The organism is Shewanella sp. K8 (genome assembly GCF_028823715.1).
Classification (GTDB): Bacteria; Pseudomonadota; Gammaproteobacteria; order Enterobacterales; family Shewanellaceae; genus Shewanella; species Shewanella algae.
Map to the genome: position 1 here is coordinate 1 of NZ_JAPEHY010000009.1, position 115,343 is coordinate 115,343.

The window sequence follows — 115,343 nt, forward strand, 5'->3', positions numbered from 1 at the left end:
CGCCCCCATGTGAGATGGTGCTGTGGAGATATTGAGAATGGCTCGACCCGTTTGTCTGGTCAGATTCATCCAGTCTCTGAAGCACAGAGATTTCACCCGACCAGTATCCTCAATGAAGGTATTCTAGGCTCGGGATACTTGCTCAACAATTTGCTCGTAGCAATCGAATACTCGGTTGGAAAGACAGTGTTGTCTGAGCCATTGCCAAACTTGCTCCATTAGATTCAGCTCTGGAGAATAGGCGGGTAGCTTAATCAAAGTGAGATTTGAGAAAGGTATTGCCGTATCCATAGTATGCCAGCCTGCACCATCAACGATGACCTCTGCAGGGGGGATTTTGGATATCTGAATCTGAAAGATAGGGATAATAAGAAAGCCAGCTTAGGCGGCTGGCTTAGGGGTTAGTTTGAAAACTCTGTAAGGATTTTATCAAGAATCGGTTGGTTGGCATCCGGGAAAGTATATTCCTGGAGTTTATCCAAGTGCACCCATTCGACTTCCTGTCCTTCTACGCCATAGGCATTGCCGCTGAATTCAGTGACCAGGTGAATATCCAGTAACACCTGCTTATCTGGATAGTCATAAGACAACAGCATAAAAGGGGTAGAGGCGGCTATGTTAAGCCCGACTTCTTCCGCCAGTTCTCTGGCTAAAGCTTGGGTGACGGTTTCGCCGGTTTCGACTTTACCTCCTGGAAATTCCCATTTTCCTCCCTGGTGCAGATGCCCATGACGCTTGGCCAATAGGATCTGCTTGCCGGATTTAATGATACCGACCGCTACATGTACTCTTTTTGTCATTACTGATCCTTGAAGAAATTACCTTCATCGTAGCCCAGTTCATCCAGCAGTTGTTCATCAAACTCTGGCTTGACCGGGATGGCATGTTTTTCCGAGGCCCAATCACCGAGATCGATGAGTTTACAGCGCTCGCTACAGAAGGGCTTGAATTTGGATTCGGGGGCCCATTCCACCTCTTTTTGACAGGTGGGGCACTTAACAGTGATAGGCATTTTTGTGTCTCTTGGGCTAACTGATGGCGCCCATGGTAAAGAGTTTAGCCGCAGGTCGCCAGTAGGAATTTGACGGTTTTGTCGGAATGCTTTTGTTGTTCGAACTGCACAAAATGAATGGCAAAGCGGTTTCTGTGACCACTAATGGTGGGGTAGCAGCCTTGTTCTGCATCCAGCTTGACTCTGACCAGCGACAAGCTTTGTTGGCTGTCGCCTTGGTAAAAGCCGGCATGGGCTACAGCATCACGATATTCACAGCTCATACGGGTAAGTTGCAACAGCAGACTGATGGGCTGTAGTAGGCTGCTGAAGTGACTGGTCCATTGGAGGTACTCCTGACAGCGTTCTTCCCAAGGCTTGGCCAGCCAAAAGTGCAGTTGTGGCAGATCGAAGTTACAGCAAGCACCAGGCATGCTGAATCTTTGTCTGAGCGCCGATATGAATCTGTCTTGCTTAAGCTGACTGCCGGGGCGCTGTGGACGTTGCAGTTCTTCTCTGGCATGGGAGAATTGCTCGAGATAGTACTGGAGTTGCTGCTGGTCTACATCGTCCTGCTGTTGCCAGCTTTGCAGTTGGATTAATTGGCGGTCGATATCTTTGATGACTTCGCTGCGGTAATCACAGCGTTCGGTGAGTTCACAGAGGGAGAATAGTGGGTAGAAGCATCTATGTTGATGATCTTGCTGGAGGTTATTGTCCAATTGACGGGCGAGATATTCCAGACGCAAATAGCTGCGGATCTTTTCATTTAACGGCTGTTCGAATATCAGTTCTGTCGTGTTCATGGGTGTATAGGATCTGCCAGCTGTAAGTATTTATTATGCAGCGCCAGTACTTGAGCTTGTAGCGCGGTGATTTCTCCCTGATTGTCAATCACATCATCAGCCTTGTTGAGTCGGCTATTGCGGTCGCTCTGGCTATTGATAATGTTTTGAACCTGTTCCTTAGACACCTTGTCCCGCTCAATAGTTCGCTGTAACTGTAATTTTGGTGAAATATCTACCACCAGAGTGCGATTCACCAGTTTATCCAGGCCATTCTCAAAAAGCAGAGGCACCACCATGATGACATAAGGGGAGTTTGCCGCCTTAACCTGTGCCAACATGCGAGAACGTATCATGGGATGCAACAGGGCATTGAGCCATTCCCTGTCTTCCGGATGATGAAATATCTGCTCCCTCAGCGCCGCTCTATTCAGATTGCCTTCGGGAGTCAGCATCTGAGGGCCAAATTTATCGCCAATTTTCCTGAGGCCATCTGAGTCTTTGGCTACTACCTCTCTGGCAATGATATCGGCATCGACCAGGACGATTCCCTGTTCGGCAAACAGATTGGCGACCGTAGTTTTGCCGCTGCCGATACCGCCGGTGAGCCCTACAATAAATTCGGCCATTTAGAGTGTTCCCAAATACCAGTCGACAATCTGTTGCCCCCACACCAAAGCGACCCAACCTGCGATAGCAATATAAGGGCCAAAGGGGATAGGGTTACCCCGTTTAAGGTTCTTGAACAGAATAAGTAAAACGCCTACTAGGGCACCGACCAGAGAAGAGAGCAGAATAATTAGAGGTAACATCTGCCAGCCAAGCCAGGCGCCAAACAGTGCCATCAGCTTGAAATCGCCATAGCCCATGCCTTCCTTGCCGGTGAGCAGTTTAAATAGCCAGTAGACCGACCAGAGGCTTAAATAGCCGGCAGCGGCCCCTATGGTGGCATCGGTCAAATTAGTAAAGGTGCCCGAGATATTAACCAGTAAACCAAGCCACAGTAGCGGCAGGGTAATCTGATCCGGCAGCAGCATTTCATCCAAATCTATCCCGCTGAGGGCTATCAATCCGAAGGTGAGAATAGTGGCGTAAACAAACTGCAGTGTCGGGCCAAAATACCAACCGAGAGTACTGATAAGCAGGGCGGTCAGCAGCTCAAATATTGGGTATCTTGCTGAAATAGCTGTGTTGCAGGAGGCGCATTTACCGCCAAGCAACAAATAGCCGATTATGGGGAGGTTGTGCCAGGGTTTGATATGGGCGCCACAGTTGGGGCAGGCAGACTTCGGCAGTATCAGATTGTATTTGGCCGGATAGTTATCTATCGGTGCATTAAGCTTGGCTTCACCCAGCTGTTTGGCGAATTCGGGTTGATATTCCTGCAGGTATTGATTGCATTCCTGCTGCCATTCGCGCTTCATCATTACCGGCAGGCGGTGGATCACCACATTGAGAAAGCTGCCTATCACTGAGGCAAACAAAAAACAGAGAATAAGAAAGAGCCACTGGTTGTGGCTCAATACGGAAATAAATTCTGACATGCGATATTAAGCGACCCTAAAAACAGTTAAGTGTTGGTTTTATTATTACACTTCGGCGAATAGCCAGCCTTAACCTACCACTTTACCCAAGTTGAAGATAGGTAGATACATGCCGACGATTAGGCCGCCGACTATGGTGCCGATAACTACCATCATAATGGGTTCTATCAGGCTGGAAAGGCCATCTACGGCATCGTCTACCTGCATCTCGTAAATATTGGCGACTTTGTTGAGCATATTATCCAATGAGCCGGATTCTTCACCTATCATCACCATCTGGATCAACATATCGGGAAACAGCTTGGTAGTGCGCATAGCCACGTTCATCTGCATTCCGGCCATCACTTCGGTACGCACATTCAACAGCGCCTTGCGGTAAACATAATTACCGGAGGCGCCGGCGGCAGACTCCAGTCCATCAATCAGCGGCACCCCGGCGGCAAAGGTGGTGGCCAATGTGCGGGCAAACCGAGCCATGGCGCCTTTATGGAGAATTTCTCCTATTAAAGGGATCTTAAGCATCATTTCATCGATACGATTGCGGAAGTGCTCAGAGTTACGATGAGCACGTATAAACAGCCAGATACCGATAACAATACCGGCTAAAAACAGGTACCAGGTGTTTTGTAGCCAACGACTGATATTGACAATCAATTGGGTAAAGGCAGGAAGTTCAGCACCAAAACCTTTAAAAATATCCTCAAATTGAGGTACTACAACGACTAGCAATAAAGCTGTTACTGCAATGGCGACAATTACTACAGCCGCGGGATAGAACATGGCTTTCTTGATTTTCGACTTAAGGGCCTCTGATTTTTCTTTATAGGTGGCGATACGGTCGAATACGGCATCCAAAGAACCTGAATGCTCACCGGCGGCCACCAAGTCGACATAGAGGTCGTCAAAATAGACTCTGTGTGGGCGGAGGGCATCTGAGAGTGGTATACCGGCCTGGACATCGGCCAGCACAGTGCCTAGAAGGACTCGTATCTTGTTTTTTTCATGGCCGCGAGCTATTAATTCGATGGAAGTAACCAGTGGCACGCCGGCAGCCAGCATAGTGGCTATCTGACGGGTGATCACCGCAATATCCATCGGCTTAATCTTTTTATCGCCAAACATGGACGCTGATTTTTTACGTACCGTTTTGGGATTGATCCCCTGGCTTTTAAGCAGGGTTTTTACTTCGGTGATACTGGTGCCACGCAGTTCGCCGGAGCTGAGTTTGCCGTCGCGATTATGCCCCTTCCAGGTAAAGGTATGGATCTTGGGTTGGGCCTTGGCGCCTTTATTTTTGGCTTTATTGTTTTTAGCTGTCGCCGTTGCAGTTGCCATAATTGTTCCTTGCAATATGCTTATTTGCTAGCTTGCCTTAATTTTAGTCAGAGTCACGGGCGAATGCTTATTCACTGGCTCGCTGGCAGTTATCTATTTGATTAGTCCCAGAGTTGTATCATTTCTCCGAGCCTCCAATAGGCATAATAATAATTCAATCAGTAGCTGGTGACCCGATTTATCTCGGCAATGCTGGTGACGCCTTGAATTACTTTTAAAAGGCCAGAAAGGCGCAGATCGCGCATCCCTTGCTGCTTGGCCGTGGCGGCAATCTGCAGCGAATTACCGCCCTCCATAATGGTTCTGGCTATTTCATCGGACATCTTCATTACCTCATAGATACCGACCCGGCCCTTATAGCCACCGGAGCAGAGCTCGCAGCCACAGGGCTTGTAAGGGGTAAAGCCTGCGTCTATCTGCTGCTGAGTGAAGCCCAGTTGCAGCAGTTCATGCTCAGGGATCTCTTCCGGTTGACGGCATTCGGGGCAGAGGCGGCGGGCCAGGCGCTGGGCAATAATCAGATTGACTGAACTGGCAATGTTATAACCAGGGACACCCATGTTGAGCAGGCGGGTGAGGGTTTCGGCCGATGAGTTGGTATGCAGGGTCGAGAGTACCAAGTGGCCGGTTTGTGCCGCCTTAATGGCTATTTCGGCGGTTTCCAGGTCGCGAATTTCCCCCACCATCACCACATCCGGATCCTGACGTAAAAAGGAGCGCAGCGCCGAGGCGAAGGTTAATCCGGCCTTGGTGTTGATATGTACCTGGTTGACCCCTTCCAGGTTGATCTCCACTGGGTCTTCAGCGGTGCTGATATTGCGCTCTTCGGTATTGAGGATATTGAGGCCAGTATAAAGGGAAACGGTTTTGCCTGAGCCGGTAGGGCCGGTTACCAGAATCATCCCCTGGGGTCTTGCCAGCATCTCCAGGTAGGCTTGTTTTTGGTCTTCCTCATAGCCGAGTTTTTCGATTCCTAATTGCGCGGAAGAGGAGTCGAGGATCCGCATCACTATTTTTTCACCCCAAAGGGTGGGCAGAGTACTGACCCGAAAATCGATACTCTTGTTGCGGGACAGCCTCATCTTGATGCGGCCATCCTGAGGGACCCGGCGTTCGGCGATATCAAGTTTGGACATTACCTTCAAGCGGGCTGAGATACGGCCTGAGAGGGAAATGGGTGGCTCAGATACTTCGTGGAGGATGCCATCGATACGAAAGCGAATGCGGTAGCGTTTTTCGTAAGGCTCGAAATGCAGATCCGATGCCCCCTTACGGATGGCATCGGTCAAAATCTTGTTGATATAGATGACTATGGGGGCGTCATCTTTACTTTCACCCTCTTCCTGTTGACGCTTGTCGGTGTCGGTGACCTCGATACCTGCGAGAGACTCCTCATCGAGACCATCCAGTTCCAGTGAACTCAAGTCTTCTTCGAGCACTTTTTCCAGCGCTTTACTGAGTTTATCTTCCTCCACCAGTATCGCTTCGGCGTGCAGGCCTGCGCTGAACTGAAAGTCCTCCAGGGCGGCGATATTGGTGGGGTCAGAAGTGGCGATATAGAGGCGGTTGCCACGCTTGAATAACGGCAGGCAGCGGTGTTTTTCGATCAGTTTTTTATTGAGAAACTCTTCCGGAATACTGCTTAAATCAAACTCATTGAGATCCAGCAGTGGAGTGCCGTATTCTTCATAGCAGAGTTCGGCAATAGTTCGTGCTGACAAAAGTTGACTGGTCACCAGAGTGGTGACCAGTGAATGTCTGTTTTTCTGGGATTGTTTGACTGTATCAGTTAACTGACTTTCAGTCAGCAAACCTTTGCGGATAAAAAGAGTCGATAATCCCAGATGAAGACCCGATGTAGGCATTAATTTAACCCAGCACCTTCCTCACACTGAGCTTTGGTAGCCTTCGCTGTGTCTTTAGTGTCTGCAGTGTAACCTACACCACCAGTATTACTAATTGCAGCAACAACAGTACAGGTGCCGTCATCATAAGTTAAGTCAAGAGCAGTGGCTTCTGCTGGAGTTGCACTACCAGTCACTTTAGAGTCGGTGGCTGATAATTCAGTGCCCAAGCTAGTGCATCCAACTCCTGTTTGGATACAAGCTTGAGCTTTTTGAACATAAGAGCTAACGCCTTTCATTGCAGCTGCACCATGAGAGGTGGCTACATACTCACGATAAGCTGGCAGTGCGATTGCTGCGAGAATACCGATAATGGCTACTACGATCATCAGTTCGATCAGGGTGAAACCCTGAGCGCGTTTGTTAAGTTTGATACCTTTCATTTGCTTTCTCCATCGTTGCCTTCTTGAGCGAATCGGTAACTTAGTCCCTGTTACTCTTATTCCTTACCAGCCTGAAACCTGTTCAGTTGCGTTGCTGGCGATTCCAGCTCGGGTGGCTTTATGCCCCAGAGCGTGTTGGATCAGACTCAATCAGTTCAGCAAAACCATTTAAGTTTATCGTATGTCGTTCCGGCAAACCGCACCTCAAGGAACTGAGTATTTACTCAAAGCATGTATTTTACAGTTGTAACTGCGTTATGCCATAAACAAATATCAGTTTGGGTGGTTACCTTGTCGGTGAGGTTGGCCAAAAACGGCCATCTCGCCTGCCATAAAAGTTAGTATAAAGTTACTGAAAATGGAATCCACAATCGGTAAAAAGCAGCGTAAATTTCGGAAAAAAATCAAAAATGTTACTGATCACCAAGTTTTACCGGCAACAGTATTTTGACAGTTGCTGAAATAAGTGTCAGGGAAGTGGCGTTGTCAAAAAAATATACAATTTCATCATTTGCTTAAATACAATTGTTGCAGTTTTGTTTCTTGGTGATTGGTTGGGTTGTGAGCAAGCATTTACCTGTTTGCAACCGGTATCAGGACTGGCCAAGCAGCTGATTAAGAGCATCATTGACTGATGCTTACTGACATATTGCTGAATAGCTGTTCTAGCTATTTGAATATGATGGTGTTTTGTCGATTATGAGGGGGCCTGTCTGGCAAAGTTCACCTTGGTACGACTTCTTGGAACTTATCGATTTGCGCCAAGTACTTTACCACGGCTTGCTTCAGCTGTAGGTTTAACCGCTATCCGTTGGGCCCAGACTGGAAAGGCATACCCATAAAAATTCTGGGTATGCCCCAGAGGTTATCAGCCCTTGAGGCGCATGGAGAGATCCATGGCTCGCACATGCTTGGTCAGAGCTCCGACCGAGATATAGTCGACGCCGGTTTGGGCGAAAGCCGCTATGGTTTCCAGCGTGACATCGCCGGAGACTTCGAGTTTGGCGCCAAGCCCTTTGGCCTTGAAACCGTTATTGAGCTCAACTGCCTGCAGCATCATAGTCACATCGAAGTTGTCCAACATGACTATGTCGGCGCCGGCTTCCAGTGCCTGAGCCAGTTCTTCCAGATTCTCTACTTCCACTTCCACAGGTTTTTCGGGGCGTAGCTCACGGGCTGCGGAGATGGCATTGGCGATACTGCCACAGGCCATAATATGATTTTCTTTGATCAGGAAGGCATCGAACAAACCGATACGGTGGTTTTTGCCGCCACCGCAGGTAACGGCATATTTCTGCGCCGTGCGCAGGCCGGGAAGCGTCTTGCGGGTATCGAGCAAGCGGCACTGGGTGCCAACCAGCTTGTCGCAGTAGACTTTGGTCAGGCTGGCCACGCCTGAGAGGGTTTGAATAAAGTTCATCATGGTGCGCTCGCCGGTGAGCAACAGGCGCGCCGGGCCGGAGAGTTCACACAGCAGCTGATTGGGCAGCACAAGGTCGCCATCATCCACATGCCAGTGCAGCGCCACTTCACCTCCGAGCTGATTGAATACCTGCTCGGCCCAGGCCTTACCGCAAAAGACACCTTCTTCGCGGGTAATAAGGGTGGCTTCGGCGTGTTTATCTTCGGGGATCAACAGGGCGGTGATATCGCCCTCGGAGGCCTTCTGGTGGCCAAGGTCTTCGTCCAGTGCGGCTTTGACACTGACCCTGATATCATTTTCGAGCATGATGCGCGTCCTTGATTGACTCGGGATTACTGGGGAAATTTATGCTGCTAGATTAGCATAATAAGGGGCGCTGCTGGTATTGTGTTGGAGGCACAATTGGCTGTGGCTAGGCTCGAAGTTATTTTGAGCCAATGTGACTGCAGCCAAGGTGCTGCTGTATGTATGGTTATCAGAGTCAGGGGAGTGAGCATTTGGCGCAAAAGCTATGGGTTGAAGGCTGGTATAAAGAGGCTGAGCCCAGCCCTTCACCTCACTTTAATCACAGGCCCGATGGCGAGGTGAGCCTTTTGGTGATCCATAATATCAGTCTGCCGGCCGGCCGCTTTGGTTTGCCTTATATAGAGCAGCTATTTTTGGGTACTCTGGACACCGAGGCCGATGCCAGTTTCGCCGGGCTGAAAGGACTGGAAGTTTCGGCACATTTTCTGATTCGCCGTGATGGCGAGTTGCGCCAATTTGTTTCTGTGGATCAGCGCGCCTGGCACGCCGGGGTATCAAACTTTGAAGGTCGCAGCGGCTGCAATGATTTTGCCGTTGGTATAGAGCTGGAGGGCACAGATGATTCCGGCTTTACCGAAGAGCAGTATCATAAACTTATTACCCTGACCCAGAGTTTGCAGCAGGCTTACCCGGATATCACCAAAGAGAGAATAGTGGGTCATAGCGATATCGCGCCGGGGCGCAAGACAGACCCAGGCCCGGGATTTGATTGGCAAAGATATTTACAGGCGTTGTGACTGGTGTAGCTCTGTTATGGCCGCAGGCCTCAAGATAGCAAGGAGAAGAAAAGATGGCACTGTTTTCCCTGTTGGTCGCAATTATTGTTGAACGTTTGAAGCTCTTGCCTGCCCGCTGGCAGTTGGACAGCGGGTTGCGCTGGTATCAAAAGCAGATGTTTACCGACAGCCAGCTAGGTACTGTGGGCGGTATGATACTGGCGCTGCTATTGCCTGCCGTGACAGTGGCAGTGGCACTATGGGTAGTGAATGGATGGTTCTGGGGTTTGCCTTCGCTGCTGTTGTGGGTGGCGCTGGCGGTAGTGTGTTTTTCCCATCAGTATCAAAGACGCCTGTTTAAGCGTTATGTGCAGGCTGCCTGCCGTGGTGATGTGCAGGCCAGTTTTCATTTTGCCGGTGAGCTGGATTGCAGTGAGTGCCTGGATGCGGTCAGCGAGCGTGAACTGGGCAGCCGGGTGGGGCAGAGCGTAGCCTGGCTCAACTATCGTTATTATGGCGCCGTGGCGCTGTTCCTTATCTTGTTTGGCCCTGTAGGCGCCGTGTTTTATTGCAGCGTGCGTTTTTTTGATGAAAGGCGTCAGCGCCTTGGCAAAGAGTGGCCCGTGGTACATACCCTGCTGTATTGGCTCGATTGGTTGCCGGCACGGATAATAGGCTTTGGCTATGTGCTGTGCGGCCATTTCAGTAATGCTTTTCCCCGTTGGTGCCAACTGGCATTGAGTCTGGACTCTAAGCCGAGGGAAATAGTGACAGAAGTGGCCCTGGCCGCCGAAACCCTGCCGGAAGATGAAGATGTGCCGGTTTCAGTACAATCTACCTTGGCACTGCTGGCTCTCAGTAAGCGCAACTCGACCTTGCTGATCACTATTTTGTCGCTGTTGACCATCTTTGGTCTGGTCAGTTAAGCAAGCGCTGAACCGGCTTGGGCGCTTTGACAAGGCAAACATTGTTGATAAAGGCGTGTTTGCCGCAACTTTCCTAGGTTGAGCAGCGGTGAAGGAATAGGCTGGTTGAGGCTTGTTAATTGGTCTGACCCCAGAAGAAAAAATATAGGCTATGCTCACACATCGTGAGTTGACTTGATGCAGATCACTAACTGGACTTTAAAAGTGTGATTTGATAAAGTGCGCTCACTCGTAGAAATTGGTAAGACCAATTTACAATAGGAGCTGAGGGCCAGATGGCTTATAGCAAAATCAGTCAGCCAAAGATTTCTGACGTCATCATGAATCAGTTGGAACAGATGATCCTTGAAGGCAGCCTACAGCCGGGTCAGAAGTTACCTCCTGAGCGCGAGTTGGCGTTGCAATTTGAAGTCTCCCGCCCCTCACTGCGGGAAGCGATTCAAAAGCTGGAAGCCAAAGGATTACTGCTGCGCCGTCAGGGCGGTGGTACCTACGTCAAAGAACAGTTATGGCAGAGTCTTGCCGATCCCATAGTCGAACTTATGCAGGGTGATCCGGAGAGTCAATACGACTTGCTGGAGTTCCGTCATGCCACCGAAGGCATGATGGCCTATTTTGCCGCCCTGCGCGGAACAGACGCCGATATGCAGAATATCAAGCGGATGATCCAGGAAGTGGAAGACGCCGAGGGTATCGAAGCGCAAGCCGCTGCCATTGTGCATTTTTACCGGGCAGTGGCCGAGGCATCACACAATGTTGCCATGCTGCATCTGGTACTGAGTTTAACTCCTGTGCTGCATCAAAATGTGGCGCAAAACCTGGAGCTTCTGAGCCGTCGCGAAGAAGCTTCTTCCATGGCAAATGAACATAGGCGGGCCCTGTTGGCCGCAATTGTTCGCCGCGATCCCGAAGCCGCGCGTGAAGCATCCAATGACCACTTGAGTTATATCGAGGAAGTCATGTTGTCGGTACGGGAAGAAGATAGCCGGTTGCAGCGTAGCCTGCGCCGTTTGAAGAGCGGCGTGTAGCCCAGGGGCGGCCCAGTGCCCACCTTAGGACGTCGTAATCACTATTAATACAATGTATAGAAGGACAGTGTCATGTCTGAAAATATGCTACAAGACTTGGATCCGTTAGAGACACAGGAATGGGTAGAATCCCTGCAGGCCGTATTGGAGCAGGAAGGTCCCGAACGTGCTCATTACCTGTTGGAAAAGCTGATCGAAAAGGCTCGCCGTAACGGTACTCACCTGCCTTACACTGCCACTACTGCTTACCTGAATACCATTCCTGCCGGGCAAGAACCTCATATGCCGGGCAACCAGGAGATGGAACGTCGCATTCGCGCCATTGTGCGTTGGAACGCGTTGGCCATGGTACTGCGTGGTTCCAAGAAAGATCTGGAGCTTGGTGGTCATATTTCCAGTTTCTCATCCAGTGCCACTATCTATGATGTGTGCTTTAACCACTTCTTCCGTGCTCCCAACGAGAAAGATGGCGGCGACCTGGTTTACTTCCAGGGTCACATCGCCCCCGGCATCTATGCCCGCTCTTTCCTCGAAGGTCGTCTGAGCGAAGAACAGCTGGCCAACTTCCGTCAGGAAGTGGATGGCAAAGGCCTGTCCTCCTATCCGCATCCCAAGCTGATGCCTGACTACTGGCAGTTCCCTACGGTTTCCATGGGGCTGGGTCCTATCCAGGCCATCTATCAGGCGCGCTTCCTCAAGTACCTGACTGACCGTGGCATTAAGGATTGCTCCGAGCAAACCGTATATTGCTTCCTGGGCGACGGCGAGTGTGACGAGCCGGAAGCACTGGGTGCCATCGGCCTGGCCGCTCGTGAAGAGCTGGATAACCTGGTGTTTATCGTTAACTGTAACCTGCAGCGTCTCGACGGCCCTGTGCGCGGTAACGGCAAAATCATCCAGGAGCTGGAAGGTGAATTCCGCGGCGCCGGTTGGGAAGTGGTCAAGGTTATCTGGGGTCGTTACTGGGATCCATTGCTGGCCCGTGACACCAGCGGCAAGTTGCTGCAACTGATGAACGAAACTGTTGACGGTGAATACCAGAACTGTAAAGCCAAAGGCGGAGCCTGGACCCGTGAACACTTCTTCGGTAAGTATCCTGAAACTGCCGAGATGGTAGCCAACATGTCAGACGATGACATCTGGCGCCTGAACCGCGGTGGTCACGATCCGGTGAAAATTTACGCCGCGCTCGATAAAGCCAAGAAGACCAAGGGTCGCCCAACCGTGATCCTGGCCAAGACAGTCAAGGGCTATGGTCTGGGTGATGCCGGTGAAGGCAAGAACATTGCCCACAACGTCAAGAAGATGGATATTGAAGCCATTCGTCACTTCCGTGACCGCTTCAACATTCCAATCCCTGACGACAAGCTGGAAGAGATCCCCTTCTACCATCCTGGACCGGATTCCGAGGAGGTCAAATACCTCAAGGAACGCCGTGAGGCCCTGATGGGTTATCTGCCTGCCCGTCGGCAGAAGTTCAGCGAAGAGCTGCAGGTGCCTTCACTGAAGATTTTCGATGCGATTCTCAAAGGCTCCAACGGCCGTGAGATCTCTTCTACCATGGCCTTTGTGCGGGTATTGACCGCCTTGCTGAAAGACAAGGGCATAGGTAAGAAGATAGTACCTATCATCCCGGATGAGGCCCGTACCTTTGGTATGGAAGGTCTGTTCCGTCAAGTGGGTATTTACGCTCACGAAGGCCAGAAATATGTGCCTCAGGATGCGGATCAGGTTGCTTACTATCGTGAGGACAAGTCCGGTCAGGTACTGCAGGAAGGAATTAACGAGCTGGGCGCCATGTCCTCTTGGGTATCGGCTGCGACCAGCTACTCGGTCAATGATACGCCGATGATCCCTTTCTATATCTATTACTCCATGTTCGGTTTCCAGCGGATCGGCGATCTGGCCTGGGCCGCCGGTGACATGCGCGCCCGTGGCTTCCTGGTAGGTGGTACTTCCGGCCGGACTACGCTGAACGGCGAAGGCTTGCAGCACCAGGATGGTCACAGCCACATTCTGGCCAACACCATTCCTAACTGCATCAGCTATGACCCAACCTATGGTTATGAAATTGCCGTTATCGTTCAGGATGGTATTCGCCGCATGTATGGTGAAGATCAGGAAGATATCTTCTACTACCTGACCACAATGAACGAGAACTATGTTCAGCCTGAAATGCCACAAGGCGTGGAAGAGGGCATAGTCAAGGGTATCTACAAGTTGGAAAGCGTTGCCGGTTCCGGCAAAGGCAAAGTCCAGCTGATGGGTTGCGGCACTATCCTCGAGCAAGTGCGCAAGGCGGCACAGGCGCTGGCGAAAGACTTCGGTATCAGCACAGATGTGTTCAGCGTTACCAGCTTCAACGAACTGGCGCGTGATGGCCAGGCAGTTGAGCGCTGGAACATGCTGCACCCAACAGAAACCGCCAAGGTGCCTTATGTGAGCACAGTGCTGGCCAAAGATGCGCCTGCCATTGTGGCGACCGATTACATGAAGATCTACGGCGAGCAACTGCGCGCTTACGTGCCTTGTGACTACAAGGTGCTGGGTACCGACGGTTTCGGCCGCTCTGACAGCCGTGCCAACCTGCGTCACCACTTCGAAGTGGATGCCAAGTTTATCGTGGTTGCTGCGCTCAAGTCGCTGGTGGACCGTAACGAGCTGCCGGTAGATGTTCTGGCCAAGACCATTGCCGAATACGGCATCGACGCCGACAAGATCGACCCACAGCACGCGTAAGAGGGGAAGCAGAATGGCTGATATGAAACAAGTACTGGTTCCCGATATTGGCGGGGACGAGGTACAGGTTATTGAGATCTGTGCCAATGTGGGTGACAGCCTGGCGGCTGAAGACTCCATTATTACCGTTGAAAGCGACAAGGCGACCATGGATATTCCTGCGCCATTCGCCGGTGTGCTCAAAGAGCTGAAAGTGGCCGTTGGCGACAGCGTGTCTGAAGGCACCTTGATAGCCTTGATGGCTGCCGAAGGCGCAGAAGCAGCACCTGTTGCAGAAGCGCCCAAGGCAGAAGCTGCGCCTGCCCCGGCAGCGGCTCCCGCTCCAGCACAGGCGGCGCCGGCCGCACCTGCAGCCGGCGGCAGCCAGGTCATCGAAGTGACAGTGCCGGATATTGGCGATGCCGCAGATGTCGATGTTATTGAGGTGCTGGTGAGCGAAGGTGAGGCTATCGAAGCCGATGCCGGGTTGATCACGCTGGAAACCGATAAGGCGACCATGGATGTACCTTCGCCTCAGGCGGGTACAGTCAAGTCACTGAAAGTGAAGGTTGGCGACAAGGTTTCGCAGGGCTCTTTGGTATTGCTGCTGGAAGTTGGTGCTGCTGCCGAAGCACCACAAGAGCCAGCGGCTCAAGCAGCCGCACAGCCGGCGGCCGCTCAGGCAGCTGCGCCTGCCAAAGTTGAAGTGAAAGAGATTGCCGTTCCCGATATCGGTGATGCTGCCGATGTGGACGTTATCGAAGTGCTGGTGGCGGTAGGTGATGAGATCAGTGCCGATCAGGGGTTGATCACGCTGGAAACCGACAAGGCGACCATGGAAGTACCGGCGCCCTTCGGTGGCAAGCTGGTTTCTCTGACCGTCAAAGTGGGTGACAAGGTGTCTCAGGGCAGCGTGATTGCCACAGTTGAGACCCAAGGCGCCGCAGTGGCTTCTGTTGCTGCACCGGCAGAAGCCCCTGCTCAGGCAGAGGTAGCAGCTCCGGCACCGGCGGCTGCGCCTGCAGCGCAGAGTCGTCCACCTGTGCCGCATCATCCGAGTGCCGGTGCCCAACCTAACACAGGTGCGGTACACGCTTCTCCGGCGGTACGTCGCCTGGCCCGTGAGTTCGGTGTTGACCTGACTCAGGTGAAAGGTACAGGTCGCAAGGGCCGTATCCTCAAAGAGGATGTGCAGGCCTATGTGAAATATGAACTGTCTCGGCCCAAGGCTACGGCGGCGACCTCAGTCGGCGGCGGCAGTGGTCTGCAGGTTATCGATGCACCTAAGGTGGACTTCAGCAAGTTCGGTGAAGTGGAAGAAGTACCACTGACCCGGATCCAGAAGATCTCCGGCCCTAACCTGCACCGCAACTGGGTGACCATTCCCCATGTGACTCAGTTCGATGAGGCTGATATCACAGAGATGGAAGCTTTCCGTAAGCAGCAGAACGAACTGGCTGCCAAGCAGAAGCTGAATGTGAAGATCACTCCGCTGGTGTTCATGATGAAGGCGGTTGCCAAGACGCTGCAGCAGTTCCCGGTATTCAACTCCAGCCTGAGCCCGGACGGTGAATCGCTGATCCGCAAGAAGTACTTCCACATCGGGGTGGCGGTCGATACGCCAAACGGTTTGGTTGTGCCTGTGGTGCGTGATGTGGACAAGAAAGGCATTATTGAGCTCAGCCGCGAGCTGACCGAAATTTCGATCAAGGCCCGCGACGGCAAGCTCAAGGCAGCCGACATGCAAGGCAGCTGCTTCACTATCTCAAGCCTGGGTGGTATCGGCGGTACCGCGTTTACGCCTATCGTCAACTATCCGGATGTGGCGATTCTCGGGGTGTCCAAGTCTGAGATCAAGCCCAAGTGGAACGGCAAAGAGTTTGAGCCAAGGCTGATGTTGCCACTGTCACTGTCTTATGATCACCGGGTGATCGACGGGGCCCTGGCGGCACGCTTCAGCGTCACTCTGTCAGGTATCTTGTCCGATATTCGTACAATGATCCTCTAACACAACAGGCTGCCCCTCGGGGCGGCCTTTTGTTTATTGTGATCAGTGTCAAACACGGGTTAAAATGCGCCCACCTTACGAGACAAGCACTTTCGAGCTGGCGCATCGCAGGTTGGGCTGGCAGTCCCCAACGGAATGAAAGAAATCAGAGGAAAAAATGAGTAACGAAATCAAAACTCAGGTAGTGGTATTAGGTGCTGGCCCTGCTGGCTATTCTGCGGCTTTTCGCGCGGCAGATTTAGGCCTGGAGACAGTGATTGTTGAGCGTTTCAGCACTCTGGGTGGCGTATGCCTGAATGTGGGTTGTATTCCCTCCAAAGCCCTGTTGCATGTAGCCAAAGTGATTGAAGAAGCCAAGGCGGTATCGGATCACGGTGTCGTGTTCGGCGAGCCCAAAATCGATCTCGACAAGCTGCGTGGCTTTAAAGAGAAAGTGATCGGCCAACTGACCAATGGTCTTGGCGGCATGTCCAAGATGCGTAAAGTGAAGGTGGTTAACGGTTTCGGTAAGTTCACTGGCCCGAACAGCCTCGAAGTGAAAGGTGCCGACGGTGAAACCACAGTGGTTAACTTTGACAACGCCATCATAGCTGCCGGCTCTCGTCCAATTCAGCTGCCTTTCATTCCTCATGAAGATCCACGTATCTGGGACTCTACCGATGCACTGGAACTGAAAGAGATCCCAGGCAAGATGCTGGTCATGGGCGGCGGTATCATAGGTCTGGAAATGGGTACTGTGTACTCGTCTCTGGGCAGTGAAATCGACGTGGTTGAAATGTTCGACCAGGTGATCCCAGCGGCCGATAAAGACGTGGTTAAGGTCTTTACCAAGCAGATCAAGAAGAAATTCAACCTGATGCTGGAAACCAAGGTGACAGCTGTTGAAGCCAAAGAAGACGGTATTTATGTGTCTATGGAAGGTAAGGCTGCGCCTGCCGAGCCAGTGCGTTACGACGCAGTGCTGGTGGCCATTGGCCGTACTCCCAATGGCAAGCTGATCGATGCCGACAAGGCTGGGGTCAAGATTGATGAGCGTGGCTTTATCAATGTCGACAAGCAGCTGCGTACCAATGTGGCCAACATCTTCGCCGTGGGCGATATCGTGGGTCAACCAATGCTGGCTCACAAAGGTGTGCATGAAGGCCACGTGGCTGCAGAAGTGATTGCCGGTATGAAGCACTTCTTCGACCCTAAAGTCATTCCATCCATCGCTTACACAGATCCTGAAGTGGCCTGGGTTGGTCTGACCGAGAAAGAAGCCAAAGAGCAGGGCATAGCTTACGAAACCGCGACCTTCCCATGGGCAGCCAGCGGCCGTGCTATCGCTTCCGATGCCAGCGAAGGTATGACCAAGCTGATTTTCGACAAAGAGACTCACAGAGTGATCGGTGGCGCCATTGTGGGTGTCAACGGCGGTGAGTTGCTGGGTGAAATCGGCCTGGCCATCGAAATGGGTTGTGATGCCGAAGATTTGGCGCTGACCATCCACGCTCACCCGACTCTGCACGAGTCTGTAGGGCTGGCAGCCGAGATCTACGAAGGTTCAATCACAGATCTGCCTAACCCAAAGGCAAAAAAGAAAAAGTAATCTGCTGATTGGGCGTTTGTCCCCAGGAAGTATTGAAATCGGGCTCAGTTGACTGGGCCCGATTTTTTTGTGCTTTGGCTCGGGTATGTAAATGAATTGTTGTTTGCAAGATGAAATTCAGCGGCCTAGCTGGTACATTCAAGATTGGTCACCAAGGTTATTCATCAGCCGATGATAAGAAAACTAATAACAGCAGGTCTTGGGTTATTGCTCTGCCTTTGTTTGGGGGCAGCACCGGCATATGCCGATGAGTTGGTTAAAAGAGTGTTCTCCTCCAGAGACGGCTTGATCAATACCAGTATTCTCGACATCAGTATGGATGAGCGGGGATTTATCTGGCTCTCCACCGAGCAGGGGTTGTATCGCCTCAGTAACGCCAATATCCGCCGTTTGGACCGTGACGGCCTGGAGTCGCGGATGGCCGATGAATATCTGCCCCTGGTCAAGTCTCTCGGGCAACAGCAGATGTTGGTGAGCACTCTGTCTCATGCCTACCTCTACCATATAGCCGATAACCGTTTCCGTCAGTTTGGCAGCGATGAGCTGTTCCCTGAGTATCAGGGCGGCGGCCTAATGAAGAGTTTGAAATCGGCAGCCGGTGACTGGTTGTTGTTAACCGAAAAAGGCCAGGTTTGGCGCTTGAGTCAGGACCTACAACAGCTGCAGAAACTGTTTGACCTACCCTACGACAGTGACCTGCTATGGAGTCAAATCCAACAGCTTGAGAACGGCGACTTGCTGCTGGGTAACGCCTATGGTGTGGAGCTGAGATCGCAAAATGGCAGCGTCAAACAACGCTTGTCATGGCAGGGCAGTTATGGCCGCCTCAACGCCCTGTTTCTCGACAGTAACAACCAGATTTGGATGGCGGCCAGTAAAGGCTTCTATCGGGTTAACCTTGAAAGCAACCGCATAGAGGCCGTGGCCGAAATTCCCTTTTTCACCAGTGTGATCACCGAAGATCTCAAGGGCAACCTGTGGATTGCCAGCAAGCAGGGGTTGCTGAAATGGTCTCCGCACACCCGCAAATTAAAACAGTTCAAAGAGCAGTTAAAGCTCAGGGCCGGTATCGAATACATCAACGCCCTGCAGGTGGACAGCAATGGTTTGATCTGGGTCGGTGGTACAGGACACTCGTTGGCCGTGGTGGCCGACTCCCCCGAGTTTTTACTGGATAGTTTCAGCGCCTCTGAACCCTATAAGCTCAGTGATGAAATGGTGTGGACCATATTGGCTGACGACGAGATGTTGTGGCTGGGAACCGACTCGGGCGTGATTGCCGTTAACCGCAAGACTCAACAGACAAAAACGGCGGTTCCCAGAGGGATGGAGGTCAATGACAGCATCTACAAGATAGATAATCTGGATTCAGAACACCTGCTGCTTTCTTCCACCAACGGTTTGTTTGTGATGAATAAGCAGACTCTGGAAGGGCAACCCTTGGGAGAGTGGAGCGGCAGCGGGCAGTCCCTGAGTCATAAGACAGTGCTCAATACCCTGCATGAGGGCAATCTCTGGTGGTTTGCAACCAGCAATGGTCTCTATGAGTGGGACAAGGAGCAGGGCAGCATCAATAAGAGGAATTTGCCCGGCGCCGAATACAGCGGCAGTAATCCGATTATTTATAGCGTTTACCGCGACAGCAGCGAACGTTTGTGGGTCGGTGGCAACAAGTCGTTCGGTTATCTGGAGCAGGGCGGCGGTTTTCGCTCGTTGGCGACAGTATTTGATGACTTGCCGCATATGCCCACGGTGAGCCAACTGCTGGAATTGAGCCCAGACCGCTTCTGGCTGGCTACCCGTCAGGGAGGCCTGATAGAGCTGGATTTGCAGACCATGAAGATCCGCCGTTTGACGCAAGAGTGGCAACTGGACTGCAATACCGTATTTTTCCTGCAGGATACCGGCGACTACCGTATGGTTGGTTGTACCTATGTGCTGATCCGCCAGGATAAGCACAGCGGTGAAATCAAGGTATTCAACGACGACGATGGCTTGCTGGGCAAGGAGCTCAACGAAGGAGCCTATTTCTATGAACCACAGCAGGGGCTCTATGTGGGCACTCCGGATGGAGTGATGTTGCTGGATGTCGATTCTTTGGTAAACCGTATTCCAAGGCACGGCGCCATTCTCGAATCCATTGCCGCCTACTATGACAACAAGACAGAGCTGAGTCTGGTGCCTACGCCGGGACAGCTCATTGCCCCGGGTGCCAGAATGCTCAGCTTTCAGTTGACCAGTATGGATTATCTGGACGATGCGCCTATCAGCCTCAAGTACCGTTTACGACGTCCTGGTGAGGATGAGCTGAACTATTTACTGCTGGAAAATCAGTCACAGATCAACCTTTCAGGGTTGATCCCCGGTGCCTACCAACTGGAGGTGCTTAGCCAAAATAACGGTATCTGGCAGTCGGAACCCTTCCGTTTCCCTTTCACTGTTGACCTGTTCTGGTGGCAGAGTCGTTGGTTCAAAGGTCTGTTGGTGGTGGCATTATTGGCTATGGTGTTCACCATAGTCTTGCTGCGTCAGCGTCAGGTGCGGCGTTTTATGACCATGAACCTGGCACTGCGCCAGAGCGACGACAGGCTGAGGCAGTCGCTCAGGGGCAGTGAATCGGATCTTTGGGAGTGGCGCCGCGATACAGGCCTGTTTCATCTGGATAATCGCGGCGGCGTGCTTGGGAGTGATGAAGACTTTATTCTTATCGCCATAGACAAGCTGCCGGTGCATCCGGACGACCAGGCCACAGCGCTGGATGAATGGAACAAGATGGTCGAAGGTGAGAGCGACAGATTCGAGTCTGAATACCGCTATCGCCGCCGTGATGGCAGTTGGGGCTGGCTCAGGGTGCGCGGCAGGCCTGTCAGTCATGATCCGGTTTCCGGCAAGGTCAGCAAGGCTGCCGGGATTTACTCTGACATTACCATCAAGCGCCAGTTGGAAGACGAAGTCGAGTTGCTGGCTCAGGCGTTTGAAAACACCTCTGAAGGGGTGTTTATTCTGGATGCCGATGAGGTCATCAAGGTAGCCAACAGAGCGGCTGAGTCGATAGTGGGTCAGGATAGACATAGCCTGCAAGGGCGACACTTTGGCGAGTTGGTGGTTAGCGAAAACTTCCACAAAGACAATGTCGCCACTCTGCTGCAAGGGGTGGAATCCTGGACCGGCGAGCTGGAAATTGTCGGCGTGGCCGGGTCGCGTTGTCCTGTGTGGCTCAATATCTCCTCTATGCAGGATCTCAAGGAACGGGTGCAGCACTATGTGGTGGTGTTCTCCGACATCACAGAGCGGAAACGCACCGAAGCCGATCTGCGCCGTCTGGCTAACTATGATGTGCTGACCGGCTTGCCGAATCGCTCGCTGTTTGCCAACCGCTTGCAGCAGGCGATAGACAGAGCCGATGACAAACAGCAGAAACTGGCCTTGCTGTTTCTGGATCTGGACAGGTTCAAGCATGTCAACGACTCTTACGGCCACAGTATGGGGGATGCCCTGTTGGTGGAGGCGGCCAACAGGCTGCAGTCTGTGATGGATCAGGAGCAGGTGCTGTGTCGTTTCGGTGGTGATGAGTTTGTGATCCTGGTGAATGAAGCCGAGATAGATAAGCTCAACCGTCTGTGTGAGCGCCTGTTGGCGCAAATAGCTCAGCCGTTCGAACTCTATGGACGGGAGTTTTTTATTTCCACCAGTATAGGGATCAGCATTTGGCCCGACGATGCCAGGCAGCCCGAGGCGCTGATCAAGAACGCCGATCAGGCCATGTATCATGCCAAGGAAGAGGGGCGCGGCAACTTCCAATACTACTCCAGTGAGCGTAATGCCGAGGCGCTGTACCACTTGAAATTGGAGGCCATGTTGCGCCACGCCATAGAGCAGGGCGAGTTTGAGCTCTATTATCAGGGCCAGTTTGATGTCAAGGAGCAGCAAAAGTTTATCGGCATGGAGGCCTTGCTGCGCTGGCATCATCCGAGTGAAGGTTTTGTGCGGCCGGATATTTTCATCAAGGTGGCCGAGTCCTGTGGTTTGATTGTTGCCATCGACCGTTGGGTGTTGCGCCAGGCCTGTGAGGATGGTGCCCGCTGGAGCCAGAGTGCGGCCGAGCCGTTCAAGTTGTCGGTGAATGTCAGCGCCGTGCATTTCCGTCACCCGGAATTTATCAGTGGCGTGCTCAATATCCTCGAAGAAACCGGGATGCCGGCCGAATATCTGGCGCTGGAGATCACCGAAGGGGTGTTGATGAAAGAGCTGCACATTGCCCGTCAGCATTTGAAACAGCTGAGAGCCCACGGCATAGAAGTCGCTATCGATGACTTTGGTACCGGCTACTCTTCTTTGGCTTATCTGCGCCACTTTGAAGTCAACACTCTGAAGATAGATCGCTCCTTCCTCAAGGATATTGCCGGCAACAGTGCCGATCAGGCGATTGTCAGCAGTATTGTCGAGTTGGCCCGTAACCTCAGGCTCAAGGTCGTGGCCGAAGGGGTGGAAACCCGGGAGCAGTTGCAACAGGTCACTCACAGAGGCTGCCACATCATTCAGGGTTATTACTTTGCCAAACCTGTGCCGGCCGCCGAACTGGCATCCTGGTTTTACGAGACGCACCACCAATAATCGCTGCTTATACTCACTTGGAACTTTCTCTTTACTGTAAATTCTTTGTTAGAATATGCCGACTCTAATTCTGGAACTCTTGCTAGGTATGAAGACCTCTCTGCGCTTACTGGTTTTGATAGGCACTCTGTTGAGTGTGGCTGCCGTGGCGGCCGAACGTCCCAAAGTGGGCCTGGTTCTCAGTGGCGGTGGTGCCAAGGGCGCAGCGCATGTCGGGGTTCTCAAGATGCTCGAGGCCAACAATATTCCGGTCGACTATGTTGCCGGTACCAGCATAGGCGCCTATGTCGGCGGCCTTTATGCGCTGGGTTATAGTGCCACTGAAATTGAAACCATCATGATGAATGAAGACTGGTCCAAGGGGTATTCGGATACCATTCCGCGCCAGGCCATGAGCTATCGTGATAAGCAGCAAAGAGATCAATACAATATTCCGCTTAACCTGGGGATCCGCGGCGGTGAAGTACAGTCGCCGAGTGGCGTGCTCCTCGGGCAAACCATGTCGCAGCTGTACCGCAACACTACGGATCTGGTGCGGGAGTTCAACAGTTTCAACGAATTGTCCATTCCCTACCGGGCAGTGGCCACCGATTTGGAAACCAGTCTGCCTGTGGTGATCAGCAGTGGTAGCTTGGTGGAAGCGATGCAGGCCTCGGCCACAGTGCCTGGAGCGCTGCAACCGGCTGAAATCGATGGCAAGTTGCTGGTGGATGGTGGCATTGCCAACAATATGCCTGTGGATGTGGTCAAGGCCATGGGCGCGGATGTCATTATCGCCGTCGATATAGGTTCGCCATTGGTGAAAAAGGATCAGCTCAACGGCACCATAGCGGTGTTGAACCAGCTGTCCACCATGCTGACCAATGCCAGTACAGAGCGGCAAAAGGCACTGTTGACCAAAGACGATATCCTGATCCGTCCGGCCATAGATAAGCTCAGCACCACAGACTTTGCTGATATGCCCAAGGCGCTGGAAGCCGGGGTGACGGCCGCGGTGCAGCATACGGCCAGGTTGAGCCAACTGGCGGTGCCTCCCGAGGAATACCGTGCTTATGTGCAGCAAAAGCGCGACGCCAGTCGTGACTGGCTCGATAATCTGGAGAGGCCCGTTACCCGCATAGTCCTTAACAATCAGTCCAAAGTCAGTGATTCGCTGCTGGATGACATACTGGATATCGAGGTGGGTGACAGAGTCACCAAGCAGCAGTTGAACGAAAGCATTGCCCGGCTTTACTCGCTGAACAAGTTCGAGCGGGTCAGCGCCGAGTTTCAGGACACAGATGAAGGCCGGGTGTTAACCGTGACCACCAAGGCCAAGTCCTGGGGCCCCAACTACTTCCAGTTTGGTTTTAACTGGGAAGACGACTTTTCGCTGGACTCGGCAGTGACTCTGGATGCTGCTTTGACCATGACAGACCTCACCGAAAATGGCGGTGAGTGGCGCAATGAAGTGAAGATGGGCTTCGAGAAGTTGCTCGGCACCGAGTTTTATCAACCTTTGGACCGGGATCAGCAGTTTTATGCCCGCGCCCGTTACCAGTACGAGATCAAGAGCTGGGATCTGTTTGATGCCAACAAACTCTACTTCGAGTTGGATCGCAAGAGCCACAGAATCGACCTGGGTTTGGGGTACAACTATGTCAAACAGGGCCGGATTGAGCTGGGGCTGACAGGTGAGTCGGGGGTGGTGTCCAACGAGGCCTTCTTTGAAGATCTCAAGTTCAACACCTACGGCGCCTATTTCAAGTTTGGCTACGACACTCTGGACAGCATCAGCTTCCCCACCTCGGGCAATCGCTTCACCCTGAATATCTACCTGCGCAATGAGGAGTATGAGGAGGGCGACTTCAAGACAGACCCCGAGCACTCGTTGCAGATTGAAGCAGACTGGAAAGGGGTGGTCAGTGTCGGCAATCACTCCTTCGTCGGTAAGGCCTCTTATTCAACCGTGGATAAAGATGGCAACTTTACTCTCTATGTCTCCGACCTCGGCGGTTTCCTTAATCTTTCCGGCTACCACAAGAACTCTATTGCCGGCGCCCAGAAGGTGTTTGGTGCCTTTATCTATCAGTATGATCTCGGCCGTGATGCGCTGGGGATGAAGGACTTCCCTCTATACTTGGGGGCCAGTCTGGAAGCGGGTAATGTGTGGGGGCTGGATGAACATGTGATGTTTAACGATCTCATCTATTCCAGCAGCCTGTTCCTGGGCACAGATACCCAACTGGGGCCAGCGGCACTGGGCTTTGGTTTCAGCGATAATGGCGAAAATGCTGTCTACCTGTTTATCGGCAAAAACTTCTAATGCGGGCCTGGCCAGTCTGTGACCCGCTCTGTAGTGTTCATAGATATTTACAAAAATCCACTACAGACTGGTCACAGGGAGTGCTAAGGTTTGAAACTGGTATCTTTGTAACAATATAACTATCTGAACAATCACAAATTCGGGGAAGAAAATGAGCAAAATAAGCACCCTGGCATTGGGCATCGCCCTCAGCCTTGGTTTGGCTTCCTGTGCCAGCCAGCAAGCGCCGCAGTCGCAAGTAGAAGTGAAAAAGGCCTCCGGTATTGAGCTGGAAAACTTTGACCATCAGGTTCGCCATCAGGACGATTTCTACTACAGCGTCAACGGTAAGTGGTTGGCCACTACGCCTATCCCGGCCGACAAATCCAACTATGGTGCCTTCTCTGTTCTTTACGAAGAAAGCCAGGCAGCCCTGAAACAGATTATCGAAGAAGCCGCCGCCAAGCCCAATAAGGCCGAAGGTTCAGTGGAGCAGAAGATAGGCGATTTCTATGCCGCCTATATGGATAGCACTCTGACTGACCAACTGGGGATTGCGCCGCTCAAAGGGCAACTGGCAGATATCGCCAAAACCGCCAGCCACGCCGATATTGCCGCACTGATGGGTAAACTGCTGACCGATGGCTCCGGCATTCCCTTTGGTTTTTACGTTAACAACGATGCCAAGAATTCCAGCCAGTACGGGGTTTACCTGTACCAGAGCGGCCTGACACTGCCGGATCGTGATTACTACCTCAAGGACGATCCCAAGTTTGTCGCCAACCGCGAAGCGATGCGTGAATATGTCCGCAATCTGATGAGCGCCGCCGGTTACCCTCACGCGGATGCCGCCGCAGCCAATGTCGCCAACATTGAACTCTTTATTGCCCAGAGCCAGTGGAGCCGGGTCGAGTCTCGCGACGCCAACAAGGCCTACAACAAGATGAGCCTGAAAGAGCTGCAGCAGTTGATGAGCGGCTTTGACTTTGACGGTTTCGCCAAGGCTGCCGGTCTTACCGGTAAGACCCAGGACGTGATAGTGCGTCAACCTTCCTACTTTGAGAAACTGGGTGCCGAGTTCGGCAAGTTCCCTGTTTCAGCCTGGCAAGACTACCTGGCATTCCATCTGGTGGACTCCTATGCCGGCTTGCTGAGCCAGCAGTTTGTCGATCTGCACTTTGATTTCCACAGCAAAACCTTGATGGGTATTCAGGAGCAAAAACCACGCTGGAAGCGGGCCGTCGATGGCGCCGATCAAGTGATTGGTGAGCTGGTGGGTAAAGAATACGTTGCCCGTCACTTCCAGCCGGAAGCCAAGGCGCGGATGGAGTCGATGATCAAGAACTTGATCAAGGGCTTTGAAGTCAGCATCGATGAGTTGGAGTGGATGACACCTGAGACCAAGAAAGCGGCTCAGGAAAAACTGTCCAAGTTTACCTACAAGATAGGTTATCCGGACAAGTGGAAAGACTACAGCAATCTGGAGATCAAGGCCGACGATCTGGTGGGTAACTATCAGCGTTATGCCCGTTTCGAATACCAGGACATGCTGGCTAAGCTGGGCAAGCCAATCGATCGCAGCGAGTGGCACATGACACCGCAGACGGTGAACGCCTACTACAACCCTGTGATGAACGAAATCGTGTTCCCGGCCGCCATTCTGCAGCCGCCTTTCTTCAACATGGAAGCCGATGACGCGGTGAACTATGGTGGCATAGGCGCGGTGATTGGCCACGAGATCAGCCATGGTTTTGATGATCAGGGCGCCAAGTATGACGGCGACGGTAACCTGCGCAACTGGTGGACAGACAAAGACCGCGAAGAGTTCCAGAAGCGCGGCGCGCAGCTGTCTGCCCAGTACAGCCAGTTTGAAGCTCTGCCCGGCAAGTTCGTCAACGGTGACCTGACTCTGGGCGAGAACATAGGCGATCTGGGTGGCTTGACCGTTGCCCTGCGCTCTTATCACCTGAGCCTCAACGGTAAAGAAGCACCGGTAATGGACGGCCTGACCGGCGATCAGCGTTTCTTCGTCGGTTGGTCACAGGTGTGGCGCCGCAACTACCGTGACGAGGAGCTGGGACGTCGTCTGCTGACTGACCCGCATTCACCCAGCCACTACCGCGCCATGGGCACTCCCCGCAACGTGGAAGGTTTCTACAAAGCCTTCGACCTCAAGCCGACTGACAAGATGTATCTGTCGGAAGAGGACAGAGTGAAGATCTGGTAAGGCGGATTACCAGAAAACAGAGCCAGGCAGATGCCTGGCTCTGTTGTATTCGGACTTACAGGGTATCAAGCAGTGCCGGCAGGGCTTCCAGGCTATCACGCTGATGATGCGCCGCAGCCCAGCGGGGATCCTGGCGCTGCTCGGCTGCCGGGACTATCAAGGTCTGCATATTGGCGGCGCGAGCGGCTATCAGGCCGTTGAAGGAGTCTTCCACCGCCAGGCAGCGGCTTGGTGGCAATGCCAGTTTGGCGGCGCAGGAGAGATAAACCTTAGGGTGGGGTTTACCGAGTGGAAAATCCTGAGCCGATTGTATCGCATCGAAGGCTTCTGTGATGGCGAGTTTGCCAAGCACGGCATCGATAATATCCCAGGAGGAAGAGGTGGCCAGGCCCACTTTCAGGCCTCGGCTGCGACAGGCGCTGAGGGCATCGACAACACCAGGCATGGGTTTGCCATCGCGGCGGATATAGGCGATTACCGCCGCTATGATTTGATCGGCGATATATTGAGGTTCTACTTTGACCTTGGGAAAGCGCTGTAACCAGAAGTCCACCACCTGATCGATTCGCAGGCCAGTGGTTTGCTGTATGGCTTCACGGCTGACTGTCATCCCCAGCTGCTGCAAAACCTGATACTCGGCTTGCTGCCAGACGGGCTCTGAGTCGATCAATATCCCATCCATATCAAAAATAACGGCCTGTATTGCGGGTGCTTGCATGGAAAAGTCTCAAAAACGGCGCGGATTTGGACGCAGGATAACGAAAAGCGGCCCCGGGATGCAAAATTATCCCGGCAGGGGAGATTAGGAGATGCTTGGCTGAAGGCGTTTGAATTTAATTCGATTACTACAATCTAATTATTTGTATTTAAATGAAAAAATCATTTTTTCAAACTATTGTCTAATTTCCTTTGTTTAATGAGGGGCTTAGTGTGTCGCCGACCTTGGGATTTTGCCACGATTTCTCAGTTGCCTTAGTGTGATCTCATTCATACTTTTGCAAAGCTGTAGTATACTGCAGGCCGGAATTTACGGGTCGATCCTGTGGGGCTGTCAGCTTCATTCATGAAGACGTGCAGTCGTAAGAGCGCCTAACAAAGAGGAATGTTGCCGTGCTAGAAGCATATCGTAAACACGTCGAAGAGCGTGCTGCTGAGGGCGTAGTCCCTAAGCCATTGGATGCACATCAAGTGGCTGAGCTTGTTGAATTAGTGAAAAACCCACCTGCAGGCGAAGAAGAATTTATTCTTAACCTGCTCGAAAATCGTATTCCCCCAGGTGTTGACGAAGCCGCCTATGTTAAGGCCGGTTTCCTGGATGCCGTTGCCAAGGGTGAGGTGAAATCCCCAATCCTGAGCGCCGAGCGTGCGCTGGAACTCTTGGGTACCATGCAGGGCGGTTACAACATCGAACCCCTGATCCGCCAATTGGACAACGAGCAGATGGCCCCGCTGGCAGTTAAGGCTCTGTCCCATACCCTGCTGATGTTCGATGCCTTCCACGATGTGGTTGAGAAGATGAAGGCGGGTAACGCCTATGCCAAGCAAGTGGTTGAGTCCTGGGCCAATGCCGAGTGGTTCCTCAGCCGTCCCAAGCTGGCCGATAAAATCTCTCTGACCGTATTCAAGGTCACAGGCGAAACCAACACCGACGACCTGTCTCCGGCTCCTGATGCCTGGTCACGTCCCGATATCCCACTGCACGCCTTGGCGATGCTGAAAAACGCCCGCGAAGGTATTGAGCCGGATCAGCCAGGCGTAGTAGGCCCAATCAAGAAGATTGAAGAACTCAAGGCCAAGGGCTTCCCACTGGTTTATGTGGGCGACGTGGTCGGTACAGGTTCTTCCCGTAAGTCGGCGACCAACTCTGTGCTGTGGTTCATGGGCGATGATATTCCATTCGTGCCCAACAAGCGTGCCGGTGGTTTCTGCCTCGGTGGCAAGATAGCCCCTATCTTCTTCAACACCATGGAAGATGCCGGTGCTCTGCCGATTGAGTTGGATGTGGGCAATATGGAGATGGGCGATGTTATCGACATCTACCCTTATGCCGGTAAAGTGACCCGTCACGACAGCGACGAAGTGATTTCTGAGTTCAAACTCAAGACTGATGTGCTGCTGGACGAAGTGCGTGCCGGTGGCCGTATTCCATTGATCATCGGCCGCGGTCTGACCGACAAGGCCCGTGAAGCACTTGGTCTGGAAGCCTCCGATGTCTTCGTGCGTCCAGGTGACGTTGCCGATACCGGCAAGGGTTATACCCTGGCGCAGAAGATGGTAGGTAAGGCCTGTGGCGTAGAAGGTATCCGCCCCGGCCAATACTGTGAACCCAAGATGACTTCTGTCGGTTCTCAGGACACTACCGGCCCTATGACACGTGACGAGCTGAAAGACTTGGCCTGTCTCGGTTTCAGCGCCGATTTGACCATGCAGTCTTTCTGTCACACTGCCGCTTATCCCAAGCCTGTAGATGTGAATACGCACCACACTCTGCCTGACTTCATTATGAACCGCGGCGGTGTTTCCCTGCGTCCAGGTGACGGTGTTATTCACTCCTGGCTGAACCGCATGCTGCTGCCTGATACCGTAGGTACAGGTGGTGACTCGCACACCCGTTTCCCAATCGGTATCTCTTTCCCAGCCGGTTCCGGTCTGGTGGCTTTTGCCGCCGCTACCGGTGTTATGCCACTGGATATGCCTGAGTCTGTGCTGGTGCGCTTCAAGGGTAAGATGCAGCCTGGTATCACTCTGCGTGATCTGGTGCATGCGATTCCGCACAAGGCCATCGAAATGGGTCTGCTGACCGTTGAGAAGAAGGGCAAGAAGAACATCTTCTCCGGTCGTATTCTCGAAATCGAAGGTCTGGAGCACCTCAAGGTTGAGCAGGCATTCGAACTGTCTGATGCGTCTGCCGAGCGCTCTGCCGCCGGTTGTACCATCAAGCTGGATAAAGATCCTATCATCGAGTACCTGAACTCCAACATAGTCATGCTCAAGTGGATGATCGCCGAAGGCTACGGCGACCGCCGTACCATAGAACGTCGTATCAAGGGCATGGAAGAGTGGTTGGCGAACCCTGAACTGATGGAAGCCGACAAGGATGCCGAGTATTCAGCGGTTATTGAGATCGATCTGAATGAGATCAAAGAGCCTATTCTGTGTGCACCGAACGATCCCGATGACGCCGTGTTGCTGTCTCAGGTAGCCAACACCCAGATTGATGAAGTGTTTGTTGGTTCCTGTATGACCAACATAGGTCACTTCCGCGCCACGGGTAAGATGCTGGACAAGTTTGCCAAGACGCTGCCGACTCGTCTGTGGATTGCTCCACCAACCAAAATGGATAAGGATCAGCTGACCGAAGAAGGTTACTACGGTATCTTCGGCCGCGTCGGTGCCCGTATCGAGATCCCGGGTTGTTCTCTGTGTATGGGTAACCAGGCACGGGTTGCCGAAGGCGCGACTGTCGTTTCGACTTCTACCCGTAACTTCCCGAACCGCCTGGGTACAGGTGCCAATGTGTATCTGGCCTCTGCCGAGCTGGCTGCCGTTGCAGCGCTGCTGGGACGTTTGCCAAGCCCTGAAGAGTATCAGGAATATGCCAAGGAACTGGACGCAACAGCGGCCGATACCTACAGATACCTGAACTTCGACCAACTGGAGTCTTACACCAAGAAAGCCGGTGAAGTGATCTTCCAGTCAGCGGTTTAAGTTATCGCAATAACAAAAGCCAGCTCATAGAGCTGGCTTTTTTGTGTCTGAAACGAGCTGAAAGCGAGTGCAATAAGGCGCAAGGAACGGCGATAAGCTGCAGACTCGTTAAGGGATCAGTTGATGGTCGGTGCCAACTTCTTATTGTGCAGCACTTCCAACATTCTGTCTTCCAACTGGAAGCGGGTCTCCAGGGCGTGCACCAGTTCGGCGAGATCTTTATCCAGCTGGTAGAGCAGATCGTCGCTTTCCAGCTCGGAATACTTGTCGCTGAAGTCCAGGGCCTGATCTGTGGTCTCGACAATCTTCGGCAGCAACTGCTGTGCCAGTGCCTTGTTCGATTGTCCCTGTTCGTCACAGGCGTCGACTACCTTGTTGAAGACTTCGAAATGACCTTCCGAGACATAATCCACCAGCAGATTGCAGAAGCTGCGAACCTGATCGACACAGGGCAGGGACTTGTCACGGTTTTCATAAGGAGCCAGTCCGGCCAACTTACAGTAATAAACCAGTAACTTTCTGCGGTTGTTCAACCATTGATCCACCAGAGCATTGGCTCCGCCCCATTTTTGCTCGGCCTGTTCAAGTTGTTTCAGCATGATCTTCTCATCCTTATCGCCGCACTTGTTCCTAATTTAGGTGACAAGTTAGCCAGTGATCAACTCTTTTCGGTGTGTAGACGACTTTTTTACACATGGACAAACCAGTTGTTTTGTATACAAAAACAACTCAAATGTTAAATTGTGTATCCAGGCGTGGAATGGGAAATAAAAAGCCCAGCGGTAGAAACTACAGCTGGGCGAGGAAAGTTTTAACAGGCTCGATGTGACGAGCTTCTTGATTGTTCTTGCTAGCGCAGACTTTTTATACCAAAGGGTGGGAACCTGTGCAACTTTTTTCTGTCATAAGACATTAGTCTGACGCCTCAATCTTTATACTTTTGTTGTGAGAATGTGATCCCGGGCCGATTGTGTCGGCAAGTCTTGAGCTTCATCAAGTTCCCCTGTATTCCGTTTATCTGTTTGATTACTGCTTTTGGTTCACACCCATGGCTTGGTGCCTATCAGTTTGCCTGTGGAGCGGCCTGGATGGCTTGGCAGTACGCAAACTTCTCACTGGAATAGTATTTATCCATGCCTGTGGTCACATAAATACTCAGACACAGGTTACAATACAGCCGCAAATGCTAAACTACCGCCCCAGCAGATCTCAATCGGAGTAGGAATAAGCCCAATGGCAGAATTAAAAAACGATCGTTATTTACGTGCGCTGCTCAAGCAACCTGTTGATGTTACCCCAGTTTGGATGATGCGCCAGGCTGGCCGCTATCTGCCAGAATATCGCGCTACCCGCGCCGAAGCCGGTGATTTTATGGCGCTGTGCCGTAATGCCGAACTGGCTTGTGAAGTTACCCTGCAGCCGCTGCGTCGTTTTGAACTGGATGCGGCAATCCTGTTTTCCGATATTTTGACTGTGCCTGATGCCATGGGGTTGGGCCTGTATTTCGAAGCCGGTGAAGGCCCTCGCTTTGAGCGTCCAACCGACACCATTGAAGCCATCAAGAAGCTAGCTGTCCCGGATCCGGAAGATGAGCTCGGTTATGTGATGAAAGCCGTCAGCACCATTCGCCGTGAACTCAAGGGTGAAGTGCCATTGATCGGTTTCTCCGGTTCACCATGGACACTGGCCACTTATATGGTTGAAGGTGGTTCCAGCAAGGCCTTCGAAAAGATCAAGCGGATGATGTATGCCGAGCCTGCCGCCCTGCACATGCTGCTGGACAAGCTGGCCGATTCCGTAACCCTGTATCTGAACGCCCAAATTGCCAACGGCGCTCAAGCCGTGATGATCTTTGACTCTTGGGGCGGCGCGCTGTCTCATGCGGCCTATCGCGAGTTCTCACTGCGTTACATGCAGAAGATAATCGATGGTCTGAATCGTCATGCCGAAGGCCGTCAGGTACCAGTGACCCTGTTTACCAAAGGCGGTGGTCTGTGGCTTGAAGCCATGGCTGAAACCGGCTGTGATGCTCTGGGTCTGGACTGGACCATAGACATTGGCGATGCCCGCAAGCGTGTGGGTGACAAGGTGGCCCTGCAGGGCAATATGGACCCATCGACTCTGTACGCATCTCCTGAGCGTATTCGTGAGGAAGTGGCACAGATCCTGGCCAGCTATGGTCAAGGTACGGGCCATGTATTCAACCTGGGTCATGGTATCCACCAGCATGTGGATCCTGAGCACGCCGGAGCCTTCGTCAAGTCGGTACACGAGCTGTCTGCCCAGTACCACAAGTAAGCATTCGCTCAATAAAAAAGCCCGCAGTGCGGGCTTTTTTTTATTGCTTTTTCAGTAATGGCTGGCCTGCTCGGGTGGTGAAAACTTGTATCCCACCCCCCATACGGTGGTCACTATGGGCTCACTCTTGGGACATGCGGCCAATTTGGTGCGCAGGCGGTTGATATGGCTGTTGACCGTGTGTTCGTAGCCCGCGTAATTTGAACCCCAAACGCCTTGCAACAGTTGCATCCGGCTGAATACCTGTCTCGGCCGCTTGGCCATAAACAGCAAGAGATCAAACTCTCTGGCGGTTAACTGCAGTGGCCGGCCAAAGGCCTTGACCTCACGGGTAGCACTATTGATGCTGAGGCCGTTGAATTCGAGTTGCTGACCCGGCAGCTTGATGTATTCGCCCCGTCTGAGCCAGGCCCTGATCCGGGCACGTATCTCCAAAGTGCCACAGCTTTGAAGCAGGTAGTCATCGGCACCGGCCTCAAGAGCCAGAACCACATCGGCCTCGTTGTCGGACTCCCCCAGAAGCAATAGCGGCAGATTCGGATACTCTTGCCTGAGCATCTGACAACGGCCGAGCATGTCACCGTCAGGCAGTTGGCGTGTCATGATCAACAGGGCCAGAGGTTTACTCGCCAGCAGTCTTCTGGCCTGTTGAAAACTCGTCGCTTGCCATAGCTGGCAGTCCAGAGTCTCGAGATTGAGGCGTTGGATATCGGCCAGGCTGTGATCATGGGCAAGCAGCAGGATCTGCGGTGTGCTGGATGGGATCATCTTGGGCTCCGAATCAACTCTGGGTATTGGAGTTGACCCGGCGCCGCGGGTTTTTCTTTCAGGTTCTTATCTTGGGTGCAAAGCGCTGAAGACTAGGACTTACGGTAGATCACTATCTTGAGCACCGGATTATCGAACCTGTGCGAGGGCGCCAAGACCGAGTCGGCCAGACCGTCATCGGCCGAGATAACCCCAGGATGGAGATGTACTCTATCGACATCATCCCTGGCACTGTTAAAGCCTTCACCGCCATCGGCCGGGTCGGGAATACTGCCTTTGGTTTCTGAGTTGGCTTCGGTGCCGGCATCGTAGGCGGGAGCAAGCAGTTGCAAGCTCTCATTGGCTGCCAGGTTACTCAGGTCTACCTGCTGAATGCCACTGAAAGCGTCATTGGTATTCACCAGCATAGTGACCAGGGCCAAGGTCATATTCTCTTCTGAGGTCAGGTTCAGGCTGAAGTCCTGGGTCATCCCGGGGGCAAGCGGAGCTTCGGCGCTCATCAGTGTGTGGACTCCGCTGATATTGGCCAACTCGCTGTTGTCGCCACCTTCTGCGAGTCGCTCGAGTGCCAGGCTTGCCGGCGAGCCGTTTTGCCAGAGTTGCAGCTCTTTGTCGGTAGTCAACAGGGCGATAGGTGATAGAGGTTGGTTAGCGGTCAGGTTGGTCACCCGGATATCGAATTTGCTGGTAGCAGGCTCAGGTTCCGGTGGCTGGGGTGGCGTGCCGGGATGGTCATTGTCCGAGCAGGCTGTCAGCATTACCAGTGCCAGTATCAGCACCAGGGACAGGGCAAAGACTCGGGCCTGAGTCGGTTCTCTAGGGCTTGTAGTGTTCATCTGCCGCTCCTTTACTTGACGGTAACGATCAAGGCGGCAACCGGGTTCAGCCAACGATGGATACGGCTGTCGACATCGCTGATGCCGCCATTGGGATCTGTATCCCCGAGTAGTCCCGGGTGAATATGCACCCTGTCATTGCTCGAGTCGTCCATCACGCCGGTGCCGTTCTGGCCGCCCATACCATCGGGCGCCGCCGGAATGCCGGGAACTCCAGGCGCGCCGCCACCGGTTATCTGCTCGTCGTTGGCTTCAGTCCCGGCATCATAGGCATTGAGATAGAGGGTATAGCTGCCCGGAGTGCTGGGTATTTCCCAACCGTCCAAGCCGACAAAGGCATCATTGGTGGGCAGCAACATGGCCACCAGACTCAGATGGGTCAGGGCGCCACTATCCAGCATTACCTTTTCAACCCTGGCACCAGGGGCCAGTAAGCCGGCGGCTGGGTTGGCCACAATCACGCCGTTGTTGGCTGTGACTGCCTGTTGCAGTTCGCTGATATCTCCGCCTTCTGCCATCTTCTGCAGGGCAGAGCTTGCGGGCTCTCCGGCTTGAAACAGGTGACTGTTGCCGTCATGGGCGGCGATAAGCAAGGGGGTAAAGTGGTTGCCATGGGTCAGGTTGTTGATACTTATCTCCAACTGGGCGGCTTGGGATAACTGGCTCAGTGGCAGTGTGCTCAACAGCAGTGGTAGTAGTAACTTGGGTTTCATCGGCTTGCTCCTTCTTATGGGGATAAGTCCAGTGTTTACCCTGGAGTTCACCTCAAGGTCGCCGGTTTATCACGAAAACTTCACTTTTTCGGGGCGGGGAATGGCTAATCTGCAGCGATTGTGATTTTCAATTTTGCAAATTGTGCTCAAAAGCACATACCTAACCGCCTTTTACTGCGCCAAATCAACACAATTGGATAACAGTCAGGGCAAGCTGGTGCAGTTTGTCGCGGGCAAAGTGGCGGCAAACGGGCAATGACGCCAGTCAAGAGTTTTAACCGGACGTTAAATGAGGTATGTTGCCTGCCGGAGTCCGGCCATTCTTGGTATCCGGTAACAATCAGCCGTGGTTTAAGATGCACATTGGCAAAAAAATAGGCGTATTTATCCTGGGGTTTTGTATTCCTGCCCTGCTTGCGGTCGCCTACAGTTTGAATTTTTGGTTTGAATACAGTCTGGGTCAGTTCCGGCAGCAAACGCTGGAGCATGAGTATGTCGGAATTGAGCAGCAGTTTACCCGTGAGTCCCGGCGCCTGTTACAACTGGCGCGCCTCTATGTTCCCATTCTTCAAACGCCGGGCGAGTCGCTGCTGAAAGGTTGGCTGGAGGGGTTGCAGTCTTCCAATATCAGTTTGTTTCATCTGCATCAGGGTAAGGTGACGGCGCTGGCAGACGGCAAGACCCGGGTGTCCGGGCAGATAATCCCTCCCGCCGGACTCTTCTCCACCCTGGACAAGGAAGCCTTTGGCGCCGTGATAGTCAATGAGCAACCTTTGCAGCTGGGGTTCTATCGTTTCGATGATGACGAAGCTCTGATAGTCACTCGTTTACTGACCCCTGCGCACCTGCAGAGCCTGGGACAGGCTGACCTTATCCATTCCGTGGCGCTGGCACCGCTGCAACAGCAGGTGAGCCCGGGGCAACATCTTAAGCTGGCCAGTCAAATCCAAGTACCCACCCTTATTGGGCCTGTGCTGGCGCTGCAGGTTAAACAACAAAGAGACGCCTTCGAGCGGCTGGAATGGCAAAGCCTGTTGGTTGTCATGCTGCTATTGCTAGGCGGCATGCTGATGGTGGCCGCCGGTTATCTCTGGCTGCGACGCGGCTTGCTGAAACCTTTCGACCGTTTGATGACAGAGCTGAAGGAGATAGATCCCAGCGCCAGACGCTATACCCATGTCAGCGGCAGCGGCGGCGCCGAGTTCAAGGTGTTGGCCGACAGGATCAATAACCTGTTGCTGCGGATTTTTCAGCAGAAAGAGCGTTCCCGAATCACCCTGGAATCCATTGCCGAAGCCGTGATCCTCACCAACAATAAGGCCAGAGTTATCTATCTCAATCCTCAGGCGGAATCCCTGCTCGGGCTGCGCAGTCAACAGGCTTTGGGGCGGACTCTGGATACCCTGCTCAAGAGCGATAATCAACTGGACGAAGAACTGCTCAACTTTATGTCCAGCGGCAGCCGGGTTCCCGAATACAGCAAGGTCACTCTGCAGATGCAGCAGCCGAGAATCATGGAGCGGGCGGTCAGCAACCTCTGCAATCACAAGGGCCAGGTGATAGGCGTGGTGACTGTGCTGCGGGACATTACCCAGGAGGAAACCCTCAAACAGCAACTGAGGTTGAAGGCCAGTGTCGATGGTATTACCGGGCTTTACAACCGCAGCGCCTTTGAAGAGCGGCTGCCGGGGTACGCCGAAGGCGCCGAGACCCTGGCACTCTGTTATCTGGATCTGGAGCAGTTCAAGCTTATCAATGACAACTGCGGCCATGACGCCGGCGATCAGATGCTGGTCATGGTTGCCAGAGCCATAGAGTCCTGTCTGCAGGGTGACGAGATGTTGGCCAGACTCGGTGGTGATGAATTTGGCTTGGCTATCCGTAACCGCAGTGCTCTGGAAGTTGCCAGGTTCTTAAAGCAGGTGGTGAGGCAGGTTTGTCTGCAGATCTTGCCCTGTGGCGGCGCCCATTACCGAGTCGGGGTCAGCTGTGGCGTGGCCTTCCATAGAGGCCCTTGCTCTGCGCCCGCCGAGCTGCTCAAGGATGCCGATATCGCTTGTCTGGCGGCCAAGCGCAAGGGCAGTAGTCAAATTCACTTCTTCGATGATCGCAACAAAGAGCTGGCCAATGAACGCAATGCCCCCAAGTGGGCGGTGCGTATTGCCAGAGCCATAGAGGATAAAGAGCTGCTGCTCTATTTCCAGCCGATTAAAGGACTCAACGGCTGCTGTCGCCGTCAAAGGCTGGAGATCTTGCTGCGGATCCGCGACAACAGTGGTCGTATTCTGCCTCCGGCACAGTTTATTGCGGCGGCGGAGCGGTTCAAGTTGATGCCGGAAGTCGATAGGGAAGTGATCCGCAAGGCGTTCCTCTGGCTATCCGAGCATCCTCAGCTATGGCCGGAGATCTGTATCTCCATCAACCTTTCGGGAAACAGCCTGGGCAGTGAAGGTATGCTGGATTACATCGCCGAGATGCAGGGACGCTATGGCATTCCCAGCTCCTGTGTCTGCTTTGAGATCACAGAGACCAGTGCTATTCAGAACCGAACCCGGGCGATGGAGATGCTCAACCAATTGCGCCGCTTGGGATTTGCCTTTGCTCTGGACGACTTTGGCAGTGGCTTTGCTTCATACGGCTACCTGCGGGAGCTGCCGGTGGATTATGTGAAGATAGATGGCTGCTTTGTCCGGCATCTGGCGACCAATGCCAGGGATTATGCGATAGTCAAATCGATTCACGATGTGTGCCGGGTCATGGGCATAGAGACAGTGGCTGAGTTTGTCGAAAACCAGGAGATCATGGATAAGCTGCTGGAGATAGGGGTCGACTATGCCCAGGGGTACGCCATTGGGCGCCCCAAACCTCTGGAGCAGTTTTTGCAATGGGAGAAGCGCCATGAGCGCCGGCAGCAGGGATTGCACTTGCAGGAGGAGTATGCGAGCTTAGCCTGATAACTTCGACTGACAATGGACTGCAGATGGAAGGACTTGCTTATAAGGTCATAGTGATTACCGGCGCCTCGGAAGGTATTGGGCGGGCGCTCGCTCTGGCACTGGCGCCGCTTGGCGGACAACTGGTACTCAGTGCCCGCAATGAATCCAGGTTGCGTACCCTGGCGATGGAGGTCGAGTCGGTTGGCGGTGCGCCACTGGTGGTTTGTAGTGATGTCGGGCGACAACAGGACTGTGAAGCCTTGATAGCCACGGTTATCGAACGTTTCGGCCGGCTGGATATACTGATCAACAATGCCGGCATGACCATGTGGAGCCGCTTCGATGAACTCAAGCAACTGGACATTCTTGAACAGCTGATGCGGGTCAATTATTTGGGACCGGCCTGGCTGACCCATGCAGCATTGCCGCATCTGAAGGCTTCCCAAGGGCAAGTGGTGGTGGTGGCTTCCGTGGCCGGTCTGACCGGGGTGCCAACCCGCAGTGGTTATGCCGCCTCCAAACATGCTGTTGTGGGCTTTTTTGATTCACTGCGAATCGAGTTGGCCGAGGACAATGTTGCTGTGACCGTGATATGTCCTGACTTTGTGGTCTCCGAGATCCACCGGCGGGCGCTGGATGGAGAGGGTAAACCGCTCGGAACTTCTCCCATGGCAGAGAGCAAGATCATGACCGCCGAAGAATGCGCGCAGATGATGCTGCCGGTCATAGCCGGGCGGGGGCGAATGTTGATTACCTCCTGGCGTGGTCGTCTGGGGCGTTTTGTCCGCCTTATCGCTCCAGCCTGGGTGGATAATCTTGCCCGTAAGGCAATAGCGTCCGGGCACTAGCCCAAGAATAAATAAGCCTCCGCGTGGGAGGCTTATTTAAGATTACTTTTTGTCGTTGAGGTGCTGGACTATGGTGGCCTTCGCCTCCTCATGGCTGGCCTTGGCGGCTTTGGCCTGAATATGGGCCGTTGCCTTGTGGCCGGTTATATCCTCGGCGATATGCAGCCAATCCGGATGCCAGTAAAACTGGCTGCCTTCCAGTGTCGACCAGTTGTGCACCCCATGAGTTTCACCGTTATATACCAAGTCTTTGATTGAATATCCCATAGTCAGTCTCTCCAAGTTGGAATGGTATTATCATGCGGCCGTCGTGGCCGCATGAGTGTGACGAAGATCTCATTTTAGGTGCGGAAACGGCTGATCAAATGCGCCAGGTTGTGGGCCAACTGACTCAGCTCCTGGCTGGATTGAGACACATGCCCCGTCCCCATGGACACCTTGGAGGCGGCATCACTGATATTGGTGATGTTGACCCCCAACTCACCGGTAACCGCTGTTTGCTGCTCGGTGGCACTGGCCACCTGAATCGCCATGTCGTTGATGATGCCGATAGCGGCACTGATCCTTTCAATCGCATCGCTGGCCTCATTGGCGCAGCGAACACTGCCTTGCATCCGCTCGCGGCTCTTTTGCATCACTTCGTTGGCGTGCAGAGCTCTTTGCTGCAGCTGTTCTATGGTGCCTTTGATTTCCAGCGCCGAGCTTTGGGTACGGCTGGCGAGTGTGCGCACTTCATCGGCCACCACGGCAAAGCCTCTTCCTGCCTCACCGGCCCGGGCGGCTTCGATGGCGGCGTTGAGGGCCAATAAATTGGTCTGCTCTGTTATCTGGGCGATCACTTCCAGCACCATGGCAATGGAATCTGAGTCTTTTTGCAACTGGCCTATCACTTCGCTGGCGGCGGTGATTTCTGCATCCGAGCTTTGAATGGTATCCAGTGTCTGCAGCACCACTTGTTGGCCCTCTGTGGTGGCCAGCACCCCTTGGTTGGCCTGATCGGCGGTTTGGGTGGTGTTGCGGGAGATATCGGCAATCGAGCTCTGCAGCTCTGTCATGGCGGTAGCCACCTGATCGACCTCAGAGCGCTGTTGCTGCATCTCTTCGGCGGCTTCGGCGGCGACTGTAGTCATCTCTTCCACGGCGGCGGCCAGTTGCACCGAGGCCGCGCCTATCTGGGAAATCATCTCATGCAGAGTGTTACGCATCTGTCCCAGGGTTTCGGCCAGGTGTTTGAACTCGCTGCTGCTGAATTTTTCCATCGGAATTTCGGTTGCGAGATCGCCAGAGGCTATCTGCTCCAGCACTTGGGTAGTGGCGCCAAGGGGGATAAAGATACGTCGCAGCAGGAACCAGCCGGCTCCCAATGCCAGAGTCACAAAGAGGCAGAAGACGATGACCAGACTGCTGCTGAGGGATTGAATTGCCTGTTCACTGGCGCTTCTGGCAGAGCTGACCTTATTGGTTTCCAGTTCCATCAAGGCTTTGAGTTCGGTCTCGACATTGTTGTAAATATGCCACGACTCCATGGAGGTCAGCATGTTGGCGGTGTTTTCCGGCAGGTCGCTGCTGTCTCGATCCAAAAATTGTTTATGCAGTCCCATAAAGGCTTGCAGTGGCGCATCCAGCTTGTGCAGTTGCACCAGGGTATCTTGTCCGGCACCCTGTTTCAGTTGCGCCAGCGCCGAGTTGATCGTCAGGGTCTGATCCTGCAGGTACTGACGTGACTCCTCACTCATGGGGGCATTCAGTACCCGTCTCAAGCTGTATCCCAGCTGTTCCCGTCTGAGGCCGGATACCAGTTGCAGCAAAGAGGCAGCCTGATCATTGCTGTGGTACTCCCGCTCCAGCAGGCTTATTTGGCTTTTCACCTCCTGCAGGTGATAGGCAATGGTGCCCAATGACAGGCAAAACAGCGCCAGCAGCGCGGCAAACAAGGTGATCAACAACTTGCGCAAAGAAAGATTGGAAAAGATGGCTTGGTTCACAACCCGGCTCCAAAACAAATGTATGAAATATATAGTGAATGTTTCAAGATCCTAGGTGTTTGTCCGGATGTAAACTGTGAGTTGTGGCAATTTAATAGGTAATTGTTTTAATTTTTAGTATTTTCGATTGTTTATATTGTTAAGTCATTATTTAGTAATGATTTAATATCAATGCCAAATGCAGTGTCTTGTTTGTGGTCAAAGCAGGAGGAATACAGATGGAGCCGACTCTGCTGTGCCCACTGCATCTGAGTCCAGTTCAGTCAGTAGCCTGCCAAGGCACGTAGGAGCTATGGGTCTTTCCTGCTATAATGCGCGCTCGTTTTTGTGGAGGCGCGAATGGACGTATCTTCTTTATTGGATGGCCTGAATGACAAGCAGCGTGAGGCGGTAGCCGCACCTCAATCCAGCATGCTGGTGCTCGCCGGTGCCGGCAGCGGCAAGACCCGGGTACTGACTCACAGGATTGCCTGGCTGCTGCAGGTGGAAAACCAGAGCCCATACTCCATTATGGCGGTGACCTTTACCAATAAGGCGGCCGCTGAGATGCGGGAACGGGTGGAGAAGATAGTCGGCAACCATATGGGCCGCATGTGGATCGGTACCTTCCATGGTCTGGCCCATCGTCTGCTGCGCACTCACTGGCAGGATGCCGGCCTGCCGCAAAATTTTCAGATCCTCGACTCGGATGATCAGCTCCGCCTGCTCAAGCGCATCCTCAAAAGCCTGAATCTGGATGAGAAACAGTATCCGCCGCGGATGGTGGCCGGCTATATCAACGGCAAGAAGGATGAAGGGCTAAGGCCGAAACATCTGGATGGCGGCCTCTTCCCCATGGAGCAGAAACTGGTGCAAATCTATCAGGTGTATCAGGAGTCCTGTGATCGCGCCGGGCTGGTAGACTTTGCCGAGATACTCTTGCGGGCTCACGAGCTGTTTCTCAACAAGGAACATATTCTGGCCCACTATCAGGACAGGTTCCGCAATATTCTGGTGGATGAGTTTCAGGACACCAACGCCATTCAATATGCCTGGATCAGAGTATTGGCAGGCAAGAGCGCCAATGTGATGATAGTGGGCGACGACGACCAGTCCATCTATGGCTGGCGTGGCGCCCAAGTGGAAAACCTGCACAAGTTTTTACAGGACTTTCCCAATGCCGAAACTATTCGCCTGGAGCAAAACTACCGCTCCAGTGGCAATATTCTCAAGGCCTCCAACGAACTTATCGCCAACAACCCGGATCGGCTGGGTAAACAGCTATGGACCGAAGATGTCGATGGTGAGCCGATCTCAGTTTACTGTGCCTTCAATGAGATGGATGAAGCACGCTTCATCATAGGCCGCATTGGCGACTGGCAGGACAAGGGCGGCAGTCTCAGTGACTGCGCCATCCTTTATCGCAGTAATGCTCAATCACGGGTATTGGAAGAGGCCTTGCTGCACAAGGGGCTGGCCTATCGCATCTATGGCGGCTTGCGCTTCTTCGAGCGTCAGGAGATCAAGGATGCCATGGGATACCTGCGTCTGATTGCCAACCGCGACGATGACGCCGCCTTCGAGCGGGTGGTCAACACTCCCGCCAGAGGCATAGGCGATCGCACCCTGGATATTCTCAGAACCACGGCCCGGCAGCAGCAATTGACCCTGTGGCAGGCCTGCGTCCGTTTGTTGGAAGAGAAGGTCTTGGCCGGCCGCGCCGCCAATGCGGTGCGCAGCTTTATGGACTTGATAGTGCAGCTACGCAGCGACACCGAAGAGCTGCCCCTCTATCGCCAGGCGGATATAGTGATCCAGGACTCCGGGCTCAAGGCCATGTATGAGCAGGAAAAGGGCGAAAAGGCTCAGGCCAGAGTGGAAAACCTCGAGGAACTGGTCACCGCGGCGCGCACCTTCGAAGTGCCGGAAGAGCTGGTGGACATGGGTGAGTTGAATGCCTTCCTGTCCCATGCGGCGCTGGAGGCGGGAGAAGGCCAGGCCGATGCCCACACAGATGCGGTGCAGTTGATGACGCTGCACTCGGCCAAGGGGCTGGAGTTCCCGCTGGTGTTTATGGCCGGTGTTGAAGAAGGGCTGTTCCCCAGCCAGTTGTCGCTGGAAGAGGGCGATCGTTTGGAAGAAGAGCGGCGCCTGTGTTACGTGGGCATGACCCGCGCCATGCAACAGCTGTATATCACCTATGCCGAGTCACGCCGCATCTATGGCCGTGAAAACTACTCGCGGCCGTCGCGTTTTATCAAGGAGATCCCGCCTCAGTACCTGCAGGAGATCCGCCTCAAGGCGCAGGTGGCAACTCCCATGGCTAACAACAGGTTCAGCAAGTCGCAAAGCAGCTTCAACGACACGGGCTTCAATGTTGGCCAACGGGTGCTGCACCCCAAATTCGGTGAGGGGATAGTGACCAATTTTGAAGGCCAGGGAGCACAGGCCAGGGTGCAGGTGAATTTCGATGACTTCGGCAGCAAGTGGTTGGTGGTGGCCTACGCCAAGTTAACTGCTTGTTGACAGCCCGGGTAGGAAAATTCGTGTTTTGCGGTGTCAATCACACTGTTGCTGAGTCATAATGCTTGGCAAATTTAAGGCTGAGATGTGTTGGAGAGCCTACCGATGAACTTGAGGGAAAAAATTGATGTCTATGCCCGTCTGTCGCGTCTGGACAGACCCATAGGAACTTTTCTGCTGCTGTGGCCCTGTTTAATGGCGCTGTGGCTGGCGGCCGGGGGCTTACCGGATCTCAAGGTGCTGATCATCTTTATCGTAGGTGTGTTTGTGATGCGTGCCTGTGGCTGCATCATCAACGACTATGCCGACCGCGAGCTGGATACCTATGTCGAGCGCACCAGGTCCAGGCCCTTGGCCAGTGGCGAGGTCACGGTCAAAGAAGCGCTGGGCCTGTTTGTGGTCATGGGACTGTTTGCCTTTGGTTTGGTACTGTTGCTCAACCCTCTGGTGGTTAAACTCTCCCTTGTCGGCATGCTGCTGACCATTATCTATCCCTTCACCAAGCGCTACACCAATATGCCGCAGATGTTCCTCGGCATAGTCTGGAGTTGGTCGATTCCCATGGCCTATGCCGCCCAGACAGGTGAAGTGCCTGTCGAAGCCTGGTGGCTATTTGCCGCCAACTGGTTCTGGACTGTCGCCTACGACACCATGTATGCCATGGTGGACAGGGACGATGACCTCAAGGTGGGGATCAAGTCCACCGCCATTCTGTTCGGCCGTTACGACAGGCAGATCATCGGCCTGTTTCAGTTGGCGGCGCTGGCCTGCTTTATGACTGCAGGTTATGTGGCCGAGCGAGGTGCCCTCTATCTGGTGGGGCTGCTGGCCTTTATCGGCTTTGGGCTTTATCAGCAGAGGCTGATTTACGACAGACAGCGGGCTCCCTGCTTCAAGGCATTTCTCAACAACAACTGGGCGGGTATGGCCTTGTTTGTCGCCTTGGGGATGGATTACCTGCTCTGAACGACACTGAGTTTGACTGTCAACGCCGCGATTATCGCGGCGTTTTTACTGGCGCAAACAACCGCCAACCGTTAGTCTGAACAGCCGGATGATTGAACCAAGCAGCGGGAATAGCGCCGCTGAGGACTGAAGCAAGAAGGAGTCTTGGTATGTTGATAGAACAACTCTTTGGTATTGAATTGCCGCTTATTCAAGCCCCCATGGCCGGCGCCCAGGGCGTGCCGCTGGCATTGGCCGTCGCTTCCGCCGGTGCGCTTGGTTCTATTCCCTGCGCCATGTTATCCCATGACAAACTCAAGCTGGCGCTAGAGAGCTTCAGGCGCCAGAGTGACCGGCCGGTAAACCTCAACTTCTTCTGCCATAAGCCACCCGAGGAACAAGTCGAGCGTTTGCATGCCTGGCTGCAGCAACTGGCGCCCTATTACCGTGAATTCGAGGTCGAAGATCTCGGCGGTGGCGCCGAGCGGCGTCCCTTCGATGCCGAGGTTGCCGCGGTTATAGAACCCTTTCGTCCCGAAGTGGTGAGTTTTCATTTCGGGCTTCCCTCCACCGAGCTGATGCTCAGGGTCAAGAGCTGGGGCACCAAGGTGATTGCCTCGGCAACCAGCGTCGCCGAGGCCAAGTGGCTCGAATCCAGAGGCGTGGATGCCATCATAGCCCAGGGCCTGGAAGCCGGTGGTCACAGAGGCCATTTCCTCAGTGATGATTTGACCGAGCACAGTGGTACCTTTGCCCTGTTACCGCGCCTGGTACAGGCGGTGAAGGTGCCCGTGATTGCCGCCGGTGGTATTGCCGACGCCGCCGGAGTGCAGGCGGCCATGGCTTTGGGAGCGGCCGGGGTGCAGGTGGGCACGGCCTATCTCTTGTGCCCGGAGGCCGAGATCAGTGAACTGCATCGCCAAGCGCTGAAAGATCCGCAAATGAATCGCCATACGGCGCTGACCAATCTCTACAGTGGCCGTCCGGCCAGAGGCATAATGACCCGTTTGATGCGTGAGTTGGGGCCTTTGGGGCAAGCGCCGGATTTCCCATTGGCGGCCAATGCCATTGCGCCGCTGCGCGCCGCGGCAGAAGCACGCGACTGCAGTGATTTCAGCCCGCTCTGGTGTGGTCAGAATCCGGAGGGATGTCGGGAAATTCCCGCCGCCGACTTGACCCGTGAGTTGATGGCGGCCTTTATCAGGGCTTGAGCTTTTTCTGGTCTAGTGTATGTAACTGCCTGTATCATTGCGAATTAGTCACTCCTGCAACCGGCGGAGTGACCCTATCTTTAGATGGACTGCAATCAAAGCTTTGACTGCGGCGTGGAGCCGCAATAGGGAGATATAGATGAAAAAATCACTTGCTCTGGCGCTGCTGGCCCTGATGGTCAGTGCCAACGCCGCGGCCCGCGACACCATAGCCCAGTATCCGGTGCAGGAGCTGCTGCAGACCGAGAAGGCCAAAGAAGCCCTTTACGATGTGCCACTGTATTTTGCCACTCAGGCTCACCCGGAGATCAGCAAGAGCTATGGTGAGGTGATCACCAATAAAAAGACCAATGCCTTTGGCAAGTCGGATCGCGAAGCCTGTGAGTGGGTGATGTTGAGTGCGCTAAAGGCGTTGCAGGAGCGCGCCGAGCGTGAGGGGATGGACGCTGTGGTCAATATCCAGTCCTATTACAAGAAGCGTGAGTTTGCCAGCGAGACTGAATATGAGTGTGGCGCCGGTGCCATCATGGCCGGGGTGGCACTGAAAGGGACTCTAGTGAAGTTCTAACCACTTTAACTCACTGACAAAGCAGACCAGGAGGTCTGCTTTTTTTGTAGCTGAATTCTGCTTCTCTGTCGTCCCGAGTCAGTCGAATGCTCGATCAAGGCACCACTTTATGGCGATTGGTATAAGGTTAATAGAGTGACTCTCGGGAATAAAAGATGAAATATCTCCTCTGCAGTTTATTGCTGCTGGTTTTTCCTGCCACGGCAACCTGGTATCCAGTTAAGGTGCGTGCCGATGGTGAAGCGCAATTGTATAAGCCGCTGGTGCGGGCCAACAAAGCCTGGCGCCTCTGTGCTCTTTTGCCCCATGGTAAAGATCATTACTGGTGGGGTGTTGCCTGGGGCTTGGCCGAGGAAGCGGACAGGCTGGGCGTCGAGATAGGTATTTATGATGCCGGTGGCTACACTGAGGCGGAGCGGCAACTGCGCCAGCTAGATGAATGCGAGGCCCGCGGCGCCCAAGGTTATATTCTGGCGGCCGTCTCGGCGGAGCTTTTCAACGCTGAGTTGCCGAGGCTCAGGGCCAAGGACGCCAAAGTTGTGGATCTGGTCAATGGCATTAACAGCAATCAGGTAGACAGTCGCTCGTTGGTGTCTTTTGTCGATATGACTCAAGCCGCGGTGCAATATCTGTTTGCCGCCAGTGGCAGACAGGATTTCAGCCTGGCCTGGTTTCCCGGCCCTTCGGGAGCGGCTTGGGTGATGGATGCCGAACTGGGGCTAAAACAAGGGCTTAGTGGTTCCCAAGTCGAGCTGATTGAAGGCGGCTATGGTGTCACTGAAACCTTTGTGCAGGCCGACTTGGTGCGGGCGCTGACCCGGCGCTTTCAGGCCGATTATCTACTGGGCAATGCAGTGGCGGCCACTGTGGCGGCCAGAATGTTTCCCGGACGGGTGTTGGCATTTTACAGTAATCCGCAAACCATGGCCTTGGTTGAGCAGGGCAAGTTGATGGCAACGGTGACAGACTCACCTGTACTGCAGGCGAGAATTTCGGTTGATTTGGCGGTGAGGCTGCTGCAGGGCGAAAAAGTGCCTGGGCGGGTCAGTCCGGAGATCCGGGTAGTCACCCCGCAAAACATCTCTGAGCTGGATATGAGTCAGACCCTGCCCCCTGAAGGACAATGGATGACCTACAGGGAGCTGAGCAAACTCGAGGGGGCTAAACCAGACCCTTGAGGTTGGCCGGACGATAATAGACAGACTTGAGCACTTTGCCCTGGCGCACTGTCTTGCCGGTCATTTCCACATCCTTGGCGCACTTGGCTATCAGGAAATCGCCCTGACGGCTGCCGACAATTTCCACCCCTTGCTTGGCATAGTGAGCCACAGTATCCGCAAGTTCCTGCTCATTGCGGCATACCTTGCTCATGTTGCTGGCATGTACCTCATCCCAGCAGGGCTCAAAGTCGATAGCTTTGTTGGCGGCAACCTGCAGCAGCAGATCTATCAGGTAGCTGATCTCCACTCGCTCCCCAACTTGGGTGCAGCCCAAGTGTACCAAGCGGCCCATCAACACATACACGCTGTCGACTATGGCGTCGGCCTGTTCAACTTTATCACCGGCCTCGGCCAGTTCGGTAAGCTCTTCGCTGATAAGCGAGGTGTGCAGTGTGTCTGCCTTGGCATCCAGGGTGTCAGGAGAGTTGACCGGCAGGTCGAAAGTGGCGCGAAATTCCTGAATATCACGGTAGAGCTTGCTGTACAGCTCTTGAGTCAGCAGAGTCAGTTTCATAGCTTGGGTTCCAGCTTGGGCAAAGGAGAGGATGATAAAGAATGCGCGCGCCGAAGGCAAAAAAGCGCCGTAAAAAAGCCTCCCGAAGGAGGCTTTTTGAGGTGAAAATCAGAGAATGAAGCGACTCAAATCTTCATCCTGAACCAGGTTGTCCAGGTGAGCATCGACATATTCGGCATCGATAACAAACTTGCTGCCGGACTTGTCGCTGGCCTCGAAAGAGATGTCTTCCATCAGCCGCTCCATCACAGTGTGCAGACGACGGGCGCCGATGTTTTCGGTACGCTCGTTGACTTGCCAGGCGGCCTGGGCAATACGCTCGATACCGGACTCGGTAAATTCGATGCTGACTCCTTCGGTGCCCATCAAGGCCACATACTGCTCGGTGAGCGAGGCGTGGGGCTCGGTGAGGATCCGTTTGAAGTCAGAGGCGGTCAGGGCATCCAGCTCGACCCGAATCGGCAGACGGCCCTGCAGCTCGGGGATCAGATCCGATGGCTTGCTCATCTGGAAGGCACCGGAGGCGATAAACAGAATGTGGTCAGTCTTCACCATGCCGTGCTTGGTGTTGACTGTGCAGCCTTCCACCAGAGGCAATAGATCACGCTGTACCCCTTCGCGGGACACGTCCGGGCCTGAGGTTTCGCCGCGCTTACAGATTTTGTCTATCTCATCGAGGAACACTATGCCGTGTTGCTCGACCAGCTCAATGGCCTGCTCTTTGAGATCTTCCTGGTTGACCAGCTTGGCGGCTTCCTCTTCGACCAGCTGCTTGTAGGCATCCTTGATCTTGAGTTTCTTGCGCTTGCTCTGTCCCTGACCCATGTTCTGGAACAGGCTCTGCAGCTGGTTGGTCATCTCTTCCATGCCGGGAGGTGACATGATTTCGACGCCAATTTGCGGCGCCGAGACATCGATTTCGATCTCTTTGTCGTCCAACTGGCCTTCACGCAGTTTCTTACGGAACACCTGGCGGGTGTGGGACTTGTCCTCGGTTTCCTGCTCCCATTCACTCTTTGGCTTGGGCAGCAGGGCATCGAGAACCCGTTCCTCGGCGGCTTCTTCGGCGAGGGTGCGGCACTTCTTCATCTGCTGCTCGCGGGTCAGTTTGACCGCGGCGTCGGTGAGATCGCGGATGATCTGCTCTACTTCCTTACCCACATAGCCCACTTCGGTGAACTTGGTCGCTTCAACCTTGATGAAAGGCGCATTGGCCAGCTTGGCCAGACGGCGGGCGATCTCTGTCTTACCGACACCGGTTGGGCCTATCATCAGAATATTCTTCGGGGTCACTTCCTGGCGCAAGCCGGCATCCAGCTGCATGCGGCGCCAGCGGTTACGCAGGGCTACTGCGACAGAGCGTTTGGCCTTCTGTTGGCCTATGATGTGCGCGTCCAGTTCGTGGACGATTTCGCGGGGTGTCATTTCAGACATAATGCTTCCTCACGCTCGGGATCAGTAATTCAGTTCTTCTATTGTCTTGAACTGGTTGGTAAATACGCAGATATCACCGGCTATGGTCAGCGACTTCTCGGCAATATCACGGGCACCCAGTTCGGTGTTTTCCAGCAGCGCCAACGCCGCGGCCTGGGCATAGTTGCCACCAGAGCCTATGGCGATAAGATCATGCTCCGGCTGCACCACATCGCCGTTACCAGTGATGATCAGTGAGCTTTCATGATCGGCCACTACCAACATGGCTTCGAGTTTTCTCAAGGCTCTGTCGCTGCGCCAGTCTTTGGCCAGTTCGACCGCCGACTTCATCAAATGCCCCTGATGCATCTCCAGTTTGGCCTCGAAGCGTTCAAACAGGGTAAAGGCATCGGCGGTGCCACCGGCAAAACCGGCCAGTACCTTATTGTGGTACAGGCGGCGTACTTTGCGGGCATTGCCTTTCATCACAGTGTTGCCCAGAGACACTTGGCCGTCGCCGGCGACAACAACCTGATTATTACGGCGTACAGATACGATAGTGGTCACGATAGATCCTCTTCTCGGGCGGACGGCGCGTCCGTCATGGGTCAAATCCCCAGGGTCTGCTGCATGAAACGGCCCATTGGGGGCACAGCAAGGCCAACTAATGAGGTGATAGTTTTCTATATGGGGTTGGGGGCGGGAATATCAAGTGCCCGGCAGAGGCTTTCGTGCTGAAAAACAAAAAGGCTGCAAATCTTATTGTTTGCAGCCTTTAAATTGAGAGGAGTTTATTCTTCCCAGAACCAGATCATACAGCCGTTGAGACCGGCTCTTTGCAGCACGTGGCGCTGCCGCTCGGCATCGCGCTTGCTGTCATAGGGGCCGAGTACCACCTTGTACCAGACACCGCTGGTGCCTTGCACCTTGCGCACCTGGGCTTCTAGCCCCTGGAAGGCGATCACGGCTTTCATCTCGTCGGCCTGGGACTGCACCCGGAAGGAACCGCACTGCATCTGATAAGGGCGAGATGGCTTGTTGCTCTCTTCCGGCAGATCCACTTCTACCTGTTTGTTTTCCAGCTCCTTGAGGTAGGTCCACTCCTCTTTGGGCTTGGGCGGCAGGGCGTTGGGGTCTTTCTTCTGGGGCACCGGCTTAGTCTGTGGCTGAGGTTGAACCACTTCGGCCTCGGGGGCGCTGCTCTTCAGGCTCCAGAGGAAATAGCCAAAGCCGGCCACCACGGCCACTACCACCACAAGCAACAGCACAGGAAAGCCTTGCTTGGGCTGCGGTTGCTTGCGAGCGCCCCGCTTGGCAGGCTTGCGGGGCTTGGGTTTGCTATTGGCGTAATCGCGTCCCATGGATTACATGCGCTCCAGGGTCTCGATACCCAGTAGTGACAGGCCCTGCTTGAGGGTCTTGGCGGTCAACTGAGACAGCAGCAGACGGCTGTGCTTCTGGGTTTCGTTATCGGCCGCCAGCACAGGGCAGGCTTCGTAAAAGCTGGAGAAGGCACCCGCCAGTTCAAACAGATAACCACAAAGCACATGGGGTTGGCCCTTGTCGACCATACGGGCAAGGATTTCACCGAATTGGGCCAGCTTGTTGCCCAGCTCTTTTTCCTTGTCGTGTTCCAGAGCGATAACGGCATTGCTCAAATCCACACCTTCGGCCCGCTTGAAGATCCCGGCAACCCGGGTGTAGGCGTACAGCAGGTATGGCGCTGTGTTGCCTTCAAAGCTCAGCATCTGATCGAAGCTGAAGATATAGTCGCTGGCGCGGTTCTTCGACAGATCGGCGTATTTCACCGAGGCGATGCCCACTACCCGGGCGATTTCGGCCAGGGTGTCTTCGTCCATGTCGGGGTTCTTGCTGCGTACCAGCTCCAGCGCCCTGACATTGGCTTCATCGAGCAAGTCAACCAGTTTCACCACGCCGCCGCTGCGGGTCTTGAATGGGCGGCCGTCTTCACCGTTCATGGTGCCAAAGCCCATGTGTTCCAGTGTCATTTCCGGGCGCACAAAGCCTGCGGTGCGGGCCAGGCTGAACACTTGCTGGAAGTGCAGTGCCTGGCGCAGATCCACGAAGTAGAGGGCGCGATCGGCATGCAGGGTACCCGAGCGATAGCGCATGGCCGCCAGGTCTGTGGTGGCATAGAGATAGCCGCCATCGGCCTTCTGAATGATCACCGGCAGGGCTTCACCATCTTTGTTACGGAATTCTTCCTGGAATACCACCTTGGCGCCGTTACTTTCAGACAGCAAGCCTTGGGCATCCAGATCTTTGACCACCTGTTCCAGATCGTCGTTGTAAGCGCTTTCACCATGGACATCGGCGCGGGTCAGGCTGACGCCCAGGCGCTGATACACTTCATGGCAGTGGCTCAGAGAGATATCGTTGAATTCACGCCACAGCTTGTTGCAGTACTCGTCACCTGATTGCAGCTCGACCACCAGTTGACGGGCGCGGGTGGCAAACTCGGCCGACTCGTCGAAACGCAGTTTGGCAGCGCGATAGAAGCTTTCCAGATCCGACAGCTCCAGGTTGGCGTTTTCACCATTTTGTGCCCGCAGCTCTTCCATATAGGCCAGCAACATGCCGAACTGGGTACCCCAGTCACCGACGTGGTTTTGGCGGATCACCTTGTGACCGAGAAACTCCAGCGCCCGGACAACGCTGTCGCCAATGATGGTGGAGCGCAGATGGCCCACATGCATCTCTTTGGCGAGGTTAGGGGAGGAGTAGTCCACTACCACGGTTTGCGACTTGGGCAGGTTTATACCCAGATGCTCGTCGGCCAGTGCCGCCTGCAGCTGTTTGGCCAGGGCATTGTCATCAATAAAGAAGTTGATAAAGCCGGGGCCGGCTATCTCTACCTTGGCCACATGGCCGGAGGCCGGCAGATTGTCGATGATCAGTTGTGCCAGCTCCCGAGGCGGCTTGCCGGCAGCTTTGGTCAGCATCATGGCCAGGTTGGTGGCCAGATCGCCGTGACTCTTATCCTTGGTTCGGTCTACCTGAATCCTTGGCGCAGTCTCTTCGGGGATCAGCCCCTGTTGTTTCAAAGTGGCTACTGTCTGTTCAAGCAAAGATTGGATATGTGATTTCATTGGCGTTTTATCGACACTGACTGATAAAGGTTAAAAGGGGAATAACCGCACATTCTAGCGCTTTCGGCGGTAACATTGCTATCACCTGTACGGTTTTATCAGCAAATTTTGTTGTTGCCTGGGTTTGCCGCAGCCGGGTGCCTTTTAAGATCACTATTATGGATGAATCTTTGTTTAAGAATCGCTGATCTTCATTTTGGGGGAGTATGATGTCTCTCCGATCCTTCTCGGATCCAAGATTTCCCCATCGGCGCGTGCCGATAGTTTTAATGGAGATAAAGATGCTGGACTCCATCACCACAGTGTTACAGGCTATTTGGCAGCAGGATTTTACCGCGCTGCATGCTCCGGGTATCGCCCTGAGTATCTATGTTTGCATCTTCAGCTTTATCTTTCTGGAGAGCGCCTTGCTGCCGGCGGCCCCCTTGCCTTGCGACAGTGTGGTTATTCTTTCAGGTACCCTGGCGGCCATGGGGATCCTTAACCCCTTGCTGGTGTATCTGTTGCTGTTTGTAGCGGCCGCAGGCGGCAGCTATTTGGCATTTGTTCAGGGGCGGCTGCTCAATCGTCTGCCCAGGGTGCAGGGCTGGGTCTACAAGGTGCCGCCCGACAGTCTGGCGGCAGTGGATAAACTCCTTGGGCGTCATGGGCTGGTGGCGCTTTTCTGTGCCCGTTTCCTGCCGCTGGTGCGTTCGCTGCTGCCTTTGGTGATGGGCGTGCGCATGGCCTGTATCAAGACCTTCTATTTTTTTGCGGCTCTGAGTGCCTTCTTCTGGGTGGGGCTGTTGGTATCGCTGGGCTATATGATGCCGTTTCTGCCGGAGCGGATCAGCAAGCTGTTGACCATGGCGTTGATGGCGGCGCCGGTGATTACTCTGGTATTGGCGCTCGGCAGTTGGCTGACCTATAAGCTACTGCGCAAGCCGCAGGACAAGCAGGGGCCTCACGGTCAATTCTGAGCCGGATTAAAGCCGTTCAAGGGAGTTACAGCAGATCCTGCGGACTCTTATCAGTTACAGCAGATCCTGAGGATCTCGATCCAGACTCCAGCGGCAGCGCTTGGCCTCGGGCAGCTGTTCGGCCTGGGGCAACAGCTGTTCAAACACCTGTTGCAGCCTGCGTCTGTCCTTGGCCTGAGCCAACAACTGGCGCCGATACTTGCCGGCCTTGCGATCCAGCGGCGCCGGCAGTGGGCCTATCACTTCAAAATCCTTGTCCATGGGTAACATGGTGGCGAAGGCAGCCAGAAAGGCATCGGCATCCTCGGCGCGGTGGGATTCGGCGCGGATCAGCACCATATGCCAGGCCGGGGGTAACAGTGCCTGCTGGCGTTCATTGAGCTGGCTGCGGGCAAACTCGCCATAGCCTCTGTGCATAAGATCCCTGAGTAAAGGGTTGTCGCTCTGATGGGTCTGTAGCAGCACAGTGCCCGGCTTGCTGGCTCGGCCGGCGCGACCGGCTACCTGGGTATAGAGCTGGCCGAAGCGCTCAGGGGCCCGAAAGTCCGCGCTGAACAGGGCGCCATCTACATCGAGCAGCCCCACCAGGGTGACATCGGGAAAGTGATGTCCCTTGGCCAGCATCTGGGTGCCCACCAATATCTTGTATTCGCCGCGATGAATGGCGCTTAAGTGCTGTTCCAGCGAGCCTTTGCGGCTGGTGGTATCCCGGTCGATTCGCACCACGGGATACTCGGGAAACTCCTTGCTGAGCGCCGCCTCCAATTGCTCCGTGCCTATACCCTGACCCTGCAACATGGTGCTGCCGCAGTTGTGGCACTGGCGTGGAATTGCATACTGGTTGCCGCAGTGGTGGCAGCGAATTTCGCCGAGGGATTGGTGCAGGGTGAAAAACGCATCACAGCGATCGCACTCGTGCAGATGGCCACATTCGTGGCACAGCAGGGCAGGGGCAAAGCCGCGGCGATTGAGAAACAGCAACACCTGGTTGCCGGCCTGCAGATGCAGGCGCATCTCGTTCAGCAGCGGTTGTGACATGCCCGCCTGCAGGGGTTGGTTGCGGATATCGATCAGTCCCTGGCGCACCTTGAGGGCATTGCCGGCCCGCTCTCCCAATTGCAGATGCTGATAGCGGCCGCTGAGGGCGTTTTGCAGGCTCTCCAGCGACGGTGTCGCGCTGCCCAGCAGTACAGGAACCTGCTCCAGATGGCCGCGCATGACGGCCAGATCCCGGGCGTGATAACCCACGCCTTCCTGCTGTTTGAAACTGCTGTCGTGTTCCTCATCGAGAATGATGATCCCGGGCCAGGCCATGGGAGTGAACAGCGCCGAGCGGGTGCCGATTATGATGGCCGCCTCGCCGCTGCGGGCCAGGCGCCAGGCGTCGAGGCGCTGCTTGTCGGTCAGGCCGGAATGGATCACGGCAACCGTGACTTTGAATCTGCGTTTGAACCTGTTGATGGTTTGCGGCGTCAGGCCAATTTCCGGCACCAGGATCAGCGCCTGCTTGCCAGCCTTGAGTATGGTTTCCAGTACCGCCAGATAGACCTCTGTCTTGCCTGAGCCTGTGATCCCTTCAAGCAAGCTGCACTGATAGCCGCTCTGGGCATTGAGGCTGGCGACCGCCACGGCTTGCTCCGGGTTGAGCCTGTGAGCTTCTTCTCCCAGTTCAAGCTGTTGCCGCCATTCAAGATTGGCGCTGACTGACCGCTCTCGTTGCTCGGCCCAGCCCTTGTCCAGCAGCCCCTTGATGGCACTCTTGCTCAGCTCCAGCGCATTGACCTCTTCAGTGGTCAGTTCCCCCTGTTTGAGCTGTTGCAGCAGTTTGCGTTGGGCGGGAGCGCGTTTCAGCGACTCCAGCGTGGCCTCCTGGCCCGCACTGGTCAGACACAGATAACTGATTTTCTCCGGCGCGGCATCGGCACCCTTGCGTAGCGCCACCGGCAGGGCCTGGGTCAACATCTGCCCCTGGCTGCAGAAATAGTATCTGGCGGCCCAGAGGGTCAGTTGGTACAGCGCAGGTGGCAGCAATGGCGCGCTGTCCAGCACTTGATATACCGGCTTGAGTTGTTTGGGCTCGAGTTCGCACTCATCACTCAGGCCTGTCACCAGGCCTATGAGTTGCTGGCGGCCAAAGGGCACGCGCACCCGCATTCCCGGCTCGAGTGGCCAGGGGCAAGCTTTGGGCATCAGGTAACTGAAGTTCTGCCGCATGGGAACGGGAAGGGCAACTTCTACAAACTGCGGCATAGTCAGAGTTTTCGCAAATAATCACGGCACATGTTGCCCGTCAGTTTACTCAGGCTAGAATGAGAGAACCAGTCCCGGAAACAAAAAGCCGCAAAAACCGCAGCTTGAACGTGCTGACTTAACGAATCCAAACCAGAGAACCTAAGCCGGATAACCTAAACTGGGTAACTACAAATCAAATTAGAGAGGATATGGATGAGAGCGGGTTTACTGATGCTTGTACTCATGTTGCTAACGTCTGTTGCCAGAGCAGAAACCGCCCATGTCAGTATCAATCAAAGAATGTTTGAACTCGGGCATCTGCCGCTGATCAAGGTCAATGTGGTGGCCGACAGTGAGGATATGACCCGGCTTGAGTTTATTGTCAGGCAGCAAGGTGCGGCGGAAAAACTCATGGTGCAGCCCATAAACCGTTACATGGTGCTGCTGCTGGGGATAGATGAAGTGACCGACAAGCAGGCTGAATTACTGGTGCGGGAATACCGAATCAATCGCTGGCATGAACTCAAACGCTTGCCCTTGTTCGATACCTCAGTGCCTGTGGCGCTGCGCTCCAACCGGGCAAGAGTCTTTGCCGAGCAGATGCCGACTGAGTCACCGCAGGTTGCCGTGTCAACCCAAGCTATAGAAAACAAGGCCATAGAAAACAAAACGATAGAGGCCAGAGCTGTGCAAGCCACAGCAGTATCAAGCAAAGTCGTGCCACCGCCAGCCGTTCAAGCTCAAAGAGTTAAAGATGTCGCCGGTCAACCCCAGAGTGAGCCTCAAAGCCTTGGTGTGCCCTCGGCATCTCAAGCGGTTGCAGCGCCTGGCCCTCAGGTGAAGGCTCTGCCAATTGATAGTCGTGAGCCGGGATGCATGCTGGATTTCGATGGTACAGAAACCCTTTGGCGGGTGGCCAGCCGTTATGCACAGAACAGCCATACCCACGTCTATGGCGCCATGCTGGCCATTTTTGACGCCAATCCCAAGGCCTTCAGTCGCGGTAATATTCGCAACCTTCGCAGTGATGCAAAGTTGTACTGCCCCAGTAGTAGCTTGCTGGAGTCCTATGGAGATAAGACGGCCGCCAAAGAAAAGTTCGAGCAGATGTAGTCGCCTACTTGTCAGCGCTGGGTAGATACTGTACTATTCTGCGCCCTGAACTTTTGATATTAACCGCATGTGGTGTCCGACTTCGGGTTGGAAGAGCGACATGGCCTTAACTTGAGGTAACCCAATGAAACCAGGTATCCATCCTGAATACGCAGAAATCACTGCAACTTGTACTTGTGGCAACGTCATCAAAGTAAACTCTACTGCAGGTAAAGCTCTGCACTTGGACGTTTGCGGTGCATGTCACCCTTTCTACACTGGTACTCAGAAAGTTGTTGATACCGGTGGTCGTATCGACAAGTTCAACAAGCGTTTCGGTATGCTGGGCAAAAAATAATTGCCACTGCAACCAATCGAAAAGGCGTCCATGGGACGCCTTTTTTGTTGCTTTTACACCGTCCTGAATATTCCTCATGGGGCTATGAATTCAGTCCGAAACCGAGTTGTTCTCAGGCTATATAGATTATTATCTGCCATGAATCATATGGCGGCATGGGGCAACAGATTAATATCTGTTGTTGGTACTTATCATATTTTGCGGCTTGAACTTTTGCATATTGTTCGACTGACAGCCTCTGGCATCTTCCCTACCCAATGGGCAGGGGGATAAGTCGCTGAAAATATCGATATTAACGCATAGTTTATTACTTACCCGTTTAAGCAAGTCTTGCTTCTTTAATTGACCAAACATGAGGTCCAACTTAATAGTACTGATATGCAATATGTCGGCAATTTCGTCACGGGTTAATTTAAGATCTATGGTTAACCAATTTTTATCAAAGGGAACTTGAAGCACAACCAATATATCAAATAAGAACTTGATCAGTTTGTCTTCCGGTGATGAGGTCAGCAAGAAAATGGCCAATCCGGTCTGGCGTTCTGTATAATAGGCGGCGTCATACATGAACTGCATAAACAGGTCGATATCTTCTGTCACCAGCTTTTTTATCAGTTTCTTATCTATAGTGATGATTTTGCTGTCTCTGGCAGCAAGAATATTCTTACAACAAGTGCAGCCCTCATCCAGCAACAGATGATAGTCGGTCAGTCGCCCTGGGAATATGGCATTTAAAAATTTTGGCCGGGTAAAGTCATTGGTTCTTTTGGAGTAGAAAATCAGACCGCTTTCGAGATAGATAAAGTTGTTCAATAATAGATTTTTATTTAACTGCTCACCTTTTTTTAATTTCTGTGGTGCGCCATTGGCATAGAAAAATTCGGCAATGCGATCATTGACTCCGCCGGGAAAGAACAGCGTCGATTTCTTTTTTTCATCTGCTCCAAGTGAGATTGCAGTCAACATTATTCGCACCCAAAATATAACCTTTGTAAGAATTGTAACATGGCTTCGGTTGGACAAATGTGGTGTCGATCCGTAAAACCAGGTTAACTTATGCCATTATGTTTTCTATATATCTACTTATATCCATATTTAACATATTGATTTCAGGCGTCGCTTTCATCGAGCTCATTACTCACGGCTTGCAGATAACGAAAATACTCGCTGGCCAATAGTGATAAACCTAGATAATAGCCTGTTTGAGCATGTTCTTCCGCTAGTGACAGGCAGCGCTGCACCCAAGGTTGGACATGGTCAGTCAATAGCCTTTGCAATATTGGTGAATACTGTTCTCGATTATCTGTCGCCATTTTGTCCAGCAGGTAGGCGATGACAACGCAGATCAGTCCCAGATGGTCGACCGGCTCGTTGCGATCGAAATGGATCTGCAACCCATGCTGTTGATAAAAAGTCAGTAAATCTAGGGTGGAAGAGCCATTCAACAAACCTGAAGCAGACTGATAAACCGAGCCCCAGGGCGGCGCAACCGGAGTCCCGGGGCCGTTGAATAACTGGCCATAATCCAATTGCAGTGCAATCAGTTGCTCACGGCTTCCATCCCAGTGCTTGAGATAGTCGCTCAACTTGTTCAAAGCCAAAGATTCGCGTTGGCTGTGAGTCAGCCTGGGCCACTGCGTGGCGATATCGCTCAGCGTAAAGTGTTCAACCAGCTCTGCCGTGGGCAGATCCAACAACACCTTATGCAATACGTTGGCGATACTCTGCAAACAGAGAAGTGTATCGGTTGAGATAGCCATAAAACTCCAAAGAGGGAGAGCAGCCAAGGCTGCTCTCTTGAGGGTTACACTTCCCTGATATTCAGGATCTGCCCATTGCTGCGGGCATTTCGTGGCGCTTTGACTATCAGGTTGGGTGAGGTGATGGATTGTGATGGCAGCGGGGCAAAATGGCCATCGCCATCGCCGTATTTGGCCCGTAGATTATCCATGGTGTCGAAATCCAAGGCCCTGAGTGGGCAGGCATCAACACAAATAGGCTTCTTCCCCTCCTGCAACCTATCCTGGCAACCATCGCATTTGGTCATGATCTTGCGCTGAGTATCCAATTGCGGGGCATCATAAGGGCAAGCTCGGGCGCAGGATTGACAGCCTATACACAAAGATTCCTCGACCAATACCAAACCCTTGTCTTGCTGTTTATGCATGGCACCTGTGGGGCAGGCCTTAACACAGACAGGCTCGCTGCAATGGTTGCAGCCTATGGAGGCGTAGTGGGCAAATACGTCCTGTTCATAGCTTCCGTCACCGTTTTGATTCCAACTGCCACCGCCGTATTCATACACCCGTCGCCAAATCACTCCGGGCAAGGCGGCCACCCCCAGTTCCCTGACGTTGTCTTTTGAGCGTAACAGGCCAACCATGCGGTCTTTACAAGCAATATGACAAGTCTTGCAACCTGTGCACTTGCTGCTGTCAAAGTAGAATCCATATTGAGTTTGCTGAGTCATTTTTTGATCCTCTATTATCTTTTCTTGATAACAGCAACACGGTTGGTGTGTTGAGGGTTACCCTTGGTAATGGGTGACGGGTGATACTTGGTCAAAGTGTTGATGCAACCGCCTAGATCGACAGTATGTCCGGAAGGCCCGGTACTCATTGCCGGATCCGGCTTGTACCAAGCACCCTGTCCCAGGGAACAAACACCGGGTATGACCCTGGGGGTCACTTTCACCGGTACTTCAATGGTGCCTCGTTCGTTATAGGCCCAGACTATGTCACCGTCGGCAATACCATGTTCAGCAGCGTCAGTTGGGTTCATCCACAGTGCGTCTTCCACCGCTTCGCGCAGCCAGGGCACATTGTGGTAACTGGAGTGGGTGCGACCCTTGGTATGGTAGCCACACAATTGCAGATTAAAGCCTTTATCAATCGTTTCCTGATCCTGATATCCGTCCCAGGTCACAACATATTTGGGTAATGCCGTGATTTGATCTCCCGGGCGCAGTGTCCAGGTGGCTGCCTTGCGGGCCAGAGAGATGGAGTACAGCTCGATCTTGCCTGAGATGGTTGGTCTGGCATTGGCAACCGGGTCGGCCACAAAGGCCTGCATGGCAATGGTCGAAGATGGCATGTATTTACGGAATACCCCGGCCTTTTGCGCTTCTGCATAAGTATCGGGCCAATTGATGTCCGGATGCATTGCTTTGGTCTGGGTATAAAGGTGCTCACACCATTGTTCGCCTGTGCGACCCTCGGTATAGGCGGCTTCTTTACCCATGGCGCGGGCGATACCGCTGCAGATTTCATACATGGATTGAGCCTGGCCCAAAGGTTTCAAAGCGCTGCTCATAAAGGTGGCGTAGGCCATCTGCCCCGAAGCATAGCTGTCGTTGGCAAAGTCGTTGGATTCAAGCCAGGTGCTGTCCGGCAACAGATAGTCGGCAAACTTGGCTGATGGTGTCATCCAGCAATCGCAGACCACGATTAACTCACACAGATTTTCATCCTTCAAAATAGCCGCAGTACCGTTGCTGTCAGAGTGTTGGTTAACCAGGGCATTACCGGCGCAGTTGATAATGGCCTTGATGCCGGTTTTCAGCGTGGTGGCATTGTGATCCACCAGCTCGTTGCTGCTGCCGGCGATACGCACACCATCTTTGCTGCCGGTAAACTCCTGGCCGCGAACTATGGCATCGGACCAGGTAAATACCGGAATAGTGACTTCAACCGGGTTAGTGCCGGTAGGCATTGCCGGCACGGCAAAACTGTAGCTGGTGGGCATGGCTCCGTTGTTAACCCCTTCGCGGCCCAGTTTGCCGGTCATGATTGCCAGGGTGTACACGGCGCGGGTAGCCTGATCACCGTTGGCATGGCGGCTGATACCTGCACCGGCGCTGATATAGGGGGCGCTGGCGTTCATGATATCTGTGGCCAAGGCTTTGATTTTATGTTCCGGCACACCACATATTTCGGCGGCCCACTGGGTGTTGTGGGCACCATCGGCGGCAAATTTACCTACGCCCATGATGTAATCGTGGTAGTTCTCTGCCGGATCTATGTACTGGGCATGGGAGGCAATGAAGGCGTCGCTGTTGAGGGCGACTGCGGCCTTGGCATTTTCCAGGGACTGTTGGTCGAATCCCACCACATATTTATCCAGGAAGCCTTTTACCTCGCGAGTGACAAACCCTGAGGTGATCATTTCATGAATAATGGCTTCAATCAGTGCGGCATCTGTGCCGGGTCTGATGGGAAGCCAGTGATCCTCGTTACCGCGCATTGAGTCTGTGTAGCGAGGCTCGACCATCCAAACTTTGATGCCCTTGGTATTGGCCGCCAGAGACTTGATAAAATCATAGCCTTCGCCGCTGCCGCTCATACGGATTTCATTGGGGTTGAAGCCAAAACCCACAAACAGATCCGAGTTGGCAATTTGATCCAGCGAAGTGCCGCCAATGCTATCCCACTGATCGCCATAGGTTGCAATACAGGCGGCATAAACGCCGGCCCAGGAATAGTCCCAATGGTGGTCCAGGAAGCCACCATTCAGATTCAGCAGCCGTCCCCAGGTTTTGGTGTTGGCAGCAAAACCATAGTAAGCGCCGGTGCCATAGTGCATGTAGATAGACTCGGGCCCCTTGCTTTGGTCTTGGGCTATCTGTTGCAATTTTGAGCCTATCTCGGCATAGGCTTCTTCCCAGGTGATAGGAACAAACTTACCTTCGCCGCGCTCACCGACCCGTTTCATGGGTTGGCGCAATCTATCTGTTGCATAGGTGCGTTGACGCAGTGAACGGCCACGTGGACAGCAACGGATCTGATGGTTGACGCCGTATTCATCAGTGGTTTCATGATCTGATTCAACGCGGGTGATGACCCCATCACGGCTGAAGACCTTGACCGGACAGTTGGAGCCACAGTTCACCAGGCATGCCGACCAATTCAGTTGTTCGTCAGTTACCGGAGGCTTGGGAGGCACCACGTTAGCGTCCTTAGAGCTGGAATCACAGCCGGATACCGTGGCTGCAGCGCCAAGAGCAGCACTCATCTTCAAAAAGTTTCTACGTTCCATTTTTTTATCCTCACAATGTAAGCCTTGCTCCAGGCAGCAGGTAGCTGAAGGACAACATCAGCTGATGGGCGTTGTAGTTATGGTTGAGCACCCCCAAAGTCGTTAAACCTGTCACTGCGTCTATCCCGACATCGTTACCATCTGTGTCGAAATAGCGTTCATATCTATAGGTAAGTTTCAGTGCCATGGCGTTGTTCAGGTGGTAGCGGCCGTACAGCTCTACGCTGTGGTTAAAGCTGTAGTAGTCGTCATAGGCCCCGCCTTCTGTCAGGGTGTTACCCTCAGAGTTGGCAAATTGATAATCAGCCCCCAAGGTCAAGCGTTCATCCAGCAAACCGCTGTAGGCCATGCCGGCCCCGAGGGAGATAAAGTTATCCTTGATGTCACTGTGCCATGGCGTTAACTGATCCCCGTTTTGTTGGGAACTGATCCACTGTTGACCGGCCGTACCGTAGGCGCTCAAGCGTCCACTCAATTGCAAAGACAGATTCAGGTCGTATCCATAGTCACGGGATTCGGTCAATCCAATTACAGTGTCCCGGTAGTCATCCAGGGCATAGTGGCTGTTGAAATCCAGGGTCATCCAGTTTAGCGGCGTATACTGCAGCCCCATTTCCATGGCCGTCCGCCGCCGATCCGCCAGGTGGTACTTACGCAACAGGCTATTGGTTTCACTGGATGTCAGCTCGCCGGCTTGATAACGACTGCCGCCGCGGTCGCCATAACTGGCCTTGAGATCCAGCCGCAGCGGTGAAACCAACTGCATTCCCAGCTTGGCCCACAGGTTATGGTCACGGGTTTCTTCTCGCTCGCCATAGCTGCGCTCTACCTGCTTGAATTCATATCCACCTTGCAGGCGATAGCCGGGTGCCAGGCGATAACTGGCATTGAGCCGGGCACTCTGGCGCTCAATATCCAGCAATGGGTTTTGTCGTATGGTGCCACTGACGGGATTGAGTTCAAGCTGGACAAATTCAGCCACACTGGAGTCGTTGTCACGTTTGCGGTAATCCAGTTGTCCGCCCAGGCGTAGACGGCTATTCACCGCGGTACTGACGGCCAGGTTGGCGTCTGTGGTATTGACCTGACCATCCCAGCTCTGCAGAGGATTTCCCGTCATCTGGATCAGTCCTTCATCCTGCAGCATTCTCCCGGCGACTATCCGACCACTGAAAATCGTGCTGGCCAGGCGGTACTGACCGTTCAAGGTCAGTTGGTGCGCCTGGTTGTCCGGCGTAGCGCTGTAGAGGTCTGCGGCATAAGGCAGACTCAGGTTGTTGATATCATTGTTGTATTGGCTTCCTTGATAGGCCAGTTCAGTAAACCAGTTGTGGCCACTGAGCTGTAAACCTGCCCGCAACTTGTCATTGCTCTCATCTACAGGCAAGGCAAAGTTGACCGGCCTTGGTGTTATCAGGCTGGCACTGCGGTGGCCTTGCTTTTCCTCTCTATCATAACGCACATAGCTGCTCAAGTTGCCGAGTGATGCCAAGGCGCCGAAGTCATAGCTCAGCCCTATGCCGGCCTGTTGCCGCTCCAGCTCAAGATCCAGATAACGTAGATTGGGGCTGGGTTGCAGCAGCCCCTTGTCGTACCACAGCCGAGTCGCTGCATCACTGTTTTCAAAGCGCGTCAGATTGCGGTAATCCAACGCCAGTTGATACTGACCTGGGTGACCGGTTCTGAGACTGACGAAGCCGTTATCCAACCCCAAATCATGGGCCCTAAGCTGGCTGCGATAGCCTCCTTGGCTGCGGTAACCGAGTTCGGCATCGACACTGGCTATCATGCCGTCTCGGCCATCTCCCAAGGCATTTCCACTATGGATATCATCACTGTCGTTGTACCCGGCATTGGCAGTCACTTCACCGCTTAAGCCGGGAGCCAACTGACACTGGCGACATTGGAAACCTGAGGTATTGACCTTGTCGGTATTGGCGCGGTTGACACTGAAGTCGGCAGCCATCGCTGAGCCTGAGAGCCCCAGCAGAGCCATGGTCAACAGATTCAAAGGAAATCTCATCTTCAACACTCCTGCTTAACGGGACAGCAAACTGCCGGCCGGGTGATTGGAACCATGGATTTGGCTGTGGCAGTTCAAACAGCTCTTGCCGGCCCCAAAGGCGCTGTTGCCACCCTGGGCCACCGCCCTTGCTGCATGACCATCGTCGGCGTGACATTGCTGACATAACTGTGGTACCCGGGCTTTGAGCAGGGACTCGTTAACACTGCCGTGGGCCTTGTGGCAGTTGGCACAGTTTTCCACCACTGGGGCATGCTCCCACAGTACTGGCCCACGCTTGTCGGCATGGCATTCATAACAAGTGGTATTGAGGCTGGTTTGTTTCAGCGCGCTTTCAGTCAGGGAACCATGAGGGTTGTGGCAATCGATACAGGTCATACGATCCCACTTGAGAGGGTGGGCTGAGCGCTTGTTCATATCGGCCTTGGCACGGGTGTGACAACTGGTACAGGCCTCGTTGATCCGCAGAGGGTTGAGCATGGGATCCTCGGCCGCATGCACCTGATGACAATCGGCGCAGGCCACCTGCTCCAGGTTATGCAAGCTGTTGTGCCAAGCCATCTGTTTGGGGTCATTGTGGCAGCCAAGGCAAACACTGTTTTGGCTATCACTCGACAGTTTTGAACCCGCGCCGAAGCTTATCATCGGCTCTTTACCGCCACGGTTATGTTTGCCCATGGGACCATGACAGGTTTCACACTGTAATCCGGCCATGGGGGAGCGGCTGTTGTCCAGAGCGCCATGAACCCCCTGAAACAGGGCCATGACTTTCTGATCCCGCTTATGACACATCAAGCAGGAGTCGGCACCCTTGGGGGAATACTTTCCTTCACTGAACTTTTGCTCCAGTTGTTGCTCCAGTTCTGTTTGGCTTAAATCAGCCCAGGGGGCAGCATTCACAGCCGGGAACAATAATATTATCGGCACTATGAATGCTGATATTTTTAATGTGGATATCATATGTACTCCCGTTTATTTATATGCATCAGCATAGAAATAAGGCCAGCCTAAATCTTGCTTGAAATACTTTTCTAATTCGTCATGGATACATTAATCCAAAAGGAATACCCATACCTTTATATGCATATAAAACACTGCACTCTTTCTGGTGATGATCGTCACATTTGTCACTCAAACAATTATCAAACTGAGCTGGATTCCAACAAACTTGTTATTGAGCTGAACGCCTTTCTAGGCTGGAGTTCTTGGGGCAGAGTTTGGCAGGCCTGGTTTTGTGCCTGTGAAATGTCACGGAGGTTTATTTATCACTCTGATTTATATTGTTTTGTTCGCTATTTGTTTATGGGTGACTTTAGTTGGGAGGGCTTAATTAGTTTGTGGGTGAACAGCCTCGGTTGATACTTACCTTAAATGGAAAAGATATTGAAAAATAGATAATAATCCAATGCAGGTTACCTAAATTTATAAATTTACTCTGTTTTATTAATTGGTTCTCAATAAGATTTGCCTGATGCTTTTTAGGTATACTGTACACTAACCAAAGACTATGCCGTTTCTGGATGCGGATTTCTAAACTATTTCTGTGTGCAGTGAAATGATGAGTGAATTTTATTGATTAAATCAGAGCTTCAACAGCTTGCTGATACCGGCAGCGGAGATACTTTATTTCACTGACGTAAATGCGACTGATTTACGGTTAAGAGATATATAAAGTTTCGATTGGGAAAATGCTCACTTTGAGTGACCGCTTTAATTATCTGTTTTTATGTGACTTATCCCTATAGGAGATGGATATGAGCGTGATCCATGCAATAGCAGCCCAGTGGCAGAAGGCCGAATTTGCCGAGCGCTTGGCTGCCACTCTGGCAAGCTATCAGTCTGCTTGCGGTTTATCCGGTGGTGCGACTTCGCTGACAACCCTGTGCAATCTGGTTGCCGCCATCAGCTACCGTCCCGATGACCCTGTCTTCAGACAGGCAAGGATAGATGAGGGGACGTTATTGGCAGTATTTTTTGATTGCTTCAGGCTCTTGTTTATCAAGGAAGTACAGCAACAATCAATCACTCAGGCCGAGCAGCAGATACTGCATTTGGCCCCCAAACTGGCGGCCGAGATGTCCGTCGAGGCTTTGAGCGAGTCTCAGCAATTGCTGCGGCAGCAATTACTGAGTATCAGTCGCCAGTTGGAGTCCTTGTATACGCAGCGGCGCCAACTCAGCCGCAATATGGGGTGAAGCTAAATTGGGGGAAATTAGTCCAATACAAACAAGGTTTGCTGTAGTCCTACCGCTTCACCGTTTTCTGCCAGTATGGCTTTAACCGTGCCGCTCTGTTCTGCCTTGACCGGATTGAGGGCTTTCATCGCCTGCACATAGCCCAGTACTGTGCCCGGCTCAACTTCTGTGCCCAGCTCCACCAAGGGGACACCATGGTCGCCGGCGCTGCGCAAAAAGGTACCGGCCACAGGCGCCAGTACTTGCACGCTGTCATTACCAATACTGAAACTGGCCTGGGGTTGTTGCGGACCAAAACGGCGGATACGCACGGCTTCCTGGCCTTCAGTAATTTCCAGCTCATTGATGCCGGATTCCTGCACCAATTCGATCAGTTTTTTGATTTTGCGGATGTCCATCGTCATTCTCAGCACTTAAGGGTGACCGGACCTTCCTCTGCTCAGCCTTGTTTGAGTGCCTCTATGGCAGCTTCCAGGGCAAACTCATAACCCTTTGGCCCCAGTCCTACTATCACTCCCTTGGCCTTGTCGGAAAAAAAGGAGTGATGGCGGAACGGCTCTCTGGCATGCACATTGGAAAGGTGCACTTCGATGAAAGGAATGGCGACCCCCAGCAGGGCATCTCTGAGTGCTACGCTGGTGTGGGTAAAGGCGGCCGGGTTGATGATCACAAATCCGGCATCTGTGTTGTGGATAGCTTCTATGAGCTGGTATTCGGCATTGGACTGGATATGTTCCAGTTCCACTCCGGCGGCAAGAGCCTTGTCCTGCAGTCCCTGCACCAACTGCTCCAGCGTCCGATGACCGTAATGTTCCGGCTCTCTGCGACCAAGCAGGTTGAGATTGGGGCCATTCACCAAGAGTATTTTTGCCTGACTGCTCATATTGTTTTCCTTGCCTTGAGGGAGAGTTCGCACCTGGATCTGTGCCTCCCTGATTTCAGCAAAAGCTGTCGAATTTGTCGACCAATAGCCGCACAATCGCTGCACATTCCTTCCTGTTGTCAGCAATTATTGTCCATTCCCGCAGCGAGACTGGTCTTATCAGAAGCGGATCTTGTTCTGCCGCAGCGATTTTACTTCACCGCGTTGCTTCTTGCTGTCAACCCGGCGCCTTTGGCTGGCGCGGGTGGCCTTGGTGGGAATTCGTCTCTTGGCCACTTCGCCGACTGAGGCGACCAGCTCGATAAACTGCAGCAGGGCAGTCTGGCGGTTGGCGTCCTGGCTGCGGCTTTGCTGGCATTTGATAATGATCTTGCCACTTTGAGTGATGCGGTGATCCGCCTTGGCCAGCAGCTTTTCCTTGTAGAAATCCGGCAGTGATGAGGCCTTGATGTCGAAGATGAGTTGGGCCGCAGTGGAGACCTTATTCAGGTGCTGGCCCCCGGCACCACTGGAGCGGATAAATTGCCATTCGATTTCATTTTCTGAAACTTGGACACGGTTTGAGATCTTTATCATGGCAAAATAGCTGTTTTCTGAGGCAGTCGCTATATTACCATCCCATGGGAGAGTTTACTTACTCGACGAGGCGGAAAGTCTTGTAAGGCTAAACTTACTATAAGGGGATAACCCATAGTCATCAGATGCCGTGCCGTTGGCTGGTGTTGAAGGTTCAATGGAGTTTTGCTTATGTTGTGTCAAATTCCGGATATTGCCAAAGGCGTGATCAGCTTGTTTGCCAGCGGCCGTATCACAGCCGAGGATTACCGCACCTATCTGCGTCCCGCCATCAAGAGCTACCGCCAGGAGTGGGGCCAGGTCTGCCTCTACATAGAGGCAGATGTGTTGTTGGAAGGCTGGGAAATGGCATCACTCTCGGGAGCCGGTGAGGTGCAACTGCCCCCCTTCGATGCCTTGGTATTTGTCGGCGGCCCAGACTGGGTAGGCAATGCGGTGCGCCTGCTGGGGCCCTTTGTCAGCGCTGAACTGGCCTGGTATCCGCTGGAGCATAAGGATGAAGCTATTCGTTGGATAGCCAAGCGTTCGGCCTGCTAGTTGCCGAACCCTCCTATAGGGTAAAGCCGGTTATTCTGCTATTCTGTGGCGATTAAGTTACTCAGATAAGGAAATTTCGATGTCATTATCCAAAATTTTTGCTGCATCTCTGGCGCTGGCTTTTGCCGCAGGATTGAGTGCTTGTGCCCCTGAAGTGGGCAGTGAAGCCTGGTGTAAGCAGATGGATGAAAAGCCCAAAGGTGATTGGAGCGCCAATGAAGCGGCCGATTACGCCAAACATTGTGTGTTTAAATAACTGAACTTTATCTTGGCCTGTAGGTCTATTTGGGCACAGGCCATTTTCTACCCTTAACCGGAATTATTCTTGACTGTATTTGTCCGCAAACTGACTCATATGCTTATCGCCTTGGTGGTGCTGCAATTTTGCGCCGCTAATCTCGGCGCGCATCAGTTGCATCTGGGCAATCCGGCCGAGGAAGAAAGCAACCATCCTCATCTTAAGTTCGTCACCGAAGTCACAGTTATCAACGAGTGTGTGGATTGTACCTGTGGCACAGATGAAGCCTTGGAAGCCGATATTCCCTTTGTCAGCCACAGTCATCAACTGACCCATACAGAATCCCAACAGTTCGATCTCTGCCTCGACTGTCAGTGTCATGGTGGTCATCTGTCACTGCCGGTTACCCTGGCACTGAGCCCGGCTCCCTTGATGCACCCCAGGCCCCAGAGCCTGGAGCCCGCTTTTCAACCCTATTTCTCCACTCCGGATTACCGCCCCCCAATAGCCTGATCTTTCTGATCATCAGTGCGTGTGAAGCCCGGGTATAGCTTGCCCGTGTCCCATTGCGTTTGTCTTGTGCTGGCTGCCGTCAGAGCCTGAAACGGTTCTCTCTTGCAACCAACTCTGGTCATGCGTCCTGGCAGGCGTTGTGTAGCACTGTGGTCAGCATTAACTCAGAAATTATTAAAGCCAACCCTTGACTTTAGATTTAACTCCAAGGTTTATGCTTTGGCCAATGTTCACCATTGGCTTGCTGCCAAATATGTCTTTCCAAGGAAAGTTTATGTTGAAATTTATAGTCTCTATGAGTCTATTGGGCGTGGGAGCGCTAACCTATCAGCCCGCCTTTGCCGGAGAAAAACCGGATAACACCTCTCTTGTAGCCCAGGTCAAGTCGGGGACCGAACCCTCACTGGCCTGGTTTGGCGAGCTCAAACAACAGATCCTCACCTTACCCGAGTTTCAGGCTCAGGAAGCCAGGATCCGTGAGGCTCAATATCTGGCCAAGGGCGCCGATCGCGCCATCTACAACCCCGAGTTGGGCTTGAGTTATCTCAATGCCCCAGAGGATGACACCTACAGCCTGTCCATTAGCCAAACCATTGACTGGGGCGACAAGCGCGCCGCTGCCAGCGCATTGGCGCTTACTGAGTTGATGCGCTTGGAGAGTGATATCACTCTCGAGCGCTCCCGCTTGTATGCCGAGGTGTTGCAGGCCCTGGTCGATCAGAGCCTGGCACAGAAGAAACTGATGTTCGTGCGGGCGCAGCAAAACTATGGTGAGCAACAGTTGCAGATAGCCAGGCAAAGGGCCGAGGTCGGTGATTTGTCCCAAGCGGAATTGAATCTGATGGAGCTGGAACAAGCCAGCGCCATCAGTGATCTGGCCTTGGCCCAGAAGGCGCAGCTGGATGCAGATACCCGCATTCTGGCGCGTTTTGGCCGGGCAGAGCTTCCCTTTGGCAGTTTCACCGGCCGTCTCGAATTGCCCGCGACTGCGGCGCCCGTGCCGGCGCTGACCAGCGCCGGATTACAACTGGAGTTGGCGCGGCTGCAAGTCAATCAAGCCAAGGCCCAGGCGGCGGCCGACCCCAATTTCAGCCTTAACGCCGAGAGGGAAGGCTCCGACAACAAGCTGGGGATTGGCGTCTCTGTGCCGCTGCATCTGCGCAACGACTACAGCGAGTCGATTAAGGCGGCAATGGAGGCGGTCACCGCCGCCAAGGCGCAATACCAAAGCATTGAGATGGCGCTCAAACAGCAACAACAACAGTTCAACTACAGCTTACCCAGATTGAAGCAGAGCTGGCTCGACTGGCAACAGCAGGCCTTGGTGGCCGGTCGCAAGGCGGCCGAGCTCTTAGGGCAACGCTGGCGCAGCGGCGATCTCAGTACCAGCGATTATTTGACCAGCCGGCGACAATTGGCCAGCAGCTTTCAGGCCGGTCTCGAACTGGAAGCCGCCCTCTACCAAAGCTGGCTCGAGTGGATGGGAGCTTCGGGGCAACTGCCCGGCGCGCTGCCGGAAATAGCCGTATCCCAGGAGAACGCCCAATGATAGCCCCATACACACTAAGGTACCGGACAATGAACAAGACTCTACAATACCCACGGCTGCAGGCCGCTTTACTGGCGCTGATGTTGGGGCTGTCCAGCCCCTTGACTATCGCCGCCGAAGAAGGACATGAAGATGAACATCAGGCGCTGCAGCTCTCAAGTGAGCAGCGCCAACTGGCTGGCGTCCAGACCCAGGTGGTCAGCGCCGGTGGCTTTAGCCTCAATGCTTTCGCCAATGCCACCTTGCTGGTGGATCGCGAGCGCACTGTGGTGCTGGCGCCGCAGCTGGAAGTGCGAGTGCTGGAGCGGCATGTGGTGCCGGGACAGGAGGTAAAAGCGGGCGATCCTCTGCTGACCTTGGGTGGCGCCGCCGTGGCCCAGGCCCAGGCTGACTATATCAATGCCGCCGCCGAGTGGAGCCGGGTCAGCCGCATGAGCGAGAGTGCCGTCAGTGCCAGTCGCAGGCTGCAGACTCAGGTCGATGCCAGTTTAAAACGCGCCATTCTCAAGTCGCTTCAGATGACAGATCAACAGATCAAGGCGCTGGAAAGCCGGCCGCAGGGAATAGGCCAGTATCAACTGCTGGCGCCCATAGATGGTCGGGTGCAGCAGGATGAGGCGCGCCTCGGGCAGTTGCTCGGTGCCGGCAGCCAACTGCTGCAACTGACCGATGAGCGCTCACTGTGGGTGGCCGCCGAGCTGACCCCATCGCAGGCCGAAAGCCTGAGTGAAGGCAGCGAAACCCTGGTGCGGATTGGTGATCGCAGTGTCAGTGCCAGTGTGATAGGCCGCTCCCATGAGTTGTCCAGCGTGACCCGCACCGAGCGGGTGCTGGCGCGACTGGATAACACCCAGGTGCGTTGGCACGCAGGTCAGTTTGCGGAACTGTTTTTGCCCGATCCCCGCGGTGAAGGTGTGATGCTGCCGGATGCGGCGCTCAGTCGCAGTAGCGACGGCGACTGGCAGGTGTTCATCGAAGATGATGACGGTTTCGAGGCCAAAGAGGTGCAACTGCTGGCCAGCGAGCGCGGCATGAACCTGGTATCCGGCATAGAGCCCGGAACTCGGGTCGTTACCGCCGGGGCCTTCTTCCTGGCATCCGAGCTGGCCAAGGCCGGCTTCGACATCCACAACCACTGAGGACAGCACTATGCTGCAATCGTTAATAGATTGGGCGATCCGCAACCGCTTTCTGGTGTTGCTGGCCTTGATTGTCGTCCTGGTAGTGGGTGTGTTTTCCCTGCCAAAGCTTAATCTTGATGCCTTTCCCGATGTGACCAATGTGCAGGTCACTGTCAATACCGAAGCCGAGGGGCTGGCGGCCGAAGAGGTAGAAAAACTCATCTCTTATCCGGTGGAGTCCAGCATGTACTCACTGCCCGCGGTGACAGAAGTTCGTTCACTCTCCCGCACCGGCCTGTCCATAGTGACAGTGGTGTTCGAGGAAGGCACGGACATCTATTTTGCCCGCCAGCAGGTGTTTGAACAGCTGGCAGCCGCCAAAGAGATGATCCCGGACGGAGTCGGGGTGCCGGAAATCGGTCCCAACACCTCGGGCCTTGGGCAGATTTATCAGTACATACTGAGGGCCGAGCCTGACAGTAATATCGGCGCCGATGAGCTGCGCAGTCTCAATGACTATCTGGTGAAGCTGCTGCTGATGCCGGTTGGCGGCGTGACCGATGTGCTCTCTTTCGGTGGCGAAGTGCGTCAGTATCAGGTCAGGGTCGATCCCAATCGACTGCTGGCTTACGGTTTGTCTATGTCACAGCTGGAGCAGGCGCTGAATGCCAATAACCGCAATGCCGGCGGTTGGTTTATGCCCAATGGTCAGGAGCAACTCGTGGTGCGCGGCTATGGTCTGTTGCCTGCGGGCCAGGCCGGGCTGGATGCCATAGGCCGCATTCCGGTGAGCGAATACCAGGGCACACCGGTCACCGTCTCCGATTTGGCCGAAGTGGATTTTGGCAGTGAAATCCGGGTCGGCGCCGTCACCATGACCCGTCGGGACGACAATGGCGAAGCCAAGGACTTGGGCGAAGTGGTTGCCGGGGTGGTGCTCAAGAGGATGGGCGCCAACACCAAGGCCACCATTGATGAAATTGCTGCCCGCGAGCAGCTGATAAGCCAGGCGCTGCCCGAGGGGGTCACCTTCGAAGTGTACTACGATCAGGCCGATCTGGTGACCAAGGCGGTGACCACAGTGCGTGATGCCCTGTTGCTGGCCTTTATGTTTATCGTGGTGATCCTGGCACTGTTTCTGGTCAACGTACGGGCTACCTTGCTGGTATTGCTGTCGATTCCTGTCTCCATTTTGCTGGCATTGCTGGTGATGAGTTATCTGGGAATGTCGGCCAACCTGATGTCGCTCGGTGGTTTGGCGATCGCCATAGGTATGCTGGTGGATGGCTCTGTGGTGATGGTGGAGAACATCTTCAAACATCTGAGTGAGCCGGATAGGCGCCATCAGGACCAGGCTCGGCAGCGCAGCGACTGCGAAGACGATCCCTACCATGCCGACGAAGACCAACACAGAGGCTCGATTGCCATGCGGGTATGGCAGGCCGCCAAAGAGGTGTGCAGCCCGGTGTTCTTTGCCACGGCGAGCATTATAGTGGTGTTTGCGCCGCTGTTTGCCCTGCAAGGGGTCGAAGGCAAGCTGTTTCAGCCGATGGCGGTGAGCATCATCCTCGCGATGATCTCGGCGCTGTTGGTGGCACTGCTGGTGGTGCCTGCAATGGCCGTTTATCTGTTCCGCAAGGGGGTGACTTTCCGTCAAAGTCCAGTGTTGGCACCGCTTGAGCGGGTGTACCGTCCGCTACTGCAAAAGGTATTGACCGCGCCTGGCAAGGTGGGGCTGGTGGCGGTAGTCATGCTGGGCATGAGCCTGTCGCTGTTGCCGAGGTTGGGCACGGAATTTGTGCCTGAACTGGAAGAGGGCACCATCAACTTGCGGGTCACCCTGGCACCCACTGCGAGTTTGGATACTTCACTGGATGTGGCGCCCAAACTTGAGGCCCTGCTGCTGGAGTTTCCCGAGGTGGAGTATGCCCTGTCACGCATAGGGGCACCTGAGCTGGGCGGCGATCCTGAGCCTGTGAGTAATATTGAAATCTATATCGGTCTCAAACCGCTGGAACAGTGGACTTCTGCAAATAGTCGCGCCGAACTGCAACGCCTGATGGAGCAGAAGCTCAGTGTCTTCCCCGGGTTGTTGCTGACCTTTTCCCAGCCAATCGCTACCCGGGTCGATGAACTCCTGTCCGGGGTCAAGGCGCAGTTGGCCATCAAGCTGTTTGGTCCGGATCTCGATGTGCTGGCGGAAAAAGGCGAACAGCTGTCGAAACTGGTGGCCCAGGTGCCCGGTGCCGTGGATGTGTCTCTTGAGCAGATCACCGGCGAGGCGCAATTGGTGGTACGACCGAAAAACGCGATGCTGGGACGTTACGGCATCAGCGTCGATGAGGTGATGTCGCTGGTGAGCACAGGCATAGGCGGCAGCAGCGCCGGCCAGGTTATCGACGGCAACGCCCGTTACGATATCAACCTGCGTCTGGCCAGCCGTTTCCGCCAGAGCCCGGATGCGATAGCCGATCTGCGTCTGGTGGCCGCCAATGGGGCTCAGGTGCGTTTGGGTGAAGTGGCCGATGTCAGCATAGAGATGGCGCCGCCCAATATCCGCCGTGACGATGTGCAGCGGCGTGTGGTGGTGCAGGCCAACGTCTCCGGGCGGGACATGGGTTCCGTGGTGCAGGATATCTACAACCTGGTGCCCAAGGCCCAACTGCCGCCCGGCTATACCGTGATGGTGGGCGGCCAATATGAGAATCAGCAGCGGGCTCAGCAAAGACTGATCCTGGTGGTGCCCATTTCTGTGGCGCTTATTGCCTTGCTGCTTTACTTCTCCTTCGGCTCCATCAAACAGGTGGCGCTGATCATGGCCAATGTGCCACTGGCGCTGATTGGCGGCGTGTTGGCGCTCTGGCTCAGCGGTACCTATCTATCTGTGCCCAGCTCCATCGGCTTTATCACTCTGTTTGGGGTGGCGGTGCTCAATGGGGTGGTGCTGGTGGACTCAATCAACCAGCGCCGCAACAGCGGTGAGTCATTGGAGCAGGCAGTGTATGAAGGTACGGTCGGCCGTCTGCGCCCTGTGTTGATGACGGCGCTGACTTCGGCGCTGGGGCTTATCCCCATCTTGATGTCAACCGGTGCCGGCAGTGAGATCCAAAAGCCGCTGGCCGTGGTGGTGATAGGCGGCCTGCTGAGCTCAACCGCATTGACCCTGCTGGTATTACCAACCCTGTATCGAGCCCTGTATCTCAAGAGCGACAAGGAGCTGGAAGCCTTGGAATAACAGCTGAATTGCTCCGATAGAGAAGCATTGTACTGATTGGAGTGTGACGCCCCAAAGTGGAAGATGAGAGCCGCTTTGGATCATGGCCGGACTGCCTACCTGGCCTGCGTCATAAGGCCTGCCGCTTTGCGGCTGGGCCTGGGCAGGGATGCCCCCTTTATAAGGAAACATGCTATGCAGAAATCTTCTCAAGATTGGCAGCCGCTGGAGTTGGAGAGCAGCGGCCACCCCCACAAACATGGCCCGGATCTCGGCAGTCGCCGCTTGGGACTGGCTGTGATCATCAATATGTTACTCACTCTGGCGCAGCTGTTTGGCGGTATTCTGGCCGGCAGTTTGTCGCTGATTGCCGACGCGCTGCATAATTTCAGTGACGCCATCGCGATATTGATTGCCTTGATCGCCCGCAAAATAGGCCAGAAAGCCAGTCACCCAAGTATGAGCTACGGTTATAAACGCGCCGAAGTACTGGGCACCTTTATCAATGCGGCAACCTTGCTGTTGGTGGGTGTGTACCTTATCTATGAGGCCTTGCAGCGCTTCTGGAGTCCGCAACCTGTGGATGGCATGCTGGTGTTCTGGTTGGCGGGACTGGCTTTGATTATTGATATCGGCACCGCTATGCTGACTCACAGCGCCGGTGCCAAGGACAATATGAACATCCGCGCCGCCTTTATTCACAATGTGTCGGATGCCATGGCGTCTGTGGCCGTGCTGGTGGCCGGCGGGCTTATAATCCTCTACCAATGGTATTGGGTCGATCTCTTGGTTACTGTGTTGATCTCAGCTTATGTGATCTACCACGGTGCACTGTTACTGGTGGAATCCGGGCGCATTCTAATGCAGCAGGCGCCGGCCGGCTTGGCTCCGGAACTGCTGCAGGAACAATTGGCCGCCAGGCCCGAAGTCGCCAGAGTCGAGTCCATGCACCTGTGGCGTTTGGATGAAAAGCAAAACGTGTTGACTGTGGTGGTTTATCTGGAGCCTGGGCTGGACGGTGAATTGCCATTGGTGCAGCAGCGGCTCAGGCGTTGGTTGAGCCGGCGCACCCTGGGGGCGGAGATAACGCTTGAGTGCAGGTTTGCCTGAATCAGCATCCGTCGGCGCCGAGCATGCGCTGCAGCAGTTGGCTTAGCCTGGTTGTTGCTTCTTGCGGCTGGACATGGCCGCAGGCCACGGCATTGGCGACTTCATTGATGGCGCCATGTATGGCCCAGCACAGCAGCTTGCTTTGCGGCGCAGGCAGCTTGAGGTAATCGGCAAAGAGTTCGCTGTAGAAGTCGGTGAAGAAGTCGCGAATATCTGTGGTGATGTTCTGATACTCGGGATAGCCGCGCAGCGCCGCAACTATTGCCTCATACTCCGGGCCGCAGCGTACGGCGCAGTCCAGATAGGCACGGCAGACCAGGGTGCATAGCTCTGCCAGCGAGGCTTTTTGCTCCGCTGCGGCCTGTTTCACCGCCTTGACAAATAGATTGTCGTAATGGCGGTACATCTGTGCCAGCAATCCTTGCCGGGTAGCGAAGTGGCGATAGGTCAAAGGCTTGGTCACTCCGGCTCTTTGAGCCAGGGAGTTCAAGGTCAGTGCATCGGTACCGGCTTCGCGGACAATCTCGCAGGCAACTTCGAGCAGCTGTTCGCGGCGCTGATCTTTGAGCATTCTCTTTTTCACGTATCCCCCACAGATAGCTGATTGAATTTAAATTGAAAAAGCGGCAATGCATCGCATTGTCGCTTCTCTTTTGTCACTCAGTATAGGGTTGCAGTGGAACCCTTGGAAAGTCGATTTTCGGCTGCACTGTATTGTTGACCCAGTTGCTAAAGTTATTCAGACCACTCCAGGCGCAGACCTGCATCACCTTGGCCTCACTGATCCCGGCATCCAGACAGGCCGTTAGCAAAGAGTCAGGCAACTTGCCTCTGTGTTGCAGCAGTGCTAGGGCGACATCCAGTAGCAGCTGATCTTCGCGGTTATCGGCCTTGCCCTGCTGCGCCTTGATGCAGGCATCGGGGCTGAGCCCGGCACGTTTCCCGGAAAAGCTATGGCCGCTGACACAGTATTCGCAGCCATTATAGTTGGCAACCGCCAGGGAGATCATCTCCCGCTGGGCCAGGCTCAGCAGGCTGTGTTCTTCCAGATTGGCCTCAAACTCCAGATAGCCCTTCATGACCGCGCCATTTATGCCCAGAGCCGAATAGAAGTTGGGGATCATGCCGTAGCGACTCTTGATCTCCTGCAATATGGGTTTGGCCAGTTCATCGGCATTGTCCAGAGTGCACTTGGTTAACCTTTCCACACTAAAACTCCTGTTGCTGTTATTGGCCGTTTACGGCTAGGGCGCAACGGCAAAAAAATACCAAGCTGTGCCGGTCGGCTGCTTTGCCTGTCCTCGAAACGGATGCTCTTGAAACAGATACCCTTGAAACAACAGCCACCGGCGCTTGGTTGAATAAGTTACTTATGGTAACAAGTGCAAAGTTACCATTGGTAACTTTTGTTTGCAATCTCCAGCTAGCCTGTTTTTCAAACAAGGTTTGAGACATTGACCATGACTCCTTGCCGGATATCGCTGATTTTGCTGTTAGCGTGGCTAAAGCCGCTGGCGGCTTTAAGGTCAATCAACCGCACTCTATGGGTAATATGGCGTCATCCCGGGGGAGGGCAGATCACATTTGGCGGCATTGAACTGTAAATGGGTGTTTTGTAAGCGATATTGTTTTTGCGTTTCCGTTAGAATTCCCCCTTCCTCGTCCGAAAAGGAGGCTCGGCCGCCGGCTTAAGCAGGTGTTTACTGAATGTCTGCTATTGGGGGAAGGAAGACATATTTGCTAATGACTCAAGGAATATGAGAGATGCTGGACGTATTAAAAAACAAGCTTGAAGCCTTCACTCGCCCCAATACAGACAAGTTACTGCTAGACGCTTGCCGGATTATCGATGAGCAGCAAACGGGTTTAGCACAAGCCGTCAGTCAGTATATTTTGACCGGTGAACCTGTGGCGTGTCTGTCGCAGCTCCAGCAGCTAAGTGCTAGAGAAACACTTGCGCGGCCGGGTGTTCCCTATGGCTACGGACAAAATGATGAGCGGCTGATTCAGGCCCGTGAAGCCATCAACCAGTTTGTGGCAACCGGTGCCTGTAATGAAGCGGCCGTTATGCGCCGTCTCGGCTTGGTGTGTCATGCCTGCAACCCAGATATAAGCATCTACGGCGTGCAAAACACCTCGAGCGGCTGGCTCAATGGCGTGCTGATGCTGTTCCGAGAGTTGGCGGAAGAGTATTACGGTTGCCGTTTGGCGGGCAAAGATCTGCCCAGTCGTGACTATCTGGCCTCGCTGGTCGCGCAATATGAGCACCCGCCCCATGAGCTGGAAGCCTTTATTCTTGAAGGTTCCGACTCTTATTATCACGATACATTCCGCACCTCGCTGAGGAAGAGTACCGACTGGCTCAAGCTCAGTGAAGATCCTGAATATCTGCAGCTGTTGAAACAGTTACATTTCAGCGGCCGCGAAACCTTTTGTGCTTTGCTTAATAAAGCCTGTCAGACCCTGTCACAGGCGCAGCTGCCGCTGGTCATGGCGTTAGCCGCCGATGGTTCGGCGACTGTCCGTGAAGAGGCCCTGAAACTGCTGAAAAAGAGCCCGCAACAGCAGCTGCTGGCGTTTCTGGAGCGGGAATTTCCGGGTGCCAAGGCGGCTACCCGTGGCCACTGGCTAGTTGTGGCCGGCCTCTATCCTGAAGCGACCCCCTTGCTGCAGCGCTGGCACAGTGAAGAGAAATCCGCCGCGGTAAAAACGGCACTGGCGAAAATGCTGGATAACACTACCCGGCAGCAACAGAGTGACCAATTTAGCTGGGATATTCCGGCCGTTGCGGCCATTGATAAAAACGTCAAAGTGCCTGAAGAATGGCTAGGTCTGTGTGAAAAGCAGTTGGCTAAAGAGATCAAAGAGCTTGAAAACGATATCGCTGCGGCGGAGCACCCAGATGCCCCTAGCTATCGCAAAAGGCATTTGGCCGACGACCGGAAAAGTCTGCAACGCTGGCAGCAAGTCAGTAGTGCCCAACTGCAAGCGGCGCTGATGGACCTCGAAAGAGGCCGGCAATCATCTCTGTCAGGGTTTTATTCTCTGATCAGCCACGCCGATCTCGACGAGCACCCCAAAGCCTGTCTGCGGCTTATTTTGCGGATGGAACGTCATGAGCTCTCCTGCCATTCCTGGGAGCGTATGCTGAGCCAGGAACATATTCTGAGAAGTCTGCAGGGAATGACGGATTTACGGCAACTCTTGAGCCTGTGCAACCAAGAGAATCAACCCGCCGCGGCCTTGATTGAAGCCCTGTTTGGCTACGAAGGCCGGGAAGGTGACTGGTTGCCGGCCGCCTGTGAACAACTGCTGATCTGGCCCTTCTTTGCCGAAAACCCCGACTATATAGAGCATGGTCTCAATGGCCAAGTGTTCAATGGAACCTATCGACACGATGCCAATCAGGTATTGATACAGACCTTGGCGATTCTGGCCGAATTTCCCAAGCTGCCGCAGCACTGGCAAAGGAAGGTTCATGAACATGCCTTCCATGGCCGCAAAGCCATACAGGCAGCGGCTCAGTACTGCGCCGAACGCCACGGCGCCGATATCAGCCTGATTACTCCTGAGCTGGCCTCCGGCAGCAAGGATAACCGGGTGCTGGCCGCCACTTGGCTGGGTCGCCTCAAGGCGGCTTCGGCGCAGGAGGCATTGAGCCAGGCGCTGAATAAAGAGAAAGATATGCCAACCCGGGTAGTGTTGCTGGAAGCCTTGTTGCAAACCGGCGCCGATATTAGCCAGTTCCTTGGCAAGGAAGCGCTGCTGGCCGAAGCCAAGGCCGGCCTTAAAAAGGCGCCACCCAAGTCCATGGATTGGTTCCCGCGTGAATCGCTGCCCGCATGCCGTTTTGAAGACGGCAGCCCGGTCGACCCCGAACTGGTGTTCTGGTGGGTAGTCTTGGCGGTGAAGCTCAAGCAGCCTCAGGGCAACCCTCTGCTGAGTCACTATCTGTCGCTGCTGGACAGCGAAAGCCGTCAGCGTCTTGGGCATTTCATTCTGGCGGCATTTATCGCCCAGGATACCCGTTGCCCTTCGGATGATGAGGCATTGGAATATGCCAAGGCGCATCAGCAGCAGACTTTTCAATCTTATCAGCATTGGGCCAAATACGACTGGGGTCAGGAGTATCAACACAAGACCCTTGAGGATGCGTTTCAGGCCTGCTTTGCCGAGAAAAAGAATGAGCTCTTGGGCTCGGCCATCAAAGACAAGGGGATGTTGGCCCTGATCGCTGGCGGCGATGCGCAAACCCTGCTGGGCATGATCCAACCCTTTATGAAGAAGCGCTATGAGCGGCGGGCACAGATAGAGGCCATGTTGCAGGCCTTGGCCAACTCGGACGATCCTGTGGCGATTCAGTTTCTGCTGAGTATTTCGCGGCGTTATCGCACCAACTCGGTGCAGGAGCTGGCACGGGCGCAAGTCAGTCAAATTGCGGCCCGTAACGGCTGGACCCAGGATGAGCTGGCGGATCGTACTGTGCAGACGGCCGGGCTCGAACATCTGACCCAGCCCAGCCCGTTTGAATTCGGCAGCCGTACTTTGGCGCTGGCACTCGGGGACGACCTAAAGCTGAGATTGCTCAACGAAGAGGGCAAGCTGCTCAAGAGCCTGCCGCAACCTCGACAGACAGACAACGAAGGCGATATTGCCGAAGTGAAAAAATGGTTCAGCAACTGCAAGAAAGAACTCAAGCAGGTGGTTGAACAGCAAAGCGCCAGATTGTATGAGGCCATGGTCACAGAGCGGCATTGGCTCGCCGCGGACTGGCAGCAATACCTGCATCAGCATCCGGTCATGTATCGGCTGTTGCAGCGCACCCTCTGGCAGGTGGAGATTGATGGTCAATGGCAAACCTTCAGACCCACGGAAGACGGCGCCTTTATCGATATTGATGATGAAGAGCTGCAACTGCCCGCTGCGGCGAGCATACGCCTGGTGAGCGGTAACCTGTTACCGGAGGCAGCGCTGGATGCCTGGCGTGCACATCTCAAGGATTACAAGGTCAAGCCACTGTTCGAGCAGCTGCGAAGTGCCGAAGTGACGTTGACTGAAGGCCAGGAGGCTCTCAATGACCAGCACGGCCGGATGACCGACTGCTATACCCTGCGAGGCCTGTTGACCAAGAAAGGTTATCAGCGCGGCGAAGCGGAAGACGGCGGTTTCTTTGATAACTACTTCAAGCGTTTCGATACCCTGGGGCTGAGAGTGGAGTTCGGCTTCAGCGGTAACTGCGTGCCGGAAGAAAACGAGGCCGCCGCCATCTATGACATCAGGGTCATGGAGCGGACCAACCCCCGCGGCCGTTATGCCCGCTACCGTCAACTGCCGTTGGCCGAGGTGCCGGTCAACCTGCTCAATGCCATCGCCGTTGACTATCGTGAAGTCGGCGACAAGTGTGTGGCAGATCCTGACTGGGAATCGAAACTGCCCTGGTAAGGGTCGATAACGGATGGATTAGGCTGCTGCCTTACTGGTGGCAGCCAATAAGGAGAAGCAAACAGGATGGAACAAGTCATTCGGGCTCATGCCGAGCAGCGTTATCGGGATGAACTGCAACGCTTGATGGCGGCCGACAAGGGGGTTATTCCACCGGGTTGGGCCATGTCGGCCGGGGCGGTGCGACGTTTTATCTGCGGCGATGCGGCGCTTGATATCAGCCGCAAATACTACGGGGAAGATGCCCTGGTGGAGCGGGCTATTGTCAGCCTGATGGGCAACAACGGCCTGATGCTGGTCGGTGAACCCGGTACCGCCAAGTCGATGCTTTCTGAGCTATTGAGCGCCGCCATCAGCGGCAGCAGTGAGTATCTCATTCAGGGCACAGCAGGCACTACGGAGGAGCAGCTCAAGTACAGCTGGAACTTTGCCCTGTTGCTGTCTGGTGGCCCCAGTCTGGAAGCCCTGCTGAAAAGCCCCGTCTATCAGGCGATGGAGCAGGGCAAGCTGGTGCGTATCGAAGAGATCACCCGCTGCCCGCAGGAGGTGCAGGATGTGCTGATCTCGCTGATGTCGGAAAAAAGCCTCAGTATCCCCGAGCTGGGCGTCTCGATTCAGGCCAAGCCCGGCTTCAACCTGATAGCCACCGCCAACCTGCTGGATCGTGGGGTCAACGAGATGTCCAGCGCGCTCAAGCGCCGTTTCAACTTCGAGACAGTGCCTGTGCTCAGCGATCCTCTGCTGGAGCGCCAGCTGATTTTGGCTCAGGTGAGCCAACGTCTGGCGGACAGCGGCCAACAGGTGCAGTTGGATGAAGCGCTGGTGGACTTGCTGGTGCGGGTATTTCACGACCTTCGCAGTACCGTCGGCCCGCAGGCGATGGATGCCACTCTGTCCACGGCCGAGGCGGTTAATATAGTGCATGGCTGCGCCCTGCACAGCCTCTATTGGCAAGAGCCCATGAGTGCCGCCCAGTTGGTGCAGCAGATGCACGGCACGCTAATCAAGGACAAGGCCGACGATGTGAAGAAGCTGGCTCATTACATGGATGTGGTCGCCCGTGAACGCCAGGGTTGGCAAGCCTTCTTCCAGGCAGGAAAAGCGCTGTGGATGAGGTGATGTTCCTTAGAGGGGAGTTTGGTGAACTGCTCAAGGCCGCCGCGGCCGATCCCGGGGTGTGCTGGTTGCCGCTGCGGCATCACAGCCCGGCCTGCGCCGCCATGGCGCTGGAGCAGTTGCAGCGCCGGCAGCCCCAAGCCGTGTTAATAGAAGCCCCCGGCAGTTTTATCCGCCATCTGTCACTGCTGCAGCGCGATACTGTGGTGCCGCCTATTGCCATCTATCAGAGTGGCAGCTACTACCCTCTGGCCGAGAACAGCCCTGAATGGCAGGCGCTGCGCTGGGCGACGGCGCAGGGCATTGAGGTGATCTTCATCGATCTGGATGAAAAGGCGCAGGAGGGCGGTGTAAGCAACCGTTGGAGTGATAGCCGCTTTTTAAGCTCGGACTACAGCCGCCGCCTACAGCAGCAACTGGGATGCCGGGATGCCGACGAACTCTGGCAGCGTTTGTTTGAACAACAAAATTTCGCCTCGGCCGAGAGCTTCTTTACCCAGGTATTGTTGTTCTGCGCCGCCAGTCGTGCCTGCTTTGGCACAGACAGCCTGGAAGAGATGGGCGATCTGGCCCGTGAAACCCAGATGCGGGCCCATATCAAGGCAGCCCGCCGCCGCTATGAGCGAGTGGCTGTGCTCACAGGTGGTTTTCATACCCCGGCGTTGATCAACTTTGCCGACGAGGCCGAGGCGATCGTCGTCGATGACACGCAAGACAGCTTTGTGATCCGTTTCAGTGACGCCTTGCTGGATGCCCGCAAAGGCTACAGCGCCGGTATGCCTTATCCGGCCTTCTGTCGCTGGCAGTTTCAGCAGCGGCAATTGAACGCCGATGATTGGTTGCTCTACCTCTTGGAACAGATGCCGCAATTGCCGCTGATCTATAAGAAAAACTGCTTTGAACATCTGCAGGCCCTCTGTAGTTTGCGTGGCTTGGCGCGCCCAGGCAGCTATGATCTGCTGGATTCTCTGGGCAGCTGCCTGATTAAACAGCAGCTGTCGGCATCGACACTCGAACCCTGGCAAAAGGTGCTCAGCGGCGATGCCCTGGGGCAGTTACCGGCCGACCAACCTAGTTTACCGCTGGTGGAAGAGGTGTTGGCGCTATGTCGTAAGGCCAGATTGCAGACGGATAAACCGGGACGCTGCCACTTCGATCTCTACGCCATGACGGACAAGCATATTGAGCGCCGTCGACTCCTGTGTCGGCTGCTGTTTGTGGGCAGCGGTTTTGCCAGGCCACAAAATGGCATGCCGGTCATCCGGCAATTGAAGTTCAACCATCGCCATGAACATTGGAACTATCATTGGACTCCGGCGGTGGAAGTGGCACTGGCCGAGAAATCCAGCCTGGGGCTGCGTCTCGAGCTGGTGGTGAAACGGCGGCTCAGTGAGTTGCCCCAGGAAGATTTGCAGCAACTGGTGGAAAAACTGGTGTTGGCATTACATCTGGGGATGCCGGAAGAGCTGAGCGCCCATGCCATTGCGCAGCAGATAAGCCAATGCAGCGACATTCAGCAACTGGCCAATAGCTTTATGACCTTGCTGGCGGCAGCGCATCATCCACTGTTTGCCGATATTGAGCTGCTGGCTTACCAAAAAGCCCTATGGCATCAGGTCGGCTTTCATTTACCGGCAATCAACCGCCTGAGCGATCAAGAGGCGGTGAAGTTACTGTTGGATCTGCAGAGCGTAGCTGTCTTGCATCAGGACGAGCTCGAGTCTCCCTGGCGTGACAGACTGCGCTGGTTGACAAGCCATAACGCCCACCGACCCGTGCTCTATTTTGTCCTGCAGGCCTTGGCTATCGAGCTGGATAAGTTGGACCCGGCGCCACTGCTGCAACAGTTGCAACTGCAAAACGATCCCTTCCCTGTGATTGAGGCGTTGCTCAAGGTTGTGCCGCACTGGTTGCGGCAAGACCATGGCCTGCTGCCCATGCTGAATCACTGGCTCAGTGAGCTGAGTGAGGCGCAGTTTATCGACAAGTTACCGGCCATGAGGGGCTTGTTTTGCGCGCTGGATGCAAGAGAGGTAGATGAGCTCTGCCGCCGCTTGCTGCAGCTGAATCAGTGGGATAATGGCCTGAATTGGTTGCAATACGGGATATCTGAACAGGACTTTCAACAGGGGTTGGCGCTGGAGCGGCAGCTGCGAATTGACCTGGAGCAACAAGGATTGAGTCAATGGATGAGCAACTGAAGCAGCGCTGGCGTCTGGTATTGGGGCGCTATGCCAACGCACTTGATACCTGTCTCAGCTCCCGGCAACAGCAACAGGATGAGGTGTTGCAGCAGCTCTATCAGGAGGGCCAGCTGCAGCGTGGCTTCAAGGTAAGCGCAGGCTTGGGGGAAAGCGAGTTGGCAGTGACCAACTGGCTGGAGGCGGCGGAGACCCTGTTTCCCCGTTCGGTCAACGACAGGCTGCAGTCCGATGCGGTCGAGCGCTTTGGGTTGCATCAGGTGTTGGAGCAGCCGCAGGTGCTGGAAAAGATCACTCCCAGTATGGGGGTGCTGAAGCAGTTGCTGAAACTCAATGCCCATCACAAGCCGGCCATTCGGCAACAGGTAGAGCGAATTATTCAGGGAGTAGTCGAGGAGTTGCTGCGTCGCCTGCGGCCGACCTATATCAACAACTTGAGTGGCAGGCTCAACCGCCAGGCCCACAGTCCGGTGAAACGGCTGGCCAATCTGGACTGGCAGACCAGTATTCGCCGCAACCTCAAGCATTTTGATGGCGAGAAGGTCTGTTTCGAGCGGATCTATTTCCATGCCCGTCAGCAGCACCAACTGCCCTGGCACATAGTGCTCTGCATAGATCAGTCCGGCTCCATGGCGACTTCGCTGATTTACTCGGCAGTGATCGCCGGGATCCTGACCCGCTTGCCATCGGTGAAGTTGTCGCTGGTGGTGTTCGACACCCAAGTGGTGGACTTGAGTGAGCAGGCCCAGGACCCCGTGTCTGTGTTGCTGAATTGCCAGTTGGGCGGCGGCACCCTAATCTCCCAGGCTTGGCGCTATTGTCAGCAACTCTGCTCCGAGCCGGGGCGCTCTGTGGTGGCAACCGTGTCCGACTTTGAAGAGGGGGGGTCGATGCAGGCCTTACTGGCCCAGGCCCAGGGGATGATAGACAGTGGTATCAAGATGTTGGGGATGACCGCCATGAATCACGATGCCGAGCCTTTCTACAGCACTTTTAGCACCGACAAGCTGCAGCGCCTGGGGATGGAGATAGGTTCACTCAGCCCGGATAACTTTGCCGAATGGCTGGCGCTGACTATGGGGCTACGCCGATGAATGAAACCATACTCACCAGCCTCGGCAGTGCTGGTTTGGTGCGCCGGGCCCGCAAGGCGTTGGAGAAAAGCCAGCCGCAGATGCAGGATTATGGCTTTGAGTTTGAAGGGCAAAAGGGGCTGCTGGATTGGAATAACCCGCTCGCCAGTCGCTGCGATTGCGGCGCCTCCGGCCTGTGTAAACACATAGTGGCTGCGGCGCTTTATCTGCTGGAGCAGCCTGCATCCCCTGAGACTCGCGCCGAAGAGCCGCCCCGGGTGGAACTCCATCTGGCCGAGCTTTTGAATGATGCCGGCAAGACTCAGGTTCGCCGCCTGTATCAGCAGAGTCAGCGCCGCTGGGCGGCGGATATTAAGCTTGCGCAAGGCACAGTCTGCGTCGAACTGGAGGGGCAGCAGCTGTATTTTCGGTGCGTACAGGGGCTGCAGGATATTATCTGCACCGAAGAGGCGCAGCGTTATGCGCTGCTCGCCGTCTGGCTCTATTGCCGTGAGCAGGCCATCGCCTTTGAATGGCCGCAATGGCTGCTCGATGAGCAGGCGCAGTTGCAGTATCTGGGGCAGCAGAGCCGCGATCAGTTAAAGAGCCGTTGCCTTAAGTTGCTGGAGCAGATGACTGAGCTCGGCATAGAGAGGTTGCGACCCTCGTCCCTGGTAGAGCTGGAACTCCTGCTGGTGCCCATGGACAGGCAAAATCTGCCACTGACCGCCCTGAAACAGCTGCATGGCACGCTGGAGAAATATGTCTCGGGCCAAGGCGTCAGGGATAGAAAATTGCTGCTCAGCTGTCTGGCCCGCTCCTTGGCGGCTCTGGAAGGCAGCCAGGCTCAGACGCAAAGACCCTATCAACAAGCGCCGGAGCAGGTGCTGGGGCTGGGCGCTTTCCCCTGGCAGAGCGAAGGGGGCGCCCATGGTGTGACTCAGGTATTGCAGGATGAGCAGGGGCGTTTTATCACCCTGGCCGAGAGCCGCCCCAAAGCCGGGCAGCAGCTGGATTATGTCAGCGTATTTCGCGGTCTGCCCATGCTGGCAGGCGCGCCATCGGCCCTGGGGTGGCAGGGTAAGACCCAAACCCTGGCTCAGGCCGAACTCAATGCCTGGGGGCGCCTGCGGCGTTTGCAGGATACCCGGGTCTACCCAGCGACCAAGCCGCTGGAGCCCGTGAGTCTTTCTGTTGCCGACGAAATAGACTGGCAACAGGAGTACCTGTGTTTCCGGCCGAGCGGTCTCTACCTGAGTGGTTTCAATCAGGCCAGTCAGTGTATGGAGCTGCATTATTGGGACAGGGAGCAGGCGCTGCTGAGTTTCTCGCTGCCTTACAACAAGTTGAGTCAAAGAGCCGTGACCAATCTGGAGTTGCTGGGCGAGCGGGTACCCGAGCTGATAGTGGCGCGCATCGAGCGCACTGCCAGCCACTTATACCTGCGGCCTGTGTCCCTGCTGCTCAATAACTGGTTCAGCCTCTTTTTCGATACCTTGCCCCAATCCGGCGACCAGCAACTACTCGCGCGAGCGCTAGTTGAGCCGTCAGCCCCCCAGGCGCCGCTGCCGCGCCTGGGCCTGATGCAGCAAACCCTGCATGGGGTGCTGGATGAGCTGGCCGATGGCCTGCCGGCACCAAGGCCAACATTGGCGCAAAGGGCCGAGCGTCTCGGGCTGATGACGCTGAGTCACAACCTCAAGGGAGCTAAAGCGCGGGACTATCTGCGCGCCGCCTATTGCGCCGAGAAAATGCTCGCTATGTGCCTGATCAAGCCGGTGCATTATCCGGAGGGCTGCGATGAATCTAAAAAAAGCCCCGCTGCAGGGGCGGGGCAAGAGTTTGGGAGTTGCTAATTATTGTTATGGTGAGGAATTCGTCGTCAGCTAGCTTTGATTAGAAGTTGAACGCGAGTCCTATCATATAGTGGTCGTGCTCAAACTCCTGATAGCTGGCTTCCAGCAGTAGATCCAGCTGTGACAACAGGGGATAGCTGTAGCGCAGCGCCAAATCGTAGGCGCTGTCTTGCAGTTCCCCCTTATCTTCAAAGCCCATGGTTTCGGCATCGAAGTAATAGCCGCCATGGATAACCAGCTCGCCATACTGCGCCAGCGGCAGCGCATAGTTGGCCTCGCTGTACCAGGTTTCAAAGTCCTGATCATAGTTGAGCGCCAAGTTTAAGCTGTTGTAATCCATGGATAGGGCATATTCGAGATTGGAGTGACTGTCGCCATAGGTGTAACGCATGGCATTGAAGCCAAAGCCCAACTCGTCGCTGACCGTCAGGTAGTAACCTGCGTAGTAGTCGATTTCATAATCCTTCTCTATCCCCTCATCACCTTGATACCTATAGGTTTCAAAGGAGACTCCGGCATAGAAACCTGTCTCATTCTCCAACATGATATCGGCCTGCAGTGAGGGTTTGTCATCGCTGATGGTCAGGCCACGCCACAGATAGTTGCTCAGCCCCATGATCACTCCTGAGGTCTGAAAGGCGCTTTCCTGGGCCTGCGCGTATTGCATGCTGCCAAGGCCGCACAGCAGTAAACTGATTATCATCCTATGTTTCATGTTCGGCTCCTGGGCTCAGTGTTTGGGTAAACGTTCTTTAGGGACTATCCATTGGCTTTCGGAGACGGGATCTGTCTCTCCCAAGCGCAAATCGCTTTCTTTGAGGAAGATATCCTCATCAGTGTTGTGGCAGTTTTCACACATGCGCCCACTTTCGCGTGCCTGCTTGGTGGCCAGAGGGTTCTTGGCGGTAAAGTGAGTAGAAAAGGGCACCCAATAGGATTTGGTGGCCGGATCTTTGAGATCCACCTTGACCCCGGCATCGATACTAATCCCGGCCGAATGGCTCAGCGGGATCAGCTTGCTGTTTTTATCATTGGCTATGCTTAGCCCCAGCTTGATGTTCTGCTCCGGAGTCTCGGCTGTTTTTAGACTCTGCCAGTTGCCCACAGACAAGGTGTCGTCCTGGTGGCAACCGAAGCAGTTGCTGTAGGGCTGGGTGTGGCAGGCGGTACACTTCAGCTTGGCATTGTGATCTATGGGCGATGCCTTGCCGCTCAGAAGTTCGGTGTGATCGGCGACTTTATCCTGGTGGCAGTCTTCACACTTCACCGCTACTATGTCGCGTTTCTGGGTCTGCTCGTAAGGGCCGGTCTTGTTGCTGTCCGGGCCTTCGCTGTAGAGTCTGCCTTCGGGGATCTGCTTGATGTCCCGACCGTGGAATTCCTGCTGGGCACTGTGACAGTCGATACAGCTCATATTGTGCTTGGTGACGTGCACATCTTGCTCTTTGTGCTGCTCGGCATTTTCATAGTGGCAGGTTTCACAGGTTTTGACCGGATCCGGAGTCGCGACAAAGGCGTGCTTATTCAAAAGGCCGCCACCGGCGAAGTCGGGAGCACTGACATGGCACTGGCCGCAGGTTGCGTGACAACTGGCGCAGCCTTCTTCGCCGTTATGCATCTGTTCAAACAACTGGGCCCGCTCTGGGGTCTGCTGTAACCTTTCCATCAAGCCCTTGGCGACACCATTGACAGTGAAGTGCAGTGAGTGGCGGAAGTTGGTAATCATCTCCTCACCATGGCAGTCGCCACAGACACTGCCGCCATCGGCACTGGGATCGGCCAGAACGCCTGGGTGCCAGGCTCTGCCCTCTGGTTTGTCGGCTTTGCTGTGGCAGTCACGGCAACCGAGTTCGGCGTGACTACCCATATCTGTTTGGCTTACCAGGAGTTGTAGTGATTGTTGCTCGACGGAGAGCGACTCTTTTTCCAGCTGATGCTGCTTTATCAGCGCCTGTAACTTTGCTTGATCACTGTGACAATTCAGGCAGCTGTCTGCCGCTTGAACCCCTTGCCCCAGCAGACAAAGGAGCGCAGCCAGCCCTGCCGAATATGTGGCCATATTCAGTATTCTTGGTTTCATCTTGTTATCCCTTAGGTAATAGCTCCCCTTGACAAGAGCGGACTCTTGCCATTTTTCATTCCGGGAGACTTTTTGTTATGAGTTGGGTTTTCAAGGGAAGGTGCGAACAAGCCTCATGTGTGCTCATCGGGGCTTTCACAGCAATCGGCTTTCTGCGTTATCCGACTTTGACAGCCCCCGGCATGCCTTCAGTCAGATGCCTTGAATGCCAGCAGCTGTGCAAGTCAGAGTGCCACGAGGACTTATTTGCACCTTCCCCTATTCCATTCGCTTTTCAGTTCTCTGACCAATACCTCCTTAAGCCAGTCTCTGGCCTGTGATTTATTTAGATCACTGACCACGACATAATGGCCTATATCTCTGTTGGTGTTTATTTCGCTCAATAGGGTCTGACTTATTTCGAGGGGCAGTTTTCTATAAATAAGATTGGGAAAACCGGCGATATAATCTGTGGTAAAGAGATTGCAGGAGATGGAGTAGTAAGGCATGTCCAGCAGTACGCTGGCGAGGCTGGCCAGACTCCCCGTAGAGCCGGCGATGACACACTCCTGGTTGCGCCGTCTGGCTGCAGAGACAATTAGAGGCTCGGGCAAGTCGCAGAAATTATCCATCTCATAATAGGGATATTTGAACAGGTCTTCTAAAGTCACCTGCACGTTATCCTGTAAGAAAGGATGTTTACGGTTGCCCAATAAATATAGGTTTTTCACTTCGGCAAATAGATTGCCCTGTAAATGGGCGCCGGTATAGCTTTCTGACATCACGGCAATATCTATATTGCCGTTTTCCAGTTCTGTGGTGTATTCGTGGGACAGAATTCGAATATCAAAACTCATATCAGGTGCGAAAGGGCGCACCTTATTATTGAGTATTTTGTGAATAATGGGGCTGAAGTCATCATAGACGGAAATAACAAAGTGCTCCCGTGATTTGGCCGGTTGATACTCGGTGAACTGATTCTCCAATTTCTGATAGCGCTGACACAGGTCCTGAACCATGGGCAGCAACTGGCTTGCCTTATGGGTGGGAATAAAACCACTGGCACGGCGGATATACAAGGTGTCATCAAAAATTTCCCTGAGCTGCTTGAGGTGCCTGCTGATGGCGGAATTGCTTATCCTCAAGGCATGGGCGGCATTTTGACAATTTCTGTGCTCATCTATGGCGATTAGCACCTGCATTAATTCATAGTCCAGTCGTTTTATATCTTTCATAGCTGGTTAAATGCTTCCAAGGTATGCCCGCATCATGGGGGCAAGCCCAGCCCTGGACAGTGAACTGAGTCACATCTGACTTGAGTGAATTAACCAAAATGTTACATGGCGCCCAATGTTGCCGAATCGAAAAAAGCGAATCCCGAAAGCGGAAAATTTCCATTGTGAACATCTGCGTCAGGGCACAGCTTCAGTGCTGAAGGCGCCACACAAGAGTGAGCTGTGACTTAAATCAGCCAAGGTGGACAAATGTCCTTAACTTGAGCTTTGCCATCTGCTTACATTGGTGCAAAACACAATAATGCAAGGAATAGATGATGGATATTGCCGCTTGGTTTGATATCAACAATACCCTGGTGAACATTCCCATTGGCAGTGGCTATGCCATGTCATGGATTGAAGCCGTGGGCACAGTATTTGGTTTGCTCTGTATCTGGTTCGCCAGCCAGGAAAAAACGATTAACTATCTGTTTGGATTGGTTAATGTAACTCTGTTTGCGATTATTTTTTATCAAATACAGCTCTACGGCATCTTGCTGCTGCAGCTGTTTTTCTTTTGCGCCAACCTCTATGGCTGGTATGCCTGGACCCGACCGGATCAGCAAACCGGCGACACCCTCAAGGTGCGTTGGCTATCGAAGCAGAAACTGGCCTTTACCGCGGCGGTTTCAGTACTGGGCATCGGCCTGATGACTGTCTATATCGACCCGGTATTTGCTCTCTTTGCCCAGGTCAGTGTCGATACGCTCAACCTGTTTGGTGCCGGGCTGGCCCAGCCTGTGCTGGAGCCGGATGCCTTCCCCTTCTGGGATTCAGTGATGACAGTGCTGTCTGTGGTGGCGCAAATTCTGATGACCCGAAAATATGTCGAGAACTGGATCCTCTGGGTACTTATCAATGTGGTCAGTGTCGGCATTTATGCCGCCCAGGGGGTTTATGCCCTGTCGATTGAATACATCATTCTGCTGTTTATTGCCGCCAACGGTACCCGTCAGTGGATGCGTACCGCCAAAGACAATGGCAGCCGTCCGGCGGAGGCTTGCTGATGAGTGCCGATAAACAGCCGCATATCTGTCTGTCTCCATCGCAGGTGAGTGAGCGGGTGATCCTCTGTGGTGAGCCACAAAGGGTCAATCGGATTGCCGCGCTGTTGGACGATGGCCGGTTGCTGGCAGAGAACCGCGAGTTTCGCAGCATGGGCGGATTTTACCAAGGCGTCGCTGTCACTGTTTGCAGCACAGGCATAGGCGCACCATCGGCGATCATCGCCCTGGAAGAGTTGTATCAGTGTGGCGCCCGCCGTGTCATTAGGGTCGGCTCCGCCGGCGCGCTGCAACCGCAGATAGCCTTGGGCGAGTTGATTCTGGCGGAGGCCGCAGTGCGCGATGACGGTGGCTCAGCTTGTTATGCGCCGCCCGGTTATCCGGCGCTGGCGAGTCGGCAGCTTATCAATGCCATGGCGGCCTATTTGCAGCGCCGCGATTGCCGCTTCCACTCCGGCATAGTGCGCTCACACGACAGTTTTTACCGGGATGATGAGCTGGAGATTTGCCGTCATTGGCATCGACTCGGAGTCTTGGGGGCCGACATGGAAACTGCCGCGCTGCTGACGCTTGGCCGCCTGAGAGGCCTGGAAGTGGCTGCGGTGCTCAATAATGTGGTCTTGTATGGTGAAGATGTGCAACAGGGCATCAACCAGTATGTCGACGCCGATAGCGCCATGATGCAGGGGGAGAAGTTGGCGTCTTTGGCGGCGCTGCAGGCGCTCTGCTGTTGAAGTTTGTGCCCGTAAGGCTGATGGGCTAGCATGAGCCATCATCTTTACGGGATCTTGTTGTTATGCAGCTGCAACCATACAGCACCGGGCGTTTCAGTGCGCATCTAAAGCAGTCTCACCAGGCGTTTTGCGACGCCATGCTCGAGTGCTGCGGCCAGAGCCAATTGCTGCAGGCCGGTGAAGATCTCTTGTCTCAGGGGCGGGAGTTGACCCATATGTGCCTGGTGCCCGAAGGCCGGGTGTCGATGAATATCTGCGCCGTCAATGGCCGCAGGTTTCAATTGGGGGAGCTGGATTGCGACAGGCACCTTTTCGGTGAGATGGAGTTCTTTACCGCCACCAGTTGTCAGTGGAGTGTGGTGGCCGAAGAGCCGATGGAAATCCGCCAGTTATGCCTGAAGAAAGTCAGGCAGATGCTGCTGCAACAACCCGAATTTACCCTCTTTTTTGCCAGCGCCCTGGCCTGGGATTATCAGGACTCGCTGGACATCTACACCAATAGGCTCTTGCACCCCATCAGCTATAACATCGCTTTCGATCTGCTCAGGCGTCAACACGAAGAGGTGATGCTGGGTTCCTGTGGCAGCCCGGATCAGGAGGCGGAGCGATTCGGCACCTCTGGCCGGGTCTATCGCAGGGCGGTAAAAGAGCTTATCGACAAGGGCCTGGTCATAAAACAGGGCGCCTTGCTGAAAATTGCCAACCTGCAGGCATTGCAGGATTTTGTCGATAAGGCTTAATAGCCAACTCATTGATCTGACATTTAATTCAGCCAGCGGACAGGCGACGGGTTTTAGACTAGGCTTAGGCATTAGTTTGCGCAAAGGCTTAGGCATCCGCGAGTAGATTTAGCGAGAAGATTAAGGAGCAAAAATGAGTTTGGGGACAGTTTCACAGGCAGGGCTTTTACTGGCGTTGGTCGCCGCGGCGACGCTCAGTGGCTGTGGGCAGCAGACACTGGATAACAGCCAGGATGTTGCCGCCGCATTGGCTACTGGTGGTGGTTCAAGCTCGCCCCAGGCAACAGAGCGGGAACTGCCGACATTTGATTGCAACGCCTTGGGCGAGCGGGCTTCCAGCATAGAGATGCTTATTTGTCAGGAGCCCGAGCTTGCCAAGCTGGATCAGCAGCTGGCCGAAGTTTATGCCAAGGCCGGTGACAAGGCGGTCAATGAACAGCCACCCCTGCTCAAGGCCGAGCAGCGCGGCTGGATCAAGGGTCGCAACGAATGTTGGAAGAGTGAAGACAAGCTGCAATGTACCAGGGACTCATATCAAAGGCGGATAGTGGAACTGCAGGCCCGTTATCATTTGGTGGAGTCTACCGGCCCGGTATTCTTTGCCTGTGACGGCAACCCGGCCAATGAGTTGGTGACTACTTTCTTCGAGACAGAGCCGGCAACCATGATTGCCGAGCGCGGCGACAGAAGCATTTTGATGTTCAGTGTGCCTAGCGGCAGCGGCGCCAAGTATCAGGGCGGTGACTACAGCTTCTGGGAGCATCAGGGCGAGGCCAGGGTGACCTGGGGTTATGGCGCCGAGGAGATGCTTTGCAAGCCCACCACCCAAGACGATAAGTAAACCATTGACCCAAAAACGCCCGCAATCGCGGGCGTTTTACTGCAAGTGCTCTTTTAATCCAACAGTACTTTTACGACTACCTTGCGGACAGCAACGGCCTTGGCCAGCGTGCCCGGCATATGCATGTCTCCGGGGAAGAAGATGGCAAACATGCCGGCCTTCAAAGGGATAAATGCCGCGGCTTCGCTATTGGATTGATAATCAAACTCGGCATAGTCGTGCGCCTCATGATAGGGGCGACTGGGCGTTTGGGCTCCCAGCGGCAGGTAGCCAAACTCCTCTTCACCACTGACCACATACTGCACGTCCAGATAGCGTCTATGTACCTCGAATGGCTCGGTTTCTCTGGGCTTGGTGTGGTAATCGTTGACTATGGCAAACAGCTTTTTACCATCCAGTTCATAGCTGCCGGGGGCCAGTTGGCTGAAGTCTGTTGCGGCCAGATAATCCAGGGCTGCCTGAATACGTGGGCCCAGCACTCGGTAATGGCCACGGTTGGCCAGAGTATCCACTATCATCTTGTATCTTCTGGGGAAAGGGGTTGGCTCAGTATAATAGCATTCCTGTTGGAAGTTTGATCTCTTTGAGAAGCTGCAGGCGCTTGAGCTGCCAAGCGGCCGATATCAGCGGCATCAGCGCCAAAAAGCACAAGGGCCAGCGATATCGCCGGCCCTCATGTTTCCCTGCAAATGTGTTTCCCGGTAAATCAGTAGCTGTATCTGGCTTCGAGGAAGTAGTAACCGCCGTTGAAACCAAAAGGTGTGTTGGTCAATGGATAGACGAAGATCCCGTTGAAGTTGTTGTCGTCCGGGCGTTTTTCCGGATAGGTATCGAACAGGTTCTGCACCCCGGCGGTGAAGCTCAGGTTATCTGTGGCCGCATAGGTCAGCGACAGATCCACGGTGAACTTACCGTCGTACTCCACGTCTTCACGGGAGTAACCTATGGTGTAGGGGCCAAAGTAACTCAGGCGCAGGTTGGTCTTGAAGTCGCCCAGGCTGTGGGTCAGCCCCAGGTTACCTGTGTTCTTCGGATTGGCCTTGGTCATCCGGGTCTGCTCTATACGGTCAAACAGCTGATCTTCCAGGCCATCCAGAAGGTTTGGCAGATGGATATCGCGGATTTCAGTGTCGTTATAGGCATAGGCCAGGCTGGCGCGCAGATCGCCGTAGCTGCCGAGATCAAAGTCCTGGGTCACCACCAGATCCACACCTCGGGTGCGGCTATCAACGGCATTGATAAAGAAGCGTGCCGACTCGGCGTTGGTACCGGCCAGTGCATCTGCCACCACCTGGGAGTCGGCCGGTGTCAGTGAGCTGGAGAGCACGATTCTGTCATCTATGCTGATCTGATAGGCATCCAGAGTCACCGCCAGACCGGAATCATTGGTGTATACCAATCCCAGGCTGAAGGACTCTGACAACTCGGGTTGCAGCTTGCCTACCTGCAGCGCCTGGGTCACGGAAGACAGGTTGTTGAAGGTGCCCGATTCGGTCGGTACCAGCTGGCCTGTCACGGGATCCGGGTTGAACAGGGTCGAGATATTGGTGAAGTACAACTGCTGCACGCTGGGGGCGCGAAAGCCTGTGTTGGCAGTGGCTCTGAGTGCCAGGTTGTCGGTCAGATCGTATCTGGCGGCCAGCTTCCAACTGGTGTTGTCACCAAAGTCGGAATAGTCTTCATAGCGCACCGCGGCGGCCCAGTAGAAGTCGTCGGTCAGTTGGTTTTCCACCTCGAGATAGACACCTATGTTGTCTCTATCCTCATCTACCGCTGATTCTGGGGTAAAGCCGCCAAAGCCTTGGCTGCCGCCGGCCTTGTTCTGATAACCGCCATTGACATAAGAGGCTTGCTCTCCGGCTTCCACCTGATAAGCGTTCTGGCGCCAGGCTGTGCCTACAGCGACCAGGAGCTCTGAGTCATTGTAAAAGTCGAAGTAACGTGAGGCATCCAGAGTCAGGTTCCACTCTTCGGTGGACAGGGTACCTGCGTCGAATTCGGTTTGGCTGCCGGGCCCCAAAGAGGCGTTGAGTGTGTTCTCAACCCGGTACTTAAAGCGGTTCTTGCCGTATCCGGCCGAGGCATCCAACTGCCACTCGCCCAGGTTAAATTCATAACCCAGCAGCAGAGACTGATCTGTGATCTTGGGCGTTATCTGTGGCAGGAAACCATCGGGATAGATTTCGGCAACATTGCGGCTATCCAGTGGACGGCGGAAGAAGGCGCCGGAGCGGGTCTCGCGCTGGCTCAAGCCACCGAAGGCGTACAGTTTGCTGTCATTGGCAAACTCCTGAGCGGCATTGAGAAACAACCCCAGGTTGTCATATTCGGCGTCACCCACATGGTGATTCTTGCGGTTAACGGTTTCTTCGCGGGGATCCGGGCTGCCATCGGCCAGAAGAGGATATTGCTGGCGCGGATCCAAACCGGCGCGATTGGTGCTGTTCTTGTGATGTGCTTCCAGCGACAGATTCACAAAGCCAGTGTCACCTATGCTGAGGCCGTGGTTGAGGCCGACACGCCATTGCTCGCCATCACCCTGATAGGTTTGACCGGCTTGGGCCGATACCATGCCACCTTCACTGTTGTCTTTGAGCACTACGTTGATCACCCCGGCGATGGCGTCAGAGCCATACTGTGCCGAAGCGCCATCACGGAGAATTTCGATGCGTTTGATGGCCGTCATAGGGATGGCGTTCAAGTCGACGTTGGACGAGCCCTTGCCCACAGTACCAGAGAGGTGGACCAGTGCCGAGCCATGACGGCGTTTACCATTAACCAGCACCAGGGTATGGTCTGGTGATAGGCCGCGCAGACTGGCGGGACGCACGGCATCTGAGCCATCGGTGACCGAGGAGAAGGGGAAGCTGTAGCTAGGTGCGGCAAACTGCAGCGCCTTGGCGGTTTCCGTCATGCCAGTGGCTTCAAGTTGTTCGGCCGTAATGATATCGACCGGTGCCACGCTGTCGGTGGCGGTCCGCAGGGCGATACGTGAACCTATGACGGAGATGGTTTCGATACTGGGCTGCTCTTCGGCAGCAAAGACGGCAGGAACAGTCAGTTGACTCGCCACTGCCAGTGAAATAAGAGCTAAGCGCATACGACCTCTTGAATGATTCAAAACTGCATTTTTATTGCGCGGATAGTAGCATTGTTACAATTGATGCATTTAGACGTAAAAGTGATAACTCAGAGCGCAGCGTTCTAGAAACATTTAGTTTTTTGGATAGAAACCTTTACCTGGCCTTGGCTATCCGGGGTTTTGGCTGTTTGGGTTATATAAGGGCTATATTGGGTTTGTTTGGGGTTTAATTGGCTGTTTTGCTTTTATTTATACAGTTGTTTTTGAGTTAACAGCCTATTTATGACTATCTCGATTTTCAAAGCTGCCTTACGAGCGTTTTCTTGGGTGTTTGAACTTGAGTCGTCCCGGCCTTTTTTCGGAGCCGCCGGGAGGAGAGGGGGAACACTCTGGCAGTGCAAAAACCAGGCACACTGAGTCAGACTTGGCTGCCGTGCAAGGCTGCGGTATCTTGCCTGTGACTTTTGCGGCTCAGGGAGTGACTTTTTGGCTAACTTGCGATTTCTTGCCGGTACAGATGCCCATCAGACATTGATGGAACAGGGATTAAAGCCTGATTTTTTTACTCAACTATTGGCGGCATCCGGTGGTCCCAAATGGCTGGGGATTGCCGGGCTCGACAAATACCTGTTTGGCGAGTTTTTCAAACAGAGGCAGACACCGCTTTACACTCTTGGCGCTTCATCCGGCGCCTGGCGTTTGGCCTGTCTGGCTCAGGCAGATCCGCTGGCGGCTTATCAAAGGTTGGAACAACTTTACATAGGCCAGTGCTATGAAACCCGTCCGAGCCGGGAAGAGGTCAGCCGCCAGGTCCGCGGTATAGTCAGCGGGATTTTAGGCTCAAGCGGCACCGAAGAGATCCTCAAACAGCCGCATATTCGCAGTCACATAGTGGTGTGCCGCGCCCGTCACTTGAACCGGGCCGGCTGCAAGTTGGCGCTGGCGGCAGGCCTGGGCGCTACCGCCATGACCAACCTTGTCAGTCGCCGCACCTTGGGGTGGCACTTTGAGCGTCTGGTATTTGCCTCTGCCATAGAGGGTTCCCCCTTCGCTCAGTTGAAAGATCTCCCGGGAGACAGCGCCTTGCTCAGTAGTGACAATATCGAAGCCGTATTGCTGGCCACAGGTTCTATTCCACTGCTGCTGTCACCGGTAACCGAAATCAGCGGTGTGACCAACGGGTGCTTCTATGATGGCGGCATCACTGATTACCACTTCGACCTGCCGCTGTCACGGGCGCCGGGGTTGACCCTGTATCCGCATTTTTATCCCCATATGGCGCCGGGATGGTTCGATAAATCCTTGCCATGGCGCCGGGCCAAGCGCCGTTATCATAATGCTTTGGTGTTGGCTCCCACCGAGGAGTTTGTCGCTTCGCTGCCCTATGGCAAAATTCCGGATCGCAAGGACTTTGAAACCCTGGATACCGCCAGTCGTACTCAATATTGGCGCCGCGCAGCCGATATGAGTAACAGATTGGCTGATGAATTTGCCGAGGTATTTCTCGGTGGCAGGATAGCCCAAAGGCTGGAGCCTCTGTAAGCAAGCTTGCAACAAAACCCACTCAACGCCTGTCTAACTCATTAGCAGACCTAAGGACTAGCCCAAATTGCCAATGGATGAAATTTCAGCAACTGCTAGACTTTAAAGCGAATGTTGAACCTCAGGTTCGCTTTCGGTTACTCACTCCCCGAGGGGAAGGAGGTTGCTATGCATACACAGGAAATGGCGTTACTGACCTATGATGCCTTGTTGTTGCCAGGTGGACGGCTTGAGATCAGGATCCTTGACCCCATCACCCTGAGCATGGTGGCCGATGTCCTGAAGGGGAAATATCCGCTGGCTTTCGGAATGCGTAACAGCGTTGCCATGCCGCCCAGTTTCCCCATTGCCACTCGCTGCGGGCTCATCGACTTCAATCAGTTGGAAGATGACTCGCTGAGTATCACTCTGGAAGGCAAGCAAAGGGTCAAAGTCCTGTCCGCCAAACAGGAAAAAGATGGCCGCTGGCTGGCTGAGGTAATGGATTGTCCCAACTGGGCCGAGGAGCCTATTCGGGGCGAGTTCACCCTTATCAGCGCGGCACTGGAGCAGTTTTATGAGGTCAACCCGGACTTGCGCGGGCTCTACTCATCAGAAGTGCATCTGGATGATGCCGCTTGGGTTAGCCAGCGTTGGTTGGAAGTTTTGCCCTTATACAACAAGGACAAACAGCTGTTGTTGAATCAACCTGATTGCCACAAGACCATGGACTTTGTGCTCAAGTTGATTAAGTCCCATGTTCAGCAGCAGCTTTGAGGGTACCTGCCTCGAATAATTTAAGGTAGATAGAGTAGAATGGCGGCCCTGAGTCGCCATTTTTTATTTTGCCGGAAGAGTTATGAGCCAAACAGACAGAGCCGCACAGCCCTCCTATGTAGTCTTGCCAAGGGATGTGACCGACAAAGCCACTGTTTTGGCCTTTCTTATCGACCATTTCAGCCGCATCGATGCCGATGTCTGGCGTGAACGGGTCGCTGCCGGCAAGGTACACTGGCAAAATGGTGAGCCTATCCAGGCTGATACCCCTTATCGGCCTACCGCCAGGGTCTACTATTACCGTGAAGTCCCCAAAGAAACCCGGATCCCTTTTGAAGAGCGGATCCTGTTTCAGGACGAGCACAGCATTCTGGTGTTCAAACCGCACTTTTTGCCTGTGACTCCCAGCGGCAACTATGTCAACGAGTGCCTGGTGCACAGGTTAAGGCGCCGCACCGGGATAGAAACCATAGCGCCGGCGCACAGGCTGGACAGAGAAACGGCCGGAGTCATGCTGATGTCCACCGATCCCGAAACTCGGCATGCCTATCATGCTTTGTTCCGTGAAGGCCAGATACGTAAGGACTACCAGGCGCTGGCGCGGCTGACACCTGAGCTTCAGGCTGGATTGGCAACTGGCGAACTTAGCCTGCCGCTGCACTGGACAGTGAAAAATCGCCTCATCAAGGGCGAGCCCAGTTTTATCATGCGCTTGGCAGAGGGTGAGGCCAATAGTCACTCGGAAATCAGTCTCATCGCCGTTAATGGCGATATGGGGCTGTTCAGTCTGAGTCCAATTACCGGCAAGACTCACCAACTCAGGCTGCATATGCAGAGTCTTGGAATGCCACTGCTGAACGACAGGTTTTACCCCGAACTGCAACCCAGGAGCGAAGATAATTTCAATAAGCCCCTCAAGCTGATGGCTTGTCGCTTGCGCTTTATCGATCCCATCAGTGGCAAACAGCAGGATATAAAAGTGGATGGTTTTGAAACTGAATTGATTGATACAGTTTGATACTTTTGGAGATAAAAAGAAGGATATTGTTTAGGGGTAATTAAGTATATTTCATAGTTTTATTTTAAATATAATTAATTATGAGTTGATCTGAATAATAAAGTGGCAAGCTCTCTTTTTTCGTCAAAATATTGGCGGTTTTGTTTTTTTTGGTTATATAATCTCCACCGCTTAAAAATAGATTCTAATTGATTCGTACAAACTTCGCCAAGGATGTTTTCATCTTTCATTGGCGGGCTTGTCGTTGCCGAGATTTATATGTCCATTACCAGAGCCGATATCAGTGTTGAGGCACAGGCCATCCCCTGTTGGATTGGCTTTCGAAATTCAGAAAGTTATAGCACTGATTTTGAAGTGTTTAATGATGTTAGTGATTTCTTGGCTGCCGGTCTTGATTATGAAGTCATCTGCCTGAACCTGCCGGCTGAAGCTCAGGACCAAGCGCTGATTCAGCTGAGATGCCAGCCATCAAGCTTTATGGCCATGATCAAAGTGATAACGCCAAGCCCTCTCTCTGAATATCTGGCCAATGGTTTATTTCAGCCTGACTTCAAACAAGAGTTGGAAAATTATTGGCAAAGGAAGAGCTTAATTAAATTACCCAGCCAGGATGATGTCAGTTATCGGCTGTTGAGTTTTATGTGGTTATTTCCTGAATATCGTTTACAACCTGTGGCTACGCCGGAAAAGCCACATCTTTATGAGTATCCACTGCTGCAGCTATTGACGGGGTCAGCAAAGGCAAGCCAACTGCTGTTGGATAAATTATTGAACCGGCATTGGCTGGCACCCACCAAGCTGAAGGACAGAGTCAGGCTATGCAGCAAGTGCGACTCAGGGCACCTCAACTATATCGATCTCTGTCCCCAGTGCCGCAGCATAGAAATTGATATGCAGACCAGTTTGCACTGTTTTAACTGTGGTCATGTGGATAGTCAGCAAGCCTTCAGTCGCAGTGGCGGACTCAGTTGCCCCAACTGTTTGCAGCGGCTGCGGCATATAGGTGTCGACTATGACAGACCAATAGAAAACCAACACTGCAATAGCTGTAATAGCCTGTTTTTGGAGGCCAAGGTCGAGGCAGTTTGTCTGCACTGTGGTCATGGACATCAACCGGACGAGCTGACCATACGTCGCATCTCTGACTTTGAACTGGCGGAGCAGGGAAGGGAACTGGTGCGCCATGGGGTTCAACAGCAACTGTTTGCCGCACTTGGCGAACAGATGAGCCGGGCTCACTTCCTCTGGTTACTGCAGTGGCACAATCAGTTGGCACTGCGTCATGGCCATGAGCACCTGTTGTTGGTATTGGATCTGGAGGCGTTGGCGCCGGATCTGGCCGGCAGCGGAGAAGCCCGCGCCCTGACTCTGCTCGATGCTCTCAAGCAGCGCTTGTTGAGCCTGGTTCGGGTGACCGATGCCTGCAGCAGCCATGATGACCAAGGCGTCTTGTTACTATTGCCTTACACTGGCGAGTCACAGTTACCGGCATTGAAGCAAAAACTACAGCGGCTCAATGACAGCGTGCCAGAGGGAGAGTTGAGGTTAAGGCTCAAGGCGGTCAGCCTGCCGGATCAACAACTTGGTGCTGAAGTTGAACCCTGGTTGGCCAGCCGTCTGCAGCAGGCCGAGGTATTGGACGGTGAGTGAGTTCAATACCCTGGCTTTTATGAGCCTGGATATTTGGCACAACCTGGCGACAGACGTCAGCCTGTTTCTCTGGCTGGTGCCGATGATTTTTCTCTACGAAATGCCATTGATGCTGATAGTGGTCTCAGGCGTCATCGGCTGGCATTGGCAAACGTTCCGCCGCCCCAAGGTTGAGAAGGCTTATCGACCCAAGGTCAGTTGCGTCATTACTTGCTATGCCGAGAAAGAAGCGGTGCGGCAAACCATAGCCACCTTGGCCGAACAGGACTACCCGGGGGAGATGGAGATCATTGCCGTGGTTGATGGCGCGGTGCAAAACGCCGAAACCTTCGAGGTCGCCAAGGCAGCAGCGGCACAATGCCGCCGCCCGGGGCGGGAGATTATCGTGCTGCCCAAGTGGCAACGTGGTGGCCGGGTTTCGACTCTGAATGCCGGTTTGGCCAGGGCCAGCGGCGAGTTGGTAATGAATGCCGATGCCGACACTTCGTTCGACAATGATATGGTTTCCCAAATCGTGCCGCTGTTCGCCGATCCCAACGTGCCGGCAGTCGGTGGCTCTTTGCGGGTGCGCAATGTCGATGATTCGCTGTGGACCCGGATGCAGGCGATTGAATATTTGATCTCCATGCAAGGCGGCAAGACCGGTCTTGGGCATTGGAATCTGCTCAATAATATCTCAGGAGCATTCGGCGCTTTTCGCCGTGACTTGCTGGTCAAAATCGGCGGCTGGGATACCCATACCGCCGAGGATCTGGATCTGACGCTGAGATTCAAACAGTACTTCGGCCGTCATCCCAATTGGCGCATTCCCTTAGCCACGCTGGCCATAGGGCATACCGATGCCCCCATGGATCTCAAGACGCTTGTCTGGCAAAGATTACGTTGGGATGGCGACCTTTTGTTTCTCTACTTTCGCAAGCACTGGCCGGCCTTTACCCCCGGGCTTCTGGGGGGCGCCACCTTCGCCTTTACTCTGGTCTACGGCTTCTTGCAAAACGTGCTGATGCCCTTTGTCATCTTGCTCTACAGCTTAGGGATAGCACTGGCGTACCCCTGGCAGTTTTTGACAACCATTGCCCTGACCATCTACCTGGGATATTTGGGATTCTTGCTGTTCTTCTATCTGCTGGTACTGGTAGCGATTTCCGAGCGGCCACGTCAGGACCTGAAGCTGCTGCTCTGGTTGCCAGTTTATCCCTTCTACGCCTTGTTTATGCGCAGTATCTGCTTGTTTGCCTTGCTTAATGAAGTGGTCAGACGCTCACATGAAGAGAGTTCCATGGCTCCCTGGTGGGTGCTGAAACGCGGGAGAAAATTTTAGTGAAAGTGACTTATCAAGCGGCTGCCAAGGCGCAACAACCCACCCGGGATCAAGGTTTAAAGGTGGACTATGCCCCGGCAAAACGGGGCGGAATGAAATGGCGTTGGTATCTGCTGCTATTGCTGGTTATCGCCCCTGTGGTCTTGCTGCTTTGGGTGTTGCTGCGCCCCAGCCTGTTTGTGCTGGCACCGGGAATACTGACCTCTGAGCCGCTGGAGATGCGGGCAATGCAGAAGGGCCGATTGCTGGAGCTTTCGGTACAACCCGGGAGTAGGGTCGATGCCGGTCAGGCGCTCGGGCGCATAGCCGATGCCGGTCTGGACGCCAGCATTGACGAGTTACAGCGCCAGTTGGCCGAGTTGACACCGCCATCGCTGGAGCAGGATCTGGCTATTCTGGGGCAACTGGAACAACGGGTGCTGGTGGCCGAGCAGGGGGTAAAGCGTCAGGATGAACTATTGTCGCAGTTCGAGTCATTTCGTAAGCAGGGGGTGGTTCCCACTGCAGATATGGCGGCGGTGATGCAGGCCCATACCAGTGCCAGAATGGCGCTGGAGCAGGCCAGGGCCGAGCTGTTGCAGCAAAGGCAGTTGCAGCAGCAGGAGCGGGAGGCGGGGGTGATAGCCCAGAGTCGCAACAGCCTGCTGCTTAAAGCTTGCGGAGCTGCAGGCCAAACGCCAGCAGTTGACCATACAGGCGCCGTTTGCCGGCCGGGTAGCCGATGTTTTGGTGCAGCAGGGGGAAACCATAGCCGAGCAGCAGCCTATGCTTTGGCTGTCGGGGCGGGCACAGCCTGTGGTGGTCTGTTATCTGGCGCCCAAGTATCTCAACTATGTTGCTCAGGGACAGCAGGCCAGCGTCAAACTCCCCAATGGAACCCGGATCCGCGCCGAAATTAAAGAACCGACCGAATTGGTGGGCAAGGTGCCCAAGCAGCTGTCCGGTCCTTTCGATGGTGACAAACCGGCACTCAAGGTCACGCTTGCTTTGCATCAGAGCCTGCCTTTGGCGATTGAGGGCGTTCCGGTGGAAGTGAGTTTCGATCGTTTCTGAGAAAAAAGGCTTTCCCGACAAAAATTGGCGTGCGTGACGGGAAAGCGGGCAAAAAGTATGGCGGAGAGATTTGCCTAAGGTGGCCCGGAGTGACTTGGGAGATGCTCCGGGACGGTTGCACTGTTTACTGTGGCACTTTGCTTTGGGCCAGCGCCTGATACTTGGCGGCAAAGCGCAACAGGTAGTCGGCGATATCCGGGTCATCCCAGTCCAGATAGCCACGGATAAAGCCGACTAAGTTACCATTGGGATCAAACACATAAGTTGCCGGTACCACATTGGCCGGCATGATCTTCTCTATCTCTTTCTTGCTGTCTATCCAGCTGTCATCCAACTTGAGCTCATGCTTGGCCAGAAAAGGGGCCACAGCAGCCGGATCTTCATCTATCGACAGCGGCACTATCTGAATACTGCTGCCCTGCAGTTTACTGCGCAGCTTGGCCAGTGCCGGCATCTCACGCAGGCAGGGCGGGCACCAGCTGGCCCAGAGATTCAGCAGCACCAAACGTCCTTGATATTCAGCCAAGGTTTTGGGGTTACCCTGCAGATCGGCAAAGGTCACCTTTGCCACCTTTCTGGCGTGCTGCATTTCAACAAATTCACGCATAATCATAGGCTTGTTTGGCACAGGTTCACCTGTGTGATAAGCCTTGTGCTGCATTATGCCCCCTTGGGCCGACAGCGGCAGCAACAGGGCAAGACATAGAAGCAAATAGGATCTCAAGATGGATTCTCCTGATCGTGAGGGGATTGATTGTTGCTGCGGCCGAAAAACAACAACACGCCGGGGAGCACAAGCAGCAAGAGTACTGGCCCCAACCACAGCAGCGCCGTGCCTGCGTTCAGCGTGGGTTGATAACGGATCTGCTCGCCATAGCGTTCCACCATAAAGTCGAGTATCTGTTCCCGGCTCTTGCCCTGCTGCAGCATCAGATAGATCTGCGCCTTGAGCTCGCTGGCAATGGCGGTTTCCGACTCAAACAGGTTTTGGTTGGTGGCCATGGGGCAGCGAAGTTCCTTGGAAATATCTATGCTGAGACGGGCAATATCCATGTCGGTCGCCTGGGCTTCGGCGCAACCCAAGCTGAGCCATAATCCAAGCAGCATTAGCTTAATCATGTTGAAGTCTCCCTGAGGCGGTTAATACATCGGTTTGCAGCAGGCGTCGTCGGCTTCCGAGGGCTAGTAGGCCGCCAATGGCCATCAAACCACCGCCGAGCCAGATCCAACTCACCAGCGGCTTGATGCTGAGACGTACCAGAAACTCTTCATCACTCAGTTGGGTGCCCATGGAGACATAGAGATCGCCAAAGGCCCCGCGATAGATGGCAGACTGGGACAGCGACATGCCGTTGGAGTTGAATTCCTGACGCTCCGGATAGAGGTAAGTAAGCAGTTGCTCATTGCGCTCAACCCGAATTACTGCCTGTTCACCGCGGTAGGCTGGCTTGTCCAGCAAACGGGTCTGCTCATAGATAAAGGTGTAGTCGCCCAGAATACTGCCTTGGCCCGGGCCCATACGCAGCAGAGAGTGCTGCTCGAAACAACTGACTCCGGTAGCACCCATGATGCTGACAAGAAGGCCGGTGTGGGCCAGCAACATGGGAATATTGCGGCGCTTACCGGCAATCTGGCCCAGCGGCAATAGATAAAGCAGCAGGGTGCAGAGCAGAAAGAGGCTCATGGCACCGCCCGCCAGTAGCCAAGGGGCGAGCCTGCCCTCGAAAAACAGTGCCAGAGCGGTTGCAGCTATAGTGACCAGCGCCAGCAGTCCCAGGCGCCTCGGCGCCATATGGGGCAGGGTGCTTAGCGCCAGGGGCAAGAGCAGCAGCGCCAACATGGGCACAAACAGAGTATTGAAGTAGGGCGCCCCTACCGACAGGCTTCCCAGGCCAAGTGCCTGATAGAAAAGCGGGTAAAGGGTACCCAGCAGGGTCGTCAGCGCCATGGTCAGCAAGATCAGGCTGCCGAGCAACAGCTGACCGTCCCGGCCAAGTGGTGCCAGCTTGCCCGGTTGCCAGTGATGGCGACATCTGAGGCCAAACAGGCTGAAACCGGCGCCTCCGTAGAGCAGCAACAGCAATAGAATGATCACCCCGCGTTCGGGATCGGCAGCAAAGGCATGCACAGACTGAATAATGCCGGAGCGCACAATAAAAGTGCCCAGCAGGCACAGGCTGAAGCCCAGCAACACCAGCGCCAGGGCCGAGAGCTGTGCCAAAGGGTTGTGGTTTTTGATCAACAGGCAGTGCAGCGCACCTGTGGTCACCAGCCAGGGAATAAAGGCGGCATTTTCCACCGGATCCCAGAACCACCAACCACCCCAGCCCAGCTCGTTATAGGCCCACCAGGATCCGAGGGCATTACCCGCGGTGAGAAACACCCAGGTCAGCAGCAGATGGCGCTTGAGCTTGCCAAGGCGGGCGGCGCTGAACTTGTGGCTGACAAGCAATGCCAGCGCGATACAAAAACAGATCCCAAGGCCTGCATAGCCAAGAAACAGCAGTGGCGGATGCAGGATAAGGCCTATGTCCTGCAACATAGGGCTGAGATCGCGTCCTTCTATCGGCACTTCCGGTAGCAGGCGGGCAAAGGGATTGGCGTACAGCAACATAAAAAAGACAAAGCCACAGAGAATCGCCGAACAGCTGCCGTGCAACATCAACAGATAGTTCTGATCTTGCGAGCGCTTCGGCAACCCCAGCCAGGCCCATAGCGCCATTACTGTCATCCAAAACAGCAAAGAACCTTCATGGCTGCCCCAAACTGCGGCCACTTTATAAAACAGCGGCAGGGCCGAATTGGAGTTGTTGGCCACATAAGCCACAGAGAAGTCGTTGAGGATAAACGCCAATGCCAGCAGGAGTATGGCGCCTGTCAGTCCCAGCGCTTGCCCCAGCAGCAGTGGCCGCAGTGGCCATTCGATACCTGGGTTGCGATATTTGAGCAGCGCAAGCAAGGCGCCAAACAAGGCACAACTACCGCCCAGGATCAGCAGGAAGTGTCCCAATTCGGGCAACATGGTGATGGAAAACATGGCCGCTCTCTTGTTATGCCGGGACTTCCCGGAAATGGATCTATGGCACTGAGACTAGGGTTATTCCCCCTTTGGCTCTGTGATCTGTCACGCCTTTATCAGCCTATGTTTGCCGGTGCGGTATTTTTCAATTTTCAGCCGGAGTTTTGAGGTTTTTTGAGAAATAAAACGCTCAAAAAAGAACTGAATAGTTCTGTTGTTCAAGATTAAAGTCACTGTTTTTAAAGGTAAATGTAAGGTGTTGCTTTCTTGAGTTCTCAAGCGGGGGCGAGCTGTGCTCTGGCGCAGATTTTTGTCCTTGTACATATGAAGAATGAGTCGTGACCGGTCAAGCCGGCAATAACAAGTTCGTTTGTGAAATAACCGACGACAAATTCAGGAGTATATGATGAGACGATGGCAACAAAGGACAACACTCAGCATGTTGTTTTGTTTAACTGCCGTCAGCGGGGCTGGTGCGCTCGCGGCAGATAAACCAGGTCACGGCAATAAGCAGATGGGAGAGTCGGCACAGAAGGTGATCGCCAATCCCAACGGCATGGAAAAGGTAAACGGCGTCAAGACGCTGCAGGACTATATCGTTCAGGAAAAAGAGCTGTTCGACTACCTGTTCCAGAATCACCCTGTGTTCAAGTATCAGGAGCAGGGCAAGTTAATTGGTATGTACAAGGTCAGTGACCGCGGTGAAGAGTACATGGACCAAGGTAACGGCCAGAAGTACAGCAAACGGGTGGGACGCCCCTCTGCGGTGCAGTATCGTTTGGCGGCCAAGTCTATTCTCGACTTCCCCAATAAGTTTGTTGGCCCTGAGAAGTGCGGTGAGTGTCACGCGGTGCAGTATGAGAAGTGGCAGCGCTCGCGTCACGCCAAGACCATACGTTTCCCCGGTGAACACCCGGAAGTGGACAATGATCTGAAGAAAAAGCTGTATGGCTCTGATGCTTCCGTATTGCCGGACGGCATAACTCCGGATGCTATCTACGCCACAGTCGGTACTCCAAGAACCAAGTATGGCTATATCGACAGCTTCCTGGTGCGTGGTTCCTACCATATTGAAGGCGGTCTGCTGAAAGACGGTACAGGTACCATGGTTGCCGGTGGTAACCAGTTCTCCCGTGGTTGGGCCGAATGGTTGACCCCGGAAATGGCCAAGAAGATCCAGAAGGTTATCCCTGACTTCCCCACCAAGATGGAAGACTTCGGCGCCAGTGGTTCTCACCAGTGGGGTATGACTTCCTACGGTGCCAAGTACAAGAAGGAGTTCCTGTTCCAGCCTGCCAGTTCCTACTGCGAGGTTTGCCACAGCTTCAAGTTTGACTTCAAGAACAAGCAGGAATACCTGGATGCTCTTGGCGATCCCAAGAAGCTGCAGGAACACACCATCAGCCGTGGTATCGCTTGTGAAGAGTGTCACGGCGCCGGTGGTCACCTCGATGGTGGTAACGGTGGCGGCATGCCTTCCAACTGTGAACGTTGTCACCAGCGTTTCAACTATATCGATGAGCTGGCCGAGACAGAGCAAGGCAAAGAAAAGCTGGAATATGCCTTCAACGTCAAGATGAAGTCTGCCTGTCCTTCCTGTGGTACCGAAGGTTCACAGATGTTCATGTCTTCTCACTATGACAAGGGCATGCGCTGTTCTACCTGTCACGATCCACACGAAGTCACCAGCAATGACTGGAAATCAGGTTATACCAAGCCTGCCATCAAGAAAGACTGTGTTGACTGTCACCAGGTTCAGGCCGAAATGGCAGCCAATACAGGTACCCACGCCAAGAACAGCTGTACCAGCTGTCACATGCCCAACATGGGCAGCTGTGAGAACTTCACCGCGATTCAGTATCCGGATATGGCCGGTTTCGACGCAGTGCGTAAGTCTCACCTGTGGAAGATTGATGTCAGCCCGGATCGCAAGACCCTTAACCCACCCGAAGGTCAACCTCGCAAGTCCACCACCAAAGGTTGGACTGTGGCCAAGGATGAGAATGGTCACGGCTATCTCGACCTGATGTGGACCTGTGCCCGTACCTCTATCTCTGACCACGATGTGGTTGAGCGTAAAGGTTGTCACAGCCAGTTCCAGTCTGAGCTGAGCAAGGGCCTGCACTTCAAGGATCAGAAAGAGATCTACGGCAAGGTCATGAAGTGGCAGACACCTGTTAAAGATAGCCTGGCGAAAGTGGAAGAAGCGCTCAAGCGTGTTGATCGCAAGGTCGCCAAGAACAAGCTGTCTATCGAAGACAAGACTCAGGTACTGCTGCTGACCGACAAGGCCCGCGACATAGTTGAGTTTATTCGTAAAGATGGTTCCTGGGGTGTTCACGCTCCCCGCTACGCAGTCAAGCGTATGGATGCAGCTGTCACTTATGTGACTCAGGCTGAAGCCATCGCCGACGGCAAAGGCACCAAGACAGCCTCGCTGTAATTAGGCAACTCAGGCTCCGGGCGCTCGTCCGGAGCCTTTAATGGAGGATAAAGATGCGAGTCCGACTCTCATTGAAACAGGCGCTGAAACAGTCCTTGCTGCCACTGGCATTTATGGTTGCGACACCTGTGGTGTTGGCCGGCGGTGGCGGGGATCTGGTTCCTGCACCTTACCACGAAGAGATACTCAACCAGATCTCCATGCGTGAGGCCGAGATGCTGCTCAGCCAGCCCGGAGTGATCTTCTATGACGTCAACACTCTGGAGATATGGGGGGATGGCTTCATTCCCGGCGCCATCTACTTCAACGTCAATAACTGGAAGACATTGTTGCCGGAAAACAAGGACACCACCATGGTGTTTTACTGTGCCAACCGCCTCTGCACCGCCAGCAATGTGGCCGCCAGAGAGGTGATGAAACTGGGTTATACCGATGTCAGGCAGATGCCGGATGGTATCTATGGCTGGCGCATCTCGGGACGGCCGATTGAGCGTCCTTGAAAATAGATTATTTGGGCATTGAATTTAGAAATTGCAGGATGAAAACCATGAAATTACAAAAACTTGCTACTACTATTTCCCTCTCACTTTGTCTGAGCCTGCCCGCGCTGGCGGCCGACTTGAAGACAGAGACAGACAAGACCTCCTACGCCCTGGGTGCTTCAGTGGGCAACTATATTTCGGGCCAGGTTTACCAACAGCTGGAGCTGGGCGCCGAAGTCAATATGGAGCTGCTGATCACCGGCTTTACCGATGCTCTTAAAGACAAGCAGCAACTGACAGATGAACAGATCCTGGATCTGCTCAACCAAAGAGCCATCGCCCTCAACGAAGAAAGAGAGGCGCGCTTCGACAAACTGGCCGAAGAAAACCTTAAGGCGGGCGAAGCTTTCCTGGCCGAGAACAAGAAAAAGTCCGGCGTTAAGGTTACCGACAGTGGCCTGCAGTACGAAGTGCTGAGCATGGGCAAGGGCAAGAAGCCCAACCCGGAAGATGTGGTGACAGTCAACTATGTCGGTAAGTTGATCGATGGCACTGTGTTTGAAGACAGCAACAAAAACAAAGCCGCCGGCCGTTTCGCGCTGATGACAGTGATCCCCGGCTGGGAAGAAGGCCTGAGATTGATGCCCGAAGGGTCCAAGTTCCGTTTTGTGATCCCTGCCAAGCTGGCCTATGGCGTGCAGGCGCCCGGGGTGATCCCGCCGCAGGCCACTCTGGTGTTTGAAGTCGAGCTGGTCAAGGTCGAAAAGCCGGGTAAAGACAGCAAGCACCCAATGCCTGGCCACGGTTGACAGGAGGCACTATGGCTAATCCGCTCTGGTTGGGACTGGCCCTGCTGAGCCTGGCATTTATGAGCCTGTTTGCCCTCTATCAGTGGCAAACCTGCCGCGGGGACAGAGTTCTTCCTGCCCTGTGGCACTGGAGTCTGCTGCCGCTGCTGATCATAGGCCTGAGTCTTGGGACTTACTCCTATACCGGCCGCTACCAGGATTGGCAGTCGGCCGAGGCCGACGACAGCATAGACTACCTGCTGGCCGCCGAAATTGTCCGGCTCAGACGCGCCAGTGCCGATGCGCCACAAGACAGTGCCCTGATGCAACAGCTGGCCCAGGCCTATGTGCGCGGCGGCATGTATCTGGATGCGGTGGCTACCCTGAAGCAGCTGTTGCAGCTTCAGGGCAAGAGCGCCGCCTTACTGGGGCAGTTGGCCGAAGCCGCCTATTACCGAGATCAACGCCAGTGGTTGCCGGAATCCCAGGATTGGGTCGAACAGGCCCTGGCGCTGGATAGTGCCGACCCCGGCACCCGGCTGCTGCTGGCCAATGATGCCTTCCTCAACCAAAGATATGCCGAGGCCATAGGCCACTGGCAACTGCTGCTGGACAGCAACAATGCGCAACTGGATCGTGAGGCGTTGCAATATGCCATTGCCAACGCCCGCAGCCGACTCGAGTGATTTTTCAACCCTCGCCAAATGGGTTGTCCCTGCAAGGCCCCGGCGAGGCGTTGAATCTATTGATTGGAGAGAAAGATGAAAAAGACACTGCTGGCCATCGCCATTCCCATCCTGCTGCTGGGGCTGCCCGGATGTACTCCGGCGCAGAGCCACAATCATGAACATCACGCCCAGCACCTGAAACAGCATGACAGGTGCCATATGTGCGGCATGATGATCACCAAATACCCTGGGCCCAAGGGCCAACTTATGCTCAAAGACAGTGATGCCGTGCCCAAGTTCTGCTCCAGCCGCGACATGTTCAGCTTTGCGCTGCAACCGGAAAATCAACGCCGTATTGCCGCCATGTTTGTTCATGACATGGGCACTACCGACTGGGAGCAGCCTGACGACAACGCCTTTATCGATGCCACCAAGGCCTGGTATGTCTATGGCACCAGCAAGAAGGGAGTGATGGGGCCTGCCGTTGCACCGTTTTCAACCAAGGAAGCGGCGCAGGCTTTCGCCGAAGCCTGGGGTGGCCGGGTACTGGCCTATGAAGAGGTCACCCTGGAACTGCTGGAAGGAGCCAACTGAGACAGATGGTACGCACCCTGCTGGCGCTGATGCTGCTCTCTTTTGGCTGCCTTGGCGGCCAAAGCCCGCTGCAGGCACGTATAGATGCACTGAGTGAAGGCGAGGTGCTGACTCTCTCTGCCGCCGAGTATTTGGGGCCGCTGGTGATCGACAAGGCTATCGCCATTGTCGGTGAGCCAGGCACCATAATTGATGCCGGCGGTAAAGGCAGCGCCGTGACTATCAAGGCCGCCGGCGTGCGCCTGCAGGGGCTTGAGATACGTAACTGGGGCGGCGATCTTTATGAACATGATTCCGGGGTGCGTCTGCTGCCGGGGGCCGATGATGTCCGCCTGCTGCAGCTTGAGCTGTCGGGGCCTGGATTTGGCATTCATGGCGAGCAGCTCAAACGCCCGGAAGTGGAATACTGCCGTATAAGCGGTGACGACAGGCGTTATCTGCTGGACAGAGGTGACGGCATCTTTCTCAAATATGTTGAGGCCCCCGAGCTGCACCACAATCAGATAGCTTCGGTGCGCGACGGTATCTATCTGGAAAACGTCGACGCCAGCCGGGTCAGCCACAATCAATTCAGCCGCCAGCAATATGGCATTCACTATATGTATACCCGCAATGACAGTGCCTGGAACAACAGCGCCAAGTGGCTACAGGGCGGCTATGCGCTGATGAGCTCCAAGGGGATCACCCTGGAACACAATCAAGTCAGTGCCGCAATCGATTTTGGTATCTTGCTCAATGTGACACAGCAGAGCGAGGTGCACCATAACCGGGTGACGACTATTCACAACCCCAAAGGCGATCCCGCCATCGCCAGTGAAGGCAAGGGGCTGTTTATCTATGGCGCCGCCGATAACCGTATCAGCCATAACCATTTCAGTGACAGCGATACCGGTATCAGTGTTGCCTTGGGCGGTGAGGGCAATAGTCTGTGGCGCAACAACATAGAAAACAATCTGACTCAGGTGCGTTATGTCGGCAGTAAATCGCAGGAGTGGAGCCTTCAGGGACAGGGCAACTATTGGAGCAGCTATCAGGGCTGGGATCTCGATGGTGATGGCATAGGCGATTCCCCCTATCTGCCCAACGATGCCCTGGACAGGCTGTTTTGGCTTTACCCCGAGGCCAGATGGTTGATGGATAGCCCTGTGGTGCTCTTGCTGCGCTGGCTGCAGCGCCAGCTGGCACTGGCCGAGGATATAGGTGTTCGCGACAGTTTTCCTTTGCTGCAGCCCATTGATATTACGCCGAAACAAGAGATGAAAACCAATTCGCAACAGAGTGACGAGGAGACCCACTATGCCCAGCATTGATTGTCGGCAACTGGCCTATGTCCGTGGCGACAGGCCTGTGCTGGAGGATATCAGCTTGCAGCTGCCCCAGGGTAAGTTGCTGGCATTGCTGGGCCATAATGGTGCCGGCAAATCGACCCTGATCAAACTGCTGCTGGGGCTGCTGAAACCCGCCGGTGGCGAGCTGAAGATTCTCGGCAAAGCCGCAGGTGAAAGCCCAATGCAGGTGGGTTATCTGCCGGAGAACGTCAGCTTCTACGACAATATGCCCTTGGGCGAACTGTTGAATTATTTCGCCGGGCTCAAGGGCATAGGTGCGGCCAGGGTCAAAGAGCTGCTGGTTGAGTTTGAACTGGATGGCTTGGTAAAACGCAGGTTGGGACAGTGTTCCAAGGGCCAGAGACAGCGACTTGGGTTGGCGCAGGCGCTACTGAGCCGCCCCAGATTACTGTTTCTCGATGAACCGACAGTAGGCCTGGACCCCTCGGCCTCGGCGCTCATGTATGCCCAATTGGCGGCGCTGAAACAGCAAGGTTGCACCATAGTGGTTTGCACCCATGAACTGGCTTTGGTTGAGCCGCATCTTGACTTGGCGCTCATGCTGGCAAATGGCCGGATGCGGGCGCTGGGAAGCCTGGATAACCTGAGGCAAGAGGCTGACTTACCACAGGAGATCCTGTTGCCATCTCGGCTGGGCCTCAGTGGCGATCCCGTGCTGGGTCCGAGCTTTTCCGCTGGCCGGTTGAAACTGGCTAAGGCCAGCGTGCCGGAGGCGATAGCCATACTGACGGAGCAATACCGCTGCTTTGACTTTCAGTTGCCTCCGGCATCCCTCGGTGAACTGTTTCATCATTTTATGGCACCGCTTGACTCAAATCGCCGGAATGTCGCGCCTAAAAGATTCGGGGAGGCCGCCTGATGCAACTTGTCAGAGAAAATGAAGCATTGACACCCCAGCGGCCTAATCCGTTATTTATCGTTGCCGCCAAGGAGTTCAAAGATTGCCTGCGGAGCCGCTGGCTGCAAACGGCTTGCTGTTTGTTTGCCCTGTTGGCGGCTGCGGTTATTTTCGGCGCCGGGGCCTTAGGTGGTGAGTTTCGTTGGCAGGCGCTGCCGCAGTTGTTCAACTCTCTTTTAACCTTAAGTGTCTTCCTGGTACCGCTGCTGGCGCTGCTATTGAGTTTCGATGCCGTGGTGGGGGAGGCCGAAGCCGGCACCCTGTTATTGCTATTGACCTACCCCTTGAGCCGCAGTCAGTGGCTGGCCGGCAAACTGATGGGGCAGGGCGGCGCCCTGCTGCTGGCTTTGC

Annotated in this window: 93 protein-coding genes and 2 pseudogenes (1 of these 95 running past the window's edge); 53 read left to right on the plus strand and 42 right to left on the minus strand. The window is 54.3% G+C overall.

The features are described from left to right. The 10 genes and pseudogenes from ON072_RS06810 to nadC all read right to left on the minus strand — a co-directional run. Positions 1–327: pseudogene (locus ON072_RS06810) on the minus strand (transposase); the annotation flags it as partial. Positions 328–401: 74 nt separating this feature from the next. Then, the gene (gene mutT / locus ON072_RS06815) at positions 402–800 is read right to left on the minus strand and encodes an 8-oxo-dGTP diphosphatase MutT (protein WP_144379648.1); all 399 of its coding nucleotides are present in this window, start codon (positions 798–800) and stop codon (positions 402–404) included. Further along, positions 800–1,012: a DNA gyrase inhibitor YacG gene (gene yacG, locus ON072_RS06820; protein ID WP_025886789.1), complete on the minus strand. Its 213-nt coding sequence runs from the start codon at positions 1,010–1,012 to the stop codon at positions 800–802. Before yacG ends, mutT begins: the two co-directional genes overlap by 1 nt. A 44-nt stretch (positions 1,013–1,056) precedes the next feature. Further along, complete coding sequence (gene zapD / locus ON072_RS06825) at positions 1,057–1,797, minus strand: cell division protein ZapD (RefSeq protein ID WP_028779562.1); 741 nt, start codon at positions 1,795–1,797, stop codon at positions 1,057–1,059. Continuing rightward, positions 1,794–2,405 (minus strand): dephospho-CoA kinase, encoded by a 612-nt coding sequence (gene coaE / locus ON072_RS06830; protein WP_144133415.1) that lies wholly within the window; start codon positions 2,403–2,405, stop codon positions 1,794–1,796. Before coaE ends, zapD begins: the two co-directional genes overlap by 4 nt. Further along, positions 2,406–3,320, minus strand: a complete 915-nt coding sequence (locus tag ON072_RS06835; RefSeq protein ID WP_274626003.1) for a prepilin peptidase — start codon at positions 3,318–3,320, stop codon at positions 2,406–2,408. 69 nt (positions 3,321–3,389) lie between these two features. After that, a complete protein-coding gene (locus tag ON072_RS06840; RefSeq protein ID WP_144133986.1) occupies positions 3,390–4,655 on the minus strand; it encodes a type II secretion system F family protein in 1,266 nt (421 codons plus the stop codon). A 158-nt stretch (positions 4,656–4,813) separates the two neighbouring features. Then, positions 4,814–6,520, minus strand: a complete 1,707-nt coding sequence (gene pilB / locus ON072_RS06845; RefSeq protein WP_274626004.1) for a type IV-A pilus assembly ATPase PilB — start codon at positions 6,518–6,520, stop codon at positions 4,814–4,816. Further along, positions 6,520–6,942, minus strand: a complete 423-nt coding sequence (locus ON072_RS06850; protein ID WP_274626005.1) for a prepilin-type N-terminal cleavage/methylation domain-containing protein — start codon at positions 6,940–6,942, stop codon at positions 6,520–6,522. Before ON072_RS06850 ends, pilB begins: the two co-directional genes overlap by 1 nt. Before the next feature lie 868 nt (positions 6,943–7,810). Continuing rightward, complete coding sequence (nadC, locus tag ON072_RS06855; protein ID WP_025012052.1) at positions 7,811–8,671, minus strand: carboxylating nicotinate-nucleotide diphosphorylase; 861 nt, start codon at positions 8,669–8,671, stop codon at positions 7,811–7,813. Between the two features lie 158 nt (positions 8,672–8,829). Between nadC and ampD the strand changes: the two genes are divergently transcribed. The 9 genes from ampD to ON072_RS06900 all read left to right on the plus strand — a co-directional run bounded on the left by ampD (position 8,830) and on the right by ON072_RS06900 (position 26,780). Beyond that, the gene (ampD, locus tag ON072_RS06860; RefSeq protein WP_144133410.1) at positions 8,830–9,408 is read left to right on the plus strand and encodes a 1,6-anhydro-N-acetylmuramyl-L-alanine amidase AmpD; all 579 of its coding nucleotides are present in this window, start codon (positions 8,830–8,832) and stop codon (positions 9,406–9,408) included. 53 nt (positions 9,409–9,461) lie between these two features. Next, positions 9,462–10,313 (plus strand): beta-lactamase regulator AmpE, encoded by an 852-nt coding sequence (gene ampE / locus ON072_RS06865; protein ID WP_025012050.1) that lies wholly within the window; start codon positions 9,462–9,464, stop codon positions 10,311–10,313. A gap of 275 nt (positions 10,314–10,588) precedes the next feature. Then, complete coding sequence (gene pdhR, locus ON072_RS06870; RefSeq protein ID WP_025886793.1) at positions 10,589–11,341, plus strand: pyruvate dehydrogenase complex transcriptional repressor PdhR; 753 nt, start codon at positions 10,589–10,591, stop codon at positions 11,339–11,341. 72 nt (positions 11,342–11,413) lie between these two features. After that, the gene (gene aceE / locus ON072_RS06875; protein WP_044733568.1) at positions 11,414–14,080 is read left to right on the plus strand and encodes a pyruvate dehydrogenase (acetyl-transferring), homodimeric type; all 2,667 of its coding nucleotides are present in this window, start codon (positions 11,414–11,416) and stop codon (positions 14,078–14,080) included. Between the two features lie 13 nt (positions 14,081–14,093). Then, positions 14,094–16,067 (plus strand): dihydrolipoyllysine-residue acetyltransferase, encoded by a 1,974-nt coding sequence (gene aceF / locus ON072_RS06880; protein ID WP_107111646.1) that lies wholly within the window; start codon positions 14,094–14,096, stop codon positions 16,065–16,067. Between the two features lie 157 nt (positions 16,068–16,224). Continuing rightward, the gene (gene lpdA, locus ON072_RS06885) at positions 16,225–17,655 is read left to right on the plus strand and encodes a dihydrolipoyl dehydrogenase (RefSeq protein WP_025009237.1); all 1,431 of its coding nucleotides are present in this window, start codon (positions 16,225–16,227) and stop codon (positions 17,653–17,655) included. Positions 17,656–17,826: 171 nt separating this feature from the next. Beyond that, on the plus strand, positions 17,827–22,269 hold the full coding sequence (locus tag ON072_RS06890; protein ID WP_261752670.1) for an EAL domain-containing protein: 4,443 nt from the start codon (positions 17,827–17,829) through the stop codon (positions 22,267–22,269). Positions 22,270–22,357: 88 nt separating this feature from the next. Continuing rightward, positions 22,358–24,574: a patatin-like phospholipase family protein gene (locus tag ON072_RS06895; protein ID WP_062793714.1), complete on the plus strand. Its 2,217-nt coding sequence runs from the start codon at positions 22,358–22,360 to the stop codon at positions 24,572–24,574. A 151-nt stretch (positions 24,575–24,725) separates the two neighbouring features. Then, entirely contained in the window at positions 24,726–26,780 is a 2,055-nt protein-coding gene (locus ON072_RS06900; protein WP_028779572.1) for a M13 family metallopeptidase, read from the plus strand. Positions 26,781–26,835: 55 nt separating this feature from the next. Here ON072_RS06900 and hxpB read toward each other — a convergent pair whose 3' ends face one another. Then, the gene (hxpB, locus tag ON072_RS06905; protein WP_261752669.1) at positions 26,836–27,498 is read right to left on the minus strand and encodes a hexitol phosphatase HxpB; all 663 of its coding nucleotides are present in this window, start codon (positions 27,496–27,498) and stop codon (positions 26,836–26,838) included. Positions 27,499–27,890: 392 nt separating this feature from the next. Between hxpB and acnB the strand changes: the two genes are divergently transcribed. Beyond that, entirely contained in the window at positions 27,891–30,488 is a 2,598-nt protein-coding gene (gene acnB / locus ON072_RS06910) for a bifunctional aconitate hydratase 2/2-methylisocitrate dehydratase (protein WP_234505199.1), read from the plus strand. Positions 30,489–30,604: 116 nt separating this feature from the next. Here acnB and ON072_RS06915 read toward each other — a convergent pair whose 3' ends face one another. Beyond that, positions 30,605–31,087 (minus strand): Rsd/AlgQ family anti-sigma factor, encoded by a 483-nt coding sequence (locus ON072_RS06915; protein WP_025009241.1) that lies wholly within the window; start codon positions 31,085–31,087, stop codon positions 30,605–30,607. 634 nt (positions 31,088–31,721) lie between these two features. On the opposite strand from ON072_RS06915, the gene hemE reads away from it, so the two are divergent. Next, complete coding sequence (hemE, locus tag ON072_RS06920; RefSeq protein ID WP_025886797.1) at positions 31,722–32,786, plus strand: uroporphyrinogen decarboxylase; 1,065 nt, start codon at positions 31,722–31,724, stop codon at positions 32,784–32,786. Between the two features lie 51 nt (positions 32,787–32,837). Here hemE and ON072_RS06925 read toward each other — a convergent pair whose 3' ends face one another. The 3 genes from ON072_RS06925 to ON072_RS06935 form a co-directional block, all read right to left on the minus strand. Then, the gene (locus ON072_RS06925) at positions 32,838–33,554 is read right to left on the minus strand and encodes a response regulator transcription factor (protein WP_261752668.1); all 717 of its coding nucleotides are present in this window, start codon (positions 33,552–33,554) and stop codon (positions 32,838–32,840) included. 92 nt (positions 33,555–33,646) lie between these two features. Next, entirely contained in the window at positions 33,647–34,390 is a 744-nt protein-coding gene (locus ON072_RS06930) for a spondin domain-containing protein (RefSeq protein ID WP_261752667.1), read from the minus strand. Positions 34,391–34,401: 11 nt separating this feature from the next. Next, on the minus strand, positions 34,402–35,103 hold the full coding sequence (locus ON072_RS06935; protein ID WP_025886799.1) for a spondin domain-containing protein: 702 nt from the start codon (positions 35,101–35,103) through the stop codon (positions 34,402–34,404). A gap of 356 nt (positions 35,104–35,459) precedes the next feature. On the opposite strand from ON072_RS06935, the gene ON072_RS06940 reads away from it, so the two are divergent. After that, a complete protein-coding gene (locus ON072_RS06940) occupies positions 35,460–38,057 on the plus strand; it encodes a putative bifunctional diguanylate cyclase/phosphodiesterase (RefSeq protein ID WP_109247328.1) in 2,598 nt (865 codons plus the stop codon). A gap of 26 nt (positions 38,058–38,083) precedes the next feature. Then, positions 38,084–38,887: an SDR family oxidoreductase gene (locus ON072_RS06945; protein WP_261752666.1), complete on the plus strand. Its 804-nt coding sequence runs from the start codon at positions 38,084–38,086 to the stop codon at positions 38,885–38,887. Between the two features lie 42 nt (positions 38,888–38,929). Here the strand turns inward: ON072_RS06945 and ON072_RS06950 are convergent, their stop codons facing one another. Both ON072_RS06950 and ON072_RS06955 read right to left on the minus strand, forming a co-directional pair. After that, positions 38,930–39,154, minus strand: coding sequence for a hypothetical protein (locus ON072_RS06950; RefSeq protein ID WP_025009248.1), 225 nt, complete (start codon positions 39,152–39,154; stop codon positions 38,930–38,932). A gap of 74 nt (positions 39,155–39,228) precedes the next feature. Next, a complete protein-coding gene (locus ON072_RS06955) occupies positions 39,229–40,872 on the minus strand; it encodes a methyl-accepting chemotaxis protein (protein WP_232786106.1) in 1,644 nt (547 codons plus the stop codon). Positions 40,873–41,211: 339 nt separating this feature from the next. Here ON072_RS06955 and uvrD point away from each other — a divergent pair, with 339 nt between their 5' ends. The 5 genes from uvrD (at position 41,212) to torT (ending at position 47,276) form a co-directional block, all read left to right on the plus strand. Next, positions 41,212–43,377, plus strand: coding sequence for a DNA helicase II (gene uvrD, locus ON072_RS06960; RefSeq protein WP_025886801.1), 2,166 nt, complete (start codon positions 41,212–41,214; stop codon positions 43,375–43,377). Between the two features lie 102 nt (positions 43,378–43,479). Further along, positions 43,480–44,340, plus strand: coding sequence for a 4-hydroxybenzoate octaprenyltransferase (gene ubiA, locus ON072_RS06965; protein WP_028779581.1), 861 nt, complete (start codon positions 43,480–43,482; stop codon positions 44,338–44,340). A gap of 149 nt (positions 44,341–44,489) precedes the next feature. Beyond that, the gene (locus ON072_RS06970; protein ID WP_044733575.1) at positions 44,490–45,530 is read left to right on the plus strand and encodes an NAD(P)H-dependent flavin oxidoreductase; all 1,041 of its coding nucleotides are present in this window, start codon (positions 44,490–44,492) and stop codon (positions 45,528–45,530) included. 139 nt (positions 45,531–45,669) lie between these two features. Continuing rightward, on the plus strand, positions 45,670–46,098 hold the full coding sequence (locus ON072_RS06975) for a hypothetical protein (protein ID WP_025009251.1): 429 nt from the start codon (positions 45,670–45,672) through the stop codon (positions 46,096–46,098). Between the two features lie 155 nt (positions 46,099–46,253). After that, on the plus strand, positions 46,254–47,276 hold the full coding sequence (gene torT / locus ON072_RS06980) for a TMAO reductase system periplasmic protein TorT (RefSeq protein ID WP_044733576.1): 1,023 nt from the start codon (positions 46,254–46,256) through the stop codon (positions 47,274–47,276). Here the strand turns inward: torT and ON072_RS06985 are convergent. From ON072_RS06985 to argS, 5 genes are all read right to left on the minus strand, one after another. Then, complete coding sequence (locus ON072_RS06985; RefSeq protein ID WP_144131802.1) at positions 47,260–47,832, minus strand: nucleoside triphosphate pyrophosphohydrolase family protein; 573 nt, start codon at positions 47,830–47,832, stop codon at positions 47,260–47,262. The two genes, torT and ON072_RS06985, sit on opposite strands and share 17 nt — an antisense overlap. A 108-nt stretch (positions 47,833–47,940) precedes the next feature. Beyond that, complete coding sequence (gene hslU / locus ON072_RS06990; RefSeq protein WP_261752665.1) at positions 47,941–49,266, minus strand: HslU--HslV peptidase ATPase subunit; 1,326 nt, start codon at positions 49,264–49,266, stop codon at positions 47,941–47,943. Positions 49,267–49,287: 21 nt separating this feature from the next. After that, positions 49,288–49,812: an ATP-dependent protease subunit HslV gene (hslV, locus tag ON072_RS06995; RefSeq protein WP_025009255.1), complete on the minus strand. Its 525-nt coding sequence runs from the start codon at positions 49,810–49,812 to the stop codon at positions 49,288–49,290. Between the two features lie 224 nt (positions 49,813–50,036). Continuing rightward, positions 50,037–50,606 carry an SPOR domain-containing protein gene (locus ON072_RS07000; protein ID WP_101060253.1) on the minus strand — a complete coding sequence of 190 codons (570 nt, stop codon included), beginning with the start codon at positions 50,604–50,606 and terminating at the stop codon, positions 50,037–50,039. Positions 50,607–50,609: 3 nt separating this feature from the next. Beyond that, on the minus strand, positions 50,610–52,355 hold the full coding sequence (gene argS, locus ON072_RS07005; RefSeq protein WP_071237106.1) for an arginine--tRNA ligase: 1,746 nt from the start codon (positions 52,353–52,355) through the stop codon (positions 50,610–50,612). 281 nt (positions 52,356–52,636) lie between these two features. Here argS and ON072_RS07010 point away from each other — a divergent pair, with 281 nt between their 5' ends. Next, positions 52,637–53,314 (plus strand): DedA family protein, encoded by a 678-nt coding sequence (locus ON072_RS07010; RefSeq protein WP_025886808.1) that lies wholly within the window; start codon positions 52,637–52,639, stop codon positions 53,312–53,314. Between the two features lie 54 nt (positions 53,315–53,368). On the opposite strand, the gene priA is transcribed toward ON072_RS07010, so the two are convergent. Continuing rightward, positions 53,369–55,564, minus strand: a complete 2,196-nt coding sequence (gene priA / locus ON072_RS07015) for a primosomal protein N' (protein ID WP_261752664.1) — start codon at positions 55,562–55,564, stop codon at positions 53,369–53,371. Positions 55,565–55,777: 213 nt separating this feature from the next. On the opposite strand from priA, the gene ON072_RS07020 reads away from it, so the two are divergent. Beyond that, positions 55,778–56,659 (plus strand): FimV/HubP family polar landmark protein, encoded by an 882-nt coding sequence (locus ON072_RS07020; RefSeq protein WP_261752663.1) that lies wholly within the window; start codon positions 55,778–55,780, stop codon positions 56,657–56,659. A gap of 124 nt (positions 56,660–56,783) precedes the next feature. Next, positions 56,784–56,996 (plus strand): 50S ribosomal protein L31, encoded by a 213-nt coding sequence (rpmE, locus tag ON072_RS07025; RefSeq protein WP_025009259.1) that lies wholly within the window; start codon positions 56,784–56,786, stop codon positions 56,994–56,996. A 168-nt stretch (positions 56,997–57,164) separates the two neighbouring features. Here rpmE and ON072_RS07030 read toward each other — a convergent pair whose 3' ends face one another. The 6 genes from ON072_RS07030 to ON072_RS07055 form a co-directional block, all read right to left on the minus strand. Next, a complete protein-coding gene (locus tag ON072_RS07030; protein ID WP_144133955.1) occupies positions 57,165–57,962 on the minus strand; it encodes a Crp/Fnr family transcriptional regulator in 798 nt (265 codons plus the stop codon). A 143-nt stretch (positions 57,963–58,105) separates the two neighbouring features. Next, positions 58,106–58,756, minus strand: a complete 651-nt coding sequence (locus ON072_RS07035) for a TorD/DmsD family molecular chaperone (protein WP_144128751.1) — start codon at positions 58,754–58,756, stop codon at positions 58,106–58,108. A 44-nt stretch (positions 58,757–58,800) separates the two neighbouring features. Next, on the minus strand, positions 58,801–59,466 hold the full coding sequence (locus ON072_RS07040) for a DMSO/selenate family reductase complex B subunit (RefSeq protein WP_025009262.1): 666 nt from the start codon (positions 59,464–59,466) through the stop codon (positions 58,801–58,803). A gap of 14 nt (positions 59,467–59,480) precedes the next feature. Beyond that, complete coding sequence (locus tag ON072_RS07045; RefSeq protein ID WP_025886810.1) at positions 59,481–62,030, minus strand: DMSO/selenate family reductase complex A subunit; 2,550 nt, start codon at positions 62,028–62,030, stop codon at positions 59,481–59,483. Positions 62,031–62,040: 10 nt separating this feature from the next. Then, the gene (locus ON072_RS07050) at positions 62,041–64,053 is read right to left on the minus strand and encodes an MtrB/PioB family decaheme-associated outer membrane protein (protein WP_261752662.1); all 2,013 of its coding nucleotides are present in this window, start codon (positions 64,051–64,053) and stop codon (positions 62,041–62,043) included. Positions 64,054–64,068: 15 nt separating this feature from the next. Then, the gene (locus ON072_RS07055) at positions 64,069–65,013 is read right to left on the minus strand and encodes a DmsE family decaheme c-type cytochrome (RefSeq protein ID WP_208139788.1); all 945 of its coding nucleotides are present in this window, start codon (positions 65,011–65,013) and stop codon (positions 64,069–64,071) included. A 794-nt stretch (positions 65,014–65,807) separates the two neighbouring features. On the opposite strand from ON072_RS07055, the gene ON072_RS07060 reads away from it, so the two are divergent. Further along, positions 65,808–66,248: a hypothetical protein gene (locus ON072_RS07060; RefSeq protein WP_025009264.1), complete on the plus strand. Its 441-nt coding sequence runs from the start codon at positions 65,808–65,810 to the stop codon at positions 66,246–66,248. Between the two features lie 17 nt (positions 66,249–66,265). On the opposite strand, the gene ON072_RS07065 is transcribed toward ON072_RS07060, so the two are convergent. The 3 genes from ON072_RS07065 to arfB all read right to left on the minus strand — a co-directional run bounded on the left by ON072_RS07065 (position 66,266) and on the right by arfB (position 67,707). Further along, positions 66,266–66,646 (minus strand): acetyl-CoA carboxylase biotin carboxyl carrier protein, encoded by a 381-nt coding sequence (locus ON072_RS07065; RefSeq protein WP_025886813.1) that lies wholly within the window; start codon positions 66,644–66,646, stop codon positions 66,266–66,268. A 41-nt stretch (positions 66,647–66,687) separates the two neighbouring features. Next, the gene (aroQ, locus tag ON072_RS07070; RefSeq protein WP_025009265.1) at positions 66,688–67,131 is read right to left on the minus strand and encodes a type II 3-dehydroquinate dehydratase; all 444 of its coding nucleotides are present in this window, start codon (positions 67,129–67,131) and stop codon (positions 66,688–66,690) included. A gap of 159 nt (positions 67,132–67,290) precedes the next feature. Continuing rightward, a complete protein-coding gene (gene arfB / locus ON072_RS07075; RefSeq protein ID WP_144226044.1) occupies positions 67,291–67,707 on the minus strand; it encodes an alternative ribosome rescue aminoacyl-tRNA hydrolase ArfB in 417 nt (138 codons plus the stop codon). 171 nt (positions 67,708–67,878) lie between these two features. On the opposite strand from arfB, the gene ON072_RS07080 reads away from it, so the two are divergent. The 7 genes from ON072_RS07080 to ON072_RS07110 all read left to right on the plus strand — a co-directional run bounded on the left by ON072_RS07080 (position 67,879) and on the right by ON072_RS07110 (position 75,989). Then, the gene (locus tag ON072_RS07080; protein ID WP_025009267.1) at positions 67,879–68,244 is read left to right on the plus strand and encodes an STAS/SEC14 domain-containing protein; all 366 of its coding nucleotides are present in this window, start codon (positions 67,879–67,881) and stop codon (positions 68,242–68,244) included. Between the two features lie 79 nt (positions 68,245–68,323). After that, positions 68,324–68,500, plus strand: coding sequence for a DUF3012 domain-containing protein (locus tag ON072_RS07085; RefSeq protein WP_039034819.1), 177 nt, complete (start codon positions 68,324–68,326; stop codon positions 68,498–68,500). Between the two features lie 99 nt (positions 68,501–68,599). After that, positions 68,600–68,995 (plus strand): hypothetical protein, encoded by a 396-nt coding sequence (locus ON072_RS07090; RefSeq protein ID WP_391564228.1) that lies wholly within the window; start codon positions 68,600–68,602, stop codon positions 68,993–68,995. A gap of 274 nt (positions 68,996–69,269) precedes the next feature. Further along, entirely contained in the window at positions 69,270–70,544 is a 1,275-nt protein-coding gene (locus ON072_RS07095) for a TolC family protein (protein WP_261752661.1), read from the plus strand. 80 nt (positions 70,545–70,624) lie between these two features. Then, positions 70,625–71,683 carry an efflux RND transporter periplasmic adaptor subunit gene (locus ON072_RS07100; RefSeq protein ID WP_232786107.1) on the plus strand — a complete coding sequence of 353 codons (1,059 nt, stop codon included), beginning with the start codon at positions 70,625–70,627 and terminating at the stop codon, positions 71,681–71,683. A 10-nt stretch (positions 71,684–71,693) separates the two neighbouring features. Then, positions 71,694–74,900 (plus strand): efflux RND transporter permease subunit, encoded by a 3,207-nt coding sequence (locus ON072_RS07105; RefSeq protein WP_274626006.1) that lies wholly within the window; start codon positions 71,694–71,696, stop codon positions 74,898–74,900. Positions 74,901–75,074: 174 nt separating this feature from the next. Then, positions 75,075–75,989 (plus strand): cation diffusion facilitator family transporter, encoded by a 915-nt coding sequence (locus ON072_RS07110; protein ID WP_261752659.1) that lies wholly within the window; start codon positions 75,075–75,077, stop codon positions 75,987–75,989. 1 nt (position 75,990) lies between these two features. Here ON072_RS07110 and ON072_RS07115 read toward each other — a convergent pair whose 3' ends face one another. Together ON072_RS07115 and ON072_RS07120 are read right to left on the minus strand one after the other, a co-directional pair. After that, complete coding sequence (locus ON072_RS07115; RefSeq protein ID WP_261752658.1) at positions 75,991–76,572, minus strand: TetR/AcrR family transcriptional regulator; 582 nt, start codon at positions 76,570–76,572, stop codon at positions 75,991–75,993. A 73-nt stretch (positions 76,573–76,645) separates the two neighbouring features. Next, on the minus strand, positions 76,646–77,197 hold the full coding sequence (locus tag ON072_RS07120) for a carboxymuconolactone decarboxylase family protein (RefSeq protein WP_123115579.1): 552 nt from the start codon (positions 77,195–77,197) through the stop codon (positions 76,646–76,648). Positions 77,198–77,753: 556 nt separating this feature from the next. Between ON072_RS07120 and ON072_RS07125 the strand changes: the two genes are divergently transcribed. The 5 genes from ON072_RS07125 (at position 77,754) to ON072_RS07145 (ending at position 87,677) form a co-directional block, all read left to right on the plus strand. Beyond that, positions 77,754–81,431, plus strand: coding sequence for a DUF4132 domain-containing protein (locus ON072_RS07125; RefSeq protein WP_274626007.1), 3,678 nt, complete (start codon positions 77,754–77,756; stop codon positions 81,429–81,431). Between the two features lie 66 nt (positions 81,432–81,497). Continuing rightward, positions 81,498–82,550, plus strand: a complete 1,053-nt coding sequence (locus ON072_RS07130) for an AAA family ATPase (RefSeq protein WP_028779601.1) — start codon at positions 81,498–81,500, stop codon at positions 82,548–82,550. Then, on the plus strand, positions 82,538–84,748 hold the full coding sequence (locus ON072_RS07135) for a DUF5682 family protein (RefSeq protein ID WP_144131833.1): 2,211 nt from the start codon (positions 82,538–82,540) through the stop codon (positions 84,746–84,748). The genes ON072_RS07130 and ON072_RS07135 overlap by 13 nt, the downstream gene beginning before the upstream one ends. Next, on the plus strand, positions 84,733–85,842 hold the full coding sequence (locus ON072_RS07140; protein WP_037466525.1) for a VWA domain-containing protein: 1,110 nt from the start codon (positions 84,733–84,735) through the stop codon (positions 85,840–85,842). The genes ON072_RS07135 and ON072_RS07140 overlap by 16 nt, the downstream gene beginning before the upstream one ends. Continuing rightward, the gene (locus ON072_RS07145; protein WP_261752656.1) at positions 85,839–87,677 is read left to right on the plus strand and encodes a hypothetical protein; all 1,839 of its coding nucleotides are present in this window, start codon (positions 85,839–85,841) and stop codon (positions 87,675–87,677) included. Before ON072_RS07140 ends, ON072_RS07145 begins: the two co-directional genes overlap by 4 nt. A 40-nt stretch (positions 87,678–87,717) precedes the next feature. On the opposite strand, the gene ON072_RS07150 is transcribed toward ON072_RS07145, so the two are convergent. The 3 genes from ON072_RS07150 to ON072_RS07160 form a co-directional block, all read right to left on the minus strand. Then, the gene (locus tag ON072_RS07150) at positions 87,718–88,392 is read right to left on the minus strand and encodes a TorF family putative porin (protein WP_261752655.1); all 675 of its coding nucleotides are present in this window, start codon (positions 88,390–88,392) and stop codon (positions 87,718–87,720) included. 15 nt (positions 88,393–88,407) lie between these two features. Beyond that, complete coding sequence (locus ON072_RS07155) at positions 88,408–89,757, minus strand: hypothetical protein (RefSeq protein ID WP_208185497.1); 1,350 nt, start codon at positions 89,755–89,757, stop codon at positions 88,408–88,410. Positions 89,758–89,999: 242 nt separating this feature from the next. After that, entirely contained in the window at positions 90,000–90,971 is a 972-nt protein-coding gene (locus ON072_RS07160; RefSeq protein ID WP_261752654.1) for a LysR family transcriptional regulator, read from the minus strand. Positions 90,972–91,285: 314 nt separating this feature from the next. Here ON072_RS07160 and pnuC point away from each other — a divergent pair, with 314 nt between their 5' ends. The 4 genes from pnuC to ON072_RS07180 all read left to right on the plus strand — a co-directional run bounded on the left by pnuC (position 91,286) and on the right by ON072_RS07180 (position 94,329). Beyond that, a complete protein-coding gene (gene pnuC, locus ON072_RS07165; protein WP_269149838.1) occupies positions 91,286–92,017 on the plus strand; it encodes a nicotinamide riboside transporter PnuC in 732 nt (243 codons plus the stop codon). Continuing rightward, positions 92,017–92,748 carry a nucleoside phosphorylase gene (locus ON072_RS07170; RefSeq protein ID WP_261752653.1) on the plus strand — a complete coding sequence of 244 codons (732 nt, stop codon included), beginning with the start codon at positions 92,017–92,019 and terminating at the stop codon, positions 92,746–92,748. The genes pnuC and ON072_RS07170 overlap by 1 nt, the downstream gene beginning before the upstream one ends. A gap of 62 nt (positions 92,749–92,810) precedes the next feature. Further along, on the plus strand, positions 92,811–93,488 hold the full coding sequence (locus tag ON072_RS07175) for a Crp/Fnr family transcriptional regulator (protein WP_261752652.1): 678 nt from the start codon (positions 92,811–92,813) through the stop codon (positions 93,486–93,488). A gap of 133 nt (positions 93,489–93,621) precedes the next feature. Next, complete coding sequence (locus ON072_RS07180) at positions 93,622–94,329, plus strand: MliC family protein (protein WP_261752651.1); 708 nt, start codon at positions 93,622–93,624, stop codon at positions 94,327–94,329. Between the two features lie 53 nt (positions 94,330–94,382). Here the strand turns inward: ON072_RS07180 and ON072_RS07185 are convergent, their stop codons facing one another. Continuing rightward, positions 94,383–94,847: a YhcH/YjgK/YiaL family protein gene (locus tag ON072_RS07185; RefSeq protein ID WP_261752650.1), complete on the minus strand. Its 465-nt coding sequence runs from the start codon at positions 94,845–94,847 to the stop codon at positions 94,383–94,385. 188 nt (positions 94,848–95,035) lie between these two features. After that, the gene (locus ON072_RS07190; protein ID WP_025886834.1) at positions 95,036–97,429 is read right to left on the minus strand and encodes a TonB-dependent receptor plug domain-containing protein; all 2,394 of its coding nucleotides are present in this window, start codon (positions 97,427–97,429) and stop codon (positions 95,036–95,038) included. Positions 97,430–97,897: 468 nt separating this feature from the next. Between ON072_RS07190 and ON072_RS07195 the strand changes: the two genes are divergently transcribed. The 7 genes and pseudogenes from ON072_RS07195 to ON072_RS07225 all read left to right on the plus strand — a co-directional run bounded on the left by ON072_RS07195 (position 97,898) and on the right by ON072_RS07225 (position 104,751). After that, a complete protein-coding gene (locus tag ON072_RS07195) occupies positions 97,898–98,953 on the plus strand; it encodes an alpha/beta hydrolase (protein WP_261752649.1) in 1,056 nt (351 codons plus the stop codon). A 168-nt stretch (positions 98,954–99,121) separates the two neighbouring features. Beyond that, positions 99,122–99,709, plus strand: a complete 588-nt coding sequence (locus ON072_RS07200; RefSeq protein WP_025886835.1) for an LON peptidase substrate-binding domain-containing protein — start codon at positions 99,122–99,124, stop codon at positions 99,707–99,709. 82 nt (positions 99,710–99,791) lie between these two features. Continuing rightward, positions 99,792–100,727, plus strand: coding sequence for a pseudouridine synthase (locus ON072_RS07205; RefSeq protein WP_101096212.1), 936 nt, complete (start codon positions 99,792–99,794; stop codon positions 100,725–100,727). 258 nt (positions 100,728–100,985) lie between these two features. Next, positions 100,986–102,377 carry a TackOD1 domain-containing metal-binding protein gene (locus tag ON072_RS07210; protein ID WP_274626008.1) on the plus strand — a complete coding sequence of 464 codons (1,392 nt, stop codon included), beginning with the start codon at positions 100,986–100,988 and terminating at the stop codon, positions 102,375–102,377. Then, entirely contained in the window at positions 102,370–103,698 is a 1,329-nt protein-coding gene (locus ON072_RS07215; protein WP_252347988.1) for a glycosyltransferase family 2 protein, read from the plus strand. The genes ON072_RS07210 and ON072_RS07215 overlap by 8 nt, the downstream gene beginning before the upstream one ends. A gap of 729 nt (positions 103,699–104,427) precedes the next feature. Further along, positions 104,428–104,535 (plus strand): annotated as a pseudogene (locus tag ON072_RS07220) (HlyD family secretion protein); the annotation flags it as partial. 87 nt (positions 104,536–104,622) lie between these two features. After that, positions 104,623–104,751 carry a hypothetical protein gene (locus ON072_RS07225; RefSeq protein WP_263858622.1) on the plus strand — a complete coding sequence of 43 codons (129 nt, stop codon included), beginning with the start codon at positions 104,623–104,625 and terminating at the stop codon, positions 104,749–104,751. Positions 104,752–104,875: 124 nt separating this feature from the next. Here the strand turns inward: ON072_RS07225 and ON072_RS07230 are convergent, their stop codons facing one another. The 3 genes from ON072_RS07230 to ON072_RS07240 are packed head-to-tail and all read right to left on the minus strand — an operon-like array spanning position 104,876 to position 107,788. Beyond that, positions 104,876–105,475 carry a TlpA family protein disulfide reductase gene (locus ON072_RS07230; RefSeq protein ID WP_025009291.1) on the minus strand — a complete coding sequence of 200 codons (600 nt, stop codon included), beginning with the start codon at positions 105,473–105,475 and terminating at the stop codon, positions 104,876–104,878. After that, positions 105,472–105,870: a cytochrome c-type biogenesis protein gene (locus ON072_RS07235; RefSeq protein ID WP_044733603.1), complete on the minus strand. Its 399-nt coding sequence runs from the start codon at positions 105,868–105,870 to the stop codon at positions 105,472–105,474. Before ON072_RS07235 ends, ON072_RS07230 begins: the two co-directional genes overlap by 4 nt. Then, positions 105,863–107,788 (minus strand): heme lyase CcmF/NrfE family subunit, encoded by a 1,926-nt coding sequence (locus ON072_RS07240; RefSeq protein ID WP_261752645.1) that lies wholly within the window; start codon positions 107,786–107,788, stop codon positions 105,863–105,865. Before ON072_RS07240 ends, ON072_RS07235 begins: the two co-directional genes overlap by 8 nt. 388 nt (positions 107,789–108,176) lie before the next feature. On the opposite strand from ON072_RS07240, the gene ON072_RS07245 reads away from it, so the two are divergent. From ON072_RS07245 to ON072_RS07280, 8 genes are all read left to right on the plus strand, one after another. Beyond that, positions 108,177–110,213 carry a multiheme c-type cytochrome gene (locus tag ON072_RS07245; RefSeq protein ID WP_025886840.1) on the plus strand — a complete coding sequence of 679 codons (2,037 nt, stop codon included), beginning with the start codon at positions 108,177–108,179 and terminating at the stop codon, positions 110,211–110,213. Between the two features lie 113 nt (positions 110,214–110,326). Next, on the plus strand, positions 110,327–110,713 hold the full coding sequence (locus tag ON072_RS07250; RefSeq protein WP_244997930.1) for a rhodanese-like domain-containing protein: 387 nt from the start codon (positions 110,327–110,329) through the stop codon (positions 110,711–110,713). Between the two features lie 38 nt (positions 110,714–110,751). Then, positions 110,752–111,504 (plus strand): FKBP-type peptidyl-prolyl cis-trans isomerase, encoded by a 753-nt coding sequence (locus ON072_RS07255; RefSeq protein ID WP_144380466.1) that lies wholly within the window; start codon positions 110,752–110,754, stop codon positions 111,502–111,504. An 11-nt stretch (positions 111,505–111,515) separates the two neighbouring features. Continuing rightward, complete coding sequence (locus tag ON072_RS07260) at positions 111,516–112,169, plus strand: hypothetical protein (protein ID WP_025886841.1); 654 nt, start codon at positions 111,516–111,518, stop codon at positions 112,167–112,169. Between the two features lie 75 nt (positions 112,170–112,244). After that, positions 112,245–112,745, plus strand: coding sequence for a nitrous oxide reductase accessory protein NosL (locus ON072_RS07265; RefSeq protein WP_025009295.1), 501 nt, complete (start codon positions 112,245–112,247; stop codon positions 112,743–112,745). A gap of 5 nt (positions 112,746–112,750) precedes the next feature. Further along, a complete protein-coding gene (gene nosD, locus ON072_RS07270; protein WP_261752644.1) occupies positions 112,751–114,055 on the plus strand; it encodes a nitrous oxide reductase family maturation protein NosD in 1,305 nt (434 codons plus the stop codon). Further along, entirely contained in the window at positions 114,042–114,953 is a 912-nt protein-coding gene (locus ON072_RS07275) for an ABC transporter ATP-binding protein (protein ID WP_261752643.1), read from the plus strand. The genes nosD and ON072_RS07275 overlap by 14 nt, the downstream gene beginning before the upstream one ends. Then, positions 114,953–115,343: the beginning of an ABC transporter permease subunit gene (locus ON072_RS07280; RefSeq protein WP_096142044.1), read on the plus strand. 449 nt of this gene lie beyond the right edge of the window; 391 of the gene's 840 nt are visible here — the first part of the coding sequence; its start codon is at positions 114,953–114,955; its stop codon lies beyond the right edge, outside the window. Before ON072_RS07275 ends, ON072_RS07280 begins: the two co-directional genes overlap by 1 nt.

Excerpts from the sequence above, each read along its gene's own strand:
- mutT (WP_144379648.1), bottom strand. The coding sequence starts at position 800 with ATGACAAAAAGAGTACATGTAGCGGTCGGTATCATTAAATCCGGCAAG.
- yacG (WP_025886789.1), bottom strand. The coding sequence starts at position 1,012 with ATGCCTATCACTGTTAAGTGCCCCACCTGTCAAAAAGAGGTGGAATGG.
- zapD (WP_028779562.1), bottom strand. The coding sequence starts at position 1,797 with ATGAACACGACAGAACTGATATTCGAACAGCCGTTAAATGAAAAGATC.
- coaE (WP_144133415.1), bottom strand. The coding sequence starts at position 2,405 with ATGGCCGAATTTATTGTAGGGCTCACCGGCGGTATCGGCAGCGGCAAA.
- ON072_RS06835 (WP_274626003.1), bottom strand. The coding sequence starts at position 3,320 with ATGTCAGAATTTATTTCCGTATTGAGCCACAACCAGTGGCTCTTTCTT.
- ON072_RS06840 (WP_144133986.1), bottom strand. The coding sequence starts at position 4,655 with ATGGCAACTGCAACGGCGACAGCTAAAAACAATAAAGCCAAAAATAAA.
- pilB (WP_274626004.1), bottom strand. The coding sequence starts at position 6,520 with ATGCCTACATCGGGTCTTCATCTGGGATTATCGACTCTTTTTATCCGC.
- ON072_RS06850 (WP_274626005.1), bottom strand. The coding sequence starts at position 6,942 with ATGAAAGGTATCAAACTTAACAAACGCGCTCAGGGTTTCACCCTGATC.
- nadC (WP_025012052.1), bottom strand. The coding sequence starts at position 8,671 with ATGCTCGAAAATGATATCAGGGTCAGTGTCAAAGCCGCACTGGACGAA.
- ampD (WP_144133410.1), top strand. The coding sequence starts at position 8,830 with ATGTATGGTTATCAGAGTCAGGGGAGTGAGCATTTGGCGCAAAAGCTA.
- ampE (WP_025012050.1), top strand. The coding sequence starts at position 9,462 with ATGGCACTGTTTTCCCTGTTGGTCGCAATTATTGTTGAACGTTTGAAG.
- pdhR (WP_025886793.1), top strand. The coding sequence starts at position 10,589 with ATGGCTTATAGCAAAATCAGTCAGCCAAAGATTTCTGACGTCATCATG.
- aceE (WP_044733568.1), top strand. The coding sequence starts at position 11,414 with ATGTCTGAAAATATGCTACAAGACTTGGATCCGTTAGAGACACAGGAA.
- aceF (WP_107111646.1), top strand. The coding sequence starts at position 14,094 with ATGGCTGATATGAAACAAGTACTGGTTCCCGATATTGGCGGGGACGAG.
- lpdA (WP_025009237.1), top strand. The coding sequence starts at position 16,225 with ATGAGTAACGAAATCAAAACTCAGGTAGTGGTATTAGGTGCTGGCCCT.
- ON072_RS06890 (WP_261752670.1), top strand. The coding sequence starts at position 17,827 with ATGATAAGAAAACTAATAACAGCAGGTCTTGGGTTATTGCTCTGCCTT.
- ON072_RS06895 (WP_062793714.1), top strand. The coding sequence starts at position 22,358 with ATGAAGACCTCTCTGCGCTTACTGGTTTTGATAGGCACTCTGTTGAGT.
- ON072_RS06900 (WP_028779572.1), top strand. The coding sequence starts at position 24,726 with ATGAGCAAAATAAGCACCCTGGCATTGGGCATCGCCCTCAGCCTTGGT.
- hxpB (WP_261752669.1), bottom strand. The coding sequence starts at position 27,498 with ATGCAAGCACCCGCAATACAGGCCGTTATTTTTGATATGGATGGGATA.
- ON072_RS06915 (WP_025009241.1), bottom strand. The coding sequence starts at position 31,087 with ATGCTGAAACAACTTGAACAGGCCGAGCAAAAATGGGGCGGAGCCAAT.
- hemE (WP_025886797.1), top strand. The coding sequence starts at position 31,722 with ATGGCAGAATTAAAAAACGATCGTTATTTACGTGCGCTGCTCAAGCAA.
- ON072_RS06925 (WP_261752668.1), bottom strand. The coding sequence starts at position 33,554 with ATGATCCCATCCAGCACACCGCAGATCCTGCTGCTTGCCCATGATCAC.
- ON072_RS06930 (WP_261752667.1), bottom strand. The coding sequence starts at position 34,390 with ATGAACACTACAAGCCCTAGAGAACCGACTCAGGCCCGAGTCTTTGCC.
- ON072_RS06935 (WP_025886799.1), bottom strand. The coding sequence starts at position 35,103 with ATGAAACCCAAGTTACTACTACCACTGCTGTTGAGCACACTGCCACTG.
- ON072_RS06940 (WP_109247328.1), top strand. The coding sequence starts at position 35,460 with ATGCACATTGGCAAAAAAATAGGCGTATTTATCCTGGGGTTTTGTATT.
- ON072_RS06945 (WP_261752666.1), top strand. The coding sequence starts at position 38,084 with ATGGAAGGACTTGCTTATAAGGTCATAGTGATTACCGGCGCCTCGGAA.
- ON072_RS06950 (WP_025009248.1), bottom strand. The coding sequence starts at position 39,154 with ATGGGATATTCAATCAAAGACTTGGTATATAACGGTGAAACTCATGGG.
- uvrD (WP_025886801.1), top strand. The coding sequence starts at position 41,212 with ATGGACGTATCTTCTTTATTGGATGGCCTGAATGACAAGCAGCGTGAG.
- ubiA (WP_028779581.1), top strand. The coding sequence starts at position 43,480 with ATGAACTTGAGGGAAAAAATTGATGTCTATGCCCGTCTGTCGCGTCTG.
- ON072_RS06970 (WP_044733575.1), top strand. The coding sequence starts at position 44,490 with ATGTTGATAGAACAACTCTTTGGTATTGAATTGCCGCTTATTCAAGCC.
- ON072_RS06975 (WP_025009251.1), top strand. The coding sequence starts at position 45,670 with ATGAAAAAATCACTTGCTCTGGCGCTGCTGGCCCTGATGGTCAGTGCC.
- torT (WP_044733576.1), top strand. The coding sequence starts at position 46,254 with ATGAAATATCTCCTCTGCAGTTTATTGCTGCTGGTTTTTCCTGCCACG.
- ON072_RS06985 (WP_144131802.1), bottom strand. The coding sequence starts at position 47,832 with ATGAAACTGACTCTGCTGACTCAAGAGCTGTACAGCAAGCTCTACCGT.
- hslU (WP_261752665.1), bottom strand. The coding sequence starts at position 49,266 with ATGTCTGAAATGACACCCCGCGAAATCGTCCACGAACTGGACGCGCAC.
- ON072_RS07000 (WP_101060253.1), bottom strand. The coding sequence starts at position 50,606 with ATGGGACGCGATTACGCCAATAGCAAACCCAAGCCCCGCAAGCCTGCC.
- argS (WP_071237106.1), bottom strand. The coding sequence starts at position 52,355 with ATGAAATCACATATCCAATCTTTGCTTGAACAGACAGTAGCCACTTTG.
- ON072_RS07010 (WP_025886808.1), top strand. The coding sequence starts at position 52,637 with ATGCTGGACTCCATCACCACAGTGTTACAGGCTATTTGGCAGCAGGAT.
- priA (WP_261752664.1), bottom strand. The coding sequence starts at position 55,564 with ATGCCGCAGTTTGTAGAAGTTGCCCTTCCCGTTCCCATGCGGCAGAAC.
- ON072_RS07020 (WP_261752663.1), top strand. The coding sequence starts at position 55,778 with ATGCTTGTACTCATGTTGCTAACGTCTGTTGCCAGAGCAGAAACCGCC.
- rpmE (WP_025009259.1), top strand. The coding sequence starts at position 56,784 with ATGAAACCAGGTATCCATCCTGAATACGCAGAAATCACTGCAACTTGT.
- ON072_RS07030 (WP_144133955.1), bottom strand. The coding sequence starts at position 57,962 with ATGTTGACTGCAATCTCACTTGGAGCAGATGAAAAAAAGAAATCGACG.
- ON072_RS07035 (WP_144128751.1), bottom strand. The coding sequence starts at position 58,756 with ATGGCTATCTCAACCGATACACTTCTCTGTTTGCAGAGTATCGCCAAC.
- ON072_RS07040 (WP_025009262.1), bottom strand. The coding sequence starts at position 59,466 with ATGACTCAGCAAACTCAATATGGATTCTACTTTGACAGCAGCAAGTGC.
- ON072_RS07045 (WP_025886810.1), bottom strand. The coding sequence starts at position 62,030 with ATGGAACGTAGAAACTTTTTGAAGATGAGTGCTGCTCTTGGCGCTGCA.
- ON072_RS07050 (WP_261752662.1), bottom strand. The coding sequence starts at position 64,053 with ATGAGATTTCCTTTGAATCTGTTGACCATGGCTCTGCTGGGGCTCTCA.
- ON072_RS07055 (WP_208139788.1), bottom strand. The coding sequence starts at position 65,013 with ATGATATCCACATTAAAAATATCAGCATTCATAGTGCCGATAATATTA.
- ON072_RS07060 (WP_025009264.1), top strand. The coding sequence starts at position 65,808 with ATGAGCGTGATCCATGCAATAGCAGCCCAGTGGCAGAAGGCCGAATTT.
- ON072_RS07065 (WP_025886813.1), bottom strand. The coding sequence starts at position 66,646 with ATGGACATCCGCAAAATCAAAAAACTGATCGAATTGGTGCAGGAATCC.
- aroQ (WP_025009265.1), bottom strand. The coding sequence starts at position 67,131 with ATGAGCAGTCAGGCAAAAATACTCTTGGTGAATGGCCCCAATCTCAAC.
- arfB (WP_144226044.1), bottom strand. The coding sequence starts at position 67,707 with ATGATAAAGATCTCAAACCGTGTCCAAGTTTCAGAAAATGAAATCGAA.
- ON072_RS07080 (WP_025009267.1), top strand. The coding sequence starts at position 67,879 with ATGTTGTGTCAAATTCCGGATATTGCCAAAGGCGTGATCAGCTTGTTT.
- ON072_RS07085 (WP_039034819.1), top strand. The coding sequence starts at position 68,324 with ATGTCATTATCCAAAATTTTTGCTGCATCTCTGGCGCTGGCTTTTGCC.
- ON072_RS07090 (WP_391564228.1), top strand. The coding sequence starts at position 68,600 with ATGCTTATCGCCTTGGTGGTGCTGCAATTTTGCGCCGCTAATCTCGGC.
- ON072_RS07095 (WP_261752661.1), top strand. The coding sequence starts at position 69,270 with ATGTTGAAATTTATAGTCTCTATGAGTCTATTGGGCGTGGGAGCGCTA.
- ON072_RS07100 (WP_232786107.1), top strand. The coding sequence starts at position 70,625 with ATGTTGGGGCTGTCCAGCCCCTTGACTATCGCCGCCGAAGAAGGACAT.
- ON072_RS07105 (WP_274626006.1), top strand. The coding sequence starts at position 71,694 with ATGCTGCAATCGTTAATAGATTGGGCGATCCGCAACCGCTTTCTGGTG.
- ON072_RS07110 (WP_261752659.1), top strand. The coding sequence starts at position 75,075 with ATGCAGAAATCTTCTCAAGATTGGCAGCCGCTGGAGTTGGAGAGCAGC.
- ON072_RS07125 (WP_274626007.1), top strand. The coding sequence starts at position 77,754 with ATGCTGGACGTATTAAAAAACAAGCTTGAAGCCTTCACTCGCCCCAAT.
- ON072_RS07130 (WP_028779601.1), top strand. The coding sequence starts at position 81,498 with ATGGAACAAGTCATTCGGGCTCATGCCGAGCAGCGTTATCGGGATGAA.
- ON072_RS07140 (WP_037466525.1), top strand. The coding sequence starts at position 84,733 with ATGGATGAGCAACTGAAGCAGCGCTGGCGTCTGGTATTGGGGCGCTAT.
- ON072_RS07145 (WP_261752656.1), top strand. The coding sequence starts at position 85,839 with ATGAATGAAACCATACTCACCAGCCTCGGCAGTGCTGGTTTGGTGCGC.
- ON072_RS07150 (WP_261752655.1), bottom strand. The coding sequence starts at position 88,392 with ATGAAACATAGGATGATAATCAGTTTACTGCTGTGCGGCCTTGGCAGC.
- ON072_RS07155 (WP_208185497.1), bottom strand. The coding sequence starts at position 89,757 with ATGAAACCAAGAATACTGAATATGGCCACATATTCGGCAGGGCTGGCT.
- ON072_RS07160 (WP_261752654.1), bottom strand. The coding sequence starts at position 90,971 with ATGAAAGATATAAAACGACTGGACTATGAATTAATGCAGGTGCTAATC.
- pnuC (WP_269149838.1), top strand. The coding sequence starts at position 91,286 with ATGATGGATATTGCCGCTTGGTTTGATATCAACAATACCCTGGTGAAC.
- ON072_RS07170 (WP_261752653.1), top strand. The coding sequence starts at position 92,017 with ATGAGTGCCGATAAACAGCCGCATATCTGTCTGTCTCCATCGCAGGTG.
- ON072_RS07175 (WP_261752652.1), top strand. The coding sequence starts at position 92,811 with ATGCAGCTGCAACCATACAGCACCGGGCGTTTCAGTGCGCATCTAAAG.
- ON072_RS07180 (WP_261752651.1), top strand. The coding sequence starts at position 93,622 with ATGAGTTTGGGGACAGTTTCACAGGCAGGGCTTTTACTGGCGTTGGTC.
- ON072_RS07185 (WP_261752650.1), bottom strand. The coding sequence starts at position 94,847 with ATGATAGTGGATACTCTGGCCAACCGTGGCCATTACCGAGTGCTGGGC.
- ON072_RS07190 (WP_025886834.1), bottom strand. The coding sequence starts at position 97,429 with ATGCGCTTAGCTCTTATTTCACTGGCAGTGGCGAGTCAACTGACTGTT.
- ON072_RS07200 (WP_025886835.1), top strand. The coding sequence starts at position 99,122 with ATGCATACACAGGAAATGGCGTTACTGACCTATGATGCCTTGTTGTTG.
- ON072_RS07205 (WP_101096212.1), top strand. The coding sequence starts at position 99,792 with ATGAGCCAAACAGACAGAGCCGCACAGCCCTCCTATGTAGTCTTGCCA.
- ON072_RS07210 (WP_274626008.1), top strand. The coding sequence starts at position 100,986 with ATGTCCATTACCAGAGCCGATATCAGTGTTGAGGCACAGGCCATCCCC.
- ON072_RS07235 (WP_044733603.1), bottom strand. The coding sequence starts at position 105,870 with ATGATTAAGCTAATGCTGCTTGGATTATGGCTCAGCTTGGGTTGCGCC.
- ON072_RS07240 (WP_261752645.1), bottom strand. The coding sequence starts at position 107,788 with ATGTTTTCCATCACCATGTTGCCCGAATTGGGACACTTCCTGCTGATC.
- ON072_RS07245 (WP_025886840.1), top strand. The coding sequence starts at position 108,177 with ATGAGACGATGGCAACAAAGGACAACACTCAGCATGTTGTTTTGTTTA.
- ON072_RS07250 (WP_244997930.1), top strand. The coding sequence starts at position 110,327 with ATGGTTGCGACACCTGTGGTGTTGGCCGGCGGTGGCGGGGATCTGGTT.
- ON072_RS07255 (WP_144380466.1), top strand. The coding sequence starts at position 110,752 with ATGAAAACCATGAAATTACAAAAACTTGCTACTACTATTTCCCTCTCA.
- ON072_RS07260 (WP_025886841.1), top strand. The coding sequence starts at position 111,516 with ATGGCTAATCCGCTCTGGTTGGGACTGGCCCTGCTGAGCCTGGCATTT.
- ON072_RS07265 (WP_025009295.1), top strand. The coding sequence starts at position 112,245 with ATGAAAAAGACACTGCTGGCCATCGCCATTCCCATCCTGCTGCTGGGG.
- nosD (WP_261752644.1), top strand. The coding sequence starts at position 112,751 with ATGGTACGCACCCTGCTGGCGCTGATGCTGCTCTCTTTTGGCTGCCTT.
- ON072_RS07275 (WP_261752643.1), top strand. The coding sequence starts at position 114,042 with ATGCCCAGCATTGATTGTCGGCAACTGGCCTATGTCCGTGGCGACAGG.